Source organism: Bacillus sp. NPDC057893 (assembly GCF_042796455.1).
Lineage (GTDB): Bacteria > Bacillota > Bacilli > Bacillales > Bacillaceae_G > Bacillus_A.
On the sequence record NZ_JBHVNG010000006.1, the window covers coordinates 1 to 115,343 of the forward strand.

Sequence of the window (115,343 nt, forward strand, 5' to 3'; positions counted from 1 at the left end):
GAGGTCACACCCGTTCCCATACCGAACACGGAAGTTAAGCTCTCTAGCGCCGATGGTAGTTGGGACCTTGTCCCTGTGAGAGTAGGACGTTGCCAAGCAAAAACCTAAGTCGTTTCGACTTAGGTTTTTTTGTGTTTATTTTTATTTACCAAATGTTAAAATCCATAAATTTAATAACGCTAAAGAAGAAAAAAGAATGAAATAGAGGCTGTTTAAAATAATGGCAATGATTTTTTGTACTCCTGATTTTCCGAATGCTCCTAAAATAATCCCTAAGATAGGAAAGATTATTTCTATCATAAGTGTATATTTTAAATAATGAGAGTAGAAAAAATGGGATGATATAAATAAGTATTCAATAATTACAGCAATTACTGCGCTGGAGAAAAATAAATAGGGTAATAACACAGTTATTTTTTTCACGGTTATTCCTCCTTAGAAATTAAATCGTTATAATATAAGTTCTATTGATGTATAGAATACAAGAGTGTATATATTTTAATTAAAATATACGGAAGTACCATATAAACAGTTATACGTAAAATAGATCTCTAGAAATATATATTCTAATTTCCCTTCCTTCTTGTATATAGTTGCAATTCTTCTTTTGAATATAACTAAAACACGAACGTTATCGATGACTAATAAAAAAACATTCGATTATTTATTGACATTGTTTATGAAATATTGTTAATATAGCCATAGAAACAATAATATATAAGACCTCATATAATCGCGGGGATATGGCCTGCAAGTCTCTACCTAACGACCGTTATTCGTTGGACTATGGGGGAAAGTCACTCGGTATTTTTCTATTCACAAGGGATACGTATGCCTGAGTAGAGCGCTTTCTCTCATAGTAAAAGAGAAACTGTTCTATTTCAGGCTTTTTTTATTTGAATCGGGGGGATTCTAATATGAAATCACTAGTTGGAGTCATAATGGGAAGCACGTCAGACTGGGAAACAATGAAATATGCTTGTGACATTTTAGATGAATTAAATATACCGTATGAGAAAAAAGTTGTATCCGCTCATCGGACTCCGGATTATATGTTTGAATATGCAGAAACAGCTCGTGAACGTGGACTAAAAGTTATTATTGCTGGAGCTGGTGGAGCAGCACATTTACCAGGAATGGTTGCAGCGAAGACAAATCTTCCTGTAATTGGTGTCCCTGTTCAATCAAAAGCGTTAAACGGCCTAGATTCGTTATTATCAATTGTCCAAATGCCAGGAGGGGTTCCAGTTGCAACAGTTGCAATTGGTAAGGCTGGTTCAACAAATGCTGGACTACTGGCAGCACAAATACTTGGATCATTTCATGATGATATACATGATGTATTAGAGTTGAGACGAGAAGCTATTGAGAAAACTGTGCGTGAAGGTAGTGAACTAGTATGACGAGAATCATTTTACCTGGAAAGACAATTGGAATTATTGGCGGTGGCCAGCTTGGAAGAATGATGGCGCTGGCAGCTAAGGAAATGGGTTATAAAATAGCTGTTTTAGATCCTACTAAACATTCACCATGTGCACAAGTTGCCGATGTTGAAGTTATTGCATCTTATGATGATTTGAAAGCGATTCAGCATTTAGCAGAGATAAGCGATGTTGTCACATATGAATTTGAGAATATTGATTATAGATGTTTACAATGGCTTGAGAAACATGCGTATTTACCACAAGGTAGTCAATTATTAAACAAAACGCAAAATCGTTTTACAGAAAAAAATGCGATTGTAAAGGCTGGTTTACCAGTCGCATCTTATAAACTAGTTCAGAATCAAGATGAACTTTCAGAAGCAATTGCTGAGCTGTCCTTCCCTTCGGTACTAAAAACAACGACAGGTGGATATGACGGTAAAGGGCAAGTTGTTTTAAGATGTGAAGCTGATGTTGAGAGGGCAAGGGAGCTTGTTAGTAAAGCTGAATGTATTCTAGAAAAATGGGTGCCATTTGAAAAGGAAATATCAGTTATTGTAACTCGCAGTGTAAGTGGTGAAACGAAAGTATTCCCAGTCGCAGAAAATATTCATGTGAATAACATTTTGCACGAATCTATCGTTCCAGCTCGTATTACAGAAGAGCTTTCGCGAAAAGGGATTGAATATGCACAAGTACTTGCGGATGAATTAAAGCTTGTGGGAACACTAGCGGTAGAGATGTTTGCTACAGCTGATGGTGAGATTTACATTAATGAATTAGCACCAAGACCGCACAACTCAGGGCATTATACACTTGATGCATGTGAAACGAGTCAGTTTGGTCAACATATTCGAGCAATCTGTAATTTACCTCTTGGAGAAACAAATTTGTTAAAACCAGTTGTCATGGTGAACATTTTAGGCGAACATATAGAAGGGGTCCTAGGACAAGTGAATAGACTAACCGGGTGCTATTTACACTTGTATGGAAAAGAAGAAGCAAAAGCACAGCGGAAAATGGGGCATGTTAATATTTTAAATGATAATATTGAAGTCGCTCTAGAAAAAGCGAAGAGTTTGCATATTTGGGACCATCAAGAACAACTGCTGGAGGGAAAAAGATGATTAATCGTTATACACGCCCTGAAATGGGTGCGATTTGGACGGAAGAGAACAAATTTAAAGCGTGGTTAGAAGTTGAGATTTTAGCGTGTGAAGCATGGGCTGAGCTTGGCGATATTCCAAAAGAAGATGTGAAAAAAATTCGTGAACATGCATCATTTGATATTGATCGTATTTATGAAATTGAAAAAGAAACACGTCATGATGTAGTTGCTTTCACTCGTGCTGTATCAGAAACACCAACATTAGGTGAAGAACGTAAATGGGTTCATTACGGTTTAACATCTACAGACGTAGTAGATACAGCTTTATCTTACATCTTAAAACAAGCAAATGAAATCTTGTTAAAAGACTTAGAAAACTTTGTTAGCATTTTAGCTAATAAAGCGAAAGAGCATAAGTACACGATTATGATGGGAAGAACACACGGTGTACATGCAGAGCCAACAACATTTGGTTTAAAACTTGGTCTTTGGTATGAAGAAATGAAACGTAACGTAGAGCGTTTCAAACAAGCTGCTGATACAGTTCGCGTTGGTAAATTATCTGGTGCGGTTGGTACATATGCAAATATTGATCCATTCGTAGAAAAGTATGTTTGTGAAAACTTAGGATTAGAAGCAGCACCAATTTCAACACAAACATTGCAACGTGATCGTCATGCACATTACATGTCAACACTTGCACTAATCGCAACATCTGTTGAAAAGATAGCAGTTGAGATTCGTGGTTTACAAAAGAGTGAAACACGTGAAGTTGAAGAGGCTTTCGCAAAAGGTCAAAAAGGTTCTTCTGCAATGCCGCATAAACGTAATCCAATTGGATCTGAAAATATGACTGGTTTAGCTCGTGTTATCCGCGGTTATATGATGACAGCTTACGAGAATGTTCCGTTATGGCATGAGCGTGATATCTCTCACTCTTCTGCAGAACGCGTAATTTTACCAGATGCTACAATTGCGTTAAATTACATGTTAAATCGCTTTGGTAATATCGTTAAAAACTTAACTGTATTCCCAGAGAATATGAAACGCAATATGACAAGAACATACGGCTTAATTTACTCTCAGCGCGTAATGCTTACACTAATTGACAAAGGCATGGTACGTGAAGAAGCTTATGATATCATACAGCCTAAAGCGATGGAGGCTTGGGAAACACAAGTACAATTTAAAGAGCTCATAGAAGCTGACGAGCGTATTACAAGTAAGTTAACGCAAGAAGAAATTAACGAATGTTTCAATTATGAACATCATATGCAACACGTTGATACAATCTTTGAACGCCTTGGATTAAACGAAGCGTAAAATTTCATATGGCACAGAATAGAGTCATTCTGTGCCATTCTTTATAAAAATATTATTCACATTTTTCAAACTACAGGGGGCTTGCGAAATGCAAAAGCTAGAATTGCTGTATGAAGGTAAGGCAAAAAGAATTTATCGTACAGAAGCAGCAGATATGGTTTGGGTAGAGTACAAAGATAGTGCGACTGCTTTCAATGGGGAGAAAAAAGCGACAATTACAGGAAAAGGTCGTTTGAACAATGAGATTACAACTTTATTGTTCAGAAAGTTACAAGAAGTCGGAATTGAAACGCACTTTGTGGAGAAGTTATCTGATACAGAACAACTTGTCAAAAAGGTGAGTATTATTCCATTAGAAGTTGTCACAAGAAACGTAATTGCAGGTAGTCTTTCAAAAAGACTAGGAATGGAAGAAGGAACTGCTCTTACAACACCAATCGTAGAATTTTACTACAAAGATGATGATTTAGGAGATCCACTTGTAACGGAAGATCATATTCGTTTGTTAAATGTTGCAACACCAGAGCAAGTAAGCGTATTACGAGATGCAGCTCTACAAATCAATCAAGTGTTGATTGAGCATTTCGCAAGCTGTCGTGTAAGATTAGTAGATTTCAAATTAGAGTTTGGCGTAACAGAAGAAGGGGAAATCATATTAGCAGATGAAATTTCACCAGATACTTGCCGTTTATGGGATGAAACGAGCAATGAAAAATTTGATAAAGATGTATTCCGTCGTGATCTTGGGAATTTAACAGAAGCATATGAAGAAATTTTAAAACGTTTAGGGGGAGCTTCACATGTATAAAGTTAAGGTATATATAACGTTAAGAGAAAGTGTATTAGATCCACAAGGAACTGCGGTAAAGAGAGCACTTCATAGTCTTTCATTTACAGAAGTACAAGACGTTCGAATCGGAAAGTATATGGAATTAACAATTGATAAATCAGTATCTGATTTGGATAGCAAGGTAAAAGAAATGTGCGAAAAACTATTAGCAAACGTTGTAATGGAAGACTATCGTTATGAAGTTGAGGAGGTTGTCGCACAGTGAAATTTGCCGTAATAGTATTTCCAGGTTCGAACTGTGATGTTGATATGTTTCATGCAATTAAAGATGAGCTTGGCGAAGAAGTAGATTACGTTTGGCATGATACAGAGAACTTAGATGAGTATGATGCGATTCTATTACCAGGTGGGTTCTCTTACGGTGACTACTTACGCTGTGGTGCTATTTCTCGCTTTGCTAATGCAATGAAAGCAGTGCAAAAAGCTGCTGAGCAAGGAAAGCCGATTTTAGGTGTATGTAATGGATTCCAGATTCTTGTTGAATCAGGATTACTACCAGGAGCATTAATGAGAAACGAAAACTTAAAGTTTATGTGCCGTACTGTTCAGTTACGTGTTGAAAATAATGAAACGATGTTTACATCACAATATGAAAAAGATGAAGTAATTAACATTCCAATTGCACATGGCGAAGGAAATTACTATTGTGATGAAGCGACTCTTAAACAATTAGAAGAGAATAATCAAATCGCATTCCGTTACGTAGAAAATCCGAATGGAAGCGTTTCAGATATTGCAGGTATTGTAAATGAAAAAGGAAATGTTCTTGGTATGATGCCACACCCAGAGCGTGCTGTAGATGAATTACTTGGCGGTGCTGAAGGGTTAAAAGTCTTTCAATCTATCTTAAAACAGTGGAGGGAAACATATGTCGTTAATGCTTGAGCCAAATCCAACACAAATTAAAGAAGAGCGTATATATGCGGAAATGGGGCTAACAGACGAAGAGTTTGCCATGGTTGAAAAGATTTTAGGCCGTTTGCCGAATTATACAGAAACGGGACTATTCTCTGTTATGTGGTCTGAACATTGTAGTTATAAAAATTCAAAGCCAGTTCTTCGTAAGTTTCCAACGACAGGTGAGCGTGTCTTACAAGGACCTGGAGAAGGCGCTGGAATTGTAGATATCGGTGATAATCAAGCGGTTGTATTTAAAATGGAAAGTCATAACCATCCTTCTGCAATTGAGCCATATCAAGGGGCAGCAACAGGCGTTGGTGGTATTATTCGCGATGTATTCTCTATGGGCGCACGTCCGGTAGCTCTATTAAACTCACTTCGTTTCGGTGAATTACAATCACCACGTGTGAAATATTTATTCGAAGAAGTAGTAGCAGGAATCGCAGGATACGGTAACTGCATCGGTATTCCTACTGTTGGTGGAGAAGTACAGTTTGATCCATGTTATGAAGGAAATCCACTTGTAAATGCAATGTGTGTAGGCCTAATTAATCATGAAGATATAAAAAAAGGGCAAGCACATGGTGCTGGTAATACAGTAATGTACGTAGGAGCATCAACTGGTCGTGATGGTATTCATGGTGCAACATTCGCATCTGAAGAGTTATCTGAAAGCTCAGAAGCGAAGCGTCCGGCAGTTCAAGTAGGGGATCCATTTATGGAGAAACTTCTTATTGAAGCATGTTTAGAACTTATTCAGTCTGATGCACTTGTTGGAATTCAAGATATGGGAGCTGCTGGTTTAACATCATCTTCTGCAGAAATGGCAAGTAAAGCAGGTATGGGTATTGAAATGTACTTAGATGATGTACCGCAGCGTGAAACAGGAATGACTCCATATGAAATGATGTTATCTGAATCACAAGAGCGTATGTTAATCGTTGTGAAAAAGGGTAGAGAGCAAGAAATAGTAGATTTATTTGAGAAGTATGGTCTTGCAGCGGTTACGATGGGGAAAGTAACTGAGGATAAAATGCTTCGCTTATTCCATAAAGACGAAATGGTAGCTGAAGTACCAGCGGATGCTCTTGCAGAAGAAGCGCCAATTTATTATAAACCGTCAAAAGAAGCAGCATACTTTGCTGAGTTCCAGCAGATGAAAATGGAAACACCGCAAGTAGAGGATTATAAAGAAACATTATTATCTCTATTACAACAACCAACGATTGCAAGTAAAGAGTGGGTATATGATCAATATGATTATCAAGTGCGCACAAGCACAGTTGTTACACCAGGTTCAGATGCAGCGGTTGTACGTGTACGCGGTACAGAAAAAGGATTAGCAATGACGACAGATTGTAACTCTCGCTACATTTATTTAGATCCAGAAGTGGGCGGTAAAATTGCAGTAGCAGAGGCAGCACGTAATATCGTATGTTCTGGCGGGGAGCCACTTGCAATTACAGATTGCTTAAACTTCGGTAACCCAGAAAAACCAGAAATCTTCTGGCAAATTGAGAAATCAGTAGACGGTATGAGTGAAGCTTGCCGCAAGTTACAAACGCCAGTTATCGGCGGGAATGTATCAATGTATAACGAGCGTAGTGGTGAAGCTGTATATCCAACACCAACTGTTGGGATGGTTGGACTTGTACACGATTTAAAACACGTAACAACACAAGAATTTAAACAAGCTGGCGATTTAGTTTATGTAATTGGAGAGACGAAAGCTGAGTTTGGCGGAAGTGAATTACAGAAAATGATCTATGGGAAAATTTTCGGTCAATCACCAAGCATCGATCTAGATGTAGAATTAAAACGCCAAAAACAATTACTAGCAGCAATTCAAGCTGGACTTGTTCAATCTGCACATGATGTTGCAGAAGGTGGTTTAGCAGTTGCAATTACTGAAAGTGCAATTGGTGCTAACGGTTTAGGTGCTACTGTGAAATTAGATGGAGAAGCAACAGCAGTATTATTTGCAGAATCACAATCTCGCTTCGTTATAACTGTAAAACGTGAAAATAAAGAAGCATTTGAGAAAGCGGTTGAAGCAATTCAAGTTGGAGAAGTTACAAATACAAATGAAGTAACAATTCATAATGAAGAAAATGAAGTATTACTTACAGCAAATGTAGATGAAATGAGAAAGGCTTGGAAAGGGGCAATCCCATGCTTACTGAAATAAAGGGGTTAAATGAAGAATGTGGCGTTTTCGGAATTTGGGGGCATGAAAATGCAGCACAAGTTTCGTACTATGGATTGCACAGTTTGCAGCACCGTGGGCAAGAGGGCGCAGGCATTGTTGTAAATAATGGGGAAAAGATCGTCGGTCACAAGGGATTAGGTTTAATATCAGAAGTGTTTTCAAGAGGTGAGCTAGAGGGATTAAACGGGAAATCAGCAATTGGACACGTACGATATGCAACAGCTGGTGGAAGTGAAGTTGCTAACGTTCAGCCATTATTATTCCGTTTTTCTGATCATAGCATGGCGTTAGCTCATAACGGAAATTTAATTAACGCAAAAATGCTTCGTCGTGAATTAGAGGCAGAGGGAAGTATTTTTCAAACAAGTTCAGATACAGAAGTACTTTTACACCTCATTAAACGTAGTACAAAAGATTCTTTAATTGATAGTGTAAAAGAGGCCCTAAATAAAGTGAAAGGTGCGTTTGCATATCTTTTACTAACTGGAAATGAAATGATCGTTGCGCTAGATCCAAATGGATTCCGTCCTCTTTCAATTGGAAAGATGGGGGATGCTTACGTTGTAGCATCGGAAACATGTGCTTTCGATGTAGTTGGTGCAACATACATTCGTGATGTAGAACCTGGTGAATTGCTTATTATCAATGATGAAGGAATTCACGTAGATCGTTTTACAAATGAAGTAGACCATGCGATTTGCAGTATGGAATACATTTACTTTGCACGTCCAGATTCTAATATCGCTGGTATTAATGTTCATGCAGCACGCAAAAACATGGGGAAACGTTTAGCGGCGGAAGCTCCTATTGAAGCTGATGTTGTTACTGGTGTACCAGACTCTAGTATTTCAGCAGCAATTGGTTATGCGGAGGCGACAGGAATTCCGTATGAGTTAGGATTAATTAAAAATCGTTACGTTGGACGTACGTTTATTCAACCTTCTCAAGAACTGCGTGAGCAAGGGGTTAAGATGAAGCTCTCAGCAGTAAGAGGTGTAGTTGAAGGAAAACGAGTTGTTATGATTGACGATTCTATCGTAAGAGGAACGACAAGTAAACGAATTGTTCGTATGCTTCGCGAGGCTGGAGCGACAGAAGTCCATGTAAGAATTGCTTCACCACCTCTTAAGTATCCATGCTTCTATGGCATTGATATTCAAACGAGAAAAGAATTAATTGCAGCAAATAATACAATAGAAGAAATCCGTCAAATCATCGGAGCAGATTCTTTAACATTTTTAAGTGAAGATGGATTAGTAGATGCAATTGGACGCCCATATGAAGGGAAATACGGTGGTCTATGTATGGCTTACTTCAATGGAGACTATCCAACAGCTCTTTATGATTATGAGCAAGAGCTTTTAGAAAGTATGAAATAAGAAGAAAAAAGCTTCTACTTCTTTTGATGTAGAAGCTAGCTTCTTTCTTAAAACGGCCGCCCTGGATGGGGAGAAATTAAAAGACGAGGTGTAAAAAACGATGGCGAATGCATATAAGCAAGCAGGAGTAGATATTGAAGCTGGATATGAAGCGGTATCTCGCATGAAAAAACACGTACAAACAACAATGAGAAAAGAAGTGCTAGGCGGTTTAGGCGGTTTTGGAGGTATGTTTGATCTATCAAAATTTGCATTAGAAGAACCTGTATTAGTATCTGGAACAGATGGCGTGGGAACGAAATTGATGCTCGCTTTTATGGCAGATAAACATGACACAATTGGTATTGATGCAGTAGCAATGTGTGTAAATGATATTGTTGTCCAAGGAGCAGAGCCGCTTTTCTTCCTTGATTATATTGCTTGTGGTAAAGCTGAACCTAGTAAAATTGAAAACATCGTCAAAGGTATATCAGAGGGCTGTCGCCAAGCTGGTTGTGCATTAATTGGTGGAGAAACAGCTGAAATGCCAGGAATGTATTCTACGGAAGAATACGATTTAGCTGGTTTTACAGTTGGAATTGTTGATAAAAAGAAAATTGTAACAGGTGAAAAGATTGAAGCTGGTCACGTATTAATTGGCTTAGCATCTAGCGGTATTCATAGTAACGGTTATTCTTTAGTAAGAAAAGTACTACTAGAAGATGGAGAGCTATCTTTAGATCGTATTTACGGACGTTTAGAACTACCTCTTGGTGAAGAATTATTAAAACCAACGAAAATTTATGTCAAACCTATTTTAGAACTATTGAAGAAACATGAAGTATACGGTATGGCACATATTACAGGTGGTGGATTCATTGAAAATATTCCACGTATGTTGCCAGAAGGAATCGGTGCGGAAATTGAATTAGGATCTTGGCAAGTTCAACCGATTTTTAGTTTACTTCAAGAGGTTGGAAAACTAGAAGAGAAAGAAATGTTCAATATTTTTAACATGGGTATTGGTATGGTAGTAGCAGTAAAGGAAGAAGAGGCAAAAGATATTGTTCGTCTTCTTGAGGAACAAGGCGAGAAAGCTCATATTATTGGACACACTGTACAAGGATCTGGTGTTACCTTTATTGAGGGAACAGAAGTATGAGTAGATTAGCAGTTTTTGCTTCTGGGAGCGGCTCTAACTTTCAATCTCTTATTAATGCGGTAGAAGAAAAAAGATTGGATGCAGATATTAGTTTATTAGTATGTGATAAACCAGAGGCACGCGCTATTGGACGGGCACATTATCACCATATTCCGTGTTTCACCTTTTCAGCGAAAGCATATGAGTCAAAAGAAGCATTTGAAAGAGAGATATTAAAGAAGCTAGAAGAGTATGAAATTGATTATGTTATTTTAGCTGGATATATGCGTTTAATTGGACCGACTTTACTAGCAGCATACGGCGGAAAAATTATTAATATTCATCCATCACTATTACCGAGTTTTCCAGGTAAAGATGCTGTTGGTCAAGCGTTAGAAGCAGGTGTGAAAGTAACTGGAGTAACGATTCATTATGTAGATGCAGGTATGGATACAGGTCCAATTATTGCGCAAGAAGCAGTAGTTGTTTCTGAAGGGGATACGAGAGAAAGCTTACAAAAGAAAATTCAACAAGTTGAACATAAATTATACGTAAATACAGTGAATCAAATTGTTCAGTCTGTGAAAAAACCAACTGTTAACTAACATACAACCAGGGGTGAAGGATAAATGAAAAAGCGTGCATTAGTAAGTGTTTCAGATAAAACAGGAGTAGTAGAATTTGTTAAAGGTTTACTTGAACAAGGGATTGAAGTTATTTCAACAGGTGGTACGAAAAAATTATTAGAAGAAAACGGCTTGCAAGTAATTGGTATTTCTGAAGTAACTGGTTTCCCAGAAATTATGGATGGCCGTGTAAAAACATTACATCCAAATATTCATGGTGGTCTATTAGCAGTTCGTGATAATGAAACGCATGTAGCGCAAATGAATGAATTAGGTATTCAACCAATTGACTTTGTTGTTGTTAACTTATACCCATTTAAAGAAACAATCGCTAAGCCTGATGTAACATTTGCTGATGCAATTGAAAATATTGATATCGGTGGCCCAACAATGATTCGCTCTGCTGCGAAAAATCATAAATTTGTATCGGTAATTGTAGATCCAGTAGATTATGATGTTGTATTAGCAGAACTGAAAGAGAACGGTGAAGTAACAGAGGAAACGAAATGTAAATTAGCAGCGAAAGTATTCCGTCATACAGCGGCATATGATGCGTTAATTTCTAATTACTTAACAAAGCAAATGGGCGAAGAAAGCCCAGAAACAGTAACGGTGACATTTGAGAAAAAACAAGATTTACGCTATGGCGAAAATCCACATCAAAAAGCAACGTTCTATAAAGCACCATTCGCAGCAACGTCTTCTGTTGCATATGCAGAACAATTGCACGGTAAAGAATTATCTTACAACAATATTAATGATGCGGATGCAGCGCTTAGCATCGTGAAAGAATTTACAGAACCGGCAGTAGTAGCGGTAAAACATATGAATCCATGTGGTGTTGGAGTAGGCATGGATATTCATGAAGCATACACACGTGCTTATGAAGCGGATCCAGTATCAATCTTCGGCGGTATTATTGCAGCAAATCGTGAAATTGATAAAGCTACAGCAGAAAAGTTACACGAAATTTTCTTAGAAATTATTATTGCACCTTCGTTCTCACAAGAAGCTTTAGAAGTGTTACAAAGTAAGAAAAACTTGCGCATACTAACTGTAAATATTGAAAAGGCAACGACTGCAAGCAAAAAGCTAACTTCTGTACAAGGTGGTCTTCTTGTTCAAGAGGAAGATACATTATCATTAGATGAAAGTGCAATTTCAATTCCAACGAAACGTGAACCGTCAGAGCAAGAATGGAAAGATTTAAAACTAGCTTGGAAAGTTGTAAAGCATGTGAAATCAAATGCAATTGTTTTAGCGAAAGATGATATGACAATTGGTGTTGGTGCTGGACAAATGAACCGTGTAGGTTCTGCGAAGATTGCAATCACACAAGCTGGCGAAAAAGCACAAGGTAGCGCACTTGCATCTGATGCTTTCTTCCCAATGCCAGATACAGTAGAAGAAGCAGCAAAAGCTGGAATTACAGCGATCATTCAACCAGGCGGATCGATTCGTGATGAAGATTCTATTAAAATGGCAGATGCGTATGGGATTACGATGGTGTTCACTGGCGTACGTCATTTCAAACATTAATAGAGGATGTTTAAAAAGTCCGGTCAAGATAACTGTCGCATGTCGTCGTTGCAATGCCAGTGCGGTACTCATGTAGGAAAGCTACACTCCGTGTCCTCCTGGCAAATGCGCCTCGACCTGCTCGGTTCTCTTGATCCTCCTTTTTAAACTTACATTGATATGAAAACAAACTAGGAGCATAGCTTCTAGTTTGTACTTATTTAATTATTGGGGGATGAAATATGAATGTTTTAGTAATCGGCCGTGGTGGACGTGAGCATGCTTTAGCTTGGAAGTTTGCACAATCTGAAAAGGTAGAAAAAATATATGTAGCGCCAGGTAATGAAGGTATGCGAGACGTTGCAACACCAGTTGATATTGATGAGAATGATTTTGATGCATTAGTCTTATTTGCAAAAGAAAACAATGTAGGCTTAACTTTCGTTGGACCAGAAATTCCACTTATGAATGGAATCGTTGATCGCTTTAAGGAAGAGGGACTTCGTGTATTTGGGCCTAATAAAGCGGCTGCTGTTATTGAAGGTAGTAAAGCTTTTACAAAAGAATTGATGAAAAAGTATGATATTCCAACTGCGGCATATGAAACTTTTACAGACTATGAAGAGGCAGTAAAGTACATTCAGAAAGTTGGTGCACCGATCGTAATTAAGGCAGATGGGTTAGCTGCTGGTAAAGGTGTAACCGTAGCAATGACGCTTGAAGAGGCATTGCAAGCTGTGAAAGAAATGCTACAAGATGTGAAATTCGGCGCAGCGAGCAAGAAGGTCGTTATTGAAGAGTTTTTAGATGGACAAGAATTTTCATTAATGGCATTTGTAAATGGAACAACTGTGCATCCAATGGTAATTGCTCAAGATCATAAACGAGCTTTTGATGGCGATAAAGGTCCTAATACAGGCGGAATGGGTGCATATTCCCCAGTACCACAAATTCCGGAGTCAGCGGTTCAAGAAGCGATTCAAACAGTATTACATCCAACTGCTAAAGCGATGATCCAAGAAAATCGTTCGTTTACAGGAATTTTATATGCGGGGCTTATTTTAACGAATGATGGTCCAAAGGTAATTGAGTTCAATGCACGCTTTGGTGATCCTGAAACAGAAGTTGTATTACCTCGCTTAGAAAATGATTTAGTTGATGTATGTAACGCTGTATTAGATGAAAGTAAATTGACGTTAGAATGGTCAAAGGAAGCAGTTATTGGTGTCGTACTTGCTTCGAAAGGATATCCAGAAGCATATAAAAAAGGTGAAATTATTAAAGGATTAGATGCACTGCAAGATGTGATTGTTTTCCATGCGGGTACAGCGATGAAACATGGTGACTTTGTAACAAACGGTGGCCGTGTATTATTTGTTGCTTGTAAGGCGAATAGTTTACAAGAAGCGAAAGATAAGGTCTATAAAGAAATCGGTAAAATTGAGAGTGATGGTTTATTTTACCGAAGTGATATAGGATATCGTGCAATTGGGCATGAGATGACGAGAAGCTAATGTATAAAAAATCCCGCTGATTTCTCAGTGGGATTTTTATGCATCTTTATCTTTTTTTAATTTCCCTTTTTGCTTTGCCATTTCTCGAAGTAAATACTCGATGTGTGCATTGACGCTACGAAACTCATCATTCGCCCATTTTTCGATGACTGCGTGTAATTCAGGATCAATACGTAATGGAAAGCTTTTCTTTTTGGCCATAATCACTTACAACCTTTAGTATAGGCTTCCTGTATTAATAACTGGTTGCGCACCTTTATCTGAAACGATGGCAACTAATAAATTGTTCACCATATTTGCTTTACGCTCGTCATCGAGTTCCAGTACGCCTTCTTCATCTAACATATGGATTGAATCTTTCGCCATCTTCACAGCACCTTCAACAATCTCTTTTCTAGCAGCTAATACTGCCTTTGCTTGTTGACGTTGGAGCATTGCATGGGCAATTTCTGTTGCGTAAGCTAAATGTGTTAAACGAGTTTCTAATACTTCTACGCCAGCGATTTCAAGGCGTGCTTCTAACTCACGCTTTAATTCTTCAGAGATTTCTTCAGTATTTCCTCGTAACGTGATACAAGTTTCATCTTGGAAATTATCATAAGGATATTTTGTAGCAACGTGGCGAATTGCTGTTTCACTTTGAATTTCTACGAATCGATCGTAATGCTCAACACCAAACATTGCTTTTGCGGAATCAACAACTTTATATACGATAACGGCTGCAATTTCAATTGGATTGCCCTCAACATCGTTTACTTTTAATTTCTTACTGTTAAAGTTTTCAACACGTAAAGATACAGTTTGACGAAACGCGAATGGAATTGTTAAAAATAAACCATTTTGACGAATTGTTCCTAAATAACTACCGAAGAACGTAATAACTTTCGCTTGATTAGGTTGAACGATACCGATACCTGTAGCTAAAACAGATGCTAATATGAGAGCTAAAATAGCTATTACAAACATTTCTTGTACCAGGCAAAATACACCGATAGCGGCTAAAACTAAAATTCCAATAACGCCGAGAAATCCATTGACATAAAATACTTGTTTTTCTTTCATATGATCGCCTCCTTGATATAAAAATGATATCACTTTTATATCATTACATGCAAGGGGGTTAAACCTAATTTTCTGAATTTTATTGTTTGATATCTTTTATGTACGTTTTAAGGGTAAAAAAAGAATGTACGTTCTGTTTGTGGTAAAATAAAGAAGACTTAACCGCCCACTGCAGCAGCTAAGTCTCTTTGAGAGCATCTTGCATCGTGACAAATGATTCAAAGCGGTTTTGCCAGGATTAATTCTTCAATCGCTGACTCAATCTCTTTGTCAGAAGTGTCATAACTTCCATTTGACTTTGGTTTGTCATGACTGGAAGCTTGCTTAACTTCCTCTTTATTATGGCCTTTTTCAGTAAAGTTCATGCTAGGCATTTTAAATGCGCTCATATTCATATATTTTCCAAACTTACAGGCTTCAACAATAGGGCAGAAACGAACGATTCCCTCCGCAATTTTCATGGCACCAATCCATAGCAAAACTTTAGACCAAGTGCACCAAGGTTTACGTACGAGTTTAGCTGTACTACAACCGAAGAGGATGAGTCCGAGTGTAATTCGAATTAGAGCACTAATTGTGCCGATGTTTTGCTTCATTAGAAAAACACTCCTTTTTGATGAACTTCGAAATAGAAATACTATTTCATTTGTTAGTATTCCGTATAAGCTTTTTGATATGTAATCCAACATTTGACGTTGAAAAAGATGTTGGATTGGGCGTGTGTGTAGGAAGCTTTTTTTGTTATAATGAAAGAATGCGTAAAAGGAAGTTCAAAAAGTCCGGTAAAGATAGCTGTCGCATTTCATCGTTGCATACGGCCAGTCCGGTACTCATGTAGGGAAAACTACATTCCGTTCCTCCAGGCGAATGCGCCTCGACCTGCTCGGCTCTCTATATCCTCCTTTTTGAACAAATATAGTAAGGAAGTTCAAAAAGTCTGGTAAAGATATAGCAAGGAATTTAAAAACTCCTGATAAAAATTAACTGTTATTTTGAACAGAAATATAGATATAACTAGAGAAAAGAAAGGGTGTTTTCATGTACGATATTTCCAAATGGAAACATGTATTTAAGCTTGATCCAAATAAGGAGTTAAGTGACGAACATTTAGAAATGATTTGTGAATCTGGAACGGATGCTGTTATTGTAGGCGGAAGTGATGGAGTTACAATTGATAACGTATTACACATGCTAGTTAGCATTCGTAGATATGCAGTTCCTTGTGTGTTAGAGGTTTCTGATTTGGAAGCAATTACACCGGGATTTGATTTTTATTACATCCCAAGTGTTTTAAATAGCCGAAAAGTAGAATGGGTAACAGGTGTTCATCATGAGGCATTGAAAGAATTTGGGGATATTATGGACTGGGACGAAATTTTCATGGAAGGGTATTGTGTTTTAAATCCAGAAGCGAAAGTAGCCCAGCTTACAGATGCAAAATGTGATTTAACAGAAGATGATGTTATTGCATATGCACGTTTAGCAGACAAGCTATTACATTTACCGATATTCTATTTAGAATATAGCGGGACGTATGGAGATATTGAACTTGTTAAAAATGTAAAAGCAGAATTGAAGCAAGCTAAGCTATATTATGGCGGTGGTATTTCTAATGCAGAACAAGCGAAAGAAATGGCACAGTATGCTGATACAGTAGTTGTTGGAAATGTTATTTATGATGATATAAAATTGGCGTTAAAAACAGTTAAAGCAGTAAAAGGAGAGTAGGTGCAGGCGCATATGAGTACGACAGATAGGTTATTAAATGGTTTAAATCCGCAGCAACAAAAAGCAGTACAAACAACAAATGGAGCACTTCTATTAATGGCAGGCGCAGGTAGTGGGAAAACACGTGTGTTAACACACCGTATTGCGTATTTACTTGGTGAAAAAGGTGTGGCGCCATGGAATGTACTAGCAATTACCTTTACAAATAAAGCTGCTCGTGAAATGCGTGAGCGTATTGATAAACTTGTTGGACCAGAAGCAGAAGATATTTGGATTTCTACGTTCCACTCTATGTGTGTACGTATTTTACGACGTGATATTGACCGCATTGGGATTAATCGTAACTTTACGATTTTAGATGCAGGTGATCAGTTAACTGTAGTAAAGAAAATTATGAAGGAGCGCAATATTGACCCGAAGAAGTTTGAACCACGCTCTATTTTAGCGGGTATTAGTAATGCGAAAAATGAACTGTTATCTGCAGATAAATATGCAAAAAAAATTACAACCGCTGATCCATATGAAAAATTAACGAGCGATGTATATACAGAATATCAAAAACGCCTTCTGAAAAATAACTCATTAGACTTTGATGATTTAATTATGACGACGATTCAGCTATTTGAACGTGTTCCAGAAGTGCTAGAGTTCTATCAGCGTAAGTTCCAATATATTCACGTTGATGAGTATCAAGATACGAACAAAGCCCAGTACCTTCTTGTTAAACATTTGGCATCACGTTTTAAAAACCTTTGTGTTGTTGGTGATTCGGATCAGTCTATTTACCGCTGGCGCGGGGCTGACATTTCTAACATTTTGTCATTCGAAAAAGACTATGAAAATGCGCAAGTTATTCTGTTAGAACAAAACTATCGTTCATCACAAAATATTTTAAATGCAGCTAATGCTGTAATTGAAAAAAATTCAAACCGTAAACCGAAGAAATTATGGACAGACAATCAAATTGGGAGCAAAATCTCGTATTATCGTGCTGCAACCGAAAAGGACGAAGCGTATTTTGTTGCGAAAAAAATTCGTGATGATATTCAAATGGGGAACCGAAAATATACTGATTTTGCAGTGTTATATCGTACAAATGCCCAGTCTCGTATGATCGAGGAGATTTTCCTGAAATCTAATATCCCTTACAAAATTGTGGGCGGTACTAAGTTCTACGACCGTAAAGAGATTAAAGACATTTTGGCGTACTTACGTTTAATTGGGAATCCAGATGATGAGATTAGTTTCGCGCGTATTATTAACATGCCAAAGCGCGGGGTTGGTGCGACTTCTATTGATAAAATTATTAATTACGGTGTACAAAATGGAATTTCATTAACTGCTGTATTAGATGAGATTGAGCATGTTGGAGTAAGTGCAAAAATTACAAAGGCAGTAAAAGAATTCGCAGGTTTATTACACAACTGGGTAAATATGCAAGAGTATTTATCTGTTACGGAATTAGTAGAAGAAGTTATTGAAAAAACAGGCTATCGCGATATGTTGAAAAATGAGCGTTCTTTAGAAGCAGAAGGTCGTTTAGAAAACTTAGACGAGTTTTTATCTGTTACGCAAACATTCGAATCTCAAAGTGAAGATAAGAGCCTTGTTGCATTCTTAACGGACTTAGCTCTTGTTGCGGATATTGATCGTGTAGATGAAGATCCAACTGCTGGTGAAGAAGTTATTTTAATGACGATGCACTCAGCAAAAGGGTTAGAGTTCCCAGTTGTCTTTATTGTTGGTTTAGAGGAAGGGATATTCCCGCATACTCGTTCTCTTATGGAAGAGGATGAAATGCAAGAAGAGCGTCGTCTTGCTTATGTAGGTATTACTCGTGCAGAAGAAGAGTTATACTTATCCAATGCGCAAATGCGTACTTTATTTGGTAGAACAAGTATGAATGCAGCATCTCGATTTATTACAGAAATTCCGGCAGAATTGGTGGAATCATTAAATGAAACAGCACCGAAGCGTGAAACTTCGTTTGGTGCAAAAGGAAGAACGACAAGCGCAACTACAACACGTTCTCGTTCAGCTTTCGTGCGTCCGGCTGTTAAGACAACAGGTGGCGAGCAAATTGGCTGGGCAGTAGGCGATAAAGCTTCTCACCAGAAGTGGGGAGTCGGTACAGTTGTAAGTGTAAAGGGTGAAGGTGATGCAAAAGAGTTAGATATTGCGTTTCCAAGCCCAATTGGTGTTAAACGTTTATTAGCAAAATTTGCACCTGTGACGAAACAATAGGAAAGGACTGAGGATATGTCAAAAGAGATAACAAAAAAACGTATAGAAGAACTGCGTGATTTGTTAAATACATTTAACTATCAATATCACGTATTAGACAATCCTTCTGTTTCTGATGCGGAATATGACCGTGATATGCAGGAGCTTATGAAATTAGAAGCAGAGAACCCTGAATTTGTAACGGAAGACTCCCCCTCTATTCGAGTTGGGGGAGCTGTACTTGATATATTTGAAAAGGTAACGCATAAATCACCGATGTTAAGTTTAGGTAACGCATTTAATGAAGGAGATTTGCGTGATTTTGACCGAAGAGTACGTCAAGGAATTGATGATACGAATGTAAGATATATATGCGAATTAAAAATTGACGGACTTGCTGTTTCACTTCATTATGAAAAAGGGCGCTTTATTCAAGGTGCAACACGTGGTGATGGTGTAACGGGTGAAGATATTACCCAAAACTTGAAAACGATTAAAGCAATTCCACTTCGATTAAATGAAGAAGTAACGTTAGAAGCGCGAGGCGAGGCTTATATGCCGAAGCGTTCATTCGTTAAATTAAATGAGGAAAAAGAGCAAAATGGTGAAGATGTATTTGCGAATCCACGTAATGCGGCAGCAGGATCGATACGCCAACTTGATCCGAAAATTGCAGCGAAGCGTAACTTATCTATGTTTGTGTATGGTCTTGCTAATGTAGAAGAAAAAACAATTCCATCCCACAGTGAATCGCTGGATTTCTTAGGTGAGCTTGGATTTAAGACGAATCCAAATCGTCGTACATGTGAAACAATTGAAGATGTAATAGCGTATGTAGCAGAGTGGCAAGAAAAACGTCCGCATCTTGATTATGAGATTGATGGAATCGTTATAAAAGTAGACGATGTTGCTATTCAAGAAAGCTTAGGAACTACAGCAAAGAGTCCAAGATGGGCAATAGCTTATAAATTCCCAGCTGAAGAAGTTGTGACGAGATTAACAGGGATTGAATTAAGTGTCGGCCGCACAGGGGTTGTAACACCAACTGCGGAGCTCGAGCCAGTTAGAGTGGCTGGTACTATCGTTCGTCGTGCTTCTTTACATAACGAAGATTTAATTCGTGAAAAGGATATTCGAATTGGTGACTACGTTGTTGTGAAAAAGGCTGGAGATATCATTCCTGAAGTTGTGAACGTTATTTTTGATAAGCGTACTGGTGAGGAAGAAGAATATCATATGCCAACGCATTGTCCAGCATGTGAGAGTGAACTTGTTCGTTTAGAAGAAGAAGTAGCACTTCGATGTATAAATCCGACTTGTCCAGCTCAAATTCGTGAAGGATTAATCCATTTCGTTTCAAGAAATGCAATGAATATTGATGGACTTGGAGAACGTGTAATTACACAACTCTTTGATGCGGATTATATTCGTACGTTTGCTGATTTATATTCATTGACGAAAGAGCAATTATTACAACTAGAACGTTTCGGTGAAAAATCAGCAACAAATCTAGTACAAGCAATTGAGAACTCTAAGGAAAACTCATTAGAGCGATTATTATTCGGTCTTGGTATTCGCCACGTCGGTGTGAAAGCCGCACGTACATTTGCTGAGCATTTCGAAACGATGGATGAGCTTGTGAAAGCAACGGAAGAAGAACTAAAAACAATTAACGAGATTGGTGAAAAAATGGCTCAATCCGTTGTAACGTATTTCGATAATGAAGACGTATTAGAGCTATTACAACAATTTAAAGAGTATGGCGTGAACATGGCATACAAAGGTATAAAAGTTGCTGATCTACAAAATGTTGAATCGTACTTTGCAGGAAAAACTGTCGTCTTAACAGGGAAATTAGAAGTTATGGGACGCAGTGAAGCAAAGAAGAAGATTGAGGCATTAGGTGGAAAAGTAACAGGAAGTGTTAGTAAAAGTACGGATTTAGTTGTTGCTGGTGAAGCTGCTGGTTCGAAATTAGCGCAAGCAGAGAAGCACAATGTTGAAGTTTGGAATGAAGAGAGGTTCTTACAAGAGCTGAATAAGTAAGAGGTGCAAACTTACAATGAAAAAAATAGCGTTAGCGGTATTAAGTCTTAGCCTACTTGTAAGTGGGTGTAGTATGGGTTCCAATAAAGATGAAAAAGCAGTTGAGAAATCGGGGAAAGCGAAAGAACAAGCAGTTATCCCGAAATACTCCATTTCGGATGAATATTATAAGACAACGGTTCCATTTGATCCAGGTAAGGCACGTGGTTTAGTTGTACAAGGTTTAAATAGTCGCCTTGATATAGATGAATTTGAAACAGGACTAATGCGCATTGCCAAAGAATCATTTAGTACGAAAGATTATTTCTTTAAAGGCGGAAAGGTTCTAGATGCTCAAAATATACAAATGCTTGTAAAAAGGAAGCGTACAGATGCTGAACAAAAAGAGCTAGAGGATAAGTTGAAAAAAGATGCAGTTAAATTTCCGAATATCGGACTGAATCCAGCCTTAAGTGAAGGTTCGGAGTCACTAGAAGTGAAAAATAAAAAAAATCCAATGTATATCTCAAATATTTTAGAGCATGATTACTACGTACAAAAAGGTGGGAACGATGTTGAACCTGACGGCATTGTAATTGGATTAGCGATGAATTCTATTCAATATTATGAGGAAGAGCATGGGTATCCACGTGAAGCTGCAATCCCAGATGAAAAAATGTTAGCTGAAGGGAAAAGAATGGCACAAGAAATCTTGAAAGTCATGCATCAAAAAAACGCTAACACAAAAAATATTCCGATAACATTTGCAATTTATCGTCAAGGTCCAAAGTCTTCACTTGTGCCAGGGAATTTTGTTTCTTATGCTAAGGTAGAAAAAGGTAGTGAAACGGTTGAGGATTGGAAAGCAATCAATGAGAAATATTATTTGTTCCCGTCTGAACAAGCAAAAGCGGATAATAAACGTGAAGACCTTGCAAGGGTGTCAAACTTTAAAGCGAAGTTAAGTGAGTATTTCCAAGGTGATTATACAGCTGTTATCGGTACTGGAATGTATAGAGATGATGAATTAAAAGAAATGAAGCTCGATATTCCTGTCCAATTCAATGGGAAAGCTGAAGTAATTGGTTTTACACAATATGTAGCTGGACTTGTTATGGAATACTTCCCGAATTATATGAAAGTACAAGTAACAATTAAATCTGTAGAACGTCCAGAAGCAATTATTATACGTGAAGCGAAGCAAGATGAACCGTTTGTGAAAGTTTTAGATTAAAGATGAGAGCTGTTCCGTAAAGGAACAGCTTTTTTTCTTGAAAAATTTTGTTATAATTTTAAATGTTACAAATAAAGGGGTAAGGGGCAAAGTCATGGAAGAACTAAGCTTTCAAGTCATTATTTTATTAATTGCATTCGGGTTTTTAGCGGCTTTCATTGATTCGGTTGTTGGAGGGGGAGGGTTAATTTCGCTTCCTGCACTTATGTTTGTTGGTTTATCACCAGCTTCGGCAATCGCAACGAATAAATTAGCTGCAACGATGGGGACGCTTACGAGTACAATTTATTTTATTCGATCAGGCAAGGTGGATTTTCGGATTGTAGGAAAGTTAATCCCGTTAACTATTATTGGAGCAGTCGCAGGCGCTTTAGTAGTAAAGTTTATTCCACCTGATATTTTGCGTCCATTAGTGCTCGTAATGTTGGTTTTTATTGCTATTTATATTATTGCGAAAAAAGATTGGGGAAGTGCATCTACCTATAAAAAGATGACAAAAGGGAAAACATTAATGTTTTTCTTTGTTATTTTAATGATAGGGTTTTATGATGGATTTTTTGGACCAGGGACAGGATCCTTTTTAATTTTTGCATTTTTATTAATTGGTTTGGATTTTATTCAAGCGGCAGCATCTGGAAAACTTTTGAACTTCGTTAGTAATATCGTATCTTTAATTACTTTTTTATTTTTAGATGTGATTCATTTTGAATACGGTATAATTATGGGATTATCAATGATTTTAGGTGCGTATTTCGGATCGAAGTTTGCGGTTCAAAAAGGTGTTGGATATGTAAGGACTTTATTTTTGTTAGTTACTATTTTATTAATCGGGAAAAATGTTTTGGAATATACTCATATTTTTTAGATTCATACGTATGTATGAATCTCTTTTTTTTTATTATATTTTAAAAATTTATTAATTTTTAAAATATAAGTCTAGGAATATTTGAATAAATCTAAATTATCGTGTAGAATAATGTTGTAAAATGTAAACGTTTTTCTAAGGGGAGGCTAAAAAAATGGTAGTAGCATACAAACATGAGCCATTTACAGATTTTTCAGTAGAGGCTAACAAATTAGCGTTTGAAGAGGGTTTAAAGAAAGTAGAATCTTATCTTGGACAAGACTATCCATTAATTATCGGGGGAGAAAAAATCACTACAGAAGACAAAATTGTTTCTGTAAACCCTGCAAATAAAGAGGAACTTGTTGGTCGCGTTTCAAAAGCAAGCCGTGAATTAGCTGAAAAAGCAATGCAAGTAGCGGATGCAACATTCCAAACTTGGAGAAAGTCAAAACCAGAAATGCGTGCAGACATTTTATTCCGTGCTGCAGCAATCGTTCGTCGTAGAAAACATGAGTTCTCTGCTATTCTTGTAAAAGAAGCAGGTAAACCATGGAATGAGGCAGATGCTGATACAGCAGAAGCAATCGACTTTATGGAATATTATGCTCGTCAAATGTTGAAATTAAAAGACGGTATGCCAGTAGAAAGCCGTCCAATTGAATATAATCGTTTCTCTTACATTCCATTAGGAGTAGGTGTTATCATTTCTCCTTGGAATTTCCCATTCGCAATTATGGCAGGTATGACAACAGCTGCTTTAGTTTCTGGTAACACAGTATTACTAAAACCAGCTAGTACAACTCCTGTAGTAGCAGCGAAATTTATGGAAGTATTAGAAGAAGCTGGTTTACCAGCTGGCGTAGTAAACTTCGTTCCAGGTAATGGTTCTGAAGTTGGTGATTACTTAGTAGATCACCCTCGTACACGTTTCGTTAGCTTCACTGGATCTCGTGATGTAGGTATTCGTATTTACGAACGTGCAGCAAAAGTAAACCCAGGACAAATTTGGTTAAAACGTGTTATCGCTGAAATGGGCGGTAAAGATACAATCGTTGTTGATAAAGAAGCAGATCTTGAATTAGCAGCTAAATCTATCGTTGCATCAGCATTCGGATTCTCAGGACAAAAATGTTCTGCATGTTCTCGTGCAGTAATCCATGAAGATGTATATGATCACGTATTAAATCGTGCTGTTGAATTAACAAAAGAATTAACAGTAGGTAACCCAGATGCAAAAGATATCAACATGGGACCTGTTAATGACCAAGCTGCATTCGATAAAGTAATGAGCTATGTTGCAATTGGTAAAGAAGAAGGTAAAATCGTATCAGGTGGCGAAGGAGACGATTCTACAGGCTGGTTCATCCAACCAACAATCGTTGCTGACGTTGCAGAAGATGCTCGTTTAATGAAAGAAGAAATCTTCGGACCAGTAGTAGCATTCTGTAAAGCAAAAGACTTTGATCATGCACTTGCAATTGCAAACAATACAGAATACGGTTTAACGGGAGCAGTTGTTACTAACAACCGTGACCATATTGAAAAAGCACGTGAAGACTTCCACGTTGGTAACTTATACTTCAACCGTGGATGTACTGGTGCAATCGTAGGTTACCAACCATTCGGTGGCTTTAACATGTCTGGTACAGACTCTAAAGCTGGTGGCCCTGATTACTTAGCACTTCACATGCAAGCAAAAACTACTTCTGAAACTTTATAAGGAATAGTAGAAGAGATCTTCACAGTTTGTGAAGATCTCTTTTTTTTTGAGAAATTCTCTATAATAGAAGCTAGTTAATTTGAATTGAGAAATAGTTACCAAATATTACTATGTATTCTTTAGAATTAGTTAAACCCTATTAATATCGGGATAAACATGAAAATAGAAACAAAACAACGAGAAAAATTGACTTATTAGTCATATTTTTTAGTATTCATTTTGAGGATTTCCTGTATAATACAATTTGAAAGAAAATCTATGGTTAGACAAAAAAACACTCCTTTCGGCTTTGCTCACTGAACGGAGTGTTTTTTTAGGTCGTTAAAAATTCTTCTGTACTCATTACATTTGCATACACTCCATTTAAACTCGCCAAAATTGTATTATGAATATAAACAGCTGGTATAGTAGCATTCTTAAAGGAAAGATTTTTTGTAGCACAAGCATCATGTATAACGGTACAACGAAAACCAAAATCAAATGCAGCCCTTACGGTAGCATCAATACACATATGAGTCATCATCCCGCATATGACGACGTGCTCAATATCTAAACGTTGTAATTGCTCTAGAAGATTAGTTTCTCGGAAGCTATTTGGATAATGTTTGAGTATAACAGTTTCTTCTCTAAGCGGACGGACATTCTCGTGAATATGGACACCTTCTGTATTGGGTAGGAAAAAAGTAGCGCTATCTTTTATAGCTACATGTTGGATATGAAAAATAGGTTCGTTGTTCACTCTAAAGTGTTGTAGTAGCTGATCAGCATATTCACTTGCTTCTACTGGATTACGTAATTCCATCTTGCCATTTGGAAAATAATCATTTTGAATATCGACGAGCAGAAGGGCTGTTTTCATATATTTATCTTCCTCCGAATTCATATTGAAATACTGTTATTCAATTAGTAGAGAAGATTCTCCTCTTTAAAAGTATGAGTGAGGAGGATTTTACATAACTATAAAAATTACTATTGTATTGTGATTTTTTATTTAAAAATTTAAATAGAGAAATGATTAATATTTTTTCTAAAAATTGTATTGACTCTCATTATTCTGAGTTCTATAATAAGACTTAATTAAACGACAATTTAATCGATACACTCTTATCCAGAGAGGTGGAGGGACTGGCCCTACGATACCTCAGCAACGGATTTTTTAATACCGTGCTAACTCCAGCAAGCCTATAAAGGCTTGGAAGATGAGAAGATGTGAATGAGTACATATAAAAGTGCTCTCCTTCTTATCTTTTATTACTGATAAGAAGGAGAGCACTTTTTGTTTTACCTCGAAAGCTCTACTTCAAGTTTTTACAGCATATAGGAGGGAAGAAAATGATTTCTTTTGACAATGTAAGTAAAGTATATGAATCAGGTGGGCAATCTGTTCCTGCGGTGGAGGATGTAACGCTATCAGTTGAAAAGGGAGAAATTTTTGGCATTATCGGATTTAGTGGTGCTGGAAAGAGTACGTTATTACGCTTAGTAAATATGTTAGAAAGACCAACTGCAGGAACAATTTCAATAGATGATAAAGAAATTACATCATTATCGGCGAAAGAGTTACGGAAACTAAGACAAAGAATTGGGATGATTTTTCAAAGCTTTAATCTATTTAATTCAAGAACAGTGTTTGGGAACATTGCTTATCCATTAAGGTTAGCGAAATTGCCGAAGAATGAGATAAAAGAAAGAGTGAATGAACTACTAAAGTTTGTTGGTTTAGAAGATAAAGCGAACTATTATCCAGAACAGTTATCAGGTGGACAAAAGCAGCGCGTTGGGATTGCAAGAGCACTTGCGACATCACCGGATATTCTCATATGTGATGAGGCAACATCAGCTTTAGATCCAGAAACAACGACAGAGATTTTGAACTTATTAAAGAAAGTAAATAGAGAGTACAATTTAACGATTCTACTTATTACACACGAAATGCATGTTGTGAAGGAAATTTGTCATCGTGTAGCTGTTATGGAGAAGGGAAAAGTTATTGAAGAAGGAAAACTGTTTGATGTTTTCACACAACCAAAAACAAAGACAACTCAAAATTTTGTACGCTCTGTTATTAATGATCACTTACCAGAAAGTGTTCTAGCGAAAATTCAAAAAGGAGGTCAGATTTATCGCCTGACTTTTACTGGGGAAGAGACAGGGCAGCCTGTACTATCATATATTGCGAAAAATTATAACGTCGATGTAAATGTTCTTTACGGAAATATTATTGAACTCCAAAATGTGCTATTTGGAAATCTTCTTGTAGAACTACAAGGTGAACAGAAAGAAATTCAAAAAGCATTACAACATCTAAGACTGCAAGTGCAGCTGAAGGAGGTAGAAGCTCATGCGAGTTGATTGGAGTATATTTTGGCCTCGCATATTAGATGCGACAGGGGATACCCTCTTAATGGTAATTGTAACCCTTATATTCGCTACAATTCTTGGTATACCCCTAGGTTTACTTTTATATGTAACGAGAAAAGGAAACTTTTTAGAAAATAAATGGGTCTTTTCTATTCTTAATATCGTAATTAATACAATTCGTCCGGTTCCATTCATTATCTTTTTAGTAGCTCTAAGTCCGATAACAAGAAGTGTTATCGGAACGACGATTGGAACGGCAGCAGCAATCTTCCCAATGACGTTAGTTGCATCAATTGGTATTGCTAGAATGGTTGAAACAAATCTTGTTTCTGTTCCGAAAGGGGTAATTGAAGCAGCACAAGCAATGGGCGCTTCACCACTTAGAATTGTTTTTGAAATCCTAGTGCCAGAAGCTTTAGCACCATTAATCTTAGGTGTCACGTTTATGACAGTTGGTTTAATTGAATTTTCTGCAGTTGCTGGGCTTGTCGGTGGTGGCGGTCTTGGTGACTTAGCAATGACATATGGTTATCAACGCTTTGATACGTCAGTTATGTTCGTAACGGTCGTTTTACTTATTATTCTTGTACAGGTAGCTCAAAATTTAGGAAACTACTTTGCGAAAGTCTTTTTACGCAGATCATAAAAAGGAAGAGGGGAAAAGAAAATGAAGAAAATTTTAGCATTTGCATTATCAGCGATTGTAGGAATTACAGCCTTAAGCGGCTGCTCAGGTGGAGACACAGGTGCAGGGGCGAAAGAGAAAGTAGTTCGCGTCGGTGTAACTGGAACAGATGGAGACGCTTGGGAAATTTTAAAGAAAAAAGCTGAAAAAGAAGGGATTAAAATTAAACTAGTTGAGTTCTCTGATTACACAACGCCAAATAAAGCGTTAGCTGATGGAGATATTGAACTAAACTCATTTCAGCATATTGCTTTCTTAGAGCAATTTAAGAAGGAGCATAAGTTAGATATTACAGCTGTTGGTACAACACAAATTGCACCGATGGGCTTATACTCTGAAAAATATAAGAAAGCAAATGAAATCCCAGATGGTTCAGAAATTGCTATTCCGAATGATCCAACGAACCAAGCGCGCGCATTAAAACTTCTTGATGCAGCTGGATTATTAAAGCTTAAGAAAGATTTTGGTTTATTTGGAGATCCAAGCGGCATTGCTGAAAATCCGAAGAAGTTAAAAATTACACCGGTTATCGCACAGCAAACACCTCGTGTATTAAAAGATGTAGCAGCTTCAGTTATTAATAACGGTGTTGCTGGTCAAGCTGGATTAGATCCAGCGAAGGATCCTATTTTCTTAGAAGATCCAAAGAATGAAAATGCAAAGGCCTATATTAATATTTTCGCAGCTCGTACGAAAGACAAAGATGATCCAACACTGAAAAAAGTAATTGAATTATACCATTCAAAAGAAGTAACAGATGCAGTTAAGAAAGAAACAAATGGTGGTTCCATTTCAGTAGATCTTTCACTAGATGAGCTTGCAAAAATCGTAAAATAATTATCGGGTTTAACGACTAACAGTAGGAACCCCTCCGCTGTTAGCTCGTTCAACATATAATCTACTTAACAAACAAAACCCTAATTCTGTACCTTCCAATTTTGTATAACATAGAAATCCAATGTTTGTTAAGTAGAGTGATAGACCAGGAGTTTTCCTGGTCTTTTTTTATGATTATTCAATTATGATACTTTTTAAATTACCTTCAGGATGTGGTGGTTCTTCCGCATAAGAGGAGAGCTCCTCCTGTAAAATATTTAGCGCTTGTTTAGCGTGTTGCTGAATTGGATTCGGTAGCTCTTCTAATATACGCATACCGACCTTTATTTTTGTACGAATTACCTTTCTTAGTAGTTCATCATGCATGTACTACACCTCCAAACCGAATGTTTAGTACATCATCTTCAAACTTAGCTCCTTGAATAGAAAGGTGGGTTAATGTTTTTGGCAAGGTGATATTTCGCTTCGCAGAACCGGTTCGAATAATAAGTTCATCACCTTTTTGATTTAATGAAAGTTCACCTTTGTTTGAGAAGGGAATGGACAGAACGAAAATATATTCATCGCCATCTTTTTTGACATATTGTGTGCGACCGTTAAATTTCACCTCAGTAGGACAAGGATCAGTTTTGAATAAAGCATTTCCTACACGCTCTAGCATAGGCAAACCAACAACTTCTTGTTCAAACATCGGAGCTTCGTAAATAGGAAGTGGCTGAAAACTATCTTGAATTAATATTTTATATTTCTTTTGTGTATCTTTCCATGCCTGAAAATAAGGATCGGTGACAGTGTTAGGGATGACGCGGTTAATCATAATGGCATCTACGTTATAATCGTATAAGTTTAAATAAGTAAAACTACGCTGAGCTTCTTTAATGACCATTTTTTCAGGATTCACAACAACGCGAATACTCGTTACTTCTCGGTTTGATAAAATATCTCTCATTTCTCCAAGTTGTTCAAGCGTATTCGTTAATTCGTCCATAATATCATCGGTTGGAAGGGGGACACCAAGAAGTGGTTGAGCTACAGGACGAACAACTTTTAAAATCTTTCTTTTAATAGGAAAGAGTTTTTCCATCCACCAGCCGAGCATGTCTGGAAAGCTGAGCATTGCTAAAGTTTCTCCGGTCGGTGCACAATCAATGATGATGACATCGTATGTGTTTTGTTTATAATAATCTAGTACTCGAAGTAAGCTAATTAAATCTTCCATACCAGGGAACATCGTTAATTCTTCTGTCGTAATATCATCAGCTGCTTTGGAAGTGAAGAGTAGTGTAATATATTTCTGCAATTTTCCCCAGCCTTTTTCCATTTCATAAATAGTATTAATTTCTTGTGCCCACAAGTTTTCGCGAATTTCTAGTGGTTCAGAAGATAACTTTATACCGAATGAATCTCCTAAACTATGAGCGGGATCTGTGCTCATTACTAATGTTTTTAATCCTTGTTTTGCACTTTGGATTGCTGTTGCTGCTGAAATGCTAGTTTTTCCTACGCCGCCTTTACCCGTATACAAAATAATTCTCATCATTCTATCCCCTTTGTTTCGAGTATCGAATATTACGAGTTACGAAATATTTAATTGAATAAAAACCCAGCTAGGGTTTTATCCCGCATTAACGGGCAGTAAGACTCCCGCCTCAAAGTTCGGCTGGAGCAAAGAAATTAGGTGGGAGTCGGGCTGCCCGTAAACGCCCGATTGGTGCGGGCTGATAATCAGTGAGGGATGAGCAAAACCCCCACTGATTAAAGTTTCATTTTATTCAATCGGAATGTTTTTCATTTTAGGTGTAGAAACCTTTTCTTCTGTTTTTTGCTGTGACGTAGCAATGTGATTCATGATCTTTTGGAAGATTTGTAGTAAGAATGCTTTTTCTTCTTCTGACAATGCTTCCGTCACTAGGCTAAAGTAATGGGCCGCATTTTGTTTCACTTCTTGAACGAGCAGTACGCCGTTTTCTGTTAAACGAATTAATACAATGCGTCGATCGCTTTCATCACGGTAGCGTTCAATATATCCCTTTTTTACAAGGCGATTTACAACGCCTGTCGTTGTACTCATCGGTATATCAAGAAGATCAGCGATTTTTGTCATTGTAATATCTGTATTTCGCTCCATCCAAAGTAAACAAAATACTTCTGTCTTGGAAAGTGTTAAATCAAGGCTTACCCATTCTTCAGGATAGAAAAGTTTCTTGGCGTTATCTAGCAGTAAGTCTAAAAAATGTTCATATTGCAACAATTATTTCCACTCCCGTATATTTCGAGGTTCGTAATATTTGTTTTTATTTTATGTGGAATTGAAATAAATGTCAATGATTTTAACTGTTTTTTCAGATTAGGAAGAAAATAATCTTCAAAATAGCAATTTTTTGTGATAGATTAATAAATAGAAAAAAGAAGATTTACATAAAAATCCATCATGGTAAATATATTTATCTATAATGGATGTGCAGCTAACGAGGGGGAGAACGATGAGGAGAAGAAATACGCAAGCGTTCACGTTTTTAGCATGGACTTCATTTGTTTGTGCGCTTTCAGGGATGCTAATTGGGATTTACACGTTAGATGAAACGCTTAGTGTAAAAGGGTACTATTTAATCGGAACATTATTTTTAACGATGTCTTGTTTTGTATTGCAAAAAACAATTCGTGATAATGAGGAAGATAATGAAAGATTTCCAAAAAATAAACCGTTAGATAAAGAGTAAATTGTAAAGAAAGGCATTTGCCTTTCTTTTTTTGTGTAAAAATACTGTAAGTGCCGTGTGTTGACTTGCTTGAAGTACTGAAAATTTGGTATCATCAATAGTATTGTAGATTGAACGATATATTATGGAGGTGGCCTAGCCGTGTCAAGAATTTCCGTTGAGAATGTAAAGCACGTAGCACATTTAGCACGTCTTGCAATTACTGATCAAGAAGCTGAAAAATTTCAAAAACAACTAGATGCAATTGTTACATTTGCAGAACAGTTAAATGAATTAGATACAACAGATGTAAAACCAACAACTCATGTATTAGCTATGAAAAATGTTATGCGTGAAGATGTACCAGAAAAAGGTTTACCAGTAGAAGAAGTATTAAAAAATGCACCGGATCACAAAGATAATCAAATCCGTGTTCCAGCAGTATTAGAATAGAGGAGGGAATTTCGATGTCATTATTTGATCATTCGGTATCAGAGTTACATAAGAAATTAAACAACAAAGAAATTTCCGTTACGGATTTAGTAGAAGAATCTTACAAACGTATTGCGGATGTTGAAGATAACGTAAAAGCTTTTCTTACATTAGATGAAGAAAATGCACGCGCGAAAGCGAAAGAATTAGATGCTAAGATTGGTGCTGAAGATAATGGTTTATTATTCGGTATGCCAATCGGTGTAAAAGATAACATTGTAACTAACGGTCTTCGTACTACTTGTGCGAGCAAAATGTTAGCAAACTTCGATCCAATTTATGATGCGACAGTTGTGCAAAAGTTAAAAGCAGCTGACACAGTTACAATCGGTAAATTAAATATGGACGAGTTCGCAATGGGTTCTTCAAATGAAAATTCAGGCTTCTACGCTACAAAAAATCCATGGAACTTAGATTACGTTCCAGGCGGATCTAGTGGTGGTTCTGCAGCAGCAGTAGCAGCAGGAGAAGTATTATTCTCTCTAGGTTCTGATACGGGTGGTTCTATCCGTCAGCCAGCTGCATATTGCGGCGTTGTAGGCTTAAAACCAACTTACGGACGCGTATCTCGTTACGGATTAGTAGCATTCGCATCTTCACTTGACCAAATCGGACCGATTACACGTACAGTAGAAGACAATGCATACTTATTACAAGCTATTTCAGGTATTGACCGTATGGATGCAACTTCTGCAAACGTTGAAGTAGGAAACTACTTAGCTGGTTTAACAGGCGATGTTAAAGGTTTACGTATTGCTGTACCGAAAGAATACTTAGGCGAAGGTGTTGGCGAAGAAGCTCGTGAGTCAGTACTAGCTGCTTTAAAAGTGTTAGAAGGTATGGGCGCAACTTGGGAGGAAGTATCTCTTCCGCACTCTAAATACGCTCTAGCAACGTATTACTTATTATCTTCTTCTGAAGCATCTGCTAACCTTTCACGCTTTGATGGCGTACGTTACGGTGTTCGTTCTGATAATGTAAATAATATATTAGACCTTTACAAAAACACACGTAGCGAAGGTTTCGGTGATGAAGTAAAACGTCGTATTATGCTTGGTACATTTGCGCTTAGCTCTGGTTACTATGATGCATATTACAAAAAAGCACAACAAGTACGTACATTAATTAAGAACGACTTTGAAAATGTATTTGCTAACTACGATGTTATTATTGGACCAACAACGCCAACTCCGGCATTTAAAGTGGGCGAAAAAGTGGACGATCCAATGACAATGTATGCAAATGACATTTTAACAATTCCAGTAAACTTAGCGGGTGTTCCAGCGATTTCTGTTCCATGTGGATTCGGTGCTAACAACATGCCACTTGGTTTACAAATCATTGGTAAACACTTCGATGAAGCGACAATTTACCGCGTTGCACATGCGTTTGAGCAAGCAACTGACTATCATACAAAAAAAGCAAGTTTGTAAGGAGGCGAGCATAGATGAATTTAGAAACAATTATTGGTTTAGAGCTTCACGTTGAGTTAAAAACAAATTCGAAAATTTTCTCTGCGAGTCCAACAGAATTCGGAGCGGAGCCAAATACACAAACAAGTGTAATTGACTTAGGATACCCAGGGGTACTTCCTACTTTAAATAAGGAAGCAGTTAACTTTGCAATGAAAGCTGCAATGGCATTAAACTGTGAAATCGCAACGGAAACGAAGTTCGACCGTAAAAACTATTTCTACCCAGATAATCCGAAAGCTTACCAAATCTCTCAATTTGATAAGCCAATTGGTGAAAATGGTTGGATTGAAATCGAAGTAGACGGTAAAAAGAAACGTATCGGTATTACACGTCTTCATTTAGAAGAAGATGCTGGTAAATCAACGCATACAGCTGAAGGTTCATTAGTAGACTACAACCGTCAAGGTATGCCTTTAATCGAGATCGTATCTGAGCCAGATATGCGTACTCCAGAAGAAGCATATGCGTACTTAGAGAAGTTAAAATCAATCATTCAATATACAGGTGTATCTGATTGTAAGATGGAAGAAGGTTCTCTTCGTTGTGATGCGAATATTTCACTTCGTCCAGTTGGACAAGAGAAGTTCGGTACAAAAGCAGAACTGAAAAACTTAAACTCTTTCAATTACGTGCAAAAAGGTCTTGAGCATGAGCAAGTGCGCCAAGAGAAAGAATTATTATCTGGTGGTATCATCCAACAAGAAACACGTCGTTATGATGAAGCAACGAAGAAAACAATCTTAATGCGCATAAAAGAAGGATCTGACGATTACCGTTACTTCCCAGAGCCAGATTTAGTTGAACTTTACATCGATGATGAGTGGAAAGAAGAAATTCGTGCTTCTATTCCAGAACTTCCAGATGCACGTAAAGCTCGCTACGTTGCAGAAATTGGCTTACCAGCTTATGATGCACACGTGTTAACATTGACGAAAGAGATGTCTGATTTCTTCGAAGCAACTGTTGCAGACGGTGCTGATGCGAAATTAACATCAAACTGGTTAATGGGTGAAGTACTTGCATACTTAAACAAACAACAAAAAGAATTAAAAGACGTTGCATTAACGCCTGCTGGTTTATCTAAAATGGTTCAATTAATTGAAAAAGGTACAATTTCTTCTAAAATCGCGAAGAAAGTATTTAATGAATTAATTGAAAAAGGTGGAGATCCAGAAGAAATCGTTAAAGCGAAAGGTCTTGTTCAAATTTCTGACGAAGGAACACTTCGTAAAGTTGTAACAGAAATTCTTGATAATAATGAGCAATCTATTGAAGACTTTAAAAACGGTAAAGACCGTGCAATTGGCTTCTTAGTTGGTCAAATTATGAAAGCTACAAAAGGACAAGCAAATCCACCGCTTGTTAACAAAATCTTACTTGAAGAGATTAATAAGCGCTAAAAATAAGAGCGGAATTCTTATTTTTGAACGCTAACATAGTATAGATTCTTAAAGATTAAACAGAAAAAACACCCGTATTTGGGTGTTTTTTCTGAGTTAATCAAACGTTTGTTTAAATGGTGAAAAATAATTTAAACAAACGTTTGATTAACTGTCAAAAGTGAAAAAATGTTTGTATAGCAACTATGGTATGATAGTTGCAAAAAGGTGGGAATAATGATAAATCTAGACATAGAGAGTTTTTTCATCTCATGAAATAATAGATAATTATTATTCATTATATGTAAATTGATGTGAGAGAATGGATAGACATAAAGTGAAACTTTAGTCAGTGGGGGTTTTGTTCATCCCCCCACTGATTATTAGCCTTCACCAATTGGGCATTTACGGGCAGTTGATCTCCAACCTAACTTCTTTGCCCCAGCCGAATTTTGAGGTGGGAGTTTTACTGCCCGCAAATAGCGGGATAAATTTCTTGGTTAAATAAAGCAAAACCATCATGAGTGAATATTTACTTTTGATGGGCTACACGAATCGGGTTCTTACTGCCTGTTTGAGCGGAATTAAAGAAGGATAGGAAGATGAGAGGAGGTAGGCATAGGGATACTGAATAAGGGTTCGGTGTATTCGTTTTTCAATGAATAAGGAATTTCCTGTGCTAATAAATGATGAAGCGAGCAAGAATTATTTATAATCCTACTTCTGGGCGCGAGCTATTTAAGAAGAGCTTACCAGAAGTATTACAAAAATTAGAACAAGCTGGATATGAAGCGTCTTGTCATGCGACAACTGGTCCTGGAGATGCGACTGTGGCAGCGAGGCAAGCTGCTGATCGTAAGTTTGATGTTGTTATCGCAGCTGGTGGTGATGGTACATTAAATGAAGTAGTGAACGGTTTAGTAGGACATGAGCATCGTCCAAAGTTTGGTATTATTCCAGTTGGAACGACAAATGATTTTGCGCGTGCGATCGGTGTACCTCGTGCTATTGAAGAGGCTGCGGATATTATTTGTGAAGGAACAACGGTACCGTTAGATCTTGGTAGAGCGAACGATACATATTTCATTAATATCGCTGGTGGCGGCCGTATTACAGAATTAACATATGAAGTACCAAGCAAGCTAAAAACGGTATTAGGCCAACTTGCTTACTATTTAAAAGGAATCGAAATGTTACCATCATTACATCCAACATATGTTGAAATTGAGTATGATGGGAAACTGCTACAAGAAGAAATTACGATGTTTTTAATTACGAATACTCGTTCAGTTGGTGGATTCGAAAAAGTAGCACCATATGCATCTATTAACGATGGATTATTTGATTTATTAGTACTGAAAAAAGGTTCTATCGCTGATTTAATTAAAGCAGCAACACAAGCGCAGCGTGGGGAACATATTAACAATCCAAAAGTGCTATATACACAAGCGAATCGTATTAAAGTTCATTCCCCTGATAAATTAATGATCAACTTAGATGGTGAATATGGCGGAGACGCACCAATGGAATTTGAAAATATATATCATTGTCTGGAACTATTTGTTCCTGAACATCAAGAGGATGCCCTTTAAAGGCATCCTTTTTTGCTTTTCCCCAGCACTCCCATCTTAAAATTCGGCTGAAGCAAAGAAGTTAGGTTGGAGATCAACTGCTCGTAAAAGCCTCTGTTGATTAAAGTTTCACTTTATACAGCTGAATTGTAAATTGGAAGTTAGTTTGATTTTTATGGTATTTTTACAATTTGTTTATTTTATGTACATACTTTATTGATACACTGGAGGAGATAAGAAATGAGAGGTAGGGTAATTAACTGTTACGATTTATTTAACCAATTATAACTAAAGTTAATTAAATATATCAGCAAGCCCTGCTAGTCAAGTGATTGGCTAGTAGTGAGGGTTAACTGCGGGCAATCCCTAAAGCTGATTGAACTACAACGTGGCTAGAAATAGTGAGCGTGAATGTCGCGAAAGCAGAAAAAATCAATCAGATGGTGCAAGGTTAAATCCTAAACACTAGAACAATGGGTCTTCCGCCTCGAATCATCTAAGTCAAAATGGATAAGATGAACGTTCAACGACTATCTCGTATAACTGACGAGAGTACATCACAAGCCTATGGTGGTGGAAAAATCCTCTATCTCTAAGTAGATAAACATATAGTCTGCGCTCATGTGAAAACATGAGAAGTTCATAAGAGAACTGGCTAAGGAATTGCGCCCTTAGTTGAACAAGATAAATTTTATTGAATCTATCAAACTTCATTGAATATATCGAATGTATGTGCTGTTGTGGGTTCAATGAGGTGAGAATAATAATGAAATTTTCACGAGTTAGTCAAGTATCGGAATTAACAGGTTTGTATCCTATTAGTCTTAGGAGAATGCTGGTGGAACACGCTACTATTCAGAAGAACCAATCTTTCATTATCTGAAAGGTGAGTGCCCGAATAATCGCACAGTAAAGGAGTTAAATTCTGATGATATTGGCGAAGAAAGTCAGACTGATTCCAACGCCTGAACAAGAAAAAGTGCTTAGAAACCATGCTGGCGCTGCAAGATTCGCTTATAACTATTGTAAAAGAATGAGTGATAGATACTATAAGCTATTTGGAAAATCTGTTTCACAGTTAGCTTTACAGAAACGATTTACAAAGATCAAGAAGCGAAAGAGATATGAGTGGTTAAATGACATCAACGCACAAGTTCCCAAACAGGCTTCAAAAGATTTTGACAAGGCGAGAAAAAATTCGTTCCAAAAGTACAAAAATGGTTATCACACTTCTTATAAATCCAAAAAAGATTTAATTCAAGGATTTTATGCCAATTATGAAAGACTGATTATTGGAAAGAAAGTAGTTGATATTCAGTCTATTGGAGAAGTGAAAACAAGCCAACAACTACCAAGGAACAAAAAACCATCAAATCCAAGAGTTACATTTGATGGTCGTCACTGGTGGATTAGTGTAGGATTCCAAGAAGACTTTGAATCACAAGAACTAACCAATGAGTCGATTGGTGTGGATGTTGGTTTAAAAGAGCTGTTTGTAGCTTCTAATGGTACGAAAGAACGAAATATAAACAAAGATGCCAAGGTTAAAAAACTTTTGAAAAGGAAAAAGTCAGCGCAAAGAGATATGTCTAGGAGATTTACAAAAGGTGTGAAAATTCAATCCGCAGGATATGAAAAAGCAAAAACCGAACACCTTCGGTTGTCTAGGAAAATTACGAATATCCGAAATAACCATATCCATCAAGCAACAGCTAAATTGGTGAAAACCAAACCAATGAGGATTGTTGTGGAAGACTTACCTATCTCAAACCTGTTAAAAAACAAAAAACTATCGAAAGCATTTTCATTTCAAAAATTACACTTCTTCTTTCAATGTTTATCATACAAGTGTGAGAAGTACGGCATTGAATATGTAAAAGCTGATAAATGGTTCGCTTCAAGCAAGATTTGCTCATGTTGCGGAGTAAAATACGACCATTCAATTCAACCAGAAGGACAGTGGAGTTTAAAAATACGTGAGTGGCGTTGTGTTCCATGCAATAGCCATCACGATAGAGATTTAAATGCTTCGATAAATTTATCAAGATGGGTAAAATAAATGCTTGATAATAGGAGGTAACGATACTGCCTCGTGTGGAGTGTTATACCCCTCGTCCCTTCGGGGTTGCGAGAACACGATGAAGCACTAACTTGTGTAAATTTGATTGAATTGTATAGATTTAGTTAAGTTTATCGTATCGGTGCTATGGAGAAGGTAAAAGCAATACTATTTGATAAAGATGGGACATTAATGGATTTTCACTCAATTTGGATAAAAGTAGCTGAAGAGCTTGTAGCGGAATGGATAAAATTATATCAACTTCCAGAATCAATGCAGCAGGCTTTATTAAAAGAAATCGGTGTGGAGGGGACATTTGTTCACCCACGTAGCGCATTAGCGGCTGGAACAAGCCTTGATGTAGCAAAGGGGCTTTGTAAGTATATTGCGTCATGTAAGGAAGAGGAGATGCATGAGTGGGTAAGTGAAAAGTTATTTTCACTTATGTACGAGCATCGTTCACATATGAGAATGACGGCAGATTTACCGAAAGTTTTACAAGCGTTAAAGGATAGAGGATTTATTCTAGGTGTCGTTACAGCTGATGATTTCGCGCCGACAGAATTATTTTTAAAGCAATATCAATTGGAAGATTTTTTTGATTGTGTTATAGCTTCAGATACATTTCCAGCACAGAAGCCAGATAAAAAAATTGTAGAATCGTTTTGTGAGAGATTTAATTTAGAGACATGTGAAGTAGCGGTCGTCGGGGATACACCGACGGATTTACATTTAGCGAAAAATGGTGGCGACTGCTATGCAATTGGCGTACTATCTGGTACGGGTGATCGTCAAACGTTAGAACCACTTGCAGATTTAGTATTACAATCTGTTGAAGATTTAATTTCTCATACAGGTGAGTTTATTTGGAAACAAGGAAAGTCTAATGTATGAATTGATAAGTCTATAAGGACTCTATATGAGTCTTTATAGACTTATTTTTTATGACGAGATATTTAGAGAATGGGATGAATACTAGAAATGGGGAGTTGGCACACATCTTGCAATATAAAGAGAAAACATTGTATAAAAAAGGATGGGGTACACAATGAACACAAAAAAATTTGCTAAAGTAAATGAACAAATTCCAGGGCCGAAAGCAGCGTCTTTATTAGAACGCCGCCAAAATATAGTACCAAAAGGAGTAAGTAATGGTATTCCAACATTTGTACAGTCTGCAAATGGTGCACTCGTAACAGATGTGGATGGAAACCAGTATATTGATTTCGCAGGAGCAATCGGGACAATTAATGTAGGACATTGTCATCCTACTGTTAAAGAAGCGCTTCATAAACAAGTAGATCAATATATTCACACTGGTTTTAATGTGATGATGTATGAGCCATATATTGAATTGGCAGAAAAACTGGCAGCATTAGCGCCAGGTAATTTCGATAAACAAGTGCTGTTTTTAAACAGTGGGGCAGAAGCGGTTGAAAATGCAGTGAAGATTGCTCGTAAATATACGAAGAGACCTGGAATTATCGCATTTTCTAAAGGATTTCATGGGCGTACATTAATGACAATGACGATGACAAGTAAAGTAAAACCATATAAATTTGGATTTGGCCCATTTGCTCCAGAAGTATATAAAGCGCCATTCCCATATGAATACCGTCGCCCAGAAGGGTTAACAGAAGAGCAGTATGATGACTTTATCATTGAAGAGTTTAAGAACTTCTTCATATCAGAAGTAGCACCAGAAACAATTGCAGCAGTTGTAATGGAACCTGTTCAAGGGGAAGGCGGATTTATCGTTCCAAGTAAGAAATTCGTTCAAGAAGTACGCAGCATTTGTTCAGAGCACGGTATTTTATTTGTAGCTGATGAAATTCAAACAGGCTTTAGTCGTACTGGAAAATACTTTGCAATTGATCATTATGATGTCGTTCCAGACTTAATTACGGTATCTAAATCATTAGGTGCTGGTGTACCGATAAGTGGCGTGATTGGGCGTAAAGAAATTATGAATGAGTCTGCACCGGGAGAACTGGGCGGAACATATGCAGGAAGCCCACTAGGATGTGCGGCTGCATTAGCTGTGCTTGATGTAATAGAAAAAGAGAAATTAAATGATAGAGCGATAGAAGTAGGGAAAGTCGTAATGAACCGATTCAAAGAGATGAAAAACAAATATAATTGCATCGGTGATGTGCGCGGCTTAGGGGCAATGTGTGCATTCGAGCTCGTTCAAGATCGCAAGACGAAAGCGCCTGATAAAACATTAGCGTCTAATTTATGTGCAGAAGCAAATAAGCATGGATTACTTCTACTATCAGCAGGAACATATGGAAATGTTATTCGTGTTTTAATGCCATTAGTGATTACAGATGAGCAACTTGAGGAAGGTTTAACAATAATTGAAGAATCATTGCAAGCTTGTTATGAGCAAGCAAATATCGCTCGTGTATAAAGAATTGGAATAACTTAAAAAAGGGAATAAAACCTTTCTTTTTAGGCGGAAGAGAGCATCTGTCCATGCATAGAATCGGTTAGCACCTTTTCCTGCCCCATGCCAAGCTAAAACAAAGTGAGGGTGTGGTTGCGATGGTATTCTGTATTTTTCAAGGCAGCGAATTATGTGTTGAAAAATATAAATAGATTTGTATAAATAACAAATTGAAAACATTCTAGCTTACTCTATATAAAATGCAGAAAATTCACTTTATAATAAAGGTAGTGAAGTGAATCGATGGATTTAAAGTAAGGGGTGGCTAGGATGGTTGCAGAAAAGGAACGAATGTTGATGGATTTACAAGATGTATTTGAATATGCATTTGACGAAATTTTTGTTACGGATGATAAAGGAATTGTTGTACGTGTAAATAGCATGTGTGAAAGACATTACCAGCTCTCTGCTAAGGAATTAGTAGGAAAGCATGTAAAAGAACTACAAAAAGAAGGGATTTTTTATCCGTCTGCAACGTTAGAAGTAATTGAAAAGAAAAGGCCAGTTGAACTTGTTCAAACAACGAAATCAGGAGAGTATTTGCATGTTCGTACAAGGCCTGTTTTTGATGATGAGGGAAATTTAAGAAGAGTGATTAGTTATTCTCGTGATCTTACAGAACTCTATCAATTACGTCAAAAGGTAGAGGAAATGGATAATCAGTTAAAAACATATAAAAAAGAATTAAGAGAAACATATGAACACGAAGGACTTATTTTTAAAAGTATCGCTATGCAAAAAATAATCGAAACAATAAAAAAAGTATCAGTAGTAGATAGTACTGTTCTCGTATTAGGTGAGACTGGAGTGGGGAAAAGCCGATTAGTACGCCATTTGCATGAAGTGAGTCACCGGAAGAATGAAAGTTTCTATGAAATTAATTGTGCGGCATTGCCGACGAATTTAATCGAATCTGAGCTTTTTGGATATTCAGGTGGGTCTTTTACAGGTGCAAATCGTGAAGGGAAAAAGGGGCTATTAGAATCAGCGCATAAAGGAACTCTTTTCTTAGATGAAATTGGTGAAATGCCGCTTGAAATTCAAGCGAAGCTTTTGCAAGTATTGCAAGAAAAAACGTTTCGTCCTATAGGCGGAAGAGAATTAAAAAAGGTGGACGTTAGAATTGTAGCGGCAACAAATAGAGATTTAAGTACGATGGTGAAACAAGGAACATTCCGGAAAGATTTATACTATCGTCTGAATGTCATTCCAATTTCAATTCCACCACTTCGGGAGAGAACAGAAGACATTTTGCCGCTCATCTATCATTATTTACAGCATTTTAATAAAAAGTACGGACGTGATGTAAAGTTAGCTCCTAGTACGTTACAAATGTTTGTAGGGTACCCTTGGGAAGGAAATAATAGAGAGATTGAAAATGTAATTGAACGAATTGTTATCACTGCAGATGATTTTGTAATGGTAGAAGATTTGCCACTATCTATGCAAGAGGCCACAGTTGAACAATCCGGACAAAGTCTTTATAGAATGCTGGAAGAGGTAGAAAGAAATATTATTCTTAAAGCGTATAAAACGTATGGATCAAGTTATAAAGTGGCTGAGTTTTTACAAATAAGTCAATCTGCTGCCACTAGGAAGATTAAGAAGTTCATAGAGGAGGAAGAAAACATTGGATAAAAAAGCGACGTTCGTAAACTTAGATAAAAAAGCGATGTATATAAATGGTGAGTGGATTACACTGCAAGAACAAATCGAAGTGAATAATCCAGCGACAAAGGAAGTATTTGCAACTGTACCAAAGGGCGGGATTACAGAGGCAAAGCAAGCAGTTGATGCTGCACATGAGGCTTTTAAATTATGGTCAAAATTAACGGCAGCGGATCGCGCAGTAAAGTTAAAAAAATGGTTCACGCTCATTGATGAAAATAAAGAAGAAATTGCAGCAATCATGACGAGAGAGCAAGGGAAGCCGTTTGCAGAAGCACTTGGTGAAGTGAATTATGCAAATAGTTTTGTTGAATGGTACGCAGAAGAAGGAAAGCGAATATACGGTGAAATGATTCCTGCTTCTCACCCGAATAAGCGTATTTTAGTTATGAAGCAACCAGTTGGAGTTATGGCAGCTATTACACCGTGGAACTTCCCAGCTGCTATGATTACGAGAAAGGTAGCTCCAGCACTTGCAGCAGGCTGTACGGCAGTTGTGAAACCAGCGAGTCAAACGCCATTAACTGCATTGAAGTTAGTTGAATTAGCACATGAAGCAGACATTCCAAAAGGTGTAATAAATATTGTAACAGGTAGTGCAAAAGCAATTGCTGATACGTGGATGGAAGATGAGCGCGTTCGAAAAGTTTCCTTTACAGGATCAACTGAAATTGGAAAAGAATTAATGGCTAGCGCTGCGCAAACGATGAAAAAGGTTTCGCTTGAATTAGGTGGTCACGCTCCATTTATTGTTATGAATGATGCTGATTTAGATAAGGCGGTAGAAGCGGTAATTGGTTCGAAATTCCGTAACGCAGGACAAACGTGTATATGTACAAACCGCGTCTTTGTTCAAGAAGAAGTGTACGAAGAATTTGCAGGAAAGTTCACAAAAGCTGTAGAGCAGCTTAAAGTTGGAGATGGATTCGGCGAAGGAACAACTGTAGGTCCACTTATTGATGCGAATGCAGTTTCGAAAGTACAAGAACATATTGAAGATGCAATTCAAAAGGGCGGAGAAGTTTTATACGGTGGCCATAAATTTGCAGAATTAGATGGTTATTTCATTCAGCCAACAGTAATTGGATTGGCAAATGACACGATGCTCTGTATGAATGAAGAAACATTTGGACCGGTTGCACCAGTTGCTAAATTTAAAACAGTTGAAGAAGTAATCGAGCGAGCAAATAATACACCATATGGCTTGGCTGCTTATATTTTCACAAAAGATATTAGCCAAGCATTCCAAATTAGTGAAGCGTTAGAGTACGGTATTATCGGTTTAAATGATGGACTTCCATCAGTTGCACAAGCACCGTTTGGTGGCTTTAAAGAAAGTGGTATCGGCCGCGAGGGAGGTCACTTCGGCATCGAGGAATATTTAGAAATTAAATATATTTCGTTAGGATTATAAGTAGTATACTAGAATCTTCATAAGCTAAAAAAGAAGGAGATTCTAGTATGGTATATTGGCTATTATTACTCGTAACAATTATTTTTGAAGTAGCTGGAACGATTGCAATGAAATTATCGAACGGTTTAACAAAGCTCGTTCCAAGTGTACTTATTTTCGTATTCTATGGAATTTGTTTCAGCGTGTTTGCTATCGTTGTTAAAAAGATTCATTTAAGCATTGCTTATGCAATTTGGTCTGGTGTGGGAACGCTACTTATTACAATCATTAGTGTGTACTTTTTTAAAGAGCATATTAATTTATTCCAAGCATTTTGTATTCTCTTTATTGTTTTAGGAGTAATTGGACTGAAAGTGTCATCGGCATCATAAAAGGCTATCTTCCGGCGTGGAAGATAGCCTTTTATTTTTATTAAAACGCCCAGTTACCTTTACGGAAGATCGGCTCATGTCTTCCATCAGCTGTAATGCCGTCGATATCAAGCTCAGCTGATCCAATCATGAAGTCTTCGTGTGTAATACTAGCGTTTGCGCCATTTTCAGCAAGTTCTTCTTTAGACATTGTTTTTCCGCCAATTAAGTTAAATGCATAAGCATTTCCGATTGCAAGGTGGCAAGATGCATTTTCATCAAATAGCGTATTGTAGAATAAAATATTTGTGTTTGAAATTGGTGAATCATGAGGTACTAAAGCTACTTCGCCTAAGAAGTGAGAACCTTCATCTGTTTCTACTAAATGTTTTAAAGCCTCTTCACCAGATTCAGCTTTATAGTCTACGATACGTCCGTTTTCAAATGTTAACGTAAAGTTGTCGATAATGTTACCTGCAAATGCTAACGGTTTTGTGCTAGACACTTGGCCGTTCACACCTGTTTTAAGTGGCATTGTAAATACCTCTTCAGTTGGAATGTTAGCCATAAATGCTACGTTCTTTTCATTTAAGCTACCAGCACCAGCCCATACATGCTTCTCTGGAAGTTCGATTGTTAAGTCTGTTCCAGGGCCTGTATAGTGAAGAGCTTTATAATGTTTTTCGTTTAAGTAATCTACTTTTGTATGTAGTGTTTCATCATGTTCTTTCCATGCTTCCACAGGATTTTCTAAATCAGCACGAGTAGCTTTGAAGATAGCATCCCATAGTTTTGTTTCTTGTTCTTCTGGCGCTACGTCAGGGAATACTTTTGCAGCCCATTCTTTCGTAGGAACAGAAATTACGCACCAGCTTACTTTATCTGCTTGTACATAATCACGGTATACTTTCATCGCTTCTCCAGCTACTTTATGAGCTGTTGCAATTTTCTTTGGTTCTACACCTTTTAATAGATCAGGATTCTCTGCATAGATGGACATAAATGCAGCGCCTTCTTTTGCTAATTCTTCACGAGCATGTGCTTTCCAAGAAGGGAATTCAGAGAAAGCTTCTTCAGGAGCTAGATCGAATTTTAAGCGTGTTAACGTCTCATCATTCCAATCCACATATACGTGTTTTGCACCAGATTTATATGCTTTTTCTGTAACGAGGCGTACAAACTGTACAGCCTCAAGAGGTGCACTAATTGATAAAGTTTGTCCGGGTTGAATATTAACACCAACATTGACTGCAAGGGCAGCATATTTCTCTAACGTTTGTTCAAATGACATATGTATAATCTCCTTTAGTTTGAAAGATTTCTTACTATATATAATACAAGAAAATTCAAAAAATATATATAAATATAACGTAAAAAGAGAGCTCAAAATATATTGAGCTCCCGAATTTATTTGATGGAAGAGGCAAACTGTTCTACTGTAGTTGTATGATGTATACGAACACGCTTCATCTTTAACAACTCATCTGGTTCACCTTTCGTAATGAACTGCCCAGGTTTCGTTGTCGTTGCAAATTGATAATATTTCTTTGTCTCTGCGACAACTTTATCATCTACATGACCGAATGGATAAGCAATTGCGATAACAGGCTTACCTGTTATTTTTTCTAGCGTTTCCTTCGATCCTTTTAGTTCTTCTTCATAGTTTGTAATCTTTGGTAAGTCTGCGTGTGTTGCTGTATGAGATTGTACAGAAAAAATACCTGAATCAACCATTTCTTTTATTTCAGATGTAGAAAGGGCACCTTCTACATCAACGTTATCAACAATCATATATTCCGTTGCCGTTGGTTTAAAAGTATCATCTTTTAGCTTTTGTAAAATGCGAAATGCATTCATATTATTTTTCATACCGTCATCAAATGTAACGAAAATCGGCTTGTTTACTTTATTTATATCGCTCCAGCGTTCAAATGTTAATAATGTATAACCATTGTCTTTTAAATACTTCATTTGTGCTTCAAAGTTAGCGGGTGATACGAATAAATCTTTAATACCTTGTCCATGATAATCATCAATTGCGTGGTACATAAGAACAGGAACTTTTTGCTCGAAAGTAATAGTAGATTTCGTAAGTGGAATAGCTTTTCCACCCTCGGTTGTTCCTGTAGCTTCAATTTGGTATTCACCGCGTTTTCCTTCAAATTCTTTTATATCAAAGGGAAGTGTAAATTGTTGATTTTTTTCTTTAGAAGAAAAAGATTTAGCACTTTCCTTTCCATCCACAGTGCGCCAAATTTTATATTGTACTTCGGTTAAAGCATCTTTTATATCTGTTATATGAATAGCTGTGTTTGTAGATTCGTGTGTAACTGGATTATAAGAAATTTTACCTTGTGTTTGTACAGTCTCTTCTTGTTTTTTTACTTCTTGTACCTTTTTCTCTTTTGCAGGTTCTGGGCTAGCATTATTTGTATTACATCCTGCTAGAATGGCAGACGTGCATAAAGCAATTGCTGCGTACTTTCTCATGAAATCACCTTCTATTGTGTATTATGTTGCATATTTACATTAAAATCCCCACCGCTATAAGAGTGGTGGGGATATACCCTTGTTCATCATATCATTTGAAGAAAATGAGGGGAATATGATTTTTAGGGGGAGCTATTAGAGCGATAGATTAGTGACTTTGAATAGATGTATTCTTTCGTTTTTTATTAGAATTGATAATAATATAACCGACCACAAAGATAAGAGGAATAATGAAGACATAGATCGGCATTCCCCATACATAATAGCTTTTCATGCTTAAAACTAGTAAATGTAAGAAGTCGAAAAGAGCGTGGGCTTTCATAATATCCTCCAATGTGTTTTTTCTTTTTTTTTACAAATTATAACATTCTATATTTGTGATTTGTATATTTTGGTAAATTATTTAAGCTAATTTTAAAGTAAGAGGAAGGTTTATTAATATGCAATTTTGCATATTTAGAGTAGTTTCTATTAAAATATCAGGATTTTAAACTATAATAAGAACCGCTATAAATGAAAGTAATACTGATGTACGGAGTGGAGAACAGAAATGAAATATAAAAAAATAGTATATATTCTGCTCATATCGTTATTCATAGTCGGTTGCCAAAGTGAAGTGAGTAAGGCGAATAGTGTGGAAGAGTATATTCCAAAGCATCTGATGAACGCGGAAGTTACGGCGGATATTATGACGATTGAGATGGATCGTGATACCCGTAAAAAAGTAGAGGTTATTACTAAAAAAATGAGTGATCATGTAAAAAATGATAAAGAGTGGTATGTAAACTACATATCGGGGCATATAGATAAGCAGGTGAAGCCTTATCACCCGAATTTTGGTATTACAGAAGAAGAATATAATTTTTTTAGAAATGCCGTTGAGAATAGTAGTTTATCTAATACAAGTGATGGAAAACTTAAATTTAAGCAAAAAAGTAACCATGAGATAGAAATTGTTTCAAGTAAAAATCTGGAGCTATTTCAGCAGCTAGTAATTGATACAGAGAAGAATATAATAAAAACTTCTTTTGGAGAATGTCAGTATGTTGGAGAAACAAAACCATCTTCAGAAAAAAGAATATTAGGTCCAGTGAATGGCAAGCAATGGATGTTACAAAAAAAAGATTTAATCTATTTATTTTCCTTAGGCAAGCTTGAAGGAGAGAATAAATCTGTTATTGATATTTCAGTAAAAGGTATACACGAAGGAAAGCTTATTAGTAAAGAGGAAGTAGTTGAATTCCGTTCGGTTTCATAAAGAATCAAAAAATCACCTTACTTTAACGAGTAAGGTGATTTTTTATTAAATAAACAATCCAGCGATTGTTGCAGATAAAATAGAAGCAAGTGTTGATGCAAATAGCATTTTCCAACCAAATTTAGATACGATGCTTCCTTGTTTTTCAGAAAGGGCACGGATTGTACCAACAATCGCACCAATTTGGCTAATACTTGCGAAGCTAATTAAGAATACTGTAACGATTCCAACTGTACGTGGAGATAATGTTGCAGCAGCGCCTTTTAAATCAAGGATTGCTACGAATTCATTTAAGACAATCTTCGTACCCATAATACCACCAGCTGGGATAATATCTTGAGTTGGAATACCCATTAAGAATGCGAATGGAGAAAGTATATAACCGAAGATTTGTTGTAAAGTAACAGCATATCCCATTGCACCTGAAGCAGCGCTAATTACGTAGTTTACAACTTCCATAACACCAATGAAGGCAATCATTAACGCAGCAACGATACCAGCTACTTTTAACCCATCAAGCGCACCGTTAATCATAGCGCCGATAAAGCTATCTCCGAATAGGTTTCTATCAAATTTTTGAATCACTTCGTCTTCCTTTTTCGTATCAACTGGTGTTAATAACGAACAAACGATTAAGCTTGAGAATAAGTTTAGCGGAAGAGCCGCTAATACATATTTCGCATCTAACATCATAACGTATGATGCTGTAACAGAAGCAGAAACTGAGCTCATCGCAGAACAACAAATGATAAACATACGGTTTTTATTAAAATGTTGTAAATCGTTTTTAATAACGATTAACGCTTCACTTGAACCGAAGAATACAGAATTTACTGCGTGGAATGATTCAACGCGTGGTAAACCAGTAATTTTTGAAAGTGCACCGCCGACAATACGAACGATGAATGGTAAAACACCTAAATAACTAAAGATAGAAAGTAGTGCTGAGAAAAATACGATAATTAATAATACATTTAAGAAAAAGACAAAATCTCTTTGAATTCCATTAAAGAGAAAATCGACACCTGTCGTACCAAGTTTAATTAGTTTGTTGAAAACTTTACCAATGAAGATGATAATTTGCTGTCCGATCTTTGTGCCAAACATAAACCAACCGATTAAAATTTGGAAACCAATCATAATAGCAATTGCACGGAAGTTGATTTTACTTCTATTGTTTGACAAAGCAAAGCATAAACCTAAAACGACAAGAATACCGATAATGCTCATTACATATTGCATGTAGTTGCCCCTTTCAGAAGTTCGTATAAAGTTTTTACATAAAACGCTCGTTATATTACTAAAAATAAAGTAATGGAAGTTTCATGTCATACGTAAGATGTCTGACCTTTTTGAAAAATAAAAAAAAGACCCCTATGGATTCACTTTCATCTATGAGAGAAAGCTAATCAATAGGAGTCTTTTTTATACATAGGCTAATATTCATTAGTTTTCCCCATAGTCCAGCAATTTAAGGTTGCCGGGTAGAAACTCTCGATCCATATTATCGACTATATATGAGGTAACATCGTCCGTATTAAATTAGTAGTAGCGTAACATTACTAGAGAACTATCGTCAATAGCTTTTTTTCTTCCAATAGAAATAGACCATATAAGTATGATAAAATGTAACGCAGTGTTATGAAAAAGAGAGGTCGGAAAATGAGTACAAAAATGACGCCACCAGTTGAAAAAAACGAGTTTATAGATGTAGTGTTTGAAGATTTAACACATGATGGTGCCGGTGTTGCGAAAGTGAAGGGATATCCTATTTTCGTAAAAAACGGATTACCAGGTGAGGAAGCGCAAATTAAAATTATTAAAGTGAAGAAAAACTTCGCGTTTGGTCGTTTAATGAAGCTTCATCAAGAAAGTCCATATCGTAAAGATGCAGAATGCCCCGTGTACAACGAGTGCGGCGGTTGTCAACTTCAGCACTTAACATATGAAGGACAATTAAAAGCGAAAGAGAAACAAGTACGTGACGTTATGCAGCGTATCGGCGGACTAAGCGATGTTCCTGTTCATCCTGTACTTGGCATGAAGAACCCATGGGTATACCGTAATAAAGCACAAGTACCAATTGGAGAACGTGAAGGTGGACTTGTAGCTGGTTTCTATCGTCAAGGAACGCATGACATCATTAATATGGAATCATGCTTAATTCAGGCAGAAGAAAACGATGCATTAATTCAAGAAGTAAAACGTATTTGTGAAAAAAACGGTATTTCGGCGTATAACGAAGAGCGTAACAAAGGAACACTTCGCCACGTAATGGCCCGCTACGGACAAGTAACGGGGGAGATTATGCTTGTCTTCATTACACGTACAGCTGAACTGCCAAATAAAGAAGCAATCATTGAAGAAATCGCAGCGAAATTCCCAGAAGTAAAATCAATTGTTCAAAACGTAAACACGAAACGTACAAACGTTATTTTCGGAGACAAAACGACAGTACTGTACGGATCAGAATATATTTATGACTTTATCGGTGACATTAAATTTGCGATTTCAGCACGTTCATTCTATCAAGTAAACCCAGAACAAACGAAAGTGCTATACGATAAAACGTTAGAATACGCAAAGTTAAATGGTAACGAAACAGTAATCGATGCCTATTGCGGAATCGGATCAATCTCCTTATTCCTAGCGCAAAAAGCGAAGAAAGTGTACGGTGTTGAAATTGTTCCAGAAGCAATCGAGGACGCAAACCGAAACGCAGCACTAAACAACATGACAAATGCTGAATTTGGCGTAGGAGAAGCAGAAGTAGTCATTCCAAAATGGTACAAAGAAGGCGTAATTGCCGACACAATGGTCGTAGACCCACCGCGTAAAGGCTGTGACGAAGCATTACTAAACACAATCATCGATATGAAGCCAAAACGCGTCGTATACGTATCATGTAACCCAGCAACATTAGCACGCGACTTAAAAGTACTAGAAGAAGGCGGATATAAAACACAGGAAGTACAGCCTGTTGATATGTTCCCGCATACGACTCACGTAGAGTGTGTGGCTTGGCTTAAGTTGGTATAATAGAAAAGCAGTTGATATAGAAAAAATCTATACCACCTGCTTTTTGGTTTATAAAAATACCATTCAGCAACGATTTTAGTTAAAATGAATATTGCTGATTTTCACAAAATATAAATGTCCAAATGTACTTTTGCTATTTGGCTTTATATTTTTAAATTGAGAGTTTGAAATTGTATTCATATTGAGAGGATTTGAATTTGAAATGATAGATAATTTTTGGGATAATTTACCACGACCGTTTTTTGTACTTGCACCAATGGAAGATGTGACAGACGTTGTTTTTCGTCACGTAGTAAGTGAAGCTGGTTGCCCAGATGTATTTTTCACAGAGTTTACAAACTCGGATAGCTATTGTCATCCAGAAGGTATGAAAAGTGTACGTGGCCGTTTAATTTTTACAGAAGATGAACAGCCGATAGTCGCGCATATTTGGGGAGATACTCCTGAATATTTCCGCCAAATGAGTATTGGTATGGCAGAGCTAGGATTTAAAGGTATCGATATTAATATGGGCTGCCCTGTACCGAATGTAGCATCAAGAGGAAAAGGTAGTGGCCTTATTCTACGTCCAGACGTTGCGGCAGAACTTATTCAAGCAGCAAAAGCGGGCGGACTACCTGTCAGCGTAAAAACACGACTTGGCTTTAAAGAGTTAAGTGAGTGGGAGGATTGGTTAACGCACATTTTCAAACAAGATATTGCGAACCTTTCTATTCACTTACGTACAAGAGAAGAAATGAGCCAAGTAGATGCGCACTGGGAACTAATTCCAGAAATTAAAAAATTACGTGACCGCATTGCACCAAATACGCTAATAACAATCAATGGAGACATTCCTGATCGTCAAACTGGAATGGAACTTGCTGAAAAATACGGTATTGATGGCGTTATGATTGGACGAGGTATCTTTAAAAATCCATTTGCTTTTGAAAAAGAGCCAAGAGAACATAGCAGTAAAGAACACCTTGATCTTCTAAGACTACAGCTTGATCTTCAAGATCAATATGCAGAAGTACTACCACGCTCAATCACAGGGCTTCATCGCTTCTTCAAAATTTATGTAAAAGGCTTCCCTGGAGCTGCTGAACTAAGAAATCAATTGATGAACACGAAATCAACTGATGAAGTGCGTGCGTTGCTTGATAAGTTTGAGGCGAGTGTTGATAAGGATGGAGATAGTGAAACAGTGTAACTTTTGAAAGTTAGAGGGGATAGGGTGTAGCGATTTTATGAGTGTTTGTTTCATTTTAATTAAGGTGAACCGTATCATAAGTAAGTGAGGTATTCTATGTAAAACAAGGGTAAGAAAAGAATACAGGAGAAAATTGAAAATGGCAGGTTGGTCTTGATTTCCACTGATATTATCATGTTTATTTTATTATGCCTATAACTTGGAGGCTATGTGAATGTTAAGTGATCAGACGAGATATTCTAGGCTCGCGAATATAACAAAAATAATAAATACAAAATTAGAACTACGTGAAGTATTGCAGCGTGTAACAATGGCGATATCAGAGGAGATTGTTAGGTGCAACGCTGTTGGAATTTATTTACCTCAGGAAGATGGAACATTTAGAGGTTTTGCAGGAAAACCAGAGACCATAAATGGCGTAACGCTCGATACTCAGGTAATTGATCCTGAAATAGACTTACTGGCAAAAGAAGTTATTGAAACCAAAAAAACCATTTATATTCCTGATACATCAAAGGATCATCGGCCGGATCCGAGACCAGTTGCTGCGTTCAAAATTAAGTCCTTATTAGCCCTGCCTATCTCATTTGGACAAGAGTTATTTGGTCTGGTTTTTTTATTTGATTATGGAGTTCCAATGAACTTAACAGATTCAGAGATTCAAAGTGTTGAAGCTTATGTAAATATGGCTGCGGTCGCAATTCAAAATGCAAATAATTTAACACAAAAGGAAAACCTTATTGCCGAGAAGCAGCTATTACTAGATGTTACCCGTGATTTATCAATGTGTTCCTCGATACAGGAGAGTTTTGATAAATGTTTTTTTTACTTAGGACAGATTTTAGAGAGTAAAAACATGGCTGCCCACCTTTTAGATCCGCTAGACAAAACAACGATTAAAACAACAAAGTTAAGCAAGGACTGTGATTGGACAGAAGCGGATTGGATGGAGAAAAGCTATGAAGCCAAGATCCAAGAGGTTATTCAAACAAAAAATATAGATAGTAAGGGTCTACTGATGATTCCATTGGTTTCAATGGGAGAAATATTAGGGGTAATCGTCGTTGGCAAAGAGGGAAAAGCTCACAATTACGATAATTCCCAAATTCAACTGGCAAAATCTATCGTTGATGCCACAGCTCCTACGTTTTCAAACTTGTTATATATGGATCAACTTGAAAGTATGGTGGAAGAGCGAACGAGAGAACTAGCTGCTGCTAATGAAAAAGTTACAAGTGTGATTGAAAGTATTACGGATGGATTCTTTACTTTGAATAATAAATGGGAATTTACGTACGTAAATAAGCATCAATATTTTCCACAAAGAAAAACAGCAAAAGATGTATTAGGCAAGAATATATGGGATGTTTTCCTGAGTAGCGTCGACGCAGTTATGTATAAGGAATTTCATCGTGCAATGTCAGAGCGAACTACAGTTCATTTCGAATCTTTTTCTATCTCTGATGAATATTGGCACGAAGTTATTGCATACCCGTATGATGATGGTATTTGTTGTGTTTTTAAAAACATAACGGAAAAAAAGCAATATGAGCAGGAATTGAAAAGGTTATCCAACATAGATTTAATAGGGCAAATGGCAGCAGGTATCAGCCATGAGATTAGAAATCCAATGACAACAGTACGAGGGTTTTTGCAGTTATTAAAAGAAGAGAGCATCTATGAGAAACATAATAAGTACTTTAATTTAATGATTGAAGAACTTGACCGTTCCAATTCTATTATTACGGAATTTCTCTCAATGGGTAATACAAAGAAATCGGATTTACAGATGTTAGATTTAAATTCAATTATCCACGATAGTATTCCTTTAATAAAAATTGATACGTATAATCAAAATAAATATATTCAAGTCGATACAAATGACATTCCGGAATTACTTTTAAATCGTAATGAGATACGGCAATTATTAATAAACCTATACCGTAATGGCTTAGAAGCGATGAGCACAGGGAAAGTTCTAACCATTAGCACCTACAAGGAAGGTCGAAATTGTGTGGTGCTTGCAGTGCGGGATCAAGGAAAAGGTATCAGGCCTGAAGTATTAGAGAAACTGGGTACTCCATTTTACACGACCAAAGATAATGGAACTGGATTGGGATTAGGCGTATGTTATGCTATTGCTGCCCGGCATAATGCGAAAATAGAAATTCAAACAGGCTCGGAAGGCACTACCTTTTTTGTTAAATTTAATTATGAAAATAATGAACAATAACCTCATTTAGATTAGTTACGGTGAACCGTACCACAAATAAAAAGGAAAACCTAAGTAAACACAATCAATATATTTCACCTGAATTTTGCGTAACATTCATGTTTGAGTTGCCCACTAAAATAAAAAGAAATGGACTAACCTATATCAGGTTAGTCCATTTTCAAGTGTGTTAATTAATAGTAAATCTCCGTTTTGTACTTTTAGGAGCTTTTCGGTATTAGATCCTGGCTCTCCATATGTATATTCTGTTAGCATTGGGTCCTCATGTCCGAAGTTTCGTTCAGCATCTTTATAACCAATTAGATAATTCAATATTGATTCCCTCTCATATTAACTCTAGTATCATTATAATTTAATTGGGTTAAAATGGATAATTAAAAGTACCTAAACAACATATGTTGCTGTTTTAAAATCATCCCCAAAACCATTAATCCACCTAAGACTACAAAACCAACCTCTAAAATGTTAAAGTAGTAACTTAACGACATTAATTTACACATGCTAAAAGCATTACTATAATCAACATTTCAGGAGGACAAACAATGGCTATAAGTAATAATGATATATTAATTCGAGTAAGATATGCTCTGGATATAAAAGATACAGATATGGTGGAGATATTTAAACTTGGTGGCGTTGAAGTAACAAAAGAAGAAGTGCGAAAGATGCTGACAAAATTAAAAAACAGTTACTATGATGAAGTTGATGATATTGATGTAGTTGAATATGATTACGAAATAAAATGCAATAATGTTATGTTAGAGTCATTTTTGAATGGTTTTATTACTTTTAAAAGAGGAAAACAAGATCCAAAACCAGGGCAATCGGATAGACAAGCGATGTCTTTAAAGAGTAATGGAAGTGTTAATAATCTCGTTCTAAAAAAATTGAAGATAGCACTATCATTAACAAGTGAAGATATGCTTGATATATTAGAAGACGTAGGAGTCATTGTAACAAAAGGAGAATTAAGCGCTCTATTAAGAAAAGAAGGCCATAAGAATTACAAAGAGTGCGGTGATAGATACGCAAGGAATTTCTTAAAGGGATTAGCTGTAAGCTATAGAGGATAAGAAATAAGCATTGTAACATTTATGATAAAGCAGTAAATGATATAATAGGTAGAGTAGGACGTTTGTATCCTGCTCTTTTTTATTTGTAAAAATAATTATGAACGAATACGTTAGGTGATGAAATGGTACATACATATTTAGGTGAGACAATTAATTTTCATATAACTTATAAGAAGAAAAAGTCGGTGCGTCTTTATGTAGATTCTTACGGAAATGTTGAGGTGCAAGCCCCGAAAGGTACACCTGTTGAATACTTAGTCCAATTGTTAGAGGAGAAATGGGATTGGATTCAGGCAACACGTAAGGAAATGCAGGAGCGAGCGCTTGGACCACAGGAAAAAGGTTATGATCAAGGAGAGGGTTTTCTGTATTTAGGAAACACATATCCGATACAGGTTTCTCAAGATGTAAGTATTACGCAAGACAATGCAGTGTTTGAAGGGGATAAGCTACATATTTATGTGAAAGAGCTTAAGGATGAGAAAATCCAGCAAGCTTTGAAGCGATTTTATTATAAGCAGTGTAAGGCGGTAGTGGAAAAGAGTATTAAAGCGCATCAAAACAACTTTAAAACAAAACCGCGTTCTATTCGTATTACAGATAGTAGTCGTACGTGGGGAACTTGTGATTCAAATCTACAACTAACATTCAATTGGAAACTAGCAATGGCACCTCAGAGGGTAATTGATTATGTAGTTGTTCATGAAATGTGTCATATGGTTCATTTAAATCATGATCGCTCTTTTTGGCGTCTTGTCGGGAAGATAATGCCTGATTATAAGGAAATGGAAAACTGGTTAGCGTTATCGAGCTGGAAGATGACGGTTTAGTTATTACTTTAGATTGTGGAATGAAATAAAGTAGAACCCTAATGAATTAGGGTTCTCTTTGTACATAGATTATCGTCCAAAATTCACAGTGAAAGTATCGTCTATTCTCTCCATCTCATACCCACGATACCCCTCCGAAAGCAACGCCTGCTGTCCACCAGCATCACTCATCGGAACGCTCTTAACATCGGACCAATCTCTTTCCTTATCCCCACGCAATTCCTTCACAAAAACATACCGCATACTCCCGCCATACTTCTCCTTCAGTGCAGCAATTTCCATACCTTGCGCAAACTTATCTTTTAAACTAGGGATGTTGAAAGGTGCAACGGTGCAACAAACATAGTCGTACTGGCTGTCTTCTTTTTGTAATTCATCCATGATGACTGTGGCTAATATTTTTTGCATGCCATTTCCTCGGCAGTTCGGATGAACGTTTGAGATTTCTTGATAGATGACGCGGTGTAGCTGACTTTCTGGTAGACCAATATCAAGCCCTAAATGTTCATCGTCGATAGGAGGGACTAGTAGGGCACGAAATGCGATGAGCTCGTTTTGTATAAACGCCCCGATCATCATGCCGTTTCCTTCTAGAATGTATTGAAATTCTTCTAGCGAGAGTGGTTGTAAACGACCTTTATCTTCTAGCGCTTCAACTATAACGTTTTGTAATGATAAAATTTGTTCGATGTGCTCTAGTGATAGTAATGTAACGTGAAATGGTTGTTCGTTTTGTTTTAATGTTCCTTCGTAAAGAATCGTCATGCGTTAGTCCTCCTTTAGCGTACAACGTCTTGAAAGACGGTTAGTTCTTGTAATGTATTTTCGTTTATTTCAATGCCGAGTCCCGGCTTTTCGTTTAAGCGAATAAATGGTACGTCGTAATGTAAGTTTCCGATGTCTTTCGTGAATTTTAATGGTCCTGTTAGCTCGACGCTAGTAATGATTTTTTTTGAGAAAGCGACATGGAATCCTGCGGAAGAGGCAACAGATGATTCGACCATGGATCCAACTTGGCATTCAATGCCTGCCATTTCAGCTTGATGAGCGAGTTTTACAGCTGGATATATGCCGCCGCATTTCATTAGTTTTATATTCACTTTATCAGCTGCGTCTAATTTAATAATTTGGCGCATTTCACGAGAGCCTTTTAGTCCTTCATCAATCATAAGCGGAAGATCTGTTTTCGAACGAATATGAGCCATTGCATCAATATCGTCTGCGACAACAGGCTGTTCAATCCAGTCGATGTTTAAATGACCTAATGAACGAAGTGCTGTTAATGTGTTTGCGCTATTTTTCCAGCCTTGGTTTACATCAACACGAATCGCGATATCATTTCCTACACGTTCACGTACAGCTTCAATTCGTTTTACATCTTCTTTTACATTCGTGCCGACTTTCATTTTGAAAGATTGGTAACCTTTCTTAATCATGGAAGCCGCTTCTTCAGCCATATTTTCTGGATCGGCGATACTTAAGACGTGAGTGACAGGAAATTCTTCATGGTAGCGTCCTCCAATTAATTGATATACAGGTTGATTTAGTTTTTTACCCAGTATATCAAAACAAGCGATATCAATCGCAGCTTTCGCAGTAGGAATACCGTAAATTGTATTGTCCATCATATCGTGTATTTTTTCGATATTCATTGGATTTTTCCCAATTAGAGCAGGAGCTAGTGTATGTTTTAAAACATGGAAAGTACTTTCCCATGATTCACCTGTAACGTGATCATCAGCAACGCCTTCACCGTAACCGATAATGCCTTCATCTGTTTCCATTTTGACGATAATAGAAGGCATATCAGAATAAGAACCATAACTAATAACAAACGGATCGCGAAGTGGTAAACGAATTGCGTAAAGATGAATAGCTGTAATTTTCATTGAATAAAGACCCCTTCCTGTTTACAATGGTTTTGTACATTTGATATAGTTGACGTTAAATAGTCGTTAATTGATGATAAGGAGTTAGAGAAAATGATGATAAAAATTGCAGTTGTCGGTTCAAAAAAGTTTATGGAGAATCTTTTACCTATTGCTCATAAACTAGAAGAGATAGAGATTGATCCATATATTTACCTTCACCCGGCAGAATCTTCCGAAATATTAAAACGTTTAAAACCTTGTGATGTTATCTTTTTCTCAGGTGCTTTACCTTATTATATGGCAAAAGAAATAAGAGAACAATTACCAATTCCAAGTGTATATTTGCAGCAAGACGAGACAACTGTCGCATCTTCACTTCTTTCTATATTATATCATCAAGGTATTCAACCTCATAAAATTTCAATTGATTTAGTAGATCGTTCGTTTATTACAAATGTGTTCCATGACATCGGTCTAAAAGAAACGCCGCAAGTGATGGATTATGAAAATATGTTATGGAGTAATGATGAAATTAAGAGAATCATTGATTTTCATTTAGCTAAATATCAATCAGGAGAGGTTGATTTAGCTTTAACTAGTATTCACGCTGTCTACGACGAACTTCAAAAAATAGGTATTCCTTCAGAGCGTATGATAGATCCGACGCAATCAATTATACACGGGTTAAAAGATGCAAAAATAAAAGCTGAGTTAGCAAAAAGCCATTCAGCTACTGTTGGTGCTTGTATTATATCCTTTATAGAGTTACAAGAAAGCTCGCTTGAAAAATTAAATGTAATTTCAAAAGAATTACGTGGTTCATTTAAACAAGTTGATGAAATGACTTTTATTTTGTATACAACTCGTGGTGATATCGAATCGAGTACAAAAACAAATACGATAGATCGTTTATTTATGAATATAGAAGGAGCGGTATCTATTGGATTTGGTTACGGAAAAACAGTAAATGAAGCGGAACAAAATGCAAAAATCGCTCAAGGTTTCGCAAAAAATAATCCGATAGAGCGCCGCTTTTATATACTAACAAGTGATAAAGAATTATTTGGTCCGTTCCCGAAAGAACAGAGAGTACAGAGAGTACAAAGTTTAAAAAACGATAATCCTGAATTTATGAAAATAGCGAAGGAAACGAAGCTTAGTCCTGCAAACTTGTCAAAAATTATTCAATTTAGTCAATCGCATCCATCTTTGAAATTTACAGCGGCCGATCTTTCTGAGTACTTACAAGTGACTCGGCGATCGACGGAAAGGCTGTTAAAGAAATTAGTTGATTACAGGTATGCCAATATTTGCGGCGAGGAAATGCCCTATCAACAAGGGCGCCCTCGTGCAATATATGAGCTAAATTTACCGTTGTATTCGTTTCAAAAATTTTAAGCTTCTAGTTGTGCTTTTTGTTTTTTCAGTAGATCTGCTTTTTCAATATCAGATAGCTTAGTAATTGTGAAGCCAGTTATACCATAAATGATTGAGATAATAGGTACGATGAAATTCAATATAGCATAGGGAGCATATTCGAATGCACCGACTCCAAGTGTTGCGAGTATAAATACACCACATGTATTCCAAGGTACGAAAACAGAAGTTAATGTTCCACCATCTTCTAATGCTCTGGATAAGTTTTTAGAATGTAGTCCTTTTTCTGTGTACGCATTTGCATACATTCTTGAAGGAACAACAATCGAAATATATTGTTCAGAGCAAGTAAGATTCGTTGCAAAGCAAGATGCGATAGTAGAAGCGATAAGTCCTTTTGCTGATGTCGCTAATTTTAAAATTTGATTTACAATTGAGCGAAGAATGCCAGTATGTTCTAGTACTCCTCCGAAAGTCATAGCGACAATTGTCATAGAGACTGTATTCATCATCGAATCTAAGCCACCGCGGTTAAATAGTTCGTCTACTAGCTTGTTTCCAGTGTCTATGACAAATCCAGTTTGGAGTGCACCGACAGATGCTGAGACAGAACCACCTTGAATAAAGACTTGTGATAAAAATCCTAAAATAATACCTACGAGAATAGCTGGTATAGCTGGTACTTTTTTAGCGACCAATACCATAACGACTACGGGTATGATTAATAGGAAAGGCGAGATAACAAAGTTTTGTTGCAATACTTGTAACGTTTGATCGATGCTTTTTGCATCAATATTGTTATCACCGAAGCTTCTTCCTAATAAAGCATAGACGATAAGAGTAATAATTAAACCTGGAATTGTAGTAAATAACATATGACGAATATGTACGAATAAATCTGTATTTGTTAATCCTGCGGCTAAGTTTGTTGTGTCTGAAAGCGGTGACATTTTATCGCCAAAATAAGAACCGGAAATTATAGCGCCAGCAACCATTGGAGCTGGGATTCCCATACTTAGGCCAATTCCCATTCCAGCAACACCAATTGTTCCCATTGTAGACCAGGAGCTACCGATTGCTAATGCAACGATAGAACAAATAATTGTAATTGAAACTAAAAATAGTGATGGAGTTAAAAGTTTTAAGCCGTAATAAATCAAAGTAGCGACGATTCCGCCGCCAATCCAAGCACCGATCGTTAAACCTACAAGAATAATGATAACGATAGCGGGTAATGCAAGGCGAATTCCTTTATACATCGATTCTTCAATGTCATTCCATTTGTAACCGTATCGCCAAGCGACAATCGAAGCAACGGTTGTACCGATAATAAGTGGGACGTGAGGGCTTTGTTCTAATACAACAATTGTAACCATCATAACTGCAACTGTAATGATAATAGGGATTATTGCTATGCCAAAAGGTATTTCTCTTTTCATAAACTGCCTCCTCATTATGTATGTTTGTATTTTTAGAATTGTCGCAAAATAGACGTTATTAAGTTATGATAACTAAAAATAGATGTAAGCGTCAATATAAAAACAGAAAATATCGAATATTCTATTTGTATAGATATCTTTATAAGATGAGTTGAAATCGGGTATTAACGGTATTAAAAAATAAATAATTGACTTTTTTCTTAAAATTCAATATGTTCATAAAAACATCTGTTTTTCATAAGTATAATTAATCTGAATGGTTTGTAATTAGGGGAAGGAGAATGGAGCTTTGAAAACATTAGAACTACAAGAGCGTTTAACTGAAATTTTTCAGCATTTACATGAAAACCCTGAAGTAAGCTGGAAGGAATATGAAACGACAGCTTATATTACTAACTTTCTAAAAGAAGAAGGAATTTCATATAAAATATTTGATGATTGCCCTGGCGTGATTGCTGAAATCGGAAGCGGGAATCCAGTTATCGCGATTCGTGCTGATATGGATGCGCTATGGCAAGAAGTAGACGGAGAATTTAAAGCGAATCACTCATGCGGCCACGATGCTCATATGACAATTGTGATGGGCCTTATTTTACAATTGAAAAATATGAGATGGGATAGCGGTACTGTTAGATTTATTTTTCAGCCGGCAGAGGAAAAAGGAAATGGTTCCTTAAAGATGGTAGAGAAGGGCGCCGTGGATGATGCTGATTTCTTATTTGGTGTTCATTTAAGGCCGATTGAAGAACTGCCTTTGAAACAAGCTGCACCATCTATTCGTCACGGAGCAGCAGGATTTTTAGAAGGGATGATTCATGGAGATGATGCACACGGGGCACGCCCGCATCAAGGGATAAATGCAATTGATGTCATTTCGATGATCAATATCGGATTGAAAAATATATGGCTACCACCGCAGACGTCTTATTCTGTTAAGATGACGAGATGCCAAGCTGGTGGTGATAATCTAAATATTATTCCAGGTAACGGGCATTTTAGTTTAGATGTAAGAGCAGAAAATAACATATTACTAGATGAATTGAAGCGAAAAATAGAGCAAGTAATTCAGTCAGCTGAATCAATGGGATCTAAACTTTCTTATGAGTGGATTGATCTCGCACCAGGAGCTGAAGTGTCAGAAGAAGCTGAGCGCTTTATGCGAAAAGGTATTCTTGAAGTATACGGGGAAGAGGGATGTACTGGACCACTGTATACGACAGGAAGCGATGATTTCCATTACTACACAGTGAAGAGACCGCATTTAAAAGCTGTCATGCTTGGACTAGGGGCGAACTTACAACCTGGATTACACCATCCGTATATGAAGTTTGATCATAGCTGTATAATGGATGGAGTAGAAATATTGAAACAGACTGTATTGAAAGTGCTGGAAGACAGGGGCTAGAAAGCTCCTGTTTTTTGTAGGAATTTGTCGTTAAGTCGATATATTCGATTTTGCGGCGATATAATTTCACGTACCAATTAATTTGATGAAAAATTCTCCTCTAGTACATGGTGTATAATAATAAGTACCATTTGTTAATAGGAGAAAAAAATGAACGAACAATATTACGATGCTGTATTAAATATAAAAACCGTTGGTGAGCAAAAAGGGTTTAATAAATCTATGCACTATCACCGTTATGAACCGACACCGTATAGCGGGTTGGATGAGTTATTGAATCAATATGAAATAAAAAGTAGCGATCGAATTGTAGACTTTGGGTGTGGAAAAGGGAGATTGAATTTTTACATGCATCATAAGTGCGATGCATCAGCGGTTGGAATTGAAATGAATGAAGCGTTTTATAAAGAAGCAATGGAAAACCGTGAGCGTTATGCAAGGAAGGTAAGAAACAGTAAAGATAAAATTCAATTTGAATGTTGTTTAGCACAGGAATATGAGATTGATCCACGTGATAACCGGTTTTATTTCTTCAATCCATTTTCTGTCCAAGTGTTTATGAATGTAGTAAATAACATTTTGCTTTCGGTAGAGGAAATAGAGAGGAAGGTGGATATTATTTTATACTATCCTTCTGAAGATTATATTTTCTTCTTGGAGAATCAGACTGCTTTTGAATTGAAGAGAGAAGTTAGATTACCGGGTGCTTATGAGAAGAATGGGAATGAGAGATTTTTAGTTTATACATTAGGATTATAAAAAAAGCAGGTGCCACGGCACCTGCTTTTGTAAAACTCACGTCTATATAATTAGTTACGGATTAAGTAATCAAATGCACCTAAAGCTGCATTCGCACCTGAACCCATAGAGATGATGATTTGTTTGTACGGATTATTTGTACAGTCACCTGCACCAAACACTCCTGGTACGTTTGTAGCGCCGTGCTTGTCTGTTACGATTTCACCGCGAACGCGTTCAACTGTTTCGCCTAACCAGTCTGTGTTTGGCACAAGACCGATTTGAACGAATACACCTTGTAATTCAACGTGATGAACTTCTTCAGTTTCACGATCGATGTAAGAAATACCGTTTACTTTATCAGTACCAGTGATTTCTTTCGTTTGAACGTTTTTCAGAACAGTTACGTTAGGTAAGCTGTTAAGACGTTCTTGTAATACAGCATCAGCTTTTAATTCTGGCATGAATTCAAGAACAGTTACGTGCTTAACAATACCTGCTAAGTCGATAGCTGCTTCAATACCAGAGTTACCACCGCCGATAACCGCTACATCTTTTCCGATGAATAATGGACCGTCACAGTGTGGGCAGTATGCTACACCTTTGTTTTTGAACTCAGCTTCACCCGGTACGCCAACATTACGCCAGCGAGCACCTGTTGAAACGATTACGCTCTTACTTTTCAGAATAGCGCCGTTTTCAAGTTCCACTTCAATAAGTTCTTTTTTCTCTAAACGTTTCGCACGTTGTAGATTCATTACATCGATGTCGTATTCTTTTACGTGCTCTTCAAGGCTTGCTACTAGCTTAGGACCTTCAGTGCGTTTCACGCTGATGAAGTTCTCAATACCCATAGTATCCATTACTTGACCACCGAAGCGCTCAGCAACGATACCAGTGCGGATGCCTTTACGTGCTGCATAAATTGCTGCACTTGCACCAGCTGGGCCGCCACCAACAACAAGAACATCGTATGGATCTTTATCAGAAAGCTCTGATGCATCTGGACCGTTACCCATTTTAGCTAAAATTTCTTCAAGTGTCATACGACCGCTTCCGAAAGATTCGCCGTTTAGGTAAACAGTTGGTACTGCCATGATGTCTTTACTTTCTACTTCCTCTTTGAATGCAGCGCCATCAATCATAGTATGTGTAATACCAGAGTTTAGAACGCTCATCACGTTAAGAGCTTGTACAACATCAGGACAGTTATGACAACTTAGGCTGATATAAGATTCAAAATGATATTCGCCTTGAATGTTTTTGATTTGATCGATTAATTTTTGTTCAACTTTTGGAGCACGTCCACTAACTTGTAGTAAAGCTAACACTAATGAAGTAAATTCGTGTCCTAATGGAATACCAGCGAATACGACACCAGTGTCTTCGCTAGGGCGATTTACGCTAAAGCTTGGTGTTCTCTCTAGTTCAACTTTTTCTACTGTAATCTTAGATGACATAGTAGCTAATTCATCTACTAGAGATAACATATCTTTAGATACGTTATCGTCTCCTGCGCTTACTTTAAGTAAAATATCGTTCTCCATTAACTGAAGGTATTGGGATAGTTGTGTTTTTATATCTGCATCTAGTATCATTTTGATCGAACTCCTTAGATTTTGCCTACAAGGTCAAGGCTTGGTTTAAGTGTTGCAGAACCCTCTTGCCATTTAGCTGGACAAACTTCACCTGGGTTGTTACGTACGTATTGAGCTGCTTTAATCTTGTTAACAAGAATACTTGCGTCACGGCCGATACCGTCAGCATTGATTTCCATAGATTGGATAACGCCGTCTGGATCGATGATGAATGTACCACGAGCAGCAAGACCTTCTTCTTCCATTAAAACGTTGAAGTTTGTAGTGATTGTGCGAGTTGGGTCACCAATCATAATGTATTCGATTTTGCCGATAGTTTCTGAGCTATCGTGCCATGCTTTGTGAGTGAAGTGAGTGTCTGTAGATACAGAGTATACTTCAACGCCTAAGTCTTTTAGAGTTGCGTATTGGTTTTGTAAGTCTTCAAGTTCAGTTGGACAAACGAATGTGAAGTCTGCTGGGTAGAAACAAACTACGCTCCATTTTCCTTTTAAACTTTCGTCAGTAACTTGGATAAATTCTCCATTATGGTAAGCATTAGCTTTAAACGGTTTTACTTCTGTGCCGATTAATAACATATTAAAATTCCTCCTAAAGGTTGGTTTTGAGCATCGGAAATTAGTTTGCTCATAAAATATATTTTTTAATTAACTATAATAATTCTAATTCGATATTAATTATCATATAGAAGTGGTTATTTTGTCAAGGAGAATGTAGCACTTTATTGTAATTGTAATTTTAATTAATATTTATTCTCAATTGAGATGATGAAGTAGTTTAGCAGTGATAGAAGTAGAAAATTTAGTTTTAAATGAGTGAGTATAGTCATAGGTGAAGGTATTTTACTACGTAAATTTTAATTTGAAAGTGAAATGTATAAACGATAATTAAATTTATTAGTGGAAAGATTTCTTAGTAGATTGTGTATTTGAAAAGTAACTTCTTACTTTATTGTACAAAGAATTTTGCAATAAATAAAACAAAATGAATCGGAATCTTTTTGAAAACGTGTTGTTATTTTAAGTGTTCTTTTATTTGACATAAATTGAAGCATAAAGTATTTAGCGAAGGAGTAAAGAGGTAAGAAATAACTAAGATTGTTTTGCTCAATTTAAATGTAAAGAAATAATCCATCAAGCGTAAAGGTGCTTGGTGGATTATTTTTTAATTTATTTTTAATGTATGTAGGGCGCTACGTATATTGCTATTCAATGCTTCGAAAAATGCACGTAACTTGGAGTTTAAATGATTATTTTTATGGATAAATAGTCTTTCCGTAATTAGTAGTTCACCATTTATACCAAAACATTGCATTTGTACGGATATATCTTCATTACTTTCGTGAATAGTGGGGAAAACATAATGGAATACTTTGCTTGGAATCATATACTCTTTGATCATGTAATTTTCAGAATCACAATTTGGCGTATGTTTTATATAAATTTTCACATTTTCTTTCGTGACGATAAATTCTAACATTGTGCATTTTATTAGGTTAGGATCGAAATCATTGGATTCTTGTAAATATAAATTAAAATTCGTTCTATCGGAAATGGATTCAATATTTGTAAGTACAATATTTTGGTTATTATAAGTATTCATCTTCTTCTCCTTTAGTATATGTATTAAGAAATTATTTTCATTGATGAGGGAATACTTTAAATATGGTTTATCTCCATTAATTAATTTATCAAACGTTTCTCTCAAAAATCTCTCAAGATATTTTTTATAAAATGAAAAACCTGTCTCCACATAGAGACAGGTTTTTTAAAGTTATATGCTTTGAAGTTTGTAAGCCCATAAATACCCTTTTGACTCTAATAATAGGTCGTTAGTATTATGCTTTTCTATAAATTGAATTGTTTGGTTAATATGCATTGCATAACCATCTGTTGTACGCTCGATTGTGATAGGAACATTTAGCTCACTGAATAGTTGACGTATTCGATAAATAGTATTATACAAATTTGCTAGTGCACGTTTTTCCGCTATGTTAGGCCAAATATCGTCAATAATATGCCATTTTGAAACAGCTTTTTCTTTATGGAGAAGGAAGTAATAAAAAAGCTCTTCAGTAACACGGGTAGGCCATTTTAGCGATTGATGATCTTTTTTTACAAAGGTATTACCGTATAGTTGTACTTGAAGGGTGTTTGAATTTCTTTGTTGATTCGAAACACCATAATATTTTTTTAGGCGGTAATCTAAATCTTTTACAGCATTAGGTGTCAACGGTTTTAAAATATAATCAAGAGCTTGTACCCGAAAAGCTTCTAAAGCATAGTTTGGATAAGCTGTAGAGAAAATAACCGGAACATCAATGCCTTCACTTACTAACTTTTGAGCGAGTTCAATTCCTGTCATTTTAGGCATTTCAATGTCTAATAAAATAGCGTCTAATGTGTAAAGAGGAAGCATTTTAAGTGCCTCTAATGGTGACTGGAAAGTATCAATAACTTGAAATTCACCATGTTTTATTAATAAATGATTATGTAAATCTAAAATGGGCTTTTCATCTTCTATTATTACTATTCGCCACACTGCTTTCTCTCCTTTAATGGAATTGTTACATTAATAGTTGTTCCTTTATTTTCAATAGAATAAATCTCTACAGTTCCATTGGAAAACTTTCGAACACGACGTAAAACATTTGAAAATCCAATTCCTTGATTCTTAAGAGTTCCATTTAATAAATTGTGTATAGTTGTTTCTGACATTCCTATACCGTCATCTATTACTTGTATAAATAAAATCTGTTTTATTTGTTTTATATTAATTTGTACATGACCGTTTCCTTCTTTCTCAAATAGGCCGTGGCGTATTGCATTTTCCACAAATGGTTGTACGAGTAAGTTAGGTATATATATTTCATCTAAAGATTGGACGGTATCAACTTCATATGAAAAAGAAAGACGTTCGCCAAATCGTGCCTTTTCTATTTCTACATATGCTTGAATGATAGAAAGTTCCTTTTGTAATGTAGAATAATTTGCTTCTTTTCCAGACTCAAAGATATAGCGTAAGTAGGAGCTTAACATCGTTAGGAGATGTGCAGCACGTTCACTATCTGTATAACAGAATGAAATAATATTACTCATTGCATTATATAAGAAGTGTGGTTTGATTTGGGCCTGTAGAAAGGCCATTTCATTTTCGAATGCTTGCAGTATGGCTTCTCTTGTTTGGAAAATAGTATGCAGTCTAGCTAATAGTACTTGTTTTGTACAAGGTTTAACTAAGTAATCGGTTATTCCACTTGCAAATATATTATCTACATGAGTTGGATAATCTTTTGAACTTAACATTAGAATAGGTAATTCTAATATGGATGTTTTTTTGCGTATATGTTTGGCCAACTCAATTCCTCCAATTTCGGGAAGAGTTTCATCTATAATAAGAAGCGAGAAATCTTTAGTTTTTTCTAGCAAGAAAATAGCTTCTTGAGCTGAATGGACAATGTTAATATTGTATTTTTCGGATAGTAAAGATTTTAGTACCTCTGTATGTATGACATCATCATCTACAATTAAAATTTTTGGTTGATGGCTAGTATTTACTTGGGAAACTTCTTTAAAACCATGTCGTTCCTTTAAAATAGTAGGTATTTCTTTATATTCATAAAAAGGAACTTTTATTTTAAATAGAATAGAAGTTTTATAGTATTCAATTTGTAACTGCCCATTCATGCGTTCTAGCAGTTCTTTACTTATTAATAATCCAACTTCAGTATGAGCTTCTTCATACGTAAAATTAGAACCTCTAGTAGCTTTAAAGGTTAAATGAATATTTTCTCCTATATGTTGAGTATCAATAACAATTTTTCCACTTACTGCATAGTAACAACATTCTTCTAAAATACGATAAAGTACTTGTGTTAATCGATCTTCGTCTACTAGTCCATGCAAATTCTTCGGTATGTATTCTTGATACATAATGTTTTTTCTTGAGAGGGGTAGTTCCATTAATTTATAAACGTGATTCACAACCATTTTTATATTTGTTGATTTTCCTACAAAAGAATAATCATGAAATTTAATTTTTGTGAAATCCTGTAAATCATTAGTAAGATATAGTAAACGTTCCGTAAGTTGTTCCAGTAGATGTAACTCATTAGAATGCTTTTCTTTTTTATCATTAGATTTTACAGATTTAATTAAATTAATTGCATGGTATAAAGGATTTTTTAATTCTTGGGTCGTTACTTTTAAAAAAGAATCTTTTGTTAAATGAATAGCTTCTAATTTTTTCGATAAGTGCTCAGCTTCTTCGGTACGATTAATAAAACGTGTGCCTAAAAAGACATTCATCATAATAATGAAACCTATTAGTCCAAAGCGATTAAATATATTACGACCTGATGCAAAAAGTTGTTCTAGTGTGCCGCTAAAGAGAAACATAAATAGAGTAAGTAACATAAGGATAAAAATTAAAATTTCATTTTTATTAATAATCCACTTTTTTTGTATGATTAGCTGAGTCATTCTTAGGATAATCCACAACAACATTATATTCATATAAAAAAAGAATAGTGTTTGTAGATTAGATAGAGATCGAGCTGGAAATAAGATTATGCTTACACTATAAATAAAGAAAGGCGAAAATAATAAAAGCATTTGTTTTTTATTTATAATAGTAGGCATAGTTTTTGAAATAAACAATGGTAATAAAATTGCACTAAAAAATGTAATAGAGTCTTGTAATCGAAAATAAATTTCAAAAGGGATATTAGGAACAGCGCGAAGTAATATACGCTCCCCACGTGTCATAACAATTAGTGCAAGGCTTAGGAAATAACAACCACTATAAAAAAAGCCATCATCTTTTTTACGTAGCAAGAAGATAGTGAGATGAAAAATACTAAAAACTAATAATATGGAAACTGCTGTCCATTCAATATTTGTATCTTCCGCTACGTCTTCTCGCATCGCTTTAGCATCACCGAAATCGATTGGGAAAATTATACCTCCCCGTACATTATAAAAATTTGAAACTTGAATTGTTATGAGTAGCTCTTTTGTTTTCGGTGTTAAATAAATTTCATATGATGGGTTTTCAGGTTTTGTATTTTCTTTTGATTTTCCGATCTGGCCTACTTCAGAAACTTTTTCGTCGTTTACATAAATAGTATGGGCTGACCAAATATTTCGAATTCGAAAACCAACTTCAGAAAAATGCTTAGGTAGCAAGATCTTTAATTGATAAGCACCATATTGTGCTTTGGATTCCCACTGTCCTGGTACGAGTTGGTTTGGAGCTTGGTCTTGAAATTCGTTCGAATTTACAAATTCATTTGGGGTGAATTTCCATTCGCCTGCTAAAGATAATATTTTCGCATTTGAAGGAAGATCACTTAAATTAAGCGTACCATTTTGTGCACGTTTTTGAATGAGATTTGTATCACTATCTCGAAAGTTAATATTTATAATTAAAAGCATCATCACAGTGATGAGAAGCCAACCAATGGCTTGTTTCCACATGGGGTAATCACCTCTTCTTCAATAATATATAATAAAATTCTTAGTATTTAAATTTTATATTTTAGATATATGAATTTAACGTGTCAATGTGTTATGAAATTCGTAATTTTTAACACTTATCCCGCAATTTATGGACAATAAGATTCCCACATCGAAGTTCGAATGGAAAATAAAGAAGTTAGGGCGGAGCCGGCTGACTGTAGAGGCCCAATTGGTGCGAGTTAATAATCAATAGGGATAGACAAACCCTCGATGGATTAAAGTTTTCCTTTAGTTATAGAGAATAAACTAGGGAAATGGAAGCATTGACTCCCATCTTTAACGAGCTATAATAAAATCTAGATACATCTTTCAAAAAGAAGACATTAGTTGTAGGATAAAAAATTTCACCCTATTATTTTTTTTATAGCTTTTAGAAAACGCTTACAATTAGTGTGGAGGGGAAGCCATGTCTAAGTTCACGAAGTATTTTTTAATGGAAGCTAAAGATGTGATGACATATGTGCAAGAGAAGCTATCTAAGTTCGAACACGCAAAGGGGTTAAAGTGTAAAGAAATAGGAGATGGCAATTTAAATTATGTGTTCCGTGTTTGGGATGAAAAAGAGAATATTTCTGTCATTGTAAAGCAAGCTGGGGATACAGCGCGTATTTCAGATGAGTTTAAGTTGTCGACGAATCGTATTCGTATTGAATCAGATGTTTTGCAGTTAGAGGAGGAGTTAGCATCGGGGCTTGTTCCAAAGGTTTATTTGTTTGATAGTGTGATGAATTGTTGCGTGATGGAAGATTTATCAGATCACACAATATTGCGTACAGCACTCATGAATCATCAAATATTTCCAAGTCTTGCTGACGATTTAACTACCTTTATGGTAAATACTCTTCTATTAACATCAGATGTTGTAATGAATCATAAAGAGAAGAAGGAACTCGTGAAAAATTATATAAATCCTGAGTTATGCGAGATTACAGAGGACCTCGTATATTCAGAGCCATTCACAAATCATAATAAACGCAACGAATTGTTTCAATTAAATGAAGGTTGGATTAGAGAGAATATATATAGCGATAAGGAACTTCGTATGGAAGTAGCAAAACTTAAGTTTTCGTTTATGACGAATGCACAAGCGCTACTTCACGGTGATTTACATACTGGTTCTGTTTTTGTAAAAAGTGATTCTACAAAGGTTATTGATCCTGAATTTGCTTTTTATGGACCTATGGGATATGACGTTGGGAATATAATGGCAAATTTAATGTTTGCATGGGTGAATGCAGATGCAGTGATGCAATCTGGTATTGAGAAAGATACATATATGAACTGGATAGAATCTACCATGATAGATGTAATTGATTTATTTAAGAAGAAGTTTTTAGATGCTTGGGATATTCATGTGACAGAGATTATGGCGAAGGAAGAAGGCTTTAACCGAGTTTATTTACAATCTGTATTAGAGGATACAGCTGCAGTGACAGGCCTTGAGTTAATTCGTCGTATTGTTGGTCTAGCGAAGGTAAAGGATATGACTTGTATTGAGAATGACGCAGCGCGTGCAAGAGCGGAGCGAATTTGTCTTCAAGTAGCGAAGAAGTTTATTTTACAAGCGAATCAATATAAAACAGGTAGCAGCTTTGTAGAAAAGTTAAAAAAACAGTCAATGCATAGTGCGAAATAAGGGGAGAAGATGATGGCAGAGCAATTAATACCAATTCAGTGGAAAGATGATGCTTTAGTGTTATTGGATCAAACGGTATTACCAAACGAATTAGTCTATGAATCTTTTAAAACGGCTGAGGGTGTGTGGGATGCGATTCAAGTAATGAAAGTACGAGGAGCACCGGCAATAGGTGTTTCAGCAGCCTACGGTGTGTATTTAGGAGTAAAGGAAGTTGCGAAAAGTTCGGCGGAAGAATTCATAGCGGAAGTAAAAAAGGTATGTGCATACTTAGCGACATCAAGACCGACGGCAGTAAATTTATTTTGGGCGCTTGAAAGAATGGAAAGTGTAGCGAAAGAGAATGCTCACTTATCAATTGCGCAGTTGAAAGATAGATTATTAGAAGAAGCAAAAGAGATTCATAGAGAAGATGAAGAAATTAACCGTCAAATTGGAGAACATGCATTAACATTATTCCATGATGGCATGGGGGTATTAACGCATTGTAATGCAGGTGCGTTAGCAACGACTAAGTATGGTACTGCGACAGCTCCAATGTACTTAGCGAAAGAAAAAGGATGGGACTTAAAAATCTATTCGGATGAAACACGCCCTAGATTACAAGGTTCAACGTTAACAGCATTAGAGCTGCAGCGAGCGGGAATTGATGTAACGGTCATTACAGATAATATGGCAGCAATGGTCATGTCACAAGGGAAAATTGATGCAGTAATCGTTGGATGTGATCGTGTAGCAGCAAACGGGGATGTAGCAAATAAAATTGGAACATTAGGTGTTTCGATCTTAGCTAAATATTATAACATTCCGTTTTATGTAGCAGCACCAACGCCGACAATTGATTTGAAAACACTGACAGGAAAAGAAATTCCGATTGAAGAAAGAGATGCTTCTGAAGTGATCAATCGTTTCGGACAATACTCTGCTCCGCAAGGAAGTAAAGTATACAATCCGGCATTTGATGTCACGCCATCTGACAATGTAACAGCGATTATTACGGAAAAAGGAATTGTGAAAGCACCGTTTACGGAGAATTTAAAAAAGCTATTTCAATAAGTAGATAGTTTTTTAGAAAAATAGTCATCATAAGCTTCATACTTAGGGGGATGTATATGTTACTGCAAAAAGAAAGAGAAGAAATTGTAGCGTACGGAAAGAAAATGATTTTTAGTGGTTTAACAAAGGGGACTGGCGGTAATATTAGTATTTTTAATCGTGAACAAGGTCTTGTTGCAATTAGCCCAAGCGGTTTAGATTATTATGAAACAACGCTTGAAGATGTAGTTATATTGAATTTAGATGGTGAAGTGATAGAGGGAGAGAGAAACCCCTCAAGTGAATTAGATATGCATCTTATCTATTATAGAAATCGTGAAGATATAAATGCGCTTGTGCATACACATTCTCCTTATGCGAAGACAATCGCATCATTAGGATGGGAACTTCCTGCTGTGTCATATTTAATTGCTTTTGCAGGCCCGAATGTCCGCTGTGCACCGTATGAAACATTTGGTACAAAGCAATTAGCAGAGGCTGCTTTTGAAGGAATGATTGATCGTCGTGCAGTGTTACTTGCGAATCATGGTTTAATGGCTGGAGCGAATAATATAAAAATGGCGTTTACTATTGCAGAAGAGATTGAGTTTTGTGCTCAAATTTATTATCAAACGAAAAGTGTTGGGGAACCGAAATTATTGCCAGAAGACGAGATGGAGAATTTGGCGAAGAAGTTTGAAGGGTATGGGCAGCAGTAGAAAGCAAAAAACACCCTCAAGATTTCGCTCTTGAGGGTGTTTCTTTACGCTTTCTTAAGTAACAAATACATAAAGTAAGGTGCACCAATTAAAGCAACGACAATACCAGCGGGAATACCGTTAGGTTCAACGATATTTCGTCCGATTGTGTCTGCAAATAGTAATAGCCATCCACCAATTAAAACAGCGATAGGCATGAATATTTGATGCCTTGGACCTACTAAAGATTTTGCGATATGAGGAGCCATAAGTCCGATAAAGCTAATTCCTCCTGTTACGGAAACAGCTGCAGCAGCAAGTGCAACGGCTGCAATTAATAAGTATCTTCGTTCTTTTTCAATTTCAATGCCGACACCAATTGCGACCGGTTCGTTTAATGCTAGAATGTTTAATCGATTTGCTTTATAGAAAACAAATGGGATTAATACGATTAACCATGGAAGCATTGCGTAAACGAAGATCCAGTCATCTCCCCAAATGTTTCCGGCTATCCATTTTGCAATAAAGTCGACTTTCATACGATCTGCTGATGAAATAAGAACAATCATCATTCCAGATAGTGCAAATGAAAACCCGATACCGGTTAAGGTTAATCGTATTGGCTGAAGTCCTGTTGATTTACTATACGAAAATACGTAAATTAGAACAGCAGTAAGGAAAGCACCGATAAACCCAACGACTGGTAGTAAGTAAAGAAAAGAACCTACGTCAATTGGAAAATATAAAAAGAAAATGGAAACTGCAACACCAGCTCCAGCGTTGATTCCAAGAATGCCAGGTTCAGCTAAATCGTTACGTGTAATACCTTGCAGGATAGCACCAGATAAAGCGAGTGCCATACCGGCTAATAATGTAATGACAATTCTAGGTAGTCTTAAAGAATATAAAACGAATTCTTCTTTAAATGTACCTTGTCCCATAAGTGTTGGGATTAATCTGTCATAGGAGAGAGCGGCAGAACCGAGTCCCATTCCAATTACAATTGTTGTGATGGTAAGTATAAGTAATGCAAGTATGATAAGGCGTTGTTTCTTTAGAATAGATTGCATCATGAGAAAGTTCTTCCTCCTTTACGTACAATGAATAGGAAGAATGGTAATCCTACAATTGCGACGATTGCAGCAACTGGCGTTTCATACGGAGCGTTAATTGTACGTCCGATTGTATCTGCGAGCAGCATAAAGGAAGCACCAGCGATCGCTGACATTGGTATAACAAAACGGTAGTCTGGTCCAACGATTGGACGAACCATATGGGGTACCATAAGTCCGATAAATGCCATGTTTCCGACAAGTGCTACAGAAGCACCAGCAAGCAAGATAATAATGATAAATAAAATCGTTTTAATAACGATAATTTTTTGACCGAGTCCAACGGCAACTTCTTCACTGAAACTAAGAACTGTCAATTTCTTTGCAAGTAAGATAGCGATAAATATACTTATTGAAATAACCGGAATAATAATTTTTAATTGGCTCCAACTCGTTCCAATTACGCCCCCAGCCGTCCACATTGATACATCTTGTGAAATTTTAAAGTAAATGCCAACACCTTCTGAGATCGCAAGTAGAAATGCTGAAACAGCAGCACCAGCTAATACAATTCGAAGAGGGGAAAGTCCGCCCTTTTTCACCATGCCAATTCCGAATACCATAATAGCGCCAATTGCAGCACCGATAAAGCAAGCTAGTGTTAAGTAAAGGTAGCTTATAGAAGGATTGAAGGCAAGTGTTAGTGCAAGTGCAGCATTTGCGCCACCAGTTAAGCCTAGTAATCCCGGGTCAGCAAGTGGATTTCGTGTTAATCCTTGCATAATTGCACCAGAAACAGCGAGTCCAGCTCCTACAAAAATAGCAGCAACTTCACGTGGTAAACGTATTTCACGAAGGATGGATAGCTTATCTCCTTTAGCAGAGGAAGTAAGTGCTAACCATACGTCTTTTATAGAAGTATCTGCAGCACCTAACACCATTGCAAACATAAAAATAAGAAAGAATGCAATGATACTCAAAATTAATTTGTATGTAAAAGCATTGGAACGTAGGTTGTCTTGCTCTTTTTTCATTCGTTTCACATCTTTTCTTTTCATAGAATAAAGGAAGAGGAATTCTTAAATTAAGAATTCCTCATGTTTGTATTATTGACCAAGAAAGCTCTTCTTGAAGAAGTCTAGTTGGAAATCTAATGTAAGTGGATCATTGAAATAGAATTCCATCATGTTTGCTTCATATACACGATTATTTTTTACTGCTGGAATGTTTTTATATGATTCTGTCTCTTGGAATGAGTTATCAGTATCTTTGTTTTTACTTACGATTAAGTAATCACCAGCAAACTCAGGCAATACCTCAGTAGATAATGCGTAGTATCCTTCTTTTAAAGCTTTTTCTTTTACTTTTTCAGGCATTTTTAATTTCATTTCTTGGTAAAGAATTTCTGTTCCACGGCCCCAGTTTTCGCCGTATACGTAAAGCTGTTTGTTGAAGTTTTCAACAACAGAAACTGTTGCATCTTCACCGATCTTCGCTTTAATGTCTTTTCCAGCTGTTTGTGCGCGTTTCTTGAAATCATCAACCCAAGTTTTTGCTTCTTTTTCTTTATTTAATAATTTACCGATCTCTAAGTGTTGTGTTAAGTAATCAACTTTTCCGTAAGTGTATGTTACAGTAGGAGCGATTTTCTTTAACTTATCAACATTTTTAATATTTGATAACCCAATGATTAAATCTGGATTTAATTCAGCAATTTTTTCAACATTCTCATCTGATACTTCAGCGACATTCTTCAGTTTGCTATCGAAACGTGGGTTTTGTTTAGACCATGAGTCTACCCCAACAAGGTTTACACCTAATGACATTACGTTACCAGCGAATGATGATAGGACAACAACACGTTGTGGATTTGCTGGAACTTCTACTTTACCATTTTCTGATTGGTATGTAATTGTTTCTGATTTTTTACCTTTTGCGTCGTTCTTCTTGTCTGTTGAACCATTGCTACAAGCACTCATAACAAGGACGAACAGAACTGTTAGTGAAATAAATAATTTTTTCATCGTCTTTCTCCTTTTGATAGATGATATGTGATATACAATAAATTGTTTAGCTTTAACCTTTTGAAAAGTTAGTGGTAATACAAAAGTCTTATTAATAATCTTGAATTTGAGATTTTACCATATAGTATTCACCATAGTAATAGAAGAAGATGTAATCTCACAGTTGCTAATAATTAACAAATTGATAATGATTATCACTATTGATTCTTTAAATACTATAATTTTATATAGGGGTATTGTCAATAGTGATTTTGATTGTAAAATTTATAAAAACAAGTTATATTTTATTGAGAATGATAATCAATTATTAGTAGCTGAGGGGTGAACACGAATGAATCAAGAAGAATTGTTTGATGTAACCGTGATAGGCGGAGGGCCTGCGGGTCTTTATTCAGCTTTTTATAGTGGACTAAGAGAGATGAAAACGAAAATAATAGAATTTCAACCACAGTTAGGTGGAAAAATACATGTTTATCCGGAGAAAATGATTTGGGATATTGGCGGATTATTACCGGTTACTGGTGAGAAATTAATTGAGAAACTTGTACAACAAGGATTAACATTTCAGCCTGAAGTTGTATTGAATACAAAAATAGAATCAATTATTCGTAATCAGGATGGCATTTTTACGTTAACAGCAAGCTCTGGGGAAGAACATTTTTCCAAAACAGTGATTGTCGCAACTGGGAGTGGTATATTGAATCCACAAAAGTTATCAATTGAGGGTGCGGAGAGATTCGAAGTCTCAAATTTAAATTATACAGTTAAATCGTTAAAACGTTTCAAAGATAAAACGGTAATTATTTCAGGCGGAGGGAACTCTGCAATTGATTGGGCGAATGAATTAGAACCAATCGCGAAAAAAGTTTATTTAACATATCGAAAAGAAGAATTATCTGGTCATGAAGCACAAGTAAAACAACTTATGAACAGTTCAGCGGAATGTTTCTTTAATACATCGATTACAAAATTAATTGCCGGTGATAACCATGAAGCGATTGAACATGTAGAATTAACAAATCATGAAACTGGAGAGGTTTCTCATTTACCTGTTGAAGAAGTTATTATTAATCATGGATATGAACGTGACATTACATTATTGGAAAATAGTGAGCTAGATGTCGCAATTGTGGATAATTACTTTATCGCAGGGAATGCAAATAGTGAGTCTTCGGTAGATGGATTATATGCCGCGGGAGATATTTTAAAGCATGAAGGGAAATTACATTTAATTGCAGGAGCATTCCAAGATGCTGGAAACGCTGTGAATAAAGCGAAACAATTTATTCAACCCGATGCAAGTGAGTACGGAATGGTTTCTTCTCATAATGAAGTATTTAAGAAGAGAAATCGAGAGTTAATTAAGCAGATAATGAAATCATAAAGTGAAACTTTAATCAGTGGGGGGTGTCCATCCCCCCACTGATTATTAGCCTTCACCAATCGGGCTTTTACGGGCAGCCCGGCTCCCACCTAACGCCCTCGCATTCGCTGAATTTTGAGGTGGGAGTCTTACCGCCCACAAATAGCGGGATAAAGGAACAAGTATACCCCCATTTACTTCTCTATTCGTATGGACGAGAGAGGTAAATGGGGGTTTTCCTGTTTATTATATCTTCAATCATTATCATGACACCGGTTTCATTAGTTCATGTGACATGAACGTTTTATTTGTAATCTCTCTAGAAAACAATGAATCTAGGATTGGTTTATGCTGTCCCTTTTGCCTGTTCATTAGGAAATGGCATATTTAGTATAGATGCAATGTATTGTTTTCCGTGTTTTCGAGCTAATGATTCTAATATTTGGCGAACGCGTTTTGTAAGATGACCTTGTTTTTTTATAGACTCACAATATGCGTCATAGAAAACGTATTTAGCCCAAAGGAAATCATCTTGTTGGAATAAGAAATGATTTTTGTACCATTCGCCAATCGTATGATAGCAATTGATTTCATGTACTGCTGCACTTTGTGAAAGAATACGATCGGATAAAGAATTAGATAGATGAGAAATTGTGTTTTCTGTTTCAATTCGTAATGTTTTTTCTAACATTGTAATGATGTGACGAGTAGCCATATGTTAACTCTCCTTTGTGTAAATGGGTAATACCATTCTATATTTAAAAAAATACTTACTATACTATTATACAATATATGGAATGCATCTACCTGCTTTTTGATTCGCATTTACAAAATCTTTTTTATTTGTTTACAAAAATAAAGTAAGATACAGTATATATATGAAAAAACAATAAAGGAATGAACACATTGTATATAACGATAGAAGAGGCTGCGGAGTATTTGAAATTACCAAAATCGTATGTTGAAGACTTAATTCAGCAAAAGAAAGTTCGTGCACTGTTTGATGGAGAGCAATATTTAATAAACAAGGAACAGTTTAATACACATTTAGAACAAATGGAGAAATATAAGCAGTTAGTGGAAGAAATATTAAACGAACCAATTCCAGAAGATATGGATGTTAAAGACGAAGATTAAACTTATGAAAAGATCCCGTATTAAGATATGCAGGAATGTATCTTAATACGGGATTTTTTTGTATAAAAAATCATTGGAATCTCGTGACTTAGTTGAATGGAAGAGAATTTTGTAGGCATGAGTACTACATGTTAAAAGCATATTTTTTCATAGCTGGGACAAACATAGAGAACGTAACCTGTACAGATACATATACTATCAGTGCAAAAGCTTATAAATTAATGGAAGGGGTTTTCTCGTGAGTTTACTTCATTGTGATTTTTTGAAAGATTTAATTGGATCTTATGTAAGAGTAAACAGAGGTGGACCAGAATCTCAAAAAGGAACAATAGTATCAGTATGTACGGACTACTTCGTATTAAAGAATGAAAAAGGAGAGCGCTATTACTATCAGCTTCGCCATCTGAAAAGTATTACAAAGAATACGAAAGATTGTGTAACAGATGATTGTGGCTGGTTGGAATATGACTGTGCAGAAGATTTTGAAAAGCTACTTCAAAGCTTCAAATACCGCTGGGTAAAAATTAATCGTGGTGGTCCAGAGAAAGTTGAAGGCATTTTACAAGACGTTTCTTGTGATTATGTAACGTTAATTATAAAAGAGGAAGTTATATTAATTGCACTAGCTCATATTAAAAGTGTTAGTTATAACGAATCAGTATGTGGAGAGAGCGATGAGAAAAGTGATGAAAGTAGCAATGATTCAAGTCGAGCTCGTGCACAAAGACAATCAAGAAGAGGAAGATAATAAGAAAGGAGGATATGAAATTGGAGAGTCTATTATGCTGTGATCAAATTAAAGGTTTAGTCGGTGAAAATGTAAAGGTAAATCTGCGCGGGCCGGAAAGTCGAGTAGGTGTACTTTTATCGTTGGGGAAAGATTACCTTACACTACAATTACCTCATGGAGAAGTAGTATATTATCAGTTGAAACATGTGAAGAGTCTAGTCAAGAAAGTGAAAGAAACAAAATGTGACGATTACTATGGTTCATGTTTCTATTCTGAGGAAGATACTTTTTTAGATGTATTAAAAGACCTGAAGTATAAGTGGATAAAGGTTAATCGTGGTGGACCAGAGTGTGTGGAAGGTTTATTAAGTGAAGTACATGATGAATGCATTACGCTAGTAAATGGTGATGAAGTCATTTACGTGATTATTTATCATATTAAGAGTGTGAATCAAGTAGTTAAATGTAAAAAGAATGAAGATGAATAATGTTTAATAAATAAGAGGGGCATTATGATGGAAAGTGAAGAACGATTTCTTATTTCGGATAGTATGAAAAGGAAGTCCTTACTATTAAGACAGAACATTGCCCCTGATTATTTTTTTAGAAATAGAAAATAGGAAAGTAAAAATTTATAGAAAGGAGGATATAGATGAATGAGTTAAACAAGAACATTGGGGAAAATATATACGTTAAATTAATCGGTGAAAAAAGATTTAAAGGTGTATTAATTGATGTAGGAAATGATATTGTTGTTCTCTACAATGGACAAGACTATGTATATATATCTTTATACCATATCCAATATTATAAATTTTTAAGAGAGCATGATGAAGAAATATTAAAACCAGATGTGGATTCTGTAATTAAGAGGGAATCCCCTTCAATTTCTTTGAGAAAAGTATTAATCACATCTAAAGGGATTTTCACAGAAATTTATGTGGCAGGAAATGCTCCAATACATGGTTATGTTACAAGTGTAATGAATGATTATATTGTTTTTTATAGTCCAGTTTATAAAACTGTATATATATCTTTAAAGCACTTGAAATGGTTAATTCCGTATAAAGAAAACCAAGTGCCTTATTCCCTCAATAAAAATGAACTCCCCGTAAATCCGTTAAATATTACGTTAGCTCGAACGTTTGAAGAACAACTTATTAAATTGTCTGGAAAAATTATGGTATTCGATTTAGGCGAGGAATCCAATAAAATTGGCAAAATGGCGAAGATTGATGAAGGACATATTGAAATATTAAAGGCCCGAGATGCAAAAATGTATGTAAATCTTCAACATGTAAAATCTGTCCATTGTCCGTAGGCTAGTTTAAAGGGCTGGCTTTTTCTTTTATATATGCGGAAGAAAAGGTCGAGCCTATTTGTTTATCGCTATTTGGATATGAGGGGGAAAGTGAATTGAATATATAAGTATGTTACTGTTTTTACTTATAAAGAGGTAATCTTGTACGAAATTATAAAAAAGATGTACGAGCTACCTTTTGGTGTATTCAATTCACTTTTTGAGGAAGTGCTGCTCAACTACTTTATTAAAGGGGTTTTGTTTGTGGAGCAGTTTCCAAATTCGTTTTCGATTACATTGCTTGGCAGTGCTGGTGGAGCAGCAAAAGCAGTGTTAGCAATTTTGAATCAAGCGGTAGTAAATGAAAAAGATCCAATTTATGAAGTGATAAAAAATATGAACTTCCATTTGGTGGATATAAAATAAAAAGATAAAAGTTATTATGATGAGTTGTTTCCAAATCTGAAAGAGCAATTTTTTTTATATGAAATAAACCTTCAAGATGTAGTCAAATTTAAACAACATTTAAAAGAAAAAAGAACGAAGGTTGTTATTGATGTTTCAGGGACAGATACGATTAGGGTACTGAGTTGTTGTAATGACCTTGGCATTTGTTACATTAATTCGGCTTTGGAAAATGAGGCGGTAGATCAGGACGATAGTTTACTTGGTTTTCAGCTTACGGAAAGGTATACGAGGTTTGAGAAGGAGAAAGAAACATTTACAAATACAAGAGCGATTATAGGCTCAGGTATGAATCCGGGTGTTGTTCAATGGATGGTTGTTGAACTTATGAAAGAACGTCCAAATGAAAAGCCGCGAGCATGCTATATTGTAGAACATGATAATTCATTTTTGGGTGATAAAGGGCTAATAAAACCTCATACACTTTATGCATCATGGGCAGTAGAGCGTTTTCTTGATGAAGCGATATGGAGTTATCCTATGTATATGAGCCATCATCGTCCACTTTACTTTTATGAGGATGTATATGCTTCAGAGTATAAAGTGAAGTTGGGAGAAAAAGAGTTTTATGGTTGTTTAATGCCGCATGAGGAAGTTTTAATTTTAGGAAAAAACTTCAATATGGAAGTTGGTTTTCTTTATCGAATTAATGAGTATACGACAAATATAATTAGACAGAACTTAGATAAAGTAGAAGATTTATGGAACTGGAATCGTAAAGTATTTAATCCAGCGGAAGAAGAGGTTGCGGGAGAGGATCTAGTTGGTGTGTTACTCGTTTATGAAAATAGCGAGACATATATGTATAATGTGATGAATAGCAGCCAAGTTTTTCATAAATATAAAACGAATGCAACTTACTTCCAAGTAGGGTGTGGAATTTATGCAGGCTTGTGCAGTTTACTTTTAGATCACTTTGGACAAGGGGCTTATTATGTCGAGGAATTATTATTAAATACAGAAGGTAAGTACGGCGAATATTTAAAATTATATATGAAGGATTTTGTAATAGGGCAAAAAAATTTTACGGATGGACTGCTACACGATAGAGTAAGATGGATATAAGTTGTGACCAAAAAGGAAGGAGAGATTTTCTTCCTTTTAGTATTATAAGGTTACATATTGCCCTGAAAGCAATTTCATACTTATAATTTAAAGAGATAACAGTGGAAATGTTTTTTTGTATCGATCAAGAGGAGTTTTTTATATGAACAAATACAAGAGCTTGATTTATGAAGAAAGAAAAGCTTTAAAGGTATTTATATTATTATTCTATATTATATTCTTTTTATATGACGCTATATATTATTTTGTATATCCCGCTATGAATATTAATGGGACAGAGGTAGGGTGGCCAAAAGGTAGCCTTGGGATAGGTGTATATATATTTGTAATAGCATTATTTCCTATTTCGATATATCTCCAAAAAAGAGGCTATGTATATTCTGTAAAATATTTATTTTTATTTGGGTACATGTTTATCAACCTTATTAATAATTTAATGATTTATTTGCGAACGGATAGGGCTTTTGAACATGGCAGTATGGTAGAAATGTTATTAATTTTATTTGCACCGGTTTTCGTGAACAGAAAATATTTTTATTTAGTTTCCTTTAGTGTAATTGGAAAGTACGTACTTTTTACATTGATATTAAAAGATTTAAAAGTTGTGATTCCGCTTGTTTTATGTATATTCTATTTCATTATTTCACATTCTTTGTTAAAACGATTTCAATCTTATGTAAGAACCGTTGTTGAAATGATGAACAATATGAAAGAGACGGAAAATTTAGCTGTTATTGGTACAATGTCTACAACAATTGCTCACGAAATTCGAAATCCATTAACAGCTTTAAAAGGGTTTACGCAAATGCAAAAAGAAAGAAACCCTGCTGATACGATGAGCTATGACATTATGTTACAAGAAATTGAAAGAATTAACGGGTTTGTTAGTGAATTGATGTTATTAGGAAAACCAAAACCAATTAAGTATGAATGGTGTAATATACGAGAAATCCTTTTATATGTTGTGCAGTTAATGGAAAGTTATGCGGCTCAATATAAAGTGAAATTCCACTTGCAAGTAGATGGAAATTTACCCGATATAAATGGCGATGATAAGCAATTGAAGCAAGTGTTGTTAAACATTATCAAAAATGGAATCGAATCGATGCCAGAAGGTGGAGACATTCATATTTGTGTATTCAAAAAAGCTGGAGATAATTTGTGTATTTCTGTCGAAGATCAAGGTTTTGGTATAGAGAATGAGAAAATAGAAAAAATTGGAAAGTCATTCTATACAACAAAGGAGAATGGTACAGGTCTTGGGTTAATGATTACATATAAAATTATTGAAGAACATCAAGGGAGTATGGTAATTCAAAGTAGTATGGGCGTAGGAACGAAAGTGGAAATCTATTTACCAACAGTGTAGTGCATTAGAAGAAATTATTTTTCAGAAAAGTGCTCTTGTTGTGTAAATATAAACATTTTATAAAATGTTTCAAGAAGGGTTTTTTTTATAAAACACTTCGTTTATAATGGAGGGAAATATCGACATGAAGCTTTGAGCTCGTGTAACGGTTCGGTAGTGTTATGAAAAGAAAAGAAGGGGTGCACGCGCATCCTTTTTCCTATGCAGATATGATGAAAGGGGTGGTATGATGGAATTAACATTAAATTCGACTGTATGTTTACACACGATTCAATTTCGAAAAGAGCAAAAGAATTATATTGTAAAAGATACGATTACAGGAGAAAAATATGAAATGCCGCCACTTTGGATTGATGCACTAGCAATGATGCGTGACGGTTTTTTATTGGGAGAAATTGAGGAGAAATTAAAAGAAGAGTATCCGGCTGAGGAAGTAAATATGTTAGCATTCACGAGGCAACTGTTAGAGCTAGAACTTGTCGGAATGGTAGATGGAGAAGAGATAGCTTGTACAAAGAAGAAAGATAAAGATTATTTAGCTTGGGTACGTCCGCGGGTGGAACAATTCTTTCTTAATTTAAATAAAAAATATAGAAGCAAAGGTCAAAAGTGATCTTTGCTTTTTTGTTGTCCTCAAGTAGTTCTTATTTTAAAAAATAACGGCAAATGCTCTTGCGAAAGCACCATCACTATTTTTAATTTTTAAAGGTGCTGCTGAGAAAAAGAAACGCTTCGTTTTAATGGCATCTAGGTTTGTTAAGTTTTCAATTAAATAAATGTTATTCCCTAGCAATATGTGATGAATAGGTGATGTTTCTGTCGTTACCTCATCAGGAGAAATGAAATCTAAACCGACAGATTTTATTTTTAAATTAACTAGTTCTTCAGCTAATTCTTCAGAAAGATAAAATGCTTCTTTCGCATAAGCTTCTGTGTTCCATTTATTAGATAAATTGGAATGGAAAATAACAATATCTCCTTCCTTTATGTCGGTATTATTTAATACTTCCTTAGGTAATTTTCGCCCTTGAACATGTGTTACATCGATTAGAACTGCTTCGCCTACAAATTGGTCGAGAGGTAATTTATCAATTGTTGTTGCACCAGAGATGAAATGTGCAGGGGCATCGCAATGAGTGCCAACATGAACGACAGAATGAAAATCTGTAACTTGATATCCTGTTTCTTCAACACTTGTAATTGCTTCTAGTTGGATTTTAGGCGTTCCAGGAAATTGAGACATATTGTTTTCAAACGTTTGTGATAGGTCAATTACTTTCATTCTAAATACCTCCAATATATGTTTTAAAATAATAAAAAGCTCATCTTCCATAATCAAGAAAGATGAGCTTTACATACAGTAGCTAAGCTTTATCTTCCAAAATGCAAAGCATTTTGCAGGAATTAGCACCTATTCAGTTTTTGTAAACTGAGGTTGCTGGGCTTCAAAGGACCGGTCCCTCTGCCTCTCTTGATAAAGGTATATCCAGTTCAATGTTTGTAATTTTTAGATATTTAAATTGTAATTCATTTCCTTTTTCAGTGCAATACAAAATAGGTATTCACCCAAACAAAGTTGCTCGCATATTGTAGCTTATGTAAGTAGACTGCTGCGAAGGGGTGGGTGCAGTGACAGGGAATGTATTGAACTATTTTGCTGGTGGAAATACAGCTAGAGGATTTTATAGCTTGTATGAAGAGAGTTTAAAAGGGCTAGATAGGTTGTTTATTTTAAAAGGCGGTCCAGGAACAGGGAAGTCTTCTTTAATAAAAGCAATTGGTCGTGAATGGGCTGGAAAAGGATATAATATTGAATTTTTACATTGTTCTTCTGACAATAAGTCGGTTGACGGTGTAATTATTCCGAAGTTAAATGTAGGAATTGTCGATGGGACATCGCCACACGTTATTGAGCCGAAAATGCCAGGAGTTGTCGAAGAGTATATAAATTTAGGGGTTGCCTGGGACTCGAATAAATTAAGAAAGCAGAAGTTAGAAATTGAACGATTTGTATCAGAAGCAAGTAAGGCTTTTCAATCTGCTTACGCATGTTTTAAAGAGGCGTTAGCTATACATGATGAGTGGGAGAAAATATATATTAATAATATCGATTTTAATAAAGCAAATGAACTAACAGATGAGCTGATTCAGAAGTTATTTGTAGATAAAAAGGGGAAACAATCGCTTGTGAAACATCGTTTCTTAGGGGCTGCTACACCGAAAGGAGCAGTTGATTTCGTTCCTAATTTAACAGAGGGATTACCACATCGTTATTTTATAAAAGGACGCCCGGGCTCTGGAAAATCAACAATGCTCAAAAAGTTATCGAAGGCAGCAGAAGAAAAAGGTTTTGACGTTGAAGTATATCATTGCGGATTTGACCCGAATAGTCTTGATATGGTTATCGTAAGAGAATTAGGATTTGCAATTTTTGATAGTACTGCGCCACATGAATATTTTCCAAGTCGCGTGGGTGATGAAATTATAGATATGTATGCCCTTATTGTGACACCGGGGACGGATGAGAAGTATGCTACAGAAATTCGTGACGTTTCCATTCAATATAAAGCAAAAATGAATGAGGCGATGTCTTTCTTAGCAAAGGCAAAATCAGTTCGTGATAAATTAGAACGAATTTATATTGCCGCTATGGATTTTTCAAAAGTCGATGCATATAAAGAAGAAATCCAAAAAGAGATTGAACGAATTGCAGTTACTGTAATTGAAAAGAAAAAATAGGTGTTTTGTTAGGCTGTCGGGAATTTTCTGACAGCTATTTTAGTATCTGGTAAAATTAGTCTTATATTTGTCGAATTTCCAGGGAAATGATCAAAAAATGGGGAGGGTATGAAATGAGAGAGAAAATTGAATTAGAACTAGAAAGAATTGAAAAAGAGAATGATGTAAAAATTTTATTTGCTGTAGAATCAGGGAGTCGTGCTTGGGGATTTCCATCGAAAGATAGTGATTATGATGTTAGGTTTGTTTATATACATCCAGTAGAATGGTATTTATCAATTCATGATAAACGTGATGTAATCGAGTATCCAATTAGTGATGATTTAGATATAAGTGGCTGGGATATTAAAAAGGCATTGCAACTATTTGCAAAGTCAAATCCGGCTTTACTTGAGTGGATTCGATCACCAATTTTTTATTCGAAAAACTCTAATTTTCCAGAACAGCTTCAGCAAATGAGCGAAAAGAATTTTGATCCAAAAGCAACGATATATCATTACTTACATATGGCTTCAAAAAATTATCGTGAATTTTTGCAAGGTGAGAATGTAAAACTGAAAAAGTATTTTTATGTATTACGTCCTATTTTAGCTTGTAAATGGTTAGAGGAGAAATCGACTTTGCCTCCTGTAGAATTTGATAGATTGATTACAGAATTGTCATTAGAACGTAGTGTATTAGATGAAATTGAAAAGTTGTTAATAAAGAAAAAAGCAGGTACTGAATTGGATATTGGATTGAAAATTGAGGTGCTAAATCAATTTTTAGAAGAACAAATTGATTACTACCAGCAATACGTAAAAGGGATTGAAAAGGGATTAGGGATTGATATTGAGAGTTTGAATACATTATTTAGAAATATGTTGTTTGAAGTATATAAAAAAGAGCACAAGTGAGTTTGTGCTCTTTTTTATCCCGCTATTTGTGGGAGCCGCCGTAAACGCCTGATTGGTGAGGGCTAATAATCAGTGGGGATGCACAAAACCCTCACTGATTAAAGTTTCACTTTATTTTGTAGGAATAAAGAAAACAGATATAGCCGCGATAAGACCTGCAAAGGAGAATAAGTAAAAATTCCAAGCTAAGTCATATTGCATTGTCATAATAATACCGACAAGAATAGGGCCAGCAATTGCACCAACTCGGCCAAGCCCAAGTCCCCATCCTAAAGAGGTAGCTCGGATATGTGATGGGAAGTATTGTGTTACATAAGCATTTAATATTTGAGTAATACCGACTGATCCAATTCCAGCAAGACCAATTAAAAGATAAATGATTGTAACAGATGGTTTGATTGTTAATAGTCCAATACATATGGCTGCCATAAGGTAGGAGATGCTAATAACAATTTTTGCTCCTATACGATCGGCAATTGCTCCAGCAAATAATGCACCGATAGCTGCAGTAATGTTTAGTATAAGTAGAAATGATAAACTAGATCCAAGTGGATATCCTGCTTGGCGCATCATCTGTGGTAGCCAAGTGTTTAAACCGTATATCAAAAACATTCCCATTATATAAGTAGTCCAGAAAAGTAGAGTTGCTTTCATGTATTCTTTTGAGAGTAATGTAAGGAATCCGTGTTTCTTTTGTATATTAGATGATGTTTGAGAAATTTCTTTTCTTACATGTAATTCGATTTGAAAACGATCACAAATTTGTTTCGCTTCTTCTTGACGATTACGTGATAGCAAAAATTGAATAGACTCAGGTAAATAACGAATAATGAAAGGAATGAGAAGTAGCGGAATCATTCCGATGCCAAACATAATTCTCCATCCGAAACCTTCTAACATAAACATGGACAAAATGGCGCCTAGTACGATACCTAAAGGATAGCCGGTAAACATAAGTGCATAAATAAAAGATTGTCGCTTTTGGGGTGAATACTCAACAGTGAGTGCCGAAGCTGTTGGGATAACACCACCTAATCCAATTCCTCCGATAAATCGAGATAGTCCGAATAATTCCGGGGAAGGAGCCATTGCAGCTAAGCCCATTGTAATAGAAAAAAGGGCTAGACAGCATATGAGTGTCCATTTTCGTCCAATTAGATCTGTAATGGTTCCAACTAGAATAGCACCAATAAACATCCCAAATAAAGCATAGCTGGCAATTGTTCCAGCGTGAGCTGGTGATAGTGCCCAGCTTTTGTCTTCTAGGAGCTTTGGCAGAACGGCGCCGTAAATACCTAAATCATATCCGTCAGCTAGAATGGCTAGCCAACAAATAAAAACAACAAGTTTTGTAATAGAACTTGAAAAGATAGTTTCTGTAGATTCTAGATGAGGTGGAGCAGAAGGTTGCATAGTATTCACCTCTTTTTTGTAAATTAATATATTATTTTGTTAAATGTTAATTTTTTCCTTCTTTTGTCGAAATTTATCTAAAAAAGCTTCATGAAAATAAAGAAGTTCAACGGGATTTCCGTTGAACTTCTTTATTTTTTACTCGTTATCAACTCGTTTCAATGGCTGATCTGCAGGACCTTCAATAACGTCTCCATCGATTGAAAAACGAGATCCGTGGCAAGGGCAATCCCACGTACAATCACCGTTATTCCATTCAACTTCACAGCCGAGGTGCGTACAAGTTGTGTCGACGATATGTAATTTTCCTTCTTTATCTTTATAAGCACCTGCACGTTTCCCATTTACACGTACAACAGATCCTTCGCCAGTTTCAAGATCTTCTGGTTTACGTAAAGCAACTTCAATTTTCCCCTCAATTAAATGTTTCGCAACGTCAATGTTCTGTGAGAGAAATGTTTTTATATCCGGATTTGCATGAAAACGTGATGGTGCAAACAGTTCTTTATATGGACTTTGGATTTTTAGAATGGAGTCCTTCAGTAAATGAGCTGCTGCAGTTCCAGTTGTCATACCCCATTTACGATATCCTGTTGCCACAAATATATTTGGATTCCTTTCATTAATATGTCCGATATAAGGGAGTTTATCTAGCGTGATTAAATCTTGCGCTGACCATCTATAAGGAATTTCATCTACTCCAAAAGTAGATTCAGCAAAGGAATATAGTGCATCATAATGAAGCATCGTATTAATTCCTTGGCCTGTTTTATGGCTCTCTCCGCCAATCAATATTAGTTTTTCTCCATTGCTTGTCGTATAACGTATGGAGCGTTTTGGATCATCGATACTTAAATACATGCCCTCTGGATAATCTGTTTTTGCTTTTATTGCAAGAGCATAGGAGCGTTCTGCGTACATTCGCGTAAAGAAAAAGCTATTAGCATCATAAAAAGGAAAATGTGAACAAGAGACAATATATTTACAAGTGATGCGATGGTCACCCTTTGTAATTACTTGTGGATAATCTCCTTTTTCCACATCAATAGCTGTTGTTTGCTCATAAACCATTCCGCCCATTTCCACAAACTTTTCTAAAAGTGTTTTTAAATAAAGGAGGGGATGGAATTGCGCTTGATTTTTCATCACAAGTGCAGATTGTACGGGAATAGGAATCGACAGAGATTGAACATAGTCACAAGGTATATTTAATTTTTGATAGGCTTCATATTCTTTCGTTAAATTTCGCAGGCCATTATTGGTAGTTGTATATAAATAAGAATTTTCATTTGTGAAATTACAGTCGATTTTATATGTTTGTACAGTCTCATTTATGAATTGTAGAGCTTTACTATTTGATTCGTAGTAAAGTTGAGCTTTTTCAACACCAAAATTGTTTATTAATTCATCATAAATAAGATCATGTTGAGCTGTTACTTTTGCGGTTGTATGCCCAGTTGTTCCATTTAAAACAGAACCAGAATCAATTAAAACGACTTTCATTCCTTCTTTAGCGAGTAAATAGGCGGTGGTAATACCTGTAATACCAGCACCGATAACGGCAACTTCTGTCTTTATATTTTCGGATAAATGAGGAAAAGTAGAAAATTGAGTAGATTCAATCCAATAGGATGATGGTAACTGCGGAAATGTGTCATCTGTCATTTTGAAAACCTCCTAAATTAGAACAATTTTCCTTTTAATATTTCCATATTATATGGAATTCATGTATGTTGTTTTCGTAGCGTTCTATTTTTATTAAACGAAAGATAAAATTATTTTAATATAATTATTTTATTGGGGCAGTATGAAGAAGTAGGATTTATATAAAGCTAAATTCAAGTGATTCCATTTGTTGATTACATAGAGAGTTCTTGAATAAGATAGAGTCTATGTTGTTTAAGTGGATATGTATATATAGCTGATAAAGCCTTATGAAATCTATGCTTTTTCTTTAGTGAAATAAAGTATAATTATAAAAATATAACCAACTTTTATTACTAGGTCATAAAAGTTGTTGACAATACAGAAAGTCTATTGTTATGATTCATCATGTGGAAAGGTTGATAGAGAGTAAAAAGAGAAATGTTTTTCATTGATAATAAAAGCGAAAATTAAGTGACGATAGAGTGAGTATATTTTCCTTATGATAAATGCTTTTTGGATCACGTAGTAAAATCAATCTGGAAGCAAGAATTGATATATGCAAGTTGCGCGGGGCGCGGCATAAGAAAGGGGCAAAAGGATGAAGGAGCTTCATACGTTTGGGTGGTATGCAGCGCGTGTATCACCACATTTGCCGAAAAAAGCATTTAAACCAGTTCCTAATCGTTTATTTGGTGGACTGGCTTATTTACTTGTGGCATTGGCTGGTTTAATAACGATCGGTGTATTTGAATTGAATGTGTGGGCAAATCTAGGAATTGCAATTGTTCTTGGATTATGTTTTGCTTCACTTGGATTTTTAGGACATGAAATTTTACATGGAACAGTTGTAAGAAAGGCATGGCTTCGTGATTTTTTAGGTGCGATAGCATTTATGCCATTATCAACTGGCCCAAAACTTTGGAGAAAGTGGCATAATGCAACGCATCATGTTCACACACAGCATGAAGACAATGATCCAGATGCATGGCCGACATTTGAAAAACTTAAAAAGAGTAAGTTTTTGAGTTGGGTATATCGCATGCCTCTTCATGTACGTTCATTCTTTAGTTTTCTGTCACTAACAATTCAATTTACGTTACATTCGACTCGAATGTTCTTTCATTTTATAAAAGAATTTAAGTCATCCAATCAAAAATCTGTATGGCTGCAACTTCTTTTGCCCTGGACAGTTTGGATTAGTTTATTGTTTATTATGGGACCTACAAAGTGGTTCTTTGCATACGTGATTCCGTTGTTAATTGCTAACTTTATTGTAATGGCGTATATCGCAACAAATCACCGCTTAAATCCTATTGTTCCAGTAAATGATCCGTTAGCAAACTGTTTATCAGTAACAGTGCCGCGCTGGGTAGACGTTTTACATTTCAATTTCTCATACCATACAGAACATCATTTGTTTCCTGCTATGAGTTCTAAATACTATCCATTAGTAAAAGATAAAATTAAAGAAATGTGGCCGGAACGCTATCACGAAATGCCGATGACAAAAGCATTGGCAGCACTTTGGAATACACCACGTGTGTATTATCACGGAAGTGAATTAGTTGATCCGCATAGGGAGCATTTCTATGGTTCTTTAGGAAATGGATTGGATCCTCATAATATTTCATATCGTGAGGATCATATAGAGGAAAAAGAGACTATAAAAAAAGTAAATCAATAATAGATATATTTTACGATGAAAAAGCAAGCTCTCTTAGAGCTTGCTTTTTGTTATAAAGAAACTTCTTTCTTGTTCTTTGTCTTGACTTGGACAGAGTTATTTTCTTTCCGTTGTAGTCGTTTCTCTAAAAGATTAACAAAATAAGTAAATAGAAGAACAAGTACGAGATAGTATAAACCAACGATTATATATGTATCTAATTGTTGGAAGTTACCTGCAGCGATGGATAAACCTGATCCCCATAATTCGGACAATCCTACATAAGCAACGAGTGAAGAATCTTTTAATCCTATGATAAACTGATTCCCTAGAGGAGGAAGGGATAGGCGAAATGCTTGTGGTAATATAATCCGGCGCATCGCTAAAGGGTAAGGCATACCTAAAGAGCGAGCAGCTTCTAATTGTCCTCGGTCAACGGATTGAATTGATCCGCGGAAAATTTCAGTAATATATGCACCGTTATGAATTGCTAAAGCAATTGCTCCTGCCCAAAAAGGGGTAAAAACAACAACGGATGTAATCCCAAAATAGAGAATGGCAATTTGAACAATTAAAGGTGTACCACGAATAATGGCGATGTATACATGAGCAATACTATTTAAAACCTTATTGTTAGAGATTCGAAAGAAAGCGACTAGTAATCCAATTAGTGAACCGAGTAATAGGGATGTTAATGTTAATTGTAATGTGACAATAGTAGCCTTTAAGAGTGTGGGATAGGTAGAGATAAAAATTTCAAACATATGTGTCACCTCATATTGTATGGATTTTAGTAGGGAATGAAATGCCCCACATACAAGGTGGGACATAATTTATGAAATCTCTAAATGGCTAACTTACTTTGTTTTTGCCTCGTCTCCAAGAATATTACGCCCAAACCATTTCTTACTAATCTTTTCATACGTGCCGTCTTTAATGATTTCATCTAGCGCTTTATTTACCTTTTCGACCATGTCTTTATTGTCTTTATGAATAGCAATTCCCATTTCATCAAGGTTTAACGGTTTTCCAGCTTCTTTTATATTTGATTTACCTTCTTTAATCATACGAAGACCAACCATTTGATCAGTAATAACTGCGTCTACACGTCCTGGTTCTAAGTCCATAAGTGCAGTAATATCACTATCATATTCTGTAATTTGATCTGTATGTTTTGCAACAAGGGTTTTGAAAGTACTTGCTTTTACAACACCTATTTTTTTACCTTTCAAGTCCTCTGGAGAAGAGATAGATGTATTCTTTTTAGTTACAAAAATTTGTGCACCAGAGCGATAATATGGATTTGAGAAATTCACGGCTTTTAATCGCTCTTCTGTAATAGCCATACTCCCTAATATCACATCATATTTTTTTGATTGTAGACCTTGAATCAATGTTTCCCAAGGATTTGTAACAGGAACAGGTTTCATTCCCATCTTTTTCCCGAGAGCTTCACCTATTTCTACATCAAAACCGACAAGTTTCCCGTCATTTTCTTTATAGTTAAAAGGTTTGTATAAACCACTCATCGCATAACGAAATTCTTTTTCACCATTAGATGAAGTGGTAGAGCTTTCCTTACTACAGGCTCCTAGTATGAAGGATGTGCATAATGTAATACTCGCAACAATGGTTAATAGTTTTCTTTTCATAAAACCCCTCCTATATATTGATCATACGGATTGTTTTCAATATGCTATGGAGATATTTTATTTGGACAATTAGTTGTGTCCCGTATGAATGAATTTCTTTATGCTTGAAACAGAAGTTACATTATAAAACGTTGCGTAAAAATTGCTTTGCTCGTTCATGCGATGGAGCGGAAAAAAATTGCGCTGGTGAAGCATCCTCTACAATTTTCCCGTCATCCATAAAGATGACGCGGTCAGCTACATCCCTTGCGAAATTCATTTCATGAGTAACAATAACCATTGTCATTCCTTCTTCAGCAAGTTCTTTCATAACTTGCAACACTTCTCCAACAAGTTCAGGGTCTAAAGCTGAGGTAGGTTCATCAAATAGCATAATTTTAGGATTCATGGCAAGAGCTCGTGCGATTGCGACGCGCTGCTTTTGGCCACCAGAAAGTAGGTGAGGCGTTACATCCGCTTTATCTTGTAAACCAACTTTTTCAAGTAGATGATTTCCAGCATCTTTAGCTTCTTTTACATTTAATTTTTTTACATGAATAGGTGCTTCTATGATGTTTTCTAGTGAGGTCATATGGGGAAAGAGGTTAAAGTGCTGAAAAACCATACCGACATTTTCACGGACTTTGTTTAAATTTGAATGCTTTGGATCAATTCGCTCACCTTGTAAGTGAATTTCACCTTCATCATACATTTCTAAAAAGTTAAGACAGCGAAGTAATGTACTTTTGCCGGAACCACTGGCACCGATTAAAACAACAACTTCTTTTTCTTTTACTTCTAAATCAATTCCTTTTAAAACATCAAGTGATCCGAATGATTTTACTAGATTTCGAACTTGAATCATACAAAACCCCCAGTCAAAAATATATTTACAAATGTTGCCCCGTATTTCTGTTATTAGTCATAAATTGTCAGAATCCTTTATTTTTTTCAGGGGATTTGATATTCAAGGAAATAATGATTTTAAAAATCCCTATATCTTTCTATAACGAAAATATGGATAATAATATATAGGTAGTACTTATATTGCTTAAAATAAGGGGGAAAGAAGAGATGGAAAAAGAAAGGAAGACATTTTCCTTTGGCTTACGTATACAGCTTATGCTATTTACTACATTTTTAGCTTTCATTACATATTCAACAAGCTTATTTTTTATTTACGTTATATATGATTATTTTCAAATTTATGTAAGTCGAACTGTATATAATATTATCGTTATGTTATTAGGTGTAGTATGGTCTGGGATTTTAGCATATGGAGCAGCAATCTTTTTAATTAAACCACTTCGGAAGTTGGAAGAAGCTGCAAGGAAAGCGGCTGAGGGTGACATTCGGGAGGACGTCCCATTGCCAAAGGCAGATGATGAAATTAAATCTTTAAGCGTTGCATTTAATATGATGCTAGGAAATTTAAGAGTAATGGTAAAAAATATTGATACTACATTTTCGTATACAAATAAGCAAGTTCAGCAAATTAGAAAACAAACAGGAGAAGCGACGAAGCAAGCACAAGGTGTATCTGAGACCCTTGCAGAGATTTCTTTTGGCGCGGAGCAATCAGCAGCATCGATTCAGGCGATTGTTTCTACTGTTGATACAACAACTTCTATTGCGAGTGAAGTAGAAGAAAAAGCAAAACAGTCTGACGAGTTGTCTTCAGAAATGGTTCAAGCTTTAGGACAAAGCACACGTGTCTTTAATTCCTTAATTCAAGGTATTCAAACATTGGCGAAAGAAAATGAAGATTCAATGCGAAATGTACAGCAGTTAGAAGAACGAATGAAACAAGTTGAACATATTGTTTCTGTTGTAAGTGAGATTGCTAGCCAAACGAATTTATTAGCACTCAACGCCTCTATTGAGGCAGCTCGTGCAGGAGAGCATGGAAGAGGATTTGCGGTTGTAGCAGAAGAAGTACGTAAACTTGCTGATGAAAGTGATCGTTCTGCCAGAAACATATCGCAATTATTACGGAATATGCAAGATGAAGTACAACAAGTCGCGATGAAAATGACCGAGCAAGTGAAAAAAGCTAAAGAAGAGGCGAAACGCGGGGGAGCTACAGAATTAATTTTAAAAGAAATGTCATCAAGTATTATGGAAGTAGCAGATGCAACTAAGCAAATTAGTAGTTATATGAATGAACAAGTGAGTCACATTCATCAAACAGGAGCACAAACAAAAGCTGTAGCAGCCATCGCTGAGGAAACGTCAGCTGGTTCACAAGAAGTGGCGCGTGTGACTCTGCAACAGTCTAAAAATATGGTAATAATCGATCGATTATTAAAGGATTTAGAGAAGCAAGCAGCTGAATTGAAACAAACGATTGAACGATTTTCAATGTAAAAGAGAAGAACAGAATGCTGTTCTTCTTTTTTTTAGCTAGATTTAATATCTACAGTTAAAAAGTATAAACTATGAACGTTTCCGCAACATTCTTTTCTGTCCCTTTCGGATGAAAATTATAGCGAGCTATAATGTTAAAAGGGGTGTCTTTTATGAAAAAAGAAAAAAGACAACGATTAATTAAACAATTTGTAAAGGAGTATGAAATAGAGAAGCAAGAAAGGTTAGTAGAATTGTTAGCAAAAAAAGATGTATTAGTAACACAAGCTACAGTTTCTCGAGATATTCGTGAGTTAAACTTAACGAAGGTACCTTCTCAAGAAGGATTAATGATATATAAAGTTTTCTCAGAAGAGCATTTACAAACTGATATAAAGTTAAAGAAAAAATTACGAGAGGTTGTTGTAAAAATTGATTGTGTAGATCAATTAATGGTTATTAAAACATTACCCGGTAATGCACATGTTATTGGTGTTTTGTTTGATGAGTTAGATTGGAAAGAAAAAATAGGATGTATATGTGGAAATGATACATGCCTTATCATTTCTCAGTCGAAATCAGATAGGGAGATTTTAGAAGAAAGGTTAAATTTAATTATGTAGATGCAAAATCCTGTTTTTAATAAAAATTAAAAACAGGATTTTTGTTTAAATACGGAAGTTAAATATTCAACATATATGCGTAATATATGTATTTTTTTATTGAAAAAGCGGGATGGAGTGTTATAAAAATACAAATCCATATGATTTTAAAAAAATAACTTGTTTAATATTTCACAATGATAATGTGGATGCTTTCACAAAGATGAAAGCGCGTAGCATTTATTATGTACTTGTAAGACATCAAACATATTTAAAAGGAGGTACAACAAATGAAGCATCCGATACATGTTACTTCAGAAATTGGGGAATTACAAACGGTGTTATTAAAACGACCTGGTAAAGAAGTGGAAAACTTAACGCCAGATTATTTGCAACAATTATTATTTGACGATATTCCATATTTACCAATTATTCAAAAAGAGCATGATTATTTTGCACAAACATTACGCAATCGGGGTATTGAAGTTCTTTATTTAGAAAAACTAGCTGCTGAGGCATTAGTAGATAAAAAACTTCGAGAAGAATTTGTTGATCGTATTTTAGAAGAAGGACAGGCTGACGTAAATGTTGCACATCAAACTTTAAAAGAATATTTACTTTCCTTTTCAAATGAAGAATTAATTCAAAAAATTATGGGTGGTGTACGGAAAAACGAAATTGAAACAAGTAAGAAGACACATTTATACGAATTAATGGAAGATCATTATCCGTTTTACTTAGACCCAATGCCTAATTTATATTTTACTCGTGATCCAGCAGCTAGCGTGGGCGATGGCTTAACGATAAATAAGATGAGAGAACCGGCGCGTAGACGGGAATCATTATTCATGGAGTACATCATTAAATATCATCCAAGATTTGCAAATCACAATGTGCCAATTTGGCTAGATCGTGATTATAAGTTTCCAATTGAAGGTGGCGATGAGCTAATTTTAAATGAAGAAACAATTGCAATTGGAGTATCTGCCCGTACGTCAGCTAAAGCAATTGAACGTTTAGCTAAAAATCTTTTTAGTCGACAAAATAAAATTAAGAAAGTGTTAGCAATAGAAATTCCAAAATGCCGAGCATTTATGCATTTAGATACAGTGTTTACAATGGTTGATTATGACAAGTTTACAATTCACCCAGCCATTCAAGGGCCAAAAGGAAATATGAATATTTATATTTTAGAAAAAGGCCCAGATGTGGACACTCTTAAAATTACACATCGTACTTCTTTAATGGAAGCATTAAAAGAGGTATTAGGTTTAAGTGAATTAGTTCTTATTCCTTGTGGAGGAGGAGATGCAATTGCTTCCGCTCGTGAACAATGGAATGACGGTTCTAATACATTAGCAATTGCGCCAGGTGTAGTTGTTACATATGATCGCAACTATGTATCCAATACTTTATTACGGGAGCACGGTATAGAAGTCATTGAGGTGCTAAGTTCGGAATTATCTCGTGGTCGTGGGGGTCCACGTTGCATGAGTATGCCAATTGTTCGTAAAGATATTTAGTATAAATAACGGAGAAAGTAGGGATGAAGTATGTTAATGACTAGACCGAATTTAAAAGGAAGAAGTTTTCTAGCTGAAAAAGATTTTACACAAGAAGAATTATTATATTTTCTAGATTTAGCAGCAGAATTAAAAGAGAAAAAGAAAAACGGTGTCCCACATCATTATTTAGAAGGTAAAAATGTAGCGCTCTTATTTGAAAAAACCTCTACTCGTACGCGATGTGCATTTACAGTAGCATGTACAGATTTGGGGGCGAACCCTGAATATTTAGGGAAAGGTGATATTCAGCTTGGGAAAAAAGAATCCGTAGAGGATACAGCAAAAGTGTTAGGGCGTATGTTTGATGGAATTGAGTTTCGTGGATTTAATCATGAAACTGTAGAATCTTTAGCACAAAATTCTCGTGTGCCGGTTTGGAATGGATTAACAGATATGTGGCATCCAACACAAACACTTGCAGATTTATTAACAATTAGAGAACATGTAGGGAAATTAAAAAATGTGAAGCTCGTTTACGTTGGAGATGGACGAAATAATGTTGCTAATAGCTTACTAGTTGGTGGAGCGATCGTTGGAATGGATGTACGTATTTGTACACCGGAATCTTTATGGCCAGAGCAAGAAGTAATTAATTTAGCAAAAAAATATAATGAACAGGTAATGATAACAAGTAATGTGGAAGAAGCTGTTGCGAATGCAGATGTAATTTATACAGATGTATGGGTGTCTATGGGGGAAGAAGAAAAATTTGCTGAACGTGTCGAGTTATTGAAACCTTATCAAGTAAATATGAAAATGATTAAAGAAACAGGGAATGAAAACGTGATTTTCTTACATTGTTTACCTGCATTTCATGATGTTGAAACGATGTATGGTGAGGAAGTTTATGAGAAATATGGGTTGAGGGAAATGGAGGTAACTGACGAAGTATTCCGCAGTAAACATTCAAAAGTATTTGATCAGGCTGAAAATAGAATGCATACAATTAAAGCGGTTATGGCAGCTACTTTAGGAAACATGGAGTAAAGAAGAAAGGGAGTCTTCCTTTCTTCTTTCTCCTCCTTTAGACACTATCATTCACTATTGCTTTCGTATTGTTATTGCAATTAAAGAGAGGTGAGTGGAATGGGTGAAGATAAGAAATTAGGGTTGTTTACATTAACGGCGCTTGTAGTGGGGTCTATGATTGGCGGTGGAGCATTTAATTTAGCAAGTGATATGGCAAAAGGTGCTGGTGCTGGAGCCATTATTATTGGTTGGGTTATAACAGGAATTGGGATGATTGCGCTTGGATTATCTTTTCAAAATCTAACTGTAAAACGGCCAGATTTAGATGGTGGTATTTTTAGCTATGCAAAAGCAGGATTTGGTAATTTTATGGGATTTAATAGTGCGTGGGGATATTGGCTATCTGCCTGGCTTGGTAATGTAGCTTACGGCACATTATTGTTTTCTTCATTAGGGTATTTCTTCCCAATCTTTGAAGGTGGTCAAAATGTAGCATCCATTATTGGTGCAAGCGTATTATTATGGTGTGTTCACATGTTAATTTTACGTGGAGTTCAATCAGCAGCACTTGTGAATTTAGTAACTACAATCGCAAAATTAGTACCTGTATTTGTATTTATTGTTATAGGAATCTTCGCGTTTCATATTGATACGTTCCTAGATGGATTTTGGGGACAAACTGGTTCTTTTTCATGGGGAGCGGTTGGCAGCCAAGTTAAAAGTACAATGCTTGTAACTTTATGGGTGTTCATTGGGGTAGAAGGGGCTGTTGTTTTATCTAGTCGAGCAAAAAATAGAAGTGATGTAGGGAAAGCAACGGTTATTGGCTTAGTTGGTACACTCATCATTTACATTTTAATTACATTACTGTCTCTTGGACTTATGCAGCAAGCAGATATTGCTAATTTAAAAAATCCGTCTATGGCTTATTTATTTGAAAGTGTTGTTGGAAAATGGGGTGCTATCTTTATTAATTTAGGTTTAGTTATCTCTGTATTAGGTGCTTGGTTAGGTTGGACTTTACTCGCATCTGAAATTCCGTATTTGGCGGCTAAAGACGGAGTATTTCCAAAATGGTTTGCAAAAGAAAATAAAAATAAGGCCCCAATAAATTCATTATGGATAACAAATGGCTTAATTCAAATGTTCTTATTAACATTCGTTGTTTCCGATCAGGCGTATAACTTTGCATTCTCATTAGCATCATCGGCTATTTTAATCCCATATGCTTTTTCAGCATTTTATCAACTGAAGCATAGCTTAAAGTCTGAAGAAGCGGATCGAAATAAAAATATAATAATTGGTTTGATAGCAAGTATTTATGGTGTGTGGTTAGTTTATGCAGCTGGTTTAGAGTATTTATTATTAACAATGACTTTATATGCGCCAGGTATTTTTATTTTTTACAATGTTCAAAAGCAAAAGAGTTCGAAGCAAATATTTACTCGAGTGGAATTAGCATCATCGGTAGCAATAGGTGCTTTAGCATTCTTTGCGATTTATGGATTAATTACAGGCAGTATTACTTTATAAAGCGTCGTGAAAGCGAAATCAACTGGAGGGCTGAAATATGGGACGAAGAAAAATTGTAGTTGCACTAGGGGGAAATGCGATACAGTCTGGAAAAGCTACTGCAGGGGCACAGCAAGAAGCGCTGGAAAAAACAGCGGAACAACTTGTGAAAATAATGGAAAATGATGTAGATATAGTAATTGCGCATGGAAATGGCCCACAAGTGGGGAATATTTTATTACAGCAAAAAGCTGCAGAAACGGAAAAGACACCTGCAATGCCATTAGATACTTGTGGTGCAATGAGCCAAGGGATGATTGGATATTGGATGGAAAATGCGATTGAAAAGGCACTGAAAAAACGGAATATAAAAAAAGACGTAGCAACGGTTATAACACGCGTTGTCGTGGATGAAAAAGATGAGGCATTTAAAAATCCAACTAAACCAATTGGTCCTTTTTATACAGAGGAAGAGGCCAGAAGATTAATGGAAGAAACAAAAGCAGTGTTTAAAGAAGATGCTGGCAGAGGGTGGAGACGTGTTGTTCCATCACCGAAGCCTGTAAGTATTCATGAGCATAAAGTAATTAATTCTTTAGTTGAGGATGGAAATATAGTGATAGCTGTTGGTGGTGGTGGAATTCCAGTAATTGATTCCGAAGAAGGTTTAAAAGGAACTGAAGCGGTTATCGATAAAGATTTCGCTGCGCAGAAATTAGCTGAATTAGTAGATGCCGACACGCTCGTAATTTTAACTGCAGTTGATCATGTGTATGTAAATTATAATCAACTGAATCAAAAGAAATTAGAGCATGTCACAGTGAATCAATTAGAAAAATACATGGAAGAAAAACAATTTGCTGCGGGAAGTATGCTTCCAAAAATTGAAGCTGCTATTAATTTTGTTAATACAAATCCAAAAAGAAAAACAATTATTACGTCTTTAGAAAAAGTATATGAAGCACTAGAAGAAAAAGCTGGTACTATTATTTCTAAACAGAATGTATGCATGTATGTTTAAATAATTATGTACGCTATTTATTAGTAAAAAAGAATGGAGGTAGTAACTTCATTCTTTTTATTTATTAATATTTTTTGTACTCATTGTTCATAAAGTTTTCATGATGAAATCTGAATATATAAGTTAATTATGATAAAATTTAATTTGAATACGCTTTCTTGATTTTTCGCTCCAACATACAGCAAGAGAGAGGGAATCTTATGAATAGACGGAACGTAGTTAAAGATTTAAAGCAATTTGAATTATTTGCTCATTTAACAGAAAAGAAATTGAAAGGTTTGACGGAGTTTGTCTATTGGCGAACTTATAAAAAGGGTCAATTTTTATTTTTAGAAGGGGATTCAAGAGAAAGAATTTACTTCATGTTAGATGGTTTTGTAAAGTTAGAGCGGGTAAATCAAAGTGGGAATTTATTATATGATGACTATGTAAAGCGGTATTCTATTTTTCCTTATGGTGGTATGTTTACAGACAGAGGATATAACTATACGGCAGAAGCGATGACAGATGTAGAGGTATATTATATTCCGACAGTAATTTTCGAAGATATGGTGAAATCTAGTAGGGCGCAATTAATGTACGTTGTTCAGCAATTATCATCGATATTAAAACTAAACGAAAATCGAGTACAAAACATTACAATTCCTAATGCACAAGATCGGGTCATTCAAACATTAAATTATTTAATGCAGGATTTAGGAGAACAGAGTGGCGAAACGATTGTAATTTCATGCCCACTTACAACAATTGAAATATCGAAAATATCTGGGACGTCCCGAGAGACGGTTAGCGGCGTATTAAAACAATTAAAAAACGATAGTATTGTTACAATTCTGGATAAAAAAATTACAATACATAATCCAACATATTTTGAGGAGATCTCTATGTGAAAATTGCATATTGATTTTCTAATTCATATTGTATATTAATAAGGTTCTTTATATATTTATAAGGAACTTTTTTACGTTATCCTCTATAAAATGATTGTATAGTATGGTAATAATAGCTAAAATCGATAATAAAAAAGCAAAGGGAAGGGGAGAAGGAATGGTTCGAATTGAGTATGATCGATTAGTAGCTATTTGTTACAGTATAGGGGTTTTGTTATTATTAAAAATTCCAAACGATAATGAATTAATTGGGGAAAAACTATTCAATTTCTATAAGGTTCCGGTATATACATATATTTATATGGATTATAAAGTCTCAAATATATTAATTGTTTCTTTCGTACTACATGTAATCGCATTTATATTATTTGTAAAATGGCTAGTGAAAAAGAAATCTAGTACATTTAGAACAATGAATAAGATAAAAGTAGTAGGCATCAGTATTTTGATTTTAATGATGCCGTTTATTTTAAATAACATCCTCCAGACATTGAATAAAACATGGTACTACGCAGGAAAAACAGGGGTAGAGGCGATAGAATATAAAAAAGAAGATAGCCAGTGTAGAATGGAGAAAAATGGAGAGGATATCGAACAAAGGTGTATTGTTACTCTAAAAAATTATCGTAATCATTCACAAGCATTAAAAGTTGTTTTATATGATAATGCAAACGAGAATTCAAAAAGTTATCCAGTACCGAAACCAGTCTATTTACAAAAACATGAGACAAAGCAATTCGAATTTCAAATTCCTGTTGCTTATAATAGCGGTATTGAAAAAGATAAAGTACCAAATATTAAATTACATTCATTACATAAAAATGATGAGAAATACAATTAATCCGTAATTGAAAGTTTATGAGTAGGAGCAATAATTTGAAACGATATAGAAAATCAACTTGAATCATCCAACATGCTGCGAGGCAACGGCATATTGGATGATTTTTTATTTTATCCCTTTTTTTACGTATGAAAAGGAGGAATGCTTTGTTGAAAACGAAAAATATTACAAGGGTCATATGCTGTCTTCACTTTACGCAACCTTTGAAAATTAGAGCCATAATAACTAGTTTGCCAATTTTTTATGTCGATATCGGGCCAATTGACATAGTCTCCTAGTGTGTAAGGATCTAAGCTTTCCCGTAAATCTTTAACCCAGCGTATATTTCGGTTTTCTTCATCATCGCATTTCCAAGAGGTAATATATTCTTGAGCAATAATTGCCTTGCGGTGGAAATAAGCTGTTTCATTAGGGGAAATGTTTTCTACAGCACCTACGAGTGATTGGTGCCAAATACTCGCATCTTTATTTGGTGCATGAGAAAGAAAATGTTGCATGATTTGAATGCCTTTAAGGGGAATCGTTTTATATACATAGGAACCAGAGCGCTTAAATTTTTCAGGGATATTACCGCTATTAAAGAATTGAACAGCCTTTATATAAGGAACTTCATCTATAAAGAGAGAGGGGTTACCAGTTTCAAGAAGAGGAGATAATAGAGGATAGAGTTCAGAGGGAGAGCCAACAAATTCACCCTTCACCTCAATTTTATTTCGTTGTTTGGAGAATAATTCAATTGATGAAGTGAGACGTTCATCTATATAAGGTGCCCAGTTTTGCCAAGCTTGAAATGCAGCAATAAAGTCTTCCCATTCCCATGTAATCGAGAAAATTGAGACGTTTTTTATAGGATGGACACGAAAAGTTAAGGAAGTAACAATCCCGAAATTCCCACCCCCACCGCCGCGGCATGCCCAAAAAAGGTTAGGGTTTTCTTGTCCATTTGCACGAATGAGTTTTGCACCAAATTTTCCGCACGCTTGTACCATTTCGACTTCTACTAATTGATCACATGTTAGTCCAAATAAGCGTGAAAGCATGCCGATGCCACCGCCAAGTGTTAATCCAACGATACCAACACTTGCACTTGTGCCAGCTGGTATTGTAACACCGTGTTTCCAAAGTTCTTTATAAACAGTGCCAAGATTTGCACCCGCTTCAATTGTTGCTGTTAATTTCCCTGTATTAACCGTAATTTGCTTCATTTCACTCACATCAATAATAAGTCCTCGATTTAAAAGAGAGAAATTTTCATAGTTATGACGTCCGCTTCTTAAGCGAAATGGTACATGATGCTCACGTGCCCACTTTAAGGCGTTACACACATCATTTTTATTTTGACAAAAAACAATAATACAAGGGAGTTTTGGAATACTTAAATTTAAATTCATTCGGGCTATGTCATACCCGGGATCCGAAGGAACGACGATACGACCAGTTAATTTTGTTTGTTTCAATTTGTATCTCCTTTCTGAAATAATATGAGTTTGTATTAGTATATGAAGAGTGTGTTTAACGCGTATGGACAAGAAGCAGAGAAGTGTTAGATTTATCCTGCTAGTTGTGAGCAGTAAGACCCCCACCTCAAAATCTGGCTGAAGCAAAGAAGTTAGATGAAAATCAGGATGCTCGTAAAAGTACGATTGGTGTGGGCTAATAATCAGTGGGAAATGGACACCCCCCACTGATTAAAGTTTCATTTTACCTTTGCGAGAAATAAATAAAGCATAAGAATAAGGAATCTACATGGAGTTCAATGAAAACAGTTGCAAACTCTCCATATTTTGTTATGATAGTGTTACGAAAACGTTTGCATAAAAAATAGAGATGCAAAAGGAGAGAGTTATTATGAAGAAAACATGGTGGAAAGAAGCAGTTGCTTATCAAATTTATCCACGTAGCTTTATGGATTCAAATGGTGATGGTATTGGAGATTTACAAGGTATTATTGCAAAACTAGATTATTTAAAAGATTTAGGTATAGATGTAATTTGGATTTGTCCAATGTATAAGTCACCTAATGATGATAATGGTTATGATATTAGTGATTATCAAGACATTATGGATGAGTTTGGTACAATGGCAGATTTTGATGCTTTACTAGATGAAGTTCATAAGCGTGATATGAAGCTTATTATTGATTTAGTTATTAATCATACGAGTGATGAACATCCATGGTTTATTGAATCGCGTTCATCTAAAGACAATCCGAAGCGTGATTGGTATATTTGGCATGATGGCAAAGATGGTGCGGAACCAAACAACTGGGAAAGTATTTTTAATGGTTCGGCATGGGAATACGATGAAGTAACAGGACAATATTATTTACATTTATTCTCACGTAAACAACCAGATTTAAACTGGGAGAATAAAGAAGTTCGCGAAGTGTTATACGATACGGTTAATTGGTGGCTTGATAAAGGAATTGATGGTTTCCGTGTGGATGCGATCAGTCATATTAAGAAAGAAGATGGCCTCAAGGATATGCCAAATCCAAAAGAATTAAAATATGTGCCATCTTTTGATAAACATATGAATGTGGATGGTATTCAACCTTTATTAGAAGAGTTAAAAGAAAATACATTTTCTAAGTACGATATTATGACTGTTGGTGAAGCTAATGGCGTTAAAATTGAAGATGCTGAGCTTTGGGTTGGAGAAGAGCAAGGTAAATTCAATATGGTATTCCAGTTTGAGCATTTAAGCTTATGGGATGCAGAAAAGAAGAAAGATCTTGATGTTGTAGGGTTGAAAAAGGTATTAACGAAATGGCAAAAAGGATTAGAAAATAAAGGATGGAATGCTTTATACATTGAGAATCACGATAAACCACGTATCGTTTCAACGTGGGGAGATGATAAACAATATTGGCGTGAAAGTGCAACAGCTCTAGGAGCGATGTATTTCTTTATGCACGGTACACCATTTATTTATCAAGGACAAGAAATTGGTATGACAAATGTTCAGTTACCAAATATTGAAGATTACGATGATGTAGCAATTAAAAATTTATATCGCGAGAAAATTGCAGAGGGCGTATCACATCAAGATATGATGGAAATTATATGGGCTTCTTGCCGCGATAATTCACGTACACCTATGCAGTGGAACGATGAGATGAATGCTGGTTTCACAACAAGTACACCTTGGTTTGGCATGAATCCAAATTACAAAGAAATTAATGTTGAAAAGCAAAAAAATGAAGAAAAGTCTATTTTCAATTTCTATAAGAAAATGATTGCCTTGAAAAAAGAGCACGATGTGTTGAACTACGGTACGTACGATTTACTTTTAGAAGATGATCCACAAATTTATGCGTATACACGTACGTTACAGGATGAAAAAGTCATTGTAATTAGTAATATCTCAAAAGAGGAAGCTGTGTATAATGAGAGTTTATTCGCATTAGAACGCAAACGTTTGCTTTTAAATAACTATGAAGTTGCGGAACATGAACAAATAACTACAATCACGTTGAAACCTTATGAAACAAGGGTTTATCGCGTTTTATAATGAAAAAGGATGCTCCTTGAGCATCTTTTTTTATGAAAAAAAATAAATTTCTATTGCAATGTGAAAACGCTTTTATTAAAATAGATTTATGAAAACGGTTGCGTAAAGATAAAAAAGTAACATAAGGAATCGCTTTCATAAGAGAAACAGAAATTATAATTTAAATCATTATGTTGTTATAAATAAAGGGGAGGAAGAACAGATGAAAATTACGTCTTTTGATTTTTGGCAAAAGTTCGGGAAAGCATTATTAGTTGTTGTAGCTGTAATGCCAGCAGCTGGTTTAATGATTTCTATCGGTAAGTTAATTGGGATGTCTGCTGGGGATATTAACGCAGTTCATACAATTGCTCGAGTAATGGAAGACATCGGTTGGGCAATTATTACAAATTTACACATTTTATTCGCAGTAGCAATTGGGGGATCTTGGGCGAAGGATCGAGCAGGTGGTGCATTTGCAGCACTGTTAGCATTCGTCTTAACAAACAGAATTACAGGAGCTATATTTGGCGTAAACGCTCAAATGTTAGCGGATTCAAAAGCGACAGTTTCTTCATCATTAGCAGGAGATTTACTTGTAAAAGATTACTTTACTTCTGTACTTGGTGCACCAGCATTAAACATGGGAGTGTTCGTAGGGATTATCACAGGTTTCCTAGGAGCTACTTTATATAACAAATACTATAACTATAATAAACTGCCACAGGCATTAGCATTCTTTAATGGAAAACGATTCGTACCATTCGTTGTAATTGTATGGTCTACAGTTACTGCGATTGTATTATCACTTGTATGGCCATTTATCCAAAGTGGATTAAATGAATTTGGTCGCTGGATTGCAGCATCTAAAGACAGTGCACCAATTGTTGCACCGTTTGTATACGGAACGTTAGAACGTTTATTATTACCGTTTGGATTACATCATATGTTAACGATTCCGATGAACTACACAGAGCTAGGCGGAACATATACGATGTTAACTGGTTCAAAAGTTGGACAAGTTGTAGCAGGACAAGATCCATTATGGCTTGCATGGATTACAGATTTAAATAACTTATTAGCAAATGGAGATACGAAAGCATATAACGATTTATTAAATAACGTTGTACCAGCTCGTTTCAAAGCTGGACAAGTTATCGGCTCAACAGCAGCGTTAATGGGGATTGCATTTGCGATGTTCCGTAATGTTGATAAAGAAAAACGTGCAAAATATAAACCAATGTTCTTATCAGCTGCATTAGCGGTATTCTTAACAGGTGTAACAGAACCAATTGAATTCATGTTCATGTTTATTGCGCCAGTATTATATGTTGTGTATGCAATTACAACAGGACTTGCATTCGCATTAGTAGATTTAATTGATTTACGTGTTCATGCATTTGGATTTATTGAGTTAATTACACGTACACCAATGATGGTCAATGCAGGATTAACAAGAGATTTAATTAACTTTGTCATTGTTTCATTAGTATTCTTCGGTCTTAACTTTACGTTATTCAATTTCTTAATTAAAAAATTCAATTTACCAACACCAGGACGTGCAGGTAACTATATTGATAATGAAGATGAGTCATCAGAAGGAACAGGAAATGTACAAGATGGTTCATTAGCAACAAAAGTTATTGATTTATTGGGCGGAAAAGATAATATTGCTGACGTAGATGCTTGTATGACACGTTTACGTATAACAGTAAAAGATTTAGATGTTGTTGCACCAGAAGCACAATGGAAACAAAATGGTGCTTTAGGACTTATTGTAAAAGATAAAGGTGTACAAGCAGTATATGGCCCGAAAGCTGACGTATTAAAGTCAGATATTCAAGATATGTTAGGTGCGTAATAATATGAAATTGCTAACTTTAAATTGTCACTCTTGGCAAGAAGAGAATCAAATTGAAAAAATAAAGTATCTTGCTAAAGTAATTCAAGAAGAAGATTATGATGTGATCGCATTGCAAGAAGTAAGTCAGTCTATACAAGCTGAAAATGTATGCGGTAACAAGAAAAAAGATAATTTTGGGCTTTTACTGCTAGAAGAGTTAAGAGCATTAAACGTAAAAGAATACAATATTATTTGGGATTTCTCTCATATTGGATATGATGTGTACGAAGAAGGATTAGCAATTATAACAAAGCACAACATTGTAAAGGAAGATACGTTCTTTGTCTCAAAAAATAAGGATACAACGTATTGGAAAACACGCAAAATTGTAAGTGCAACAATTGCTTATAATGATAAGAATATAACGTTTTATTCTTGCCATCTTGGTTGGTGGAATGATGAAGAAGAATCATTCAAAGACCAAGTTGATCGTTTAATGGAGCGTGTAAATAGCAATGAACTTTCCTTCTTAATGGGTGATTTTAATAACAATGCTCGTTTGGAAGGAGAGGGTTATGAGTATATGATGCAAAAAGGTTTATATGACACATATGAACTAGCGATAGAGAAGGATGAAGGAACGACTGTCCAAGGAGAGATTGCTGGTTGGGATGAAAATAAACAAAACTTACGAATCGACCTAATATTAAGCACTCAAAGTAAAACAATTAATTCTTCAAAAGTCATTTTTAATGGAACAAATCGAAATGTAATTTCTGATCATTTCGGTGTAGAAGTACAATTAGGTATATAATAGAAGAAATCCTCACAGATAATGAAAAGCTGTGAGGATTTTTTGTGAATACAAGTATTCCCAAGAGAAAATACTTGTATTTTTTATGACATTTCCTATATATTTGTTATTATTGAATGTAAAACTAATTTGGTCATTTTGTATGCATACTTTTTCTACTTCGTTATATAATGAAGTAAGTGAAATATTTAATGGAAAAAATAGTGCGTTTTCGGTTAATCCACGATGTAGAAAGTGATATAATTGCAAAATGCATGTATCATTTTCTAAAGAAGGAAAAATATATAATTAGGTGATAACTTATATGAAACAGATTTGGCGTATTTATAAGACAGATTTACGGAATGTAGCCAAACATTGGGCTGCAATTGTTATTGTTTTAGGGTTAATGATTTTACCATCGTTATATGCATGGTTTAACATTAAAGCCTCTTGGGATCCTTACGGAAATACGAAAGGAATCCAGATTGCAGTTTCTAACCAAGATGTTGGATCAAATTTAAGAGGGAAAGATATTAACATCGGGAAAGAAATTGTAGATTCACTTAAGAAGGACAAAAATTTTGGATGGAAGTTTGTCGATGAAAAGCAAGCAATTTATGGAGTAGAGCGTGGAGATTATTCCGCAAGTATTACTATTCCAAAAGATTTTTCTGAAAAGATTGCAACGGTCTTGAATGAAAATCCACAGAAACCAGAACTTGATTACTATGTAAATGAAAAAGTAAATGCGATTGCACCGAAAATTACAGCTAAAGGTGCATCGGGTCTTACAGAAGAGGTTAGTAAAAACTTTGTTAAAACAGCAAACGGTGAGATTTTTAAAATCTTCAATGACCTTGGAATCGATTTAGAAACTAACTTACCGAGTATTGAAAAGGTCAAGGATCTCGTATTTAAGTTAGAAGCACAGTTCCCAGAAATGAATACACTTGTGGATAAGGCATTAGATGATGCGACGCGAGCAGAAGATGTTGTGAAAGTAGCGCAAAAAGAGTTACCAGTTGTAGAAAGTGTTATTAATGATGGGCAAGAAGCGTTAGGGAATTTAGATAAGTTCTTTGCAAACAACGATCAAACATTGCAAAATGCACCTGGGACGATACGAAATCATTTAACAACGGCTAAAGATGTAATGGACAAAGCAAATACGTTTACGAACTTTTTAATGAATCCAGGGATAGACCTTTCTGGTATGAAGGGATTACCTGAGTTTCCAGCACGTCCAGATCTTTCAAAGTTAAATGATGAAGGTTATAAAAATATTGCAAGAAATATTAATCAAACGGTGAATAATGTTTTAAACTCAGCACGTGCAGGAACAGCATATGGAAAAAGTGTTGTGAATGGATTGCAAAATGGACAGTTTGATCCAGAAAAGGCAAAGCAAGATCTTAATGCGGTTTCTGAAAATCTTCAAGGTCGTACAGATAGTGTTGCATACCTTATAAATGTATTTACTGAACTTCAAAAATCGGCTACGACTGATTTTGGTCAAAGCTTTTTCCAAGGGCGAGTGGATCGCTTAACTAAGCTTAAAAGCGGTATGGAAAATGCAAACAACGGTATTAAAGATATTGTAAATGTTATTGGTACAGGACAAGAAGTAAAGAAAGATGTAACAGATGTAGCAAATCAAAAACTAGATGCAGCAAATGGATTAATTGATCAAGCTGAAAAAGATTACAGTGAAACATTTGTAGCAGATTATAAAAAAGCAGTTAGCACAGTTGATCAAGCTAAAGCTGATGCAAATGAAGCATACGATACTGTGAAAAATGAATATGATAAGGCAAAAAATAATTTTGAAGGTGTTATAGCAGACGTAAATAATAGAGGTGTTAATGGATTAGATAGCACAAAAGTAGCTTTAAACGATTTAAATGGTCAATTACAAGCTACTAAGAATCTAATTGGTGATGCGATTCCGGTTCTAGAAAGCACAAATAAGGTATTAGCAGATGTAAATAGTGGCAAAAACCTTAATAATGGAATTGCAAAATTGAATAAAGCACAAAATACTGTTCAAAAAGGTATAGATGCAACGAATAAGGCAACTACACTAATTAACAATGGACAGAAGCCTACAAAAGAGGTTGTAGAAAGTATTAATGAAGCAACTAAAAATGCTTCAGCTCAATTAGGAGATTTCTTAGCAACATATGATTCAGAAATTGTTCCAAACTTTAACACAGCAATTGCTCGTACAAAAGAGATGTCTAAAAATACAACTCAAATTTTAGGCGAGGCAGATAAGAAGCTTCCAGATGTGAAAAAATTACTTGAAGACTCATCAAAAGGCTTAGTAGATGGTCAAAAGAAAATTGCAGATATTAAAGCTGAAATGCCAGCTACTGAGAAAAAGATTAAAGAATTAGCAGATAAAATTCGTGATTTTGAATCTGAAGAGGATATAAAAGACATCATACGCTTATTGAAAAACGATGTTGAAAAGCAAAGTGACTACTTTGCAAATCCAGTAAATTTAAAAGAGAATAAATTATTTGCAATGCCGAACTACGGTTCAGCAATGTCACCATTCTATACAGTGCTTGCATTATGGGTAGGCGCATTATTAATGGTTTCATTATTAACGGTAGAAGTACACGAAGAGGGCGCGAATTATAAGAGCCATGAGGTTTACTTCGGACGTTTATTAACATTCTTAACGATAGGTCTTTCACAGGCGTTTATCGTATCGATGGGTGATATATTCTTACTCGGTACGTACGTAGTCGATAAATTCTGGTTTGTGTTATTTAGTTTATTTATTGGGGGAGTATTTGTTTGTATCGTGTACTCACTCGTTTCTATTTTCGGAAACGTTGGGAAATCGATGGCGATCATTTTACTTGTACTGCAAGTAGCAGGATCGGGCGGCACGTTCCCAATTCAAATGACACCGCCGTTCTTCCAAGCACTGTATCCGTTTTTACCGTTCACATATGCTATTAGTGCAATTCGTGAAACAGTAGGTGGAATGCTTTGGGATATAGTAACTAGAGATTTACTTGTGTTAAGTGTTTTCGTAGTAATCATGGTTGTGGCTGCATTATTACTGAAAAAACCAATTAACAAATCAAGTGAAAAGTTTGTTGAGAACGCAAAAGGAAGTAAAATTATTCATTAAAAATAAAAGGTTCCTACCGATAGTGGTAGGAACCTTTTTGTTTAATCAAATTTTAATTTCTTTAATGCTTCTGCGAATGGATTGTTTAATGGTTCTTCTTCTTTGTTCTGTTGTTTCATATATTTTTGGACGTCACGTTTATCAGCTTTGCTGCCGGATTCTTTTTTTCGTCTCTCTTGGAATGTAGAAAGTTTCTCACGATAGCCACATTTACATGCGAAAATTTGGCCTGTTCCTTCACCACGAAGTTCTAGTTTCTTTTTACACTGAGGACAGCGTGCGTTTGTAGTGCGGGATACATTTTTACGGTGACCACATTCGCGATCTTGGCATACAAGCATTTTTCCTTTTTTACCGTTTACTTCTAACATTGGTTTACCACAGTCTGGACAAGACTTCGTTGAAATGTTGTCGTGCTTATATTTTTTATCGCTTGATTTAATTTCAGTAACAATTTCCTTCGTATAGTTCTTCATTTCTGAAATGAATACTTCTTTCTTTAATTTTCCTTTAGCGATAGCTTCTAACTTTTGCTCCCATTCACCAGTTAGTGTAGGAGATTTCAGTTCTTCTGGCACTAAATCAAGTAACTGACGGCCTTTTGAAGTAATATGAATATCTTTACCACGTTTTTCAAGTAAGAACGAATTGAATAACTTGTCGATAATATCAGCACGCGTTGCTACAGTACCTAATCCACCAGTTGACTTTAACGTGTCAGCAAGTTGTTTGTTTTGCGTATCCATGTATTTTGTTGGGTTTTCCATCGCTGAAAGTAATGTTGCTTCATTAAAGCGTGCAGGTGCTTTCGTTTGACCTGATGTTTGGACAATTAGTTTTACGTTTAATGTGTCGCCTTTTTCGATGCGAGGTAAGATTTGTTCTTTTACATCATCGATTGCATCATCATCTTCAAATCGATTTTCATAAACCTCTTTCCAACCAGCATGTAAAATCGTTTTTCCACGTGCGATGAACGTTTCGTCACCAATTTTCGTGCGCAATGTTAGTTGTTCATATTCAAAGGCCGGGAATAAAACAGCTAAGAAACGTTTTACAACTAAGTCATAAATTTTACGTTCTTTATCGGTGAAAGCTGAGAAGTTTACATAGCTCTCTGTTGGAATAATTGCGTGATGATCACTTACTTTACTATCATCAACAAATGATTTATTAGATTTTACAGGTTTCTGCAATACTTTATGTGCTAAAGGACGGTATTCTCCAACTCCGCAAGCCTTCAGACGCTCTGGAAGTGTTCCGACAATATCAGATGAAATATAGCGTGAATCTGTACGAGGGTACGTTAAAACTTTATGCTGTTCATATAATTTTTGCATAATGTTTAATGTTTCTTTCGCAGAGTAACCAAATATTTTATTCGCATCACGTTGTAGTTCAGTTAAATCGTAAAGACCAGGAGCGAACGATTTCTTTTGTTTTTTATCAATGTCTACAACAGTAGCATTTTCCTTACTAATTTTGTTCACGATTGCATCAGTTTTTTCTTTATTAAAGCTACGGCTATTTCCTTTTGTATCTTGCCAAGTTAGCTTTAATCTCTCAGCTGTTTGAGCTTCGATACCATAGTAAGTTTGAGCTTTGAAATGTTTGATTTCATCTTCACGGCTTGCAATCATGGCTACAGTAGGTGTTTGGACACGACCACAATTTAATTGGGCATTAAAGCGAGTAGTTAATGCTCGAGTCGCATTAAGCCCGATATACCAGTCAGCCTCTGAACGTGCGACAGCTGAAGCGTATAGATTGTCATATGCTTTTCCTGGTTTTAAATTTGCGAAGCCATCTTTAATTGCTTTATCGGTAACAGATGAAATCCATAGACGTTTAATCGGTTTCTGCATTTTAACTTTATCGATAATCCAGCGTGCGACCAACTCTCCCTCACGACCGGCGTCAGTAGCTATAATGATTTCATTTACATCTTTTCTAAGAAGCTGACTTTTTACAGCGTTAAACTGTTTCCCTGTTTGTTTAATAACGGTTAGTTTTAAACGCTCCGGTAGCATTGGTAAATCTTCTAAATTCCACTGTTTATATTTCACATCATAGCTTTCTGGATCAGCTAATGTAACGAGATGACCTAAAGCCCAAGTAACAATATATTTACTACCTTCAAGATA

98 protein-coding genes, 1 rRNA gene, 1 pseudogene and 4 riboswitches (1 of these 104 running past the window's edge) are annotated in these 115,343 nt (G+C 35.8%); of the genes and pseudogenes, 68 read left to right on the top strand and 32 right to left on the bottom strand.

The genetic code is table 11. The features are described from left to right. A 5S ribosomal RNA gene (gene rrf, locus ACFVQC_RS22550) occupies nt 1–98 on the top strand; the annotation flags it as partial. Nucleotides 99–141: 43 nt separating this feature from the next. On the opposite strand, the gene ACFVQC_RS22555 is transcribed toward rrf, so the two are convergent. Continuing rightward, nucleotides 142–423, bottom strand: coding sequence for a hypothetical protein (locus ACFVQC_RS22555; RefSeq protein ID WP_016096968.1), 282 nt, complete (start codon nt 421–423; stop codon nt 142–144). A gap of 282 nt (nt 424–705) precedes the next feature. Further along, nucleotides 706–807: riboswitch (purine riboswitch) on the top strand. Nucleotides 808–917: 110 nt separating this feature from the next. On the opposite strand from ACFVQC_RS22555, the gene purE reads away from it, so the two are divergent. The 12 genes from purE (at nt 918) to purD (ending at nt 13,971) form a co-directional block, all read left to right on the top strand. Next, on the top strand, nt 918–1,403 hold the full coding sequence (purE, locus tag ACFVQC_RS22560) for a 5-(carboxyamino)imidazole ribonucleotide mutase (protein WP_377895401.1): 486 nt from the start codon (nt 918–920) through the stop codon (nt 1,401–1,403). Then, entirely contained in the window at nt 1,400–2,551 is a 1,152-nt protein-coding gene (gene purK / locus ACFVQC_RS22565) for a 5-(carboxyamino)imidazole ribonucleotide synthase (RefSeq protein WP_377899332.1), read from the top strand. Before purE ends, purK begins: the two co-directional genes overlap by 4 nt. Then, nucleotides 2,548–3,855: an adenylosuccinate lyase gene (gene purB, locus ACFVQC_RS22570; protein WP_377895397.1), complete on the top strand. Its 1,308-nt coding sequence runs from the start codon at nt 2,548–2,550 to the stop codon at nt 3,853–3,855. The genes purK and purB overlap by 4 nt, the downstream gene beginning before the upstream one ends. A gap of 88 nt (nt 3,856–3,943) precedes the next feature. Then, on the top strand, nt 3,944–4,663 hold the full coding sequence (gene purC, locus ACFVQC_RS22575) for a phosphoribosylaminoimidazolesuccinocarboxamide synthase (protein ID WP_341307843.1): 720 nt from the start codon (nt 3,944–3,946) through the stop codon (nt 4,661–4,663). Then, nucleotides 4,656–4,910 carry a phosphoribosylformylglycinamidine synthase subunit PurS gene (gene purS / locus ACFVQC_RS22580; protein WP_377899333.1) on the top strand — a complete coding sequence of 85 codons (255 nt, stop codon included), beginning with the start codon at nt 4,656–4,658 and terminating at the stop codon, nt 4,908–4,910. The genes purC and purS overlap by 8 nt, the downstream gene beginning before the upstream one ends. Then, a complete protein-coding gene (purQ, locus tag ACFVQC_RS22585; protein WP_002159503.1) occupies nt 4,907–5,590 on the top strand; it encodes a phosphoribosylformylglycinamidine synthase subunit PurQ in 684 nt (227 codons plus the stop codon). Before purS ends, purQ begins: the two co-directional genes overlap by 4 nt. After that, nucleotides 5,574–7,793 (top strand): phosphoribosylformylglycinamidine synthase II, encoded by a 2,220-nt coding sequence (gene purL, locus ACFVQC_RS22590; protein WP_377895392.1) that lies wholly within the window; start codon nt 5,574–5,576, stop codon nt 7,791–7,793. The genes purQ and purL overlap by 17 nt, the downstream gene beginning before the upstream one ends. After that, a complete protein-coding gene (purF, locus tag ACFVQC_RS22595; protein WP_377895390.1) occupies nt 7,778–9,193 on the top strand; it encodes an amidophosphoribosyltransferase in 1,416 nt (471 codons plus the stop codon). Before purL ends, purF begins: the two co-directional genes overlap by 16 nt. Nucleotides 9,194–9,293: 100 nt before the next feature. Then, nucleotides 9,294–10,334, top strand: coding sequence for a phosphoribosylformylglycinamidine cyclo-ligase (gene purM / locus ACFVQC_RS22600; protein ID WP_002010019.1), 1,041 nt, complete (start codon nt 9,294–9,296; stop codon nt 10,332–10,334). Continuing rightward, nucleotides 10,331–10,918, top strand: coding sequence for a phosphoribosylglycinamide formyltransferase (gene purN / locus ACFVQC_RS22605; protein WP_377895387.1), 588 nt, complete (start codon nt 10,331–10,333; stop codon nt 10,916–10,918). Before purM ends, purN begins: the two co-directional genes overlap by 4 nt. A gap of 24 nt (nt 10,919–10,942) precedes the next feature. Then, nucleotides 10,943–12,478, top strand: a complete 1,536-nt coding sequence (gene purH, locus ACFVQC_RS22610) for a bifunctional phosphoribosylaminoimidazolecarboxamide formyltransferase/IMP cyclohydrolase (protein WP_377895385.1) — start codon at nt 10,943–10,945, stop codon at nt 12,476–12,478. A 221-nt stretch (nt 12,479–12,699) separates the two neighbouring features. Then, a complete protein-coding gene (gene purD, locus ACFVQC_RS22615; protein WP_377899334.1) occupies nt 12,700–13,971 on the top strand; it encodes a phosphoribosylamine--glycine ligase in 1,272 nt (423 codons plus the stop codon). Nucleotides 13,972–14,007: 36 nt separating this feature from the next. Here purD and ACFVQC_RS22620 read toward each other — a convergent pair whose 3' ends face one another. From ACFVQC_RS22620 to ACFVQC_RS22630, 3 genes are all read right to left on the bottom strand, one after another. Then, entirely contained in the window at nt 14,008–14,172 is a 165-nt protein-coding gene (locus ACFVQC_RS22620) for a type II toxin-antitoxin system antitoxin (protein WP_001085171.1), read from the bottom strand. Nucleotides 14,173–14,187: 15 nt separating this feature from the next. Next, nucleotides 14,188–15,033, bottom strand: coding sequence for an SPFH domain-containing protein (locus ACFVQC_RS22625; protein WP_002063557.1), 846 nt, complete (start codon nt 15,031–15,033; stop codon nt 14,188–14,190). A gap of 218 nt (nt 15,034–15,251) precedes the next feature. After that, nucleotides 15,252–15,629 (bottom strand): YgaP family membrane protein, encoded by a 378-nt coding sequence (locus tag ACFVQC_RS22630; RefSeq protein WP_002159494.1) that lies wholly within the window; start codon nt 15,627–15,629, stop codon nt 15,252–15,254. Nucleotides 15,630–16,071: 442 nt separating this feature from the next. Here ACFVQC_RS22630 and pcrB point away from each other — a divergent pair, with 442 nt between their 5' ends. The 6 genes from pcrB (at nt 16,072) to pruA (ending at nt 24,810) form a co-directional block, all read left to right on the top strand. Then, nucleotides 16,072–16,761 carry a heptaprenylglyceryl phosphate synthase gene (pcrB, locus tag ACFVQC_RS22635; RefSeq protein ID WP_002151476.1) on the top strand — a complete coding sequence of 230 codons (690 nt, stop codon included), beginning with the start codon at nt 16,072–16,074 and terminating at the stop codon, nt 16,759–16,761. A gap of 12 nt (nt 16,762–16,773) precedes the next feature. Continuing rightward, on the top strand, nt 16,774–19,005 hold the full coding sequence (pcrA, locus tag ACFVQC_RS22640) for a DNA helicase PcrA (RefSeq protein ID WP_377899335.1): 2,232 nt from the start codon (nt 16,774–16,776) through the stop codon (nt 19,003–19,005). Nucleotides 19,006–19,020: 15 nt separating this feature from the next. After that, a complete protein-coding gene (gene ligA / locus ACFVQC_RS22645) occupies nt 19,021–21,030 on the top strand; it encodes an NAD-dependent DNA ligase LigA (RefSeq protein ID WP_377895376.1) in 2,010 nt (669 codons plus the stop codon). A 16-nt stretch (nt 21,031–21,046) separates the two neighbouring features. Next, nucleotides 21,047–22,243 (top strand): CamS family sex pheromone protein, encoded by a 1,197-nt coding sequence (locus tag ACFVQC_RS22650; RefSeq protein ID WP_377895374.1) that lies wholly within the window; start codon nt 21,047–21,049, stop codon nt 22,241–22,243. Nucleotides 22,244–22,337: 94 nt separating this feature from the next. Next, nucleotides 22,338–23,108: a TSUP family transporter gene (locus tag ACFVQC_RS22655; RefSeq protein WP_377895372.1), complete on the top strand. Its 771-nt coding sequence runs from the start codon at nt 22,338–22,340 to the stop codon at nt 23,106–23,108. Between the two features lie 154 nt (nt 23,109–23,262). After that, complete coding sequence (pruA, locus tag ACFVQC_RS22660; protein WP_002151484.1) at nt 23,263–24,810, top strand: L-glutamate gamma-semialdehyde dehydrogenase; 1,548 nt, start codon at nt 23,263–23,265, stop codon at nt 24,808–24,810. 313 nt (nt 24,811–25,123) lie between these two features. On the opposite strand, the gene ACFVQC_RS22665 is transcribed toward pruA, so the two are convergent. Further along, complete coding sequence (locus tag ACFVQC_RS22665; RefSeq protein WP_377899336.1) at nt 25,124–25,693, bottom strand: cysteine hydrolase family protein; 570 nt, start codon at nt 25,691–25,693, stop codon at nt 25,124–25,126. 218 nt (nt 25,694–25,911) lie between these two features. Then, nucleotides 25,912–26,016, top strand: a riboswitch (SAM riboswitch). A 126-nt stretch (nt 26,017–26,142) separates the two neighbouring features. Between ACFVQC_RS22665 and ACFVQC_RS22670 the strand changes: the two genes are divergently transcribed. Genes ACFVQC_RS22670 through ACFVQC_RS22680 form a run of 3 tightly spaced genes read left to right on the top strand, consistent with a single transcriptional unit; the run spans nt 26,143 to nt 28,693 of the window. Beyond that, complete coding sequence (locus ACFVQC_RS22670; RefSeq protein WP_377899337.1) at nt 26,143–27,162, top strand: methionine ABC transporter ATP-binding protein; 1,020 nt, start codon at nt 26,143–26,145, stop codon at nt 27,160–27,162. Next, on the top strand, nt 27,152–27,817 hold the full coding sequence (locus ACFVQC_RS22675) for a methionine ABC transporter permease (RefSeq protein ID WP_002159487.1): 666 nt from the start codon (nt 27,152–27,154) through the stop codon (nt 27,815–27,817). The genes ACFVQC_RS22670 and ACFVQC_RS22675 overlap by 11 nt, the downstream gene beginning before the upstream one ends. A 21-nt stretch (nt 27,818–27,838) precedes the next feature. Then, the gene (locus tag ACFVQC_RS22680; protein ID WP_002063568.1) at nt 27,839–28,693 is read left to right on the top strand and encodes a MetQ/NlpA family ABC transporter substrate-binding protein; all 855 of its coding nucleotides are present in this window, start codon (nt 27,839–27,841) and stop codon (nt 28,691–28,693) included. A gap of 174 nt (nt 28,694–28,867) precedes the next feature. Here ACFVQC_RS22680 and ACFVQC_RS22685 read toward each other — a convergent pair whose 3' ends face one another. The 3 genes from ACFVQC_RS22685 to ACFVQC_RS22695 form a co-directional block, all read right to left on the bottom strand. Next, nucleotides 28,868–29,059, bottom strand: coding sequence for a DUF3926 domain-containing protein (locus ACFVQC_RS22685; protein ID WP_377899339.1), 192 nt, complete (start codon nt 29,057–29,059; stop codon nt 28,868–28,870). Further along, a complete protein-coding gene (locus tag ACFVQC_RS22690; RefSeq protein ID WP_377899341.1) occupies nt 29,052–30,233 on the bottom strand; it encodes an ArsA family ATPase in 1,182 nt (393 codons plus the stop codon). The genes ACFVQC_RS22685 and ACFVQC_RS22690 overlap by 8 nt, the downstream gene beginning before the upstream one ends. 228 nt (nt 30,234–30,461) lie before the next feature. After that, entirely contained in the window at nt 30,462–30,944 is a 483-nt protein-coding gene (locus ACFVQC_RS22695) for a MarR family winged helix-turn-helix transcriptional regulator (protein ID WP_377899342.1), read from the bottom strand. A 232-nt stretch (nt 30,945–31,176) separates the two neighbouring features. Here ACFVQC_RS22695 and ACFVQC_RS22700 point away from each other — a divergent pair, with 232 nt between their 5' ends. The 11 genes from ACFVQC_RS22700 (at nt 31,177) to ACFVQC_RS22750 (ending at nt 44,270) form a co-directional block, all read left to right on the top strand. Further along, a complete protein-coding gene (locus tag ACFVQC_RS22700) occupies nt 31,177–31,413 on the top strand; it encodes a YiaA/YiaB family inner membrane protein (RefSeq protein ID WP_001254393.1) in 237 nt (78 codons plus the stop codon). A 141-nt stretch (nt 31,414–31,554) separates the two neighbouring features. Then, nucleotides 31,555–31,845, top strand: a complete 291-nt coding sequence (gene gatC / locus ACFVQC_RS22705) for an Asp-tRNA(Asn)/Glu-tRNA(Gln) amidotransferase subunit GatC (protein WP_002151494.1) — start codon at nt 31,555–31,557, stop codon at nt 31,843–31,845. Nucleotides 31,846–31,859: 14 nt separating this feature from the next. Further along, complete coding sequence (gatA, locus tag ACFVQC_RS22710; protein ID WP_002151496.1) at nt 31,860–33,317, top strand: Asp-tRNA(Asn)/Glu-tRNA(Gln) amidotransferase subunit GatA; 1,458 nt, start codon at nt 31,860–31,862, stop codon at nt 33,315–33,317. A gap of 14 nt (nt 33,318–33,331) precedes the next feature. Further along, on the top strand, nt 33,332–34,759 hold the full coding sequence (gene gatB, locus ACFVQC_RS22715) for an Asp-tRNA(Asn)/Glu-tRNA(Gln) amidotransferase subunit GatB (protein WP_002151501.1): 1,428 nt from the start codon (nt 33,332–33,334) through the stop codon (nt 34,757–34,759). A 665-nt stretch (nt 34,760–35,424) separates the two neighbouring features. Further along, nucleotides 35,425–36,330: a diacylglycerol kinase gene (locus ACFVQC_RS22720; RefSeq protein ID WP_105586222.1), complete on the top strand. Its 906-nt coding sequence runs from the start codon at nt 35,425–35,427 to the stop codon at nt 36,328–36,330. A gap of 907 nt (nt 36,331–37,237) precedes the next feature. After that, nucleotides 37,238–38,368, top strand: a complete 1,131-nt coding sequence (locus ACFVQC_RS22725) for an RNA-guided endonuclease InsQ/TnpB family protein (RefSeq protein ID WP_377899343.1) — start codon at nt 37,238–37,240, stop codon at nt 38,366–38,368. A 147-nt stretch (nt 38,369–38,515) separates the two neighbouring features. After that, nucleotides 38,516–39,262, top strand: a complete 747-nt coding sequence (locus ACFVQC_RS22730) for an HAD family hydrolase (protein WP_131232534.1) — start codon at nt 38,516–38,518, stop codon at nt 39,260–39,262. A gap of 154 nt (nt 39,263–39,416) precedes the next feature. Continuing rightward, entirely contained in the window at nt 39,417–40,781 is a 1,365-nt protein-coding gene (gene gabT / locus ACFVQC_RS22735) for a 4-aminobutyrate--2-oxoglutarate transaminase (RefSeq protein ID WP_207621865.1), read from the top strand. Nucleotides 40,782–41,087: 306 nt separating this feature from the next. Next, nucleotides 41,088–42,455: a sigma-54 interaction domain-containing protein gene (locus tag ACFVQC_RS22740; protein WP_002113523.1), complete on the top strand. Its 1,368-nt coding sequence runs from the start codon at nt 41,088–41,090 to the stop codon at nt 42,453–42,455. Beyond that, complete coding sequence (gene gabD, locus ACFVQC_RS22745) at nt 42,448–43,899, top strand: NADP-dependent succinate-semialdehyde dehydrogenase (protein ID WP_377899344.1); 1,452 nt, start codon at nt 42,448–42,450, stop codon at nt 43,897–43,899. Before ACFVQC_RS22740 ends, gabD begins: the two co-directional genes overlap by 8 nt. A 47-nt stretch (nt 43,900–43,946) precedes the next feature. Beyond that, nucleotides 43,947–44,270 carry a DMT family transporter gene (locus ACFVQC_RS22750; RefSeq protein WP_000263259.1) on the top strand — a complete coding sequence of 108 codons (324 nt, stop codon included), beginning with the start codon at nt 43,947–43,949 and terminating at the stop codon, nt 44,268–44,270. Between the two features lie 40 nt (nt 44,271–44,310). Here ACFVQC_RS22750 and ACFVQC_RS22755 read toward each other — a convergent pair whose 3' ends face one another. Both ACFVQC_RS22755 and ACFVQC_RS22760 read right to left on the bottom strand, forming a co-directional pair. Next, nucleotides 44,311–45,540, bottom strand: a complete 1,230-nt coding sequence (locus tag ACFVQC_RS22755) for an aminopeptidase (protein ID WP_002169285.1) — start codon at nt 45,538–45,540, stop codon at nt 44,311–44,313. Nucleotides 45,541–45,656: 116 nt separating this feature from the next. Continuing rightward, nucleotides 45,657–46,739 (bottom strand): polysaccharide deacetylase family protein, encoded by a 1,083-nt coding sequence (locus tag ACFVQC_RS22760; protein WP_377899345.1) that lies wholly within the window; start codon nt 46,737–46,739, stop codon nt 45,657–45,659. Nucleotides 46,740–47,289: 550 nt separating this feature from the next. Here ACFVQC_RS22760 and ACFVQC_RS22765 point away from each other — a divergent pair. After that, nucleotides 47,290–47,997 (top strand): hypothetical protein, encoded by a 708-nt coding sequence (locus ACFVQC_RS22765; protein WP_219916948.1) that lies wholly within the window; start codon nt 47,290–47,292, stop codon nt 47,995–47,997. Between the two features lie 45 nt (nt 47,998–48,042). On the opposite strand, the gene ACFVQC_RS22770 is transcribed toward ACFVQC_RS22765, so the two are convergent. Then, nucleotides 48,043–49,239 (bottom strand): NupC/NupG family nucleoside CNT transporter, encoded by a 1,197-nt coding sequence (locus ACFVQC_RS22770; RefSeq protein WP_377894713.1) that lies wholly within the window; start codon nt 49,237–49,239, stop codon nt 48,043–48,045. 197 nt (nt 49,240–49,436) lie between these two features. Beyond that, nucleotides 49,437–49,538: riboswitch (purine riboswitch) on the bottom strand. 121 nt (nt 49,539–49,659) lie between these two features. On the opposite strand from ACFVQC_RS22770, the gene rlmD reads away from it, so the two are divergent. The 3 genes from rlmD (at nt 49,660) to ACFVQC_RS22785 (ending at nt 54,461) form a co-directional block, all read left to right on the top strand. Further along, on the top strand, nt 49,660–51,036 hold the full coding sequence (rlmD, locus tag ACFVQC_RS22775; protein WP_341307827.1) for a 23S rRNA (uracil(1939)-C(5))-methyltransferase RlmD: 1,377 nt from the start codon (nt 49,660–49,662) through the stop codon (nt 51,034–51,036). A 202-nt stretch (nt 51,037–51,238) separates the two neighbouring features. After that, complete coding sequence (locus tag ACFVQC_RS22780) at nt 51,239–52,228, top strand: tRNA dihydrouridine synthase (RefSeq protein ID WP_377894710.1); 990 nt, start codon at nt 51,239–51,241, stop codon at nt 52,226–52,228. A 214-nt stretch (nt 52,229–52,442) separates the two neighbouring features. Then, complete coding sequence (locus ACFVQC_RS22785; RefSeq protein WP_002010154.1) at nt 52,443–54,461, top strand: GAF domain-containing sensor histidine kinase; 2,019 nt, start codon at nt 52,443–52,445, stop codon at nt 54,459–54,461. Nucleotides 54,462–54,605: 144 nt separating this feature from the next. Here ACFVQC_RS22785 and ACFVQC_RS22790 read toward each other — a convergent pair whose 3' ends face one another. Continuing rightward, the gene (locus tag ACFVQC_RS22790) at nt 54,606–54,773 is read right to left on the bottom strand and encodes a hypothetical protein (protein WP_377899346.1); all 168 of its coding nucleotides are present in this window, start codon (nt 54,771–54,773) and stop codon (nt 54,606–54,608) included. Between the two features lie 230 nt (nt 54,774–55,003). On the opposite strand from ACFVQC_RS22790, the gene ACFVQC_RS22795 reads away from it, so the two are divergent. After that, nucleotides 55,004–55,534 (top strand): YehS family protein, encoded by a 531-nt coding sequence (locus tag ACFVQC_RS22795; protein ID WP_002010158.1) that lies wholly within the window; start codon nt 55,004–55,006, stop codon nt 55,532–55,534. 122 nt (nt 55,535–55,656) lie between these two features. After that, entirely contained in the window at nt 55,657–56,364 is a 708-nt protein-coding gene (locus tag ACFVQC_RS22800) for a M48 family metallopeptidase (protein WP_002063587.1), read from the top strand. Nucleotides 56,365–56,433: 69 nt separating this feature from the next. On the opposite strand, the gene ACFVQC_RS22805 is transcribed toward ACFVQC_RS22800, so the two are convergent. Both ACFVQC_RS22805 and ACFVQC_RS22810 read right to left on the bottom strand, forming a co-directional pair. Continuing rightward, nucleotides 56,434–57,129, bottom strand: a complete 696-nt coding sequence (locus ACFVQC_RS22805) for a GNAT family N-acetyltransferase (RefSeq protein ID WP_215574322.1) — start codon at nt 57,127–57,129, stop codon at nt 56,434–56,436. 14 nt (nt 57,130–57,143) lie between these two features. Beyond that, entirely contained in the window at nt 57,144–58,253 is a 1,110-nt protein-coding gene (locus ACFVQC_RS22810; RefSeq protein WP_002063593.1) for a mandelate racemase/muconate lactonizing enzyme family protein, read from the bottom strand. A gap of 93 nt (nt 58,254–58,346) precedes the next feature. Here ACFVQC_RS22810 and ACFVQC_RS22815 point away from each other — a divergent pair, with 93 nt between their 5' ends. Beyond that, nucleotides 58,347–59,633 (top strand): transcriptional regulator, encoded by a 1,287-nt coding sequence (locus tag ACFVQC_RS22815; protein ID WP_377895699.1) that lies wholly within the window; start codon nt 58,347–58,349, stop codon nt 59,631–59,633. Here the strand turns inward: ACFVQC_RS22815 and nhaC are convergent. Beyond that, nucleotides 59,630–61,051, bottom strand: coding sequence for a Na+/H+ antiporter NhaC (gene nhaC / locus ACFVQC_RS22820; RefSeq protein ID WP_377899347.1), 1,422 nt, complete (start codon nt 61,049–61,051; stop codon nt 59,630–59,632). The two genes, ACFVQC_RS22815 and nhaC, sit on opposite strands and share 4 nt — an antisense overlap. A gap of 289 nt (nt 61,052–61,340) precedes the next feature. Here nhaC and ACFVQC_RS22825 point away from each other — a divergent pair, with 289 nt between their 5' ends. Both ACFVQC_RS22825 and ACFVQC_RS22830 read left to right on the top strand, forming a co-directional pair. Further along, nucleotides 61,341–62,456: a M20 peptidase aminoacylase family protein gene (locus ACFVQC_RS22825; RefSeq protein ID WP_199672992.1), complete on the top strand. Its 1,116-nt coding sequence runs from the start codon at nt 61,341–61,343 to the stop codon at nt 62,454–62,456. A 150-nt stretch (nt 62,457–62,606) separates the two neighbouring features. Next, a complete protein-coding gene (locus tag ACFVQC_RS22830; RefSeq protein ID WP_098988250.1) occupies nt 62,607–63,215 on the top strand; it encodes an SAM-dependent methyltransferase in 609 nt (202 codons plus the stop codon). 50 nt (nt 63,216–63,265) lie between these two features. On the opposite strand, the gene ahpF is transcribed toward ACFVQC_RS22830, so the two are convergent. The 5 genes from ahpF to ACFVQC_RS22855 form a co-directional block, all read right to left on the bottom strand. Further along, nucleotides 63,266–64,792, bottom strand: a complete 1,527-nt coding sequence (gene ahpF / locus ACFVQC_RS22835; protein ID WP_377899348.1) for an alkyl hydroperoxide reductase subunit F — start codon at nt 64,790–64,792, stop codon at nt 63,266–63,268. A 14-nt stretch (nt 64,793–64,806) separates the two neighbouring features. Continuing rightward, nucleotides 64,807–65,370, bottom strand: a complete 564-nt coding sequence (gene ahpC / locus ACFVQC_RS22840; protein ID WP_000924420.1) for an alkyl hydroperoxide reductase subunit C — start codon at nt 65,368–65,370, stop codon at nt 64,807–64,809. A 586-nt stretch (nt 65,371–65,956) separates the two neighbouring features. Further along, a complete protein-coding gene (locus tag ACFVQC_RS22845) occupies nt 65,957–66,394 on the bottom strand; it encodes a DUF3978 family protein (protein ID WP_016096989.1) in 438 nt (145 codons plus the stop codon). A 171-nt stretch (nt 66,395–66,565) separates the two neighbouring features. Then, nucleotides 66,566–67,333, bottom strand: a complete 768-nt coding sequence (locus ACFVQC_RS22850) for a response regulator (RefSeq protein ID WP_016096990.1) — start codon at nt 67,331–67,333, stop codon at nt 66,566–66,568. Next, the gene (locus ACFVQC_RS22855; RefSeq protein ID WP_377899349.1) at nt 67,321–70,269 is read right to left on the bottom strand and encodes a histidine kinase; all 2,949 of its coding nucleotides are present in this window, start codon (nt 70,267–70,269) and stop codon (nt 67,321–67,323) included. Before ACFVQC_RS22855 ends, ACFVQC_RS22850 begins: the two co-directional genes overlap by 13 nt. A 448-nt stretch (nt 70,270–70,717) precedes the next feature. On the opposite strand from ACFVQC_RS22855, the gene mtnK reads away from it, so the two are divergent. From mtnK to ACFVQC_RS22870, 3 genes are read left to right on the top strand one after another with little or no spacing between them, the layout of a single operon-like run. After that, on the top strand, nt 70,718–71,947 hold the full coding sequence (gene mtnK, locus ACFVQC_RS22860) for an S-methyl-5-thioribose kinase (RefSeq protein ID WP_377899350.1): 1,230 nt from the start codon (nt 70,718–70,720) through the stop codon (nt 71,945–71,947). Between the two features lie 12 nt (nt 71,948–71,959). Next, the gene (gene mtnA, locus ACFVQC_RS22865; protein WP_377899352.1) at nt 71,960–73,003 is read left to right on the top strand and encodes an S-methyl-5-thioribose-1-phosphate isomerase; all 1,044 of its coding nucleotides are present in this window, start codon (nt 71,960–71,962) and stop codon (nt 73,001–73,003) included. 56 nt (nt 73,004–73,059) lie between these two features. Further along, nucleotides 73,060–73,701 carry an L-fuculose-phosphate aldolase gene (locus ACFVQC_RS22870; RefSeq protein ID WP_377899353.1) on the top strand — a complete coding sequence of 214 codons (642 nt, stop codon included), beginning with the start codon at nt 73,060–73,062 and terminating at the stop codon, nt 73,699–73,701. 44 nt (nt 73,702–73,745) lie between these two features. On the opposite strand, the gene ACFVQC_RS22875 is transcribed toward ACFVQC_RS22870, so the two are convergent. The 3 genes from ACFVQC_RS22875 to ACFVQC_RS22885 are packed head-to-tail and all read right to left on the bottom strand — an operon-like array spanning nt 73,746 to nt 76,756. After that, nucleotides 73,746–74,753: a FecCD family ABC transporter permease gene (locus ACFVQC_RS22875; RefSeq protein WP_377899354.1), complete on the bottom strand. Its 1,008-nt coding sequence runs from the start codon at nt 74,751–74,753 to the stop codon at nt 73,746–73,748. Beyond that, complete coding sequence (locus tag ACFVQC_RS22880; RefSeq protein ID WP_002091286.1) at nt 74,750–75,790, bottom strand: FecCD family ABC transporter permease; 1,041 nt, start codon at nt 75,788–75,790, stop codon at nt 74,750–74,752. The genes ACFVQC_RS22875 and ACFVQC_RS22880 overlap by 4 nt, the downstream gene beginning before the upstream one ends. Before the next feature lie 48 nt (nt 75,791–75,838). After that, a complete protein-coding gene (locus ACFVQC_RS22885; protein WP_000732562.1) occupies nt 75,839–76,756 on the bottom strand; it encodes an iron-hydroxamate ABC transporter substrate-binding protein in 918 nt (305 codons plus the stop codon). 331 nt (nt 76,757–77,087) lie between these two features. Here ACFVQC_RS22885 and ACFVQC_RS22890 point away from each other — a divergent pair, with 331 nt between their 5' ends. Then, entirely contained in the window at nt 77,088–78,140 is a 1,053-nt protein-coding gene (locus ACFVQC_RS22890; protein ID WP_377899357.1) for an NAD(P)/FAD-dependent oxidoreductase, read from the top strand. A gap of 325 nt (nt 78,141–78,465) precedes the next feature. Here ACFVQC_RS22890 and ACFVQC_RS22895 read toward each other — a convergent pair whose 3' ends face one another. After that, nucleotides 78,466–78,834: a hypothetical protein gene (locus tag ACFVQC_RS22895; protein ID WP_377896040.1), complete on the bottom strand. Its 369-nt coding sequence runs from the start codon at nt 78,832–78,834 to the stop codon at nt 78,466–78,468. A 182-nt stretch (nt 78,835–79,016) separates the two neighbouring features. On the opposite strand from ACFVQC_RS22895, the gene ACFVQC_RS22900 reads away from it, so the two are divergent. The 7 genes and pseudogenes from ACFVQC_RS22900 to ACFVQC_RS22930 all read left to right on the top strand — a co-directional run bounded on the left by ACFVQC_RS22900 (nt 79,017) and on the right by ACFVQC_RS22930 (nt 84,798). Continuing rightward, nucleotides 79,017–79,256: a helix-turn-helix domain-containing protein gene (locus ACFVQC_RS22900; RefSeq protein ID WP_002010190.1), complete on the top strand. Its 240-nt coding sequence runs from the start codon at nt 79,017–79,019 to the stop codon at nt 79,254–79,256. A gap of 238 nt (nt 79,257–79,494) precedes the next feature. Further along, nucleotides 79,495–80,004, top strand: a complete 510-nt coding sequence (locus tag ACFVQC_RS22905) for a spore coat protein (RefSeq protein ID WP_113938010.1) — start codon at nt 79,495–79,497, stop codon at nt 80,002–80,004. Nucleotides 80,005–80,024: 20 nt separating this feature from the next. Continuing rightward, entirely contained in the window at nt 80,025–80,474 is a 450-nt protein-coding gene (locus ACFVQC_RS22910) for a spore coat protein (protein WP_377896039.1), read from the top strand. A 164-nt stretch (nt 80,475–80,638) separates the two neighbouring features. Beyond that, nucleotides 80,639–81,307 carry an LSm family protein gene (locus ACFVQC_RS22915; RefSeq protein WP_377896038.1) on the top strand — a complete coding sequence of 223 codons (669 nt, stop codon included), beginning with the start codon at nt 80,639–80,641 and terminating at the stop codon, nt 81,305–81,307. 243 nt (nt 81,308–81,550) lie between these two features. Next, nucleotides 81,551–82,816 (top strand): annotated as a pseudogene (locus tag ACFVQC_RS22920) (S-adenosylmethionine decarboxylase related protein). 142 nt (nt 82,817–82,958) lie between these two features. Then, nucleotides 82,959–84,185: an ATP-binding protein gene (locus ACFVQC_RS22925; protein WP_377899358.1), complete on the top strand. Its 1,227-nt coding sequence runs from the start codon at nt 82,959–82,961 to the stop codon at nt 84,183–84,185. Between the two features lie 229 nt (nt 84,186–84,414). Continuing rightward, nucleotides 84,415–84,798 (top strand): hypothetical protein, encoded by a 384-nt coding sequence (locus ACFVQC_RS22930; protein WP_265623252.1) that lies wholly within the window; start codon nt 84,415–84,417, stop codon nt 84,796–84,798. Between the two features lie 36 nt (nt 84,799–84,834). Here the strand turns inward: ACFVQC_RS22930 and ACFVQC_RS22935 are convergent, their stop codons facing one another. Continuing rightward, the gene (locus ACFVQC_RS22935) at nt 84,835–85,467 is read right to left on the bottom strand and encodes a cyclase family protein (protein ID WP_377895595.1); all 633 of its coding nucleotides are present in this window, start codon (nt 85,465–85,467) and stop codon (nt 84,835–84,837) included. A gap of 86 nt (nt 85,468–85,553) precedes the next feature. Continuing rightward, a riboswitch (SAM riboswitch) is annotated at nt 85,554–85,666 on the bottom strand. 148 nt (nt 85,667–85,814) lie between these two features. Here ACFVQC_RS22935 and ACFVQC_RS22940 point away from each other — a divergent pair. Both ACFVQC_RS22940 and ACFVQC_RS22945 read left to right on the top strand, forming a co-directional pair. After that, nucleotides 85,815–86,924: a PRK06851 family protein gene (locus tag ACFVQC_RS22940; protein ID WP_377895593.1), complete on the top strand. Its 1,110-nt coding sequence runs from the start codon at nt 85,815–85,817 to the stop codon at nt 86,922–86,924. 113 nt (nt 86,925–87,037) lie between these two features. After that, on the top strand, nt 87,038–87,820 hold the full coding sequence (locus ACFVQC_RS22945; RefSeq protein ID WP_377895590.1) for a nucleotidyltransferase domain-containing protein: 783 nt from the start codon (nt 87,038–87,040) through the stop codon (nt 87,818–87,820). A gap of 111 nt (nt 87,821–87,931) precedes the next feature. Here ACFVQC_RS22945 and ACFVQC_RS22950 read toward each other — a convergent pair whose 3' ends face one another. Further along, nucleotides 87,932–89,233 carry an MFS transporter gene (locus ACFVQC_RS22950; protein WP_377899360.1) on the bottom strand — a complete coding sequence of 434 codons (1,302 nt, stop codon included), beginning with the start codon at nt 89,231–89,233 and terminating at the stop codon, nt 87,932–87,934. A 138-nt stretch (nt 89,234–89,371) separates the two neighbouring features. Next, a complete protein-coding gene (locus ACFVQC_RS22955; RefSeq protein ID WP_377895586.1) occupies nt 89,372–90,898 on the bottom strand; it encodes an FAD-dependent oxidoreductase in 1,527 nt (508 codons plus the stop codon). 580 nt (nt 90,899–91,478) lie between these two features. On the opposite strand from ACFVQC_RS22955, the gene desB reads away from it, so the two are divergent. Continuing rightward, complete coding sequence (gene desB / locus ACFVQC_RS22960; RefSeq protein WP_377895584.1) at nt 91,479–92,564, top strand: Delta(10) desaturase DesB; 1,086 nt, start codon at nt 91,479–91,481, stop codon at nt 92,562–92,564. Nucleotides 92,565–92,614: 50 nt separating this feature from the next. Here the strand turns inward: desB and ACFVQC_RS22965 are convergent, their stop codons facing one another. The 3 genes from ACFVQC_RS22965 to ACFVQC_RS22975 all read right to left on the bottom strand — a co-directional run bounded on the left by ACFVQC_RS22965 (nt 92,615) and on the right by ACFVQC_RS22975 (nt 95,039). Further along, the gene (locus ACFVQC_RS22965) at nt 92,615–93,307 is read right to left on the bottom strand and encodes an amino acid ABC transporter permease (RefSeq protein ID WP_002151598.1); all 693 of its coding nucleotides are present in this window, start codon (nt 93,305–93,307) and stop codon (nt 92,615–92,617) included. A gap of 93 nt (nt 93,308–93,400) precedes the next feature. Next, nucleotides 93,401–94,195: an ABC transporter substrate-binding protein gene (locus ACFVQC_RS22970; protein WP_377895582.1), complete on the bottom strand. Its 795-nt coding sequence runs from the start codon at nt 94,193–94,195 to the stop codon at nt 93,401–93,403. 121 nt (nt 94,196–94,316) lie between these two features. After that, nucleotides 94,317–95,039, bottom strand: coding sequence for an amino acid ABC transporter ATP-binding protein (locus ACFVQC_RS22975; protein WP_377895580.1), 723 nt, complete (start codon nt 95,037–95,039; stop codon nt 94,317–94,319). A 209-nt stretch (nt 95,040–95,248) separates the two neighbouring features. On the opposite strand from ACFVQC_RS22975, the gene ACFVQC_RS22980 reads away from it, so the two are divergent. The 8 genes from ACFVQC_RS22980 (at nt 95,249) to ACFVQC_RS23015 (ending at nt 103,920) form a co-directional block, all read left to right on the top strand. Further along, nucleotides 95,249–96,541, top strand: a complete 1,293-nt coding sequence (locus ACFVQC_RS22980) for a methyl-accepting chemotaxis protein (RefSeq protein ID WP_377895579.1) — start codon at nt 95,249–95,251, stop codon at nt 96,539–96,541. 152 nt (nt 96,542–96,693) lie between these two features. After that, nucleotides 96,694–97,143: an arginine repressor gene (gene argR, locus ACFVQC_RS22985; RefSeq protein ID WP_377895578.1), complete on the top strand. Its 450-nt coding sequence runs from the start codon at nt 96,694–96,696 to the stop codon at nt 97,141–97,143. A gap of 269 nt (nt 97,144–97,412) precedes the next feature. Next, nucleotides 97,413–98,645, top strand: coding sequence for an arginine deiminase (gene arcA, locus ACFVQC_RS22990; RefSeq protein WP_377895576.1), 1,233 nt, complete (start codon nt 97,413–97,415; stop codon nt 98,643–98,645). A gap of 30 nt (nt 98,646–98,675) precedes the next feature. Next, nucleotides 98,676–99,674, top strand: coding sequence for an ornithine carbamoyltransferase (argF, locus tag ACFVQC_RS22995; protein WP_377895574.1), 999 nt, complete (start codon nt 98,676–98,678; stop codon nt 99,672–99,674). Nucleotides 99,675–99,773: 99 nt separating this feature from the next. Continuing rightward, complete coding sequence (gene arcD, locus ACFVQC_RS23000) at nt 99,774–101,189, top strand: arginine-ornithine antiporter (protein ID WP_377895572.1); 1,416 nt, start codon at nt 99,774–99,776, stop codon at nt 101,187–101,189. A 37-nt stretch (nt 101,190–101,226) separates the two neighbouring features. Then, nucleotides 101,227–102,189 (top strand): carbamate kinase, encoded by a 963-nt coding sequence (arcC, locus tag ACFVQC_RS23005; protein ID WP_377895570.1) that lies wholly within the window; start codon nt 101,227–101,229, stop codon nt 102,187–102,189. 200 nt (nt 102,190–102,389) lie between these two features. Further along, on the top strand, nt 102,390–103,079 hold the full coding sequence (locus ACFVQC_RS23010; RefSeq protein WP_377891240.1) for a Crp/Fnr family transcriptional regulator: 690 nt from the start codon (nt 102,390–102,392) through the stop codon (nt 103,077–103,079). 157 nt (nt 103,080–103,236) lie between these two features. Further along, on the top strand, nt 103,237–103,920 hold the full coding sequence (locus tag ACFVQC_RS23015) for an ABC transporter permease (RefSeq protein ID WP_377899362.1): 684 nt from the start codon (nt 103,237–103,239) through the stop codon (nt 103,918–103,920). Nucleotides 103,921–104,042: 122 nt separating this feature from the next. On the opposite strand, the gene ACFVQC_RS23020 is transcribed toward ACFVQC_RS23015, so the two are convergent. Beyond that, nucleotides 104,043–105,377 carry an FAD-binding oxidoreductase gene (locus ACFVQC_RS23020; protein ID WP_377899363.1) on the bottom strand — a complete coding sequence of 445 codons (1,335 nt, stop codon included), beginning with the start codon at nt 105,375–105,377 and terminating at the stop codon, nt 104,043–104,045. A gap of 391 nt (nt 105,378–105,768) precedes the next feature. On the opposite strand from ACFVQC_RS23020, the gene ACFVQC_RS23025 reads away from it, so the two are divergent. The 4 genes from ACFVQC_RS23025 to ACFVQC_RS23040 all read left to right on the top strand — a co-directional run bounded on the left by ACFVQC_RS23025 (nt 105,769) and on the right by ACFVQC_RS23040 (nt 113,199). Next, nucleotides 105,769–107,433 (top strand): glycoside hydrolase family 13 protein, encoded by a 1,665-nt coding sequence (locus ACFVQC_RS23025; RefSeq protein WP_377899364.1) that lies wholly within the window; start codon nt 105,769–105,771, stop codon nt 107,431–107,433. A gap of 202 nt (nt 107,434–107,635) precedes the next feature. After that, nucleotides 107,636–109,273, top strand: a complete 1,638-nt coding sequence (locus ACFVQC_RS23030; RefSeq protein ID WP_016103422.1) for a PTS transporter subunit IIBC — start codon at nt 107,636–107,638, stop codon at nt 109,271–109,273. A 4-nt stretch (nt 109,274–109,277) separates the two neighbouring features. Then, nucleotides 109,278–110,069 carry an endonuclease/exonuclease/phosphatase family protein gene (locus ACFVQC_RS23035; RefSeq protein WP_377891106.1) on the top strand — a complete coding sequence of 264 codons (792 nt, stop codon included), beginning with the start codon at nt 109,278–109,280 and terminating at the stop codon, nt 110,067–110,069. A gap of 304 nt (nt 110,070–110,373) precedes the next feature. Next, nucleotides 110,374–113,199, top strand: coding sequence for a YhgE/Pip family protein (locus tag ACFVQC_RS23040; protein WP_377891108.1), 2,826 nt, complete (start codon nt 110,374–110,376; stop codon nt 113,197–113,199). A 41-nt stretch (nt 113,200–113,240) separates the two neighbouring features. Here the strand turns inward: ACFVQC_RS23040 and topB are convergent, their stop codons facing one another. Beyond that, nucleotides 113,241–115,343, bottom strand: the 3' portion of a protein-coding gene (topB, locus tag ACFVQC_RS23045; RefSeq protein WP_377891110.1) for a DNA topoisomerase III. It continues 87 nt past the right edge of the window; the window shows 2,103 of its 2,190 coding nt (coding positions 88–2,190); the start codon falls outside the window, past its right edge; the stop codon is at nt 113,241–113,243.

Bases quoted from the DNA above. Each gene is read 5' to 3' on its own strand.
- ACFVQC_RS22690 (WP_377899341.1), bottom strand. From the start codon at position 30,233: ATGATGAGAATTATTTTGTATACGGGTAAAGGCGGCGTAGGAAAAACT.
- purH (WP_377895385.1), top strand. From the start codon at position 10,943: ATGAAAAAGCGTGCATTAGTAAGTGTTTCAGATAAAACAGGAGTAGTA.
- ACFVQC_RS22765 (WP_219916948.1), top strand. From the start codon at position 47,290: ATGAAATATAAAAAAATAGTATATATTCTGCTCATATCGTTATTCATA.
- purE (WP_377895401.1), top strand. From the start codon at position 918: ATGAAATCACTAGTTGGAGTCATAATGGGAAGCACGTCAGACTGGGAA.
- pcrA (WP_377899335.1), top strand. From the start codon at position 16,774: ATGAGTACGACAGATAGGTTATTAAATGGTTTAAATCCGCAGCAACAA.
- ACFVQC_RS22965 (WP_002151598.1), bottom strand. From the start codon at position 93,307: ATGTTTGAAATTTTTATCTCTACCTATCCCACACTCTTAAAGGCTACT.
- argF (WP_377895574.1), top strand. From the start codon at position 98,676: ATGTTAATGACTAGACCGAATTTAAAAGGAAGAAGTTTTCTAGCTGAA.
- mtnK (WP_377899350.1), top strand. From the start codon at position 70,718: ATGTCTAAGTTCACGAAGTATTTTTTAATGGAAGCTAAAGATGTGATG.
- gabT (WP_207621865.1), top strand. From the start codon at position 39,417: ATGAACACAAAAAAATTTGCTAAAGTAAATGAACAAATTCCAGGGCCG.
- ACFVQC_RS22630 (WP_002159494.1), bottom strand. From the start codon at position 15,629: ATGAAGCAAAACATCGGCACAATTAGTGCTCTAATTCGAATTACACTC.
- ACFVQC_RS22980 (WP_377895579.1), top strand. From the start codon at position 95,249: ATGGAAAAAGAAAGGAAGACATTTTCCTTTGGCTTACGTATACAGCTT.
- ACFVQC_RS22935 (WP_377895595.1), bottom strand. From the start codon at position 85,467: ATGAAAGTAATTGACCTATCACAAACGTTTGAAAACAATATGTCTCAA.
- gatB (WP_002151501.1), top strand. From the start codon at position 33,332: ATGAATTTAGAAACAATTATTGGTTTAGAGCTTCACGTTGAGTTAAAA.
- ACFVQC_RS22950 (WP_377899360.1), bottom strand. From the start codon at position 89,233: ATGCAACCTTCTGCTCCACCTCATCTAGAATCTACAGAAACTATCTTT.
- ACFVQC_RS22795 (WP_002010158.1), top strand. From the start codon at position 55,004: ATGGCTATAAGTAATAATGATATATTAATTCGAGTAAGATATGCTCTG.
- ACFVQC_RS23025 (WP_377899364.1), top strand. From the start codon at position 105,769: ATGAAGAAAACATGGTGGAAAGAAGCAGTTGCTTATCAAATTTATCCA.
- ACFVQC_RS22655 (WP_377895372.1), top strand. From the start codon at position 22,338: ATGGAAGAACTAAGCTTTCAAGTCATTATTTTATTAATTGCATTCGGG.
- ACFVQC_RS22915 (WP_377896038.1), top strand. From the start codon at position 80,639: ATGAATGAGTTAAACAAGAACATTGGGGAAAATATATACGTTAAATTA.
- ACFVQC_RS22870 (WP_377899353.1), top strand. From the start codon at position 73,060: ATGTTACTGCAAAAAGAAAGAGAAGAAATTGTAGCGTACGGAAAGAAA.
- ACFVQC_RS22890 (WP_377899357.1), top strand. From the start codon at position 77,088: ATGAATCAAGAAGAATTGTTTGATGTAACCGTGATAGGCGGAGGGCCT.
- ACFVQC_RS22740 (WP_002113523.1), top strand. From the start codon at position 41,088: ATGGTTGCAGAAAAGGAACGAATGTTGATGGATTTACAAGATGTATTT.
- ACFVQC_RS22785 (WP_002010154.1), top strand. From the start codon at position 52,443: ATGTTAAGTGATCAGACGAGATATTCTAGGCTCGCGAATATAACAAAA.
- ACFVQC_RS22830 (WP_098988250.1), top strand. From the start codon at position 62,607: ATGAACGAACAATATTACGATGCTGTATTAAATATAAAAACCGTTGGT.
- ACFVQC_RS22665 (WP_377899336.1), bottom strand. From the start codon at position 25,693: ATGAATTCGGAGGAAGATAAATATATGAAAACAGCCCTTCTGCTCGTC.
- pruA (WP_002151484.1), top strand. From the start codon at position 23,263: ATGGTAGTAGCATACAAACATGAGCCATTTACAGATTTTTCAGTAGAG.
- ACFVQC_RS22810 (WP_002063593.1), bottom strand. From the start codon at position 58,253: ATGAAAATTACAGCTATTCATCTTTACGCAATTCGTTTACCACTTCGC.
- ACFVQC_RS22880 (WP_002091286.1), bottom strand. From the start codon at position 75,790: ATGAAAAGAAAAGATGTGAAACGAATGAAAAAAGAGCAAGACAACCTA.
- ACFVQC_RS22685 (WP_377899339.1), bottom strand. From the start codon at position 29,059: ATGCATGATGAACTACTAAGAAAGGTAATTCGTACAAAAATAAAGGTC.
- ACFVQC_RS22755 (WP_002169285.1), bottom strand. From the start codon at position 45,540: ATGTCATTTGAACAAACGTTAGAGAAATATGCTGCCCTTGCAGTCAAT.
- ahpC (WP_000924420.1), bottom strand. From the start codon at position 65,370: ATGTTATTAATCGGCACAGAAGTAAAACCGTTTAAAGCTAATGCTTAC.
- ACFVQC_RS23035 (WP_377891106.1), top strand. From the start codon at position 109,278: ATGAAATTGCTAACTTTAAATTGTCACTCTTGGCAAGAAGAGAATCAA.
- ACFVQC_RS22925 (WP_377899358.1), top strand. From the start codon at position 82,959: ATGAACAAATACAAGAGCTTGATTTATGAAGAAAGAAAAGCTTTAAAG.
- ACFVQC_RS22875 (WP_377899354.1), bottom strand. From the start codon at position 74,753: ATGATGCAATCTATTCTAAAGAAACAACGCCTTATCATACTTGCATTA.
- ACFVQC_RS22855 (WP_377899349.1), bottom strand. From the start codon at position 70,269: ATGTGGAAACAAGCCATTGGTTGGCTTCTCATCACTGTGATGATGCTT.
- ACFVQC_RS22900 (WP_002010190.1), top strand. From the start codon at position 79,017: ATGAACACATTGTATATAACGATAGAAGAGGCTGCGGAGTATTTGAAA.
- ACFVQC_RS22770 (WP_377894713.1), bottom strand. From the start codon at position 49,239: ATGCAATATGTAATGAGCATTATCGGTATTCTTGTCGTTTTAGGTTTA.
- arcD (WP_377895572.1), top strand. From the start codon at position 99,774: ATGGGTGAAGATAAGAAATTAGGGTTGTTTACATTAACGGCGCTTGTA.
- ACFVQC_RS22930 (WP_265623252.1), top strand. From the start codon at position 84,415: ATGGAATTAACATTAAATTCGACTGTATGTTTACACACGATTCAATTT.
- purK (WP_377899332.1), top strand. From the start codon at position 1,400: ATGACGAGAATCATTTTACCTGGAAAGACAATTGGAATTATTGGCGGT.
- purF (WP_377895390.1), top strand. From the start codon at position 7,778: ATGCTTACTGAAATAAAGGGGTTAAATGAAGAATGTGGCGTTTTCGGA.
- purL (WP_377895392.1), top strand. From the start codon at position 5,574: ATGTCGTTAATGCTTGAGCCAAATCCAACACAAATTAAAGAAGAGCGT.
- ACFVQC_RS22700 (WP_001254393.1), top strand. From the start codon at position 31,177: ATGAGGAGAAGAAATACGCAAGCGTTCACGTTTTTAGCATGGACTTCA.
- ahpF (WP_377899348.1), bottom strand. From the start codon at position 64,792: ATGATACTAGATGCAGATATAAAAACACAACTATCCCAATACCTTCAG.
- purM (WP_002010019.1), top strand. From the start codon at position 9,294: ATGGCGAATGCATATAAGCAAGCAGGAGTAGATATTGAAGCTGGATAT.
- ACFVQC_RS22760 (WP_377899345.1), bottom strand. From the start codon at position 46,739: ATGAGAAAGTACGCAGCAATTGCTTTATGCACGTCTGCCATTCTAGCA.
- ACFVQC_RS23010 (WP_377891240.1), top strand. From the start codon at position 102,390: ATGAATAGACGGAACGTAGTTAAAGATTTAAAGCAATTTGAATTATTT.
- purD (WP_377899334.1), top strand. From the start codon at position 12,700: ATGAATGTTTTAGTAATCGGCCGTGGTGGACGTGAGCATGCTTTAGCT.
- pcrB (WP_002151476.1), top strand. From the start codon at position 16,072: ATGTACGATATTTCCAAATGGAAACATGTATTTAAGCTTGATCCAAAT.
- gatA (WP_002151496.1), top strand. From the start codon at position 31,860: ATGTCATTATTTGATCATTCGGTATCAGAGTTACATAAGAAATTAAAC.
- ACFVQC_RS22885 (WP_000732562.1), bottom strand. From the start codon at position 76,756: ATGAAAAAATTATTTATTTCACTAACAGTTCTGTTCGTCCTTGTTATG.
- ACFVQC_RS23040 (WP_377891108.1), top strand. From the start codon at position 110,374: ATGAAACAGATTTGGCGTATTTATAAGACAGATTTACGGAATGTAGCC.
- purN (WP_377895387.1), top strand. From the start codon at position 10,331: ATGAGTAGATTAGCAGTTTTTGCTTCTGGGAGCGGCTCTAACTTTCAA.
- nhaC (WP_377899347.1), bottom strand. From the start codon at position 61,051: ATGAAAAGAGAAATACCTTTTGGCATAGCAATAATCCCTATTATCATT.
- ACFVQC_RS23015 (WP_377899362.1), top strand. From the start codon at position 103,237: ATGGTTCGAATTGAGTATGATCGATTAGTAGCTATTTGTTACAGTATA.
- mtnA (WP_377899352.1), top strand. From the start codon at position 71,960: ATGGCAGAGCAATTAATACCAATTCAGTGGAAAGATGATGCTTTAGTG.
- ACFVQC_RS22800 (WP_002063587.1), top strand. From the start codon at position 55,657: ATGGTACATACATATTTAGGTGAGACAATTAATTTTCATATAACTTAT.
- arcC (WP_377895570.1), top strand. From the start codon at position 101,227: ATGGGACGAAGAAAAATTGTAGTTGCACTAGGGGGAAATGCGATACAG.
- ACFVQC_RS22970 (WP_377895582.1), bottom strand. From the start codon at position 94,195: ATGAAAAGAAAACTATTAACCATTGTTGCGAGTATTACATTATGCACA.
- argR (WP_377895578.1), top strand. From the start codon at position 96,694: ATGAAAAAAGAAAAAAGACAACGATTAATTAAACAATTTGTAAAGGAG.
- ACFVQC_RS22670 (WP_377899337.1), top strand. From the start codon at position 26,143: ATGATTTCTTTTGACAATGTAAGTAAAGTATATGAATCAGGTGGGCAA.
- ACFVQC_RS22945 (WP_377895590.1), top strand. From the start codon at position 87,038: ATGAGAGAGAAAATTGAATTAGAACTAGAAAGAATTGAAAAAGAGAAT.
- purC (WP_341307843.1), top strand. From the start codon at position 3,944: ATGCAAAAGCTAGAATTGCTGTATGAAGGTAAGGCAAAAAGAATTTAT.
- ACFVQC_RS22650 (WP_377895374.1), top strand. From the start codon at position 21,047: ATGAAAAAAATAGCGTTAGCGGTATTAAGTCTTAGCCTACTTGTAAGT.
- ACFVQC_RS22895 (WP_377896040.1), bottom strand. From the start codon at position 78,834: ATGGCTACTCGTCACATCATTACAATGTTAGAAAAAACATTACGAATT.
- arcA (WP_377895576.1), top strand. From the start codon at position 97,413: ATGAAGCATCCGATACATGTTACTTCAGAAATTGGGGAATTACAAACG.
- ACFVQC_RS22625 (WP_002063557.1), bottom strand. From the start codon at position 15,033: ATGAAAGAAAAACAAGTATTTTATGTCAATGGATTTCTCGGCGTTATT.
- ACFVQC_RS22725 (WP_377899343.1), top strand. From the start codon at position 37,238: ATGATATTGGCGAAGAAAGTCAGACTGATTCCAACGCCTGAACAAGAA.
- ACFVQC_RS22730 (WP_131232534.1), top strand. From the start codon at position 38,516: ATGGAGAAGGTAAAAGCAATACTATTTGATAAAGATGGGACATTAATG.
- ACFVQC_RS22815 (WP_377895699.1), top strand. From the start codon at position 58,347: ATGATGATAAAAATTGCAGTTGTCGGTTCAAAAAAGTTTATGGAGAAT.
- ACFVQC_RS22675 (WP_002159487.1), top strand. From the start codon at position 27,152: ATGCGAGTTGATTGGAGTATATTTTGGCCTCGCATATTAGATGCGACA.
- ACFVQC_RS22780 (WP_377894710.1), top strand. From the start codon at position 51,239: ATGATAGATAATTTTTGGGATAATTTACCACGACCGTTTTTTGTACTT.
- ACFVQC_RS22955 (WP_377895586.1), bottom strand. From the start codon at position 90,898: ATGACAGATGACACATTTCCGCAGTTACCATCATCCTATTGGATTGAA.
- desB (WP_377895584.1), top strand. From the start codon at position 91,479: ATGAAGGAGCTTCATACGTTTGGGTGGTATGCAGCGCGTGTATCACCA.
- ACFVQC_RS22620 (WP_001085171.1), bottom strand. From the start codon at position 14,172: ATGGCCAAAAAGAAAAGCTTTCCATTACGTATTGATCCTGAATTACAC.
- ligA (WP_377895376.1), top strand. From the start codon at position 19,021: ATGTCAAAAGAGATAACAAAAAAACGTATAGAAGAACTGCGTGATTTG.
- ACFVQC_RS22750 (WP_000263259.1), top strand. From the start codon at position 43,947: ATGGTATATTGGCTATTATTACTCGTAACAATTATTTTTGAAGTAGCT.
- purB (WP_377895397.1), top strand. From the start codon at position 2,548: ATGATTAATCGTTATACACGCCCTGAAATGGGTGCGATTTGGACGGAA.
- ACFVQC_RS22680 (WP_002063568.1), top strand. From the start codon at position 27,839: ATGAAGAAAATTTTAGCATTTGCATTATCAGCGATTGTAGGAATTACA.
- ACFVQC_RS23030 (WP_016103422.1), top strand. From the start codon at position 107,636: ATGAAAATTACGTCTTTTGATTTTTGGCAAAAGTTCGGGAAAGCATTA.
- purS (WP_377899333.1), top strand. From the start codon at position 4,656: ATGTATAAAGTTAAGGTATATATAACGTTAAGAGAAAGTGTATTAGAT.
- ACFVQC_RS22845 (WP_016096989.1), bottom strand. From the start codon at position 66,394: ATGAATACTTATAATAACCAAAATATTGTACTTACAAATATTGAATCC.
- ACFVQC_RS22975 (WP_377895580.1), bottom strand. From the start codon at position 95,039: ATGATTCAAGTTCGAAATCTAGTAAAATCATTCGGATCACTTGATGTT.
- ACFVQC_RS22805 (WP_215574322.1), bottom strand. From the start codon at position 57,129: ATGACGATTCTTTACGAAGGAACATTAAAACAAAACGAACAACCATTT.
- ACFVQC_RS22720 (WP_105586222.1), top strand. From the start codon at position 35,425: ATGATGAAGCGAGCAAGAATTATTTATAATCCTACTTCTGGGCGCGAG.
- rlmD (WP_341307827.1), top strand. From the start codon at position 49,660: ATGAGTACAAAAATGACGCCACCAGTTGAAAAAAACGAGTTTATAGAT.